Raw genomic sequence first — 102,709 nt, forward strand, 5'->3', positions numbered from 1 at the left:
AATTAAACTGATTCGGCTATACGTGATTCGGCGAGCGCCCGCAGACAACAAAGCCGTAACTTGAAAGGCGAAGGGTATACTGATGAATAAAACAAGACAGCATGAGTTAATGCACTGGTTGAAAAAACAACGAAAACCGGTGCAGTTTTGGCTCAGGTTATCTATGTTGCTTGGCTTGTTAAGTGCAGGATTGATTATCGTTCAAGCAGGGTTACTGGCAACCCTGTTACAATCTTTGATTGTGGATCAGCTTCCCCCTACCCTACTGCTTAAATATTTTGGCTTACTGATCATCACCTCTGCATTACGTGCTCTTATTCATTGGGGACGTGAACGAATTGGCTTTATTAGCGGTATGGGGATCCGATCGCGGATCCGTAAAATCGTGTTGGATAAACTGGAACAATTGGGGCCATCTTGGGTGCAAGGCAAGCCAGCCGGGAGTTGGGCGACGATTATTCTTGAGCAAATTGACGATATGCAAGATTATTATTCACGTTACCTACCACAAATGTATCTTGCTGCTTTTATCCCATTATTAATTTTAATGGCTATTTTTCCCATTAATTGGGCAACAGGGCTGATTTTATTGATCGCCGCTCCCTTGATACCCCTGTTTATGATGTTAGTCGGCATGGGAGCGGCAGAGGCAAATCGGCGCAATTTTATTTCCTTAGCGCGCTTAAGCGGTAAATTTTTTGATAGTTTACGAGGATTAGATACCTTGCGCCTATTTCATCGCGCGCAAGCCGAAACCGATCAAATTCGCGCAACATCAGATCAATTTCGTCGACGAACCATGGAAGTACTGCGCTTAGCTTTTCTTTCTTCCGCCGTGTTAGAATTTTTTGCCGCGGTTTCTATCGCAATGGTGGCCGTTTATTTCGGTTTTTCTTATCTCGGTGCACTCGATTTTGGTCGTTATCATACCGGAGTGACTGTTTTTTCTGGTTTTTTCGTATTAATGCTCGCCCCAGAATTTTTCCAACCCTTACGGGATCTCGGTACCTTCTATCATGCCAAAGCACAAGCACTGGGTGCCGCTGAATCACTGGTCACCTTTTTAACAAGTGAAGCGGAAACCACCATCAACACTGGAAATAAAAAACTATCTGGCGATGATCCCATCACGCTCATCGCCAATCAATTAGAAATCATCGCCACCAATGGTACTCGCCTCGCGGGGCCATTAAATTTTTCGGTAGTTGCCGGGCAACGTATTGCCATCGTCGGTCATTCCGGGGCAGGAAAAAGTTCATTACTGTCTCTGTTACTTGGTTTTTTACCTTATCGAGGGTCAATAACAGTCAATGGCGTCGAGCTAAGAGAGCTTGATCTAACAGCATGGCGTCAGCAGGTAAGTTGGGTCGGACAAAATCCTTATCTCCCTGCACAAACCTTGGCTGAAAATATTTTGCTGGCTAAACCCGATACCCATGAAACGCAACTACAGCAGACCATCAAACGCGCCTATGTTGACGAATTTTTAACGGATTTACCGCAGGGGCTAACAACGGAAATTGGCGATCAAGCCGCCCGCCTTTCGGTTGGCCAGGCACAGCGGGTCGCAGTAGCACGGGCTTTGCTCAATCCCTGCCGCTTATTATTATTGGACGAACCCAGTGCTAACCTTGATGTCAATAGTGAACAACGTGTAATGAGCGCATTAATGGCCGCTTCCCATGCGCAAACAACGCTGCTGGTGACGCATCAGCTAGAAAACACCGTCGATTATGATTTGATTTGGGTCATGGAGCGGGGTTTGCTGATTCAGCAAGGGGATCACGCGACGCTTAGTAAAACTGCAGGGGCTTTTGCCAATTTACTTAGCTATCGATGCGAGGCAAGTTCATGATTCTACTGCCCTTATTAGCATTGTACCGCCGTCACTGGTTTTGGATCAGTTTGGGAATTGTGCTCGCAACCCTCACCCTGTTAGCCTCAATAGGACTGCTTACACTTTCAGGCTGGCTGTTAGCAGGTACCGCCCTGGCTGGACCGGCTGGACTATACAGTTTTAATTATTTATTGCCCGCGGCAGGAATAAGAGCGGCAGCCATGATAAGAACAGTGGGACGTTATACCGAGCGAGTTGTTAATCACGACGCTACTTTTCGCGTCCTCGCTGATCTGCGTGTCTTTACCTTTAAAAAAATCCTACAGTTATCCCCAGCAAGCACCAACCGCTTTCAACAAAGTGATCTCTTGAATCGGCTGGTTGCTGATGTCGATACCTTAGATCACCTTTATCTACGTGTGATCGCTCCCTTTATCGCCGCATTAATAGTGATATTGGTCGTCACTTACGGATTAATTTGGCTGGATGTCACATTGGCGTTCACATTAGGCATTATTCTGCTGGGATTATTACTGCTCTTGCCTATGGTTTTTTATCGGGCGGGTAAACCTATTGGCGAGGCGTTGACGCATTTACGCAGTCGGTATCGCTGTCAGCTTACCCGCTGTTTGCAGGGACAAGCAGAACTGTTGGTATTTGGTGCTTTTGGGCGGTTTCGCGCAAAATTAGAAAAAATTGAACAACGCTGGTTAGCTCAGCAGCAACAGCAAGCGTCTTTGGTGGCGATTGCCCAATCACTGATGATATTCGCCTCTGGCCTGACGGTAACCTTATTATTATGGTTAGTGGCAGAAAATATGACTTTCACTCACAGAGAAGGCAATAATCAATCGGCAGCACTCATTGCATTACTTGTCTTTACAACAATCGCCGCTTTTGAAGCTTTATCACCAGTAGCTACTGCTTTTCAATACTTAGGACAGGTGATCACTTCTGCTCGGCGCGTGCTAGAGCTGATCACGAAAAAATCCAGCATCGTCTTTCCTCACAGGGTTAGCGCCGTCGCAGAAAACATCGAGCTGGAAATAAAACAGGTGAGTTTCACTTATCCCAATCAACCATTACCTGTCTTGCAAAATATTTCATTATCCATATCAGCAGGGGAACATATCGCCATCGTTGGACGTACCGGCTGCGGGAAATCAACATTATTGCAGTTATTAACCCGTGCATGGGATGTGACTCAGGGTGATATTTTTATCAATCAGCAGCCGCTAGCAAATTTTAATGAAAAAACATTACGTCAGATGATGGTGGTTGTCAGTCAGCGGATCCATATTTTTAGTGATACTTTGCGGGCAAATTTGCTACTCGCCTCTCCCCTCGCGACAGATAAAGCATTGGAAACAGTATTAAACCAAGTTGGATTACAAAATTTGTTAGAAAATAGTGAAGGTTTAAATGCATGGCTTGGAGAGGGAGGCCGCAGCTTATCAGGTGGAGAACAACGCCGTTTAGGCGTTGCCCGGGCGCTTTTACATCCCGCCCCATTATTGCTACTGGATGAGCCAACAGAAGGATTGGATGCCACTACCGAGCAACAGATTTTGTCTCTATTGCGCCAACATGGTCAGAATAAAAGTATGATATTGATCACCCATCGCCTGTACGGACTCGATACAATGGATCGCATTTGTGTCATGGACGCAGGTCGCCTTGTTGAACAAGGTGATCATCGGCAATTAATGAACAAGAAAGGTCGTTATTATCAGCTCGGTCAATGGAGCGCTAAAGTATAAATATATGGATATCACTCAGCTAGCAGCGCATTCTTTTACTTTTCCCGCGCCGGAATTAGCACTGAAGGAGCCTAATGGCCTCTTGGCTTTAGGTGGCGATCTCCGTGTCCCTCGACTATTGGCAGCCTATCAGCAAGGGATATTCCCTTGGTTTAGCCCGGGTGATCCGATCCTGTGGTGGTCACCCGATCCCCGTGCCATACTCTATCCCACAGAATTGCATATCAGTCTTAGTATGCGCCGCTTCCTACGCCAATGCCCTTATCGTTTTACACTTAATTGTGCTTTTTCTGATGTGGTAACAGCTTGCGCCACTGCGCGTAAAGAAGAAACCTGGATCAGCGGTGAAATACAGCAAGCTTATTGCCAATTACATCAACTAGGCTATGCCCATTCGGTGGAGGTATGGCAGGAGGATATACCCTCCGCCTTTGACGCCGCCGCATTGTTGGCTACGAGCCCTCGCCCAGGTGTACACTACACTCATCGGGTCACACGCCCTGGCCGCCTAGCGGCAACTTCAAAGACTGTGGGTATAAACTGGTTGGCGGTTTATATGGTGTCGCGCAGGGCACGTTATTTTGTGGTGAGTCAATGTTTAGCCTGGCAGATAATGCGTCTAAAAGTGCATTAATGGTTTTCTGTCATCATTTTTCTTCTCATGGAGGAGAATTAATTGACTGTCAGGTGCTCAACGCTCACACTGCATCACTTGGCGCGAGAGAAATCCCACGCCATTATTTTTTACAACAATTGCAGCAGCTACAGCTGAGTTCAGTATCGACTGAATGTTGGCCAGTTCAAGTATTGTATATACCCAATGAATTTCGAGTTACGGCAAGGCGGCAAGGGAGTGAGACCGATGAGCGTAGACATACTAAGTGATTCGGCGAGCACCCGCCGCCAACGCCGCCGTAACTTGAAAGGCGAAGGGGGTATAGACCTCTGGCCGGCTTAGAGTAAAATATTGAGCCATACCCTTCGCCTTTAAAGCCGCCGCGTTGTTAGCGGCGGGTATATAAAAGCCTCCGCGGTATGCAACACACCTTTACATAATGTAGATTTTTCGGCATTATCTTTCGGTTAAAAATTAAGGTAGTAACCCCTAGAGGATTCGATGGCCAAAGAAGACAATATTGAAATGCAGGGTACCGTCATAGATACGTTACCAAATACCATGTTCCGCGTTGAATTGGAAAACGGACACCAGGTAACCGCTCATATCTCTGGTAAAATGCGTAAAAATTATATCCGCATTTTGACAGGCGACAAAGTCAGTGTGGAATTAACCCCATACGATCTCACTAAAGGCCGTATTATCTTCCGTGCCAGGTAGAGATCCCTCGCCCAAACCGGGCGAGGAAAGAGATTAGCCTTTAAAAACGCCAACTAAGACTAGCATTAACGCTATTTTCCTTATGATGTTGAGACAATAAACCAGCATAACCTAAGGAAACTGAGGTATTGGTACTTACTGGTAATTTAGCACTGACCTTTATTACTGCGCTGTCACGTGCAACGGGGACACTATTGACAGTAAAAGGTCTGTTGCTTCCTTGAAATTTTAACGATTTACCGCGAGCTAGCTCACCATATTGGTGCTGCCATCCCAATTCACCGCGGACAGTCAGCTGAGCAGTTTTACTGACTAACCAGTGACGCTCTCCTCGTAAGCCTATCGTTGACAAAACTTCATCCTTATGTTGTTTACTACCGTGCAATGCAGCAGCACTACCCTGCTCATTAATCGTATTGCTTTGAAAATTGATGTACGTCAGATTGGCAAACGGCTCTAAATTTGTTTCATGCGTTTTTGTACGGTAACTCGTCTCAGCGAATATCTGTCTGGTGTTAGCAGTGTACTTGGCATTTTCAGCTTCTTCGATTGAGCGTGAGGTATCAAAATTGTGCCAAGCAGATGCCACACCGCCTCGTAACGACCAGGAACCAAACTGTTGGCCAAGATAAAGCGCTAAATGATAGTTATCACTGTCAGCAGAAGATCCGTAATCGTTGTTCATTTTTGAATGCGTAAAACCTGTCGCAATACCAAAACGCCAATCATCAATCAATGGCGTATCTACCCCCAAAAGCACCCCTCGCGTTGAAGCCTGGTAACCCGTCGCATTATTGTCACCAAAAGAATGTGCATTGATATTTAAGAATTGCCCCCAGACACCATTGTCATCCGTTTTAATATCTGAGGAAGTGAGTAAACTATTTGCTTGAAGTAGACGACCCTTGACCGCCTCTCGTACATGGCGGCTAGCATTTATTTGTGTCGAAGCCGCATCAGCATGAACTTGACCTGATAAATGTTTAAACAACCTACGTGCTTGCAAAGGTGAATGGGACGATAAGATATGGTTCATACACGGAATGACCACCGCCGAGTTGATCTGCCGCGATGGCGACTTCCCTCTCATTAGCATTTTTCGCCACACTGGCAAAGTGAGTGAGGTTACGGCTAATACTCAGTGTGACTTGCTTGGGTTGATAAACCAAATCAGTATTCAAAAACAGGTAGTTTGATTTTACAGAGGCAAAACGCCCTTTAATAGCATTATCGGCGTTAAGAATAGCATATTGCTTTCCTAGTAAACTGGGTACTGTCGTTTTCAGCAGCCCTTTTTTAGTCGCTTCCAATAAAACAATGACACCACCCCCATCCAAAGTAATTTTACCCCTGCTGTGCGTTTTATCACTTCGACCATCTGCAGCGAACTCGACTTCATACTGTGAGCCCTGCTCAAAAAGGATATCGTCGGTAACATTCAATTGACCAATCGAATTTTACCAAGCGCTAATATTCCTCCTTTATTTACCTTTAACGCAGCAATAGAGCCTGAGCCCATCAATCTGCCACCATTATTTAAATTAATGGCTGAGCTTAATGTGCCATTAACCACTAAGATGCCATTGTTAACGATTGTTGATTGGGAATAATGGTTATTACCCGTCAACACCACAGTGCCTTTATTAATCTCTAATCCAGCAAAGCTATTATTTCCCGCTAATATTAATATCCCTCCACCTTTCTTAATCAAGCGACCCTTTCCAGAGATATCATTTTTCCAAACATCAGCAAGAGCAAAATCGGCAACATCATATTGCTCATTATCTTCACTCTGATTCACCATCAGATCATGATAAAGATAAGTTGGACCATCGTAAGCTAAAGGTAAATTAATTAATCCCCAGTTTTTATCGACATCATTAGGGTTGACTGCCTGCCAGCTCGCCAGTGAATTAACGGGGTACGCCGTTCCAGCTAATATTTGTTGCCGGTCCGTATTGCTTAAATAGGGAAAACGTAAACGGAGTAAATAATGGGCTTGTGATGGAAGCTGCTCTGGCGTTAAATGGCTAGCTGATTTTTTCGTGATTAAACCATAATAACCTACGGAATAGTCATTTTTTTTATAAGCATCCGCTATCGGTTCACTTTGAATTGAAAGACAGGTCCGTAAACTCCGTCGACATTCAGTCGCTATTTGTTGGTGAATATGTTGGCGAATATTTTTAGCCGTATCAACGATCACGCTAGTTCTTTTATTGTCAGATAAAATCTGAGAGAGATAATAATAATGGCCGATACGGGCAGCAATAGTATCAGTGGGAAAGTGATCACCGGCGATAACCCTACTTTCACCAATTTGCAAAGCACGAGAAAATATTTCTCGCCCTCGTTCAGGGAAAATCATTGCTGATACTGCCGCTTGTTCAAAAGCACGCCAGCTATGACCGCTTGGAAAGGAAGGAGATTTTTTTTACTTTGCGTCGGGCGGGGGGGCGCAGAAATTTATCTTTAAGAATGAGATGGGCAGATTTAATCAGCTGTTCTTTTCCTTGATATTTAAAATGACCCTCTACCTGAGTGGCATCGGTATAAAGTGATCGTAAACTCTGATAAGGGAAATATTCTATAATATTTAATAAGGGTAGTTTTCCCAGTGTGGCGTGAAAAAAAGTATCATAGAGATGTTGTTTATTATCATTTTCTGCCAACTCTTTGCGTTCTGATGTCGCATTATTTTGATAATTAATAATACCTTGATTGTCTAATTTAGCTATATATGAAGTTGGCGATGGATAAGCCGTTAAAATATTCTTTTTTAGCGGCTCAAACCAATTTGTACGATCAGCATGAATTAGTTTTTCTTCTTCTTTTAGGCTTGATTCTTTTACTGCCGCAGAGGCATTACTTGCATAAAATGTAATCCCAAAAAAGATATATAAAATAATTAATTTATTTTTTTTATTATAATCACTATTATTTTTACGATTCCTATTTTTATTATCCAAAGAGTAAAAACATCGCTCACTGATTAATATACCAAATAAATTTACTAACATACCTATCGATTTAAATTAAATATTGCGGTCAAATTACAACCAAATTGGCGTAAAATATACTATATCTAAAATAAACAATAACAAAATTAATGTAAAAATATTATATTTAAGACAAAATCAAGGGGAGACTAAAAGACAGGCTGCATTACCGCTTTCCTTGGCGGCAATGTCATATACCCTTCGCCTTTCAAGTTACGGCTTTGTTGTCTGCGAGCGCTCGCCTCATCAGGTAGTATGTCTACGCTCATCGGTCTCACCCCCTTGCCGTAACTCGAAATTCATTGGGTATATCGTCGGTTAATTAAGAACAGCTCCAGCCGTTTTACGATTCTTGGCTGCTTGAAATTGGTAGCTGAGTTTCTGTTTATTTTTATATAAACTCACAATAACCGAACCACCATAAAGTAGTGATCCAAACAACAGTTCATTAGCCAATGGTTTTTTCAGATTTTCTTGAATGATCCGCTCCATTGGCCTTGCTCCCATCGCTCTATCATAACCTTTTTCTGTCAGCCAATTACGTGCCTCATCACTGACCTCCAGAGATACTCCCTTCGCATCGAGCTGTGCTTGCAATTCGACGATAAATTTATCAACAATTTGCTGGATCACGATAATTGAAAGATGATTGAACCAAATAATATTATCCAAGCGGTTACGAAACTCCGGTGTAAATATTTTTTTGATTTCTTCCATCGCGTCGCTACTATTATCCTGTTGTTGAAAACCAATAGAGGTTCGCTGGGATTCCCTTACCCCCGCATTGGTTGTCATTACAACGATAACATTACGAAAATCGGCTTTGCGGCCATTATTGTCGGTTAGCGTGCCGTTATCCATTACCTGTAATAACAAATTGAACAAATCAGCGTGTGCTTTTTCGATTTCATCAAGCAGTAAGACCGAATGCGGATGTTTGATCACCGCATCCGTCAATAATCCCCCTTGATCGTAACCAACATATCCTGGAGGCGCGCCAATGAGACGACTAACGGTATGACGCTCCATATATTCAGACATATCAAAGCGCAGCAATTCAATATGTAACGCCTTCGCTAGCTGTACTGTGACTTCCGTTTTTCCGACACCTGTCGGGCCAGCGAAAAGAAATGAGCCGACAGGTTTTCTCTCATGACCTAACCCAGCTCGACTCATTTTGATGGCTTCGGTTAAGGCTTCAATCGCTTTATCCTGCCCAAATACCAACATATTCAATCTATCACGCAAATGTTGCAGCTTATTTTTATCACATTCTGAAATAGCTTTCTCTGGTATTCTTGCCATTCGTGAGATCACGACTTCAATATCTGTCACATTAACGGTTTTTTTACGCTTATTAGGGCGCATTAATCGACTACGTGCGCCGGCTTCATCAATGACATCAATCGCCTTATCCGGTAAGTGGCGATCATTAATATACTTAACTGACAGCTCTACCGCGGCACGTACCGCTTTAGTGGTATAGCGTACATCATGATGCATTTCATATTTTGGTTTTAATCCATTAATAATCTGTATTGTTTCTTCCGCGGTGGGTTCTATAATGTCAATTTTTTGGAAACGACGCGCTAAAGCCCGATCTTTCTCAAAAATATTGCTGAATTCTTGATAAGTGGTCGATCCCATAACTCTAATTTTTCCGCTAGAAAGCAGAGGCTTAATCAAATTAGCCGCATCAACTTGTCCACCAGAAGCCGCACCTGCACCAATCATCGTATGAATTTCATCAATAAATAGAATGCTTTCTTTATCTTGTTCGAGTTGTTTCAATAATATTTTGAAACGTTTTTCAAAATCGCCCCGATATTTGGTACCCGCCAACAATGAACCAATATCGAGAGAATACAGCTTACATTTTGCGATAATTTTTGGCACATTACCTTGCACAATTCGCCAGGCGAGTCCTTCAGCAATAGCGGTTTTACCCACACCCGACTCACCGACCAACAAAGGATTATTTTTTCGTCGGCGACACAATACCGTAATAGCACGTTCTAATTCATTATCTCGACCGATAAGCGGGTCGATACCCCCTACGCTAGCCTGTTGATTGAGATTAGTGGTGAAGTTCTCTATGGATTCTTCTCCCATTGAAGACCCTTCACTCATCGAAGACTCTGTCTCTTTAGGGGGTTGTTCTGGTTCATTTTTACACAAACCATGGGAAATAAAATTCACCACATCTAAACGGCTAACATCATGTTTGCGTAATAAATAAGCTGCCTGTGATTCCTGTTCGCTGAAGATAGCCACTAATACATTAGCACCTGAAACTTCACCACGTCCGGATGATTGAACATGGAATATCGCCCGCTGTAATACTCGTTGAAAACTCAATGTCGGTTGAGTATCACGCTCCGTTTCTCTATCTGATAATATCGGTGTGGTTTGTTCGATAAAAGCTTCCAACTCTTGCCGTAAAGCAACAAAATCAACTGCACATGCCACTAGCACTTTTTCTGCTGCCGGATTATTCAGTAACGCCAGCAATAGGTGCTCCACGGTCATAAACTCATGTCTATTCTCTCGCGCATTGGCGAAAGCCATATTAAGACTGAGTTCAAGTTCTTGATTGAGCATAGGCACCTCCCCAATAAATTGCCTTAATCAGGCTTTTTTCAATGTGCAAAGCAATGGATGCTCATTTTTTCTAGCGTATTGATTGACTAACACTACCTTAGTTTCTGCAACTTCTGCGGTGAATACACCACAAATAGCTCTACCTTGATAATGAATATCCAGCATAATTTGCGTGGCAAGCTCGATATCATAAGAAAAGAACTTTTGTAAAACATCAATGACGAACTCCATCGGAGTATAGTCATCATTATTCAGTATAACTTTATATAAAGAAGGTGGTTGCAGTTTATCAATTTGTTGCTCGTTAACTAAATGTTCAACATCTAGTCCAGCATGGTTGTCGTTCATGACTCGCCTACTATTTACTAATATAACGGTTTTACTACATACCCTTCGCCTTTGAAGCCGCCGCCGCGTTGGCGGCGCTCGCTCGCCTCATCAGGTAGTATGTCTACGCTCATCGGTCTCACCCCCTTGCCGCCTAGCGGCAACTTCAAAGGCGAAGGGTATATCACATTTTCACCTTTTTGTATTTACTGTCTAATCCACACCGGCTTGCGATATCAACTTAACCTTCCCCTTAGCGCCGATGCGAAATCTTCTAAAATTACTCTCGAGCTAAAGCCTCAATAGGACTCAAACGCGCAGCATTACGAGCAGGCAAATAACCAAAAACAATACCAATCACAGTCGAGCATAAAAAAGCACTCAACATCGCCATCGGTGAAAAAACAATAGGCCAGCTAGGTAACAATATTGACATGACTAGGCCAACGCTCAATGACAGCATCACCCCCAAAGTCCCCCCCACTAAACACAACAATATGGCTTCAATCAGAAATTGTTGCATAATATCGCCTGGACGGGCACCCACAGCCATACGAATGCCTATTTCACGGGTACGCTCTGTCACCGAGACCAGCATGATATTCATCACGCCAATGCCGCCGACAATCAAAGAAATCACTGCGACCAATGTTAAAAAAAGTTGCATTGTACGTGTGGTTTTTTCTGCTGTTTGTAGAAGGGTATCCATATTATAAGTGTAAATATCTTTCTTGCCATGACGTAATGTCAACAAACGAACTAGCTTTTGTTCAACGTCTTTGCTGTCATATCCATCTTTAATGCGCACGGTAATCGAATCAAAATAAAATTTACCGTTCAATCGCTTTGACATAGTACGGTACGGCACCCATACCTGCAAAGTTTGGCTATTGTTAAACATCGATGGTTTTTTTCTCACCACACCTATTACCGTAGCAGGCATATTACCGATCAATATCACTTGACCTACCACGTTTTCCAAATGAGGGAATAAAAGCCGCTGGGTGTTATTATCAATCACGACCACTTGGCTTTGTTGATCAACCTGATATTGGCTAATAACGCTTCCCTGCGCCATCGTCATGCCAAAAACATGAAAATATTGACCATTGACACCAAACACATGACCAGCAACATCAACATTCCTCGAACGCAAACGCATACTACTGGCAATCAGCGGTGAAATCACATCAATATAAGGCTGAGCCGTTAACGCTTCTAGATCATTAGCCGTCAGTGAGCGTAAATGGCTAGGCTCGTCATCACCATAATCTTCCCCCGGATAAATATGGATAGTATTAGTACCGATAGCCCGAATATCAGCCAATACTTTTTTCTGTGCCGCCTCGCCAATCACCAAAATAAAAACTACCGAGGCGATACCAATAATGATCCCTAACATTGTCAATCCAGTACGCATTTTACTCGTCATCATGGCACACCAAGCCATCAATAATGCTTCACGCAGCCGGAAGACGGTTTGTTGCCACGAGGGAATATCCGCTTTCGGGCTCAAAGATTTCGTTGGCAACTTATTGGGCGACGGCTTAAAACCTGAATCAGCAATAATACTACCGTCACTAATTTCAATAATCCGTTCAGCTTGAGCGGCAACCTGCGCATCATGCGTGACGATAATGACAGTATGGCCTTGTTGTTGCAGCTGTTTAAGAATAGTGATGACTTCCACAGTAGAATGACGATCTAACGCCCCTGTGGGTTCATCCGCCAAAATAATTTGTCCACCGTTTATCAACGCTCGAGCAATACTGACCCGTTGTTGCTGCCCGCCAGAAAGCTGATTAGGCCGATAATTAGCTCGGGTTGATAATCCTAGGCGTGTCAGCAACATGCTCGCTCGTTCATGTCTTTTATTGTTAGACCATCCAGCATAAATAGCGGGTATTTCAACATTATGGGCTGCATTAAGATGAGGCAATAAATGATAACGTTGAAAAATAAAACCAAAATGCTCACGGCGTAAGATGGCAAGTCCGTCGTTATCAAGTGACGCTACATCCTGACCATTAACCAGATAAGTGCCTGTGGTCGGCTGATCTAAACAACCAAGAATATTCATTAAGGTTGATTTACCCGATCCAGAAGCGCCCATGATGGCTACCATTTCTCCCGCGTTAATTTTCAGCGATATATCCTTTAATACTTCAACGCTCTGTTCGCCAGAAGGATAGCTACGGTGGATAGATTTCAGTTCAAGTAGCGGCATCATAATGTTTTCTCTTGATAACTACTGCTGATAATAACCTCTTCACCGAGCATCAAACCGGAGAGAATCTGTACATTTATATTGTCACGAATACCGATAGTCACCTGACGTTCTTCTTCTTTACCCTTTTTTAACACAATGACTTGATAGAGATTATCAGCCAATTTTTTCCTCAAAGCGGCCAAGGGGATTACCATTGCTTGCTTGATATTGCTTAATTCTATGGAGATTTGTGCCGTCATTTGCAGACGAAGTAGAGCATCCGGGTTAGGGACTTCGAAACGTGCAAGGTAAAAAACAGCATCGTTGATTTTCTCCGGCATCGATAAAATGTCTTTTAAAACACCGTGAAAATATTTGCTTTGATCCCCCAATATAGTAAACGACGCTTTTAAACCCGGTGTTAAATGGATAACATCAGCCTCAGAAACTTGCGCATTGACTAACATGGTTTGCATATCCGCTAAGGTTAAAATAGTGGGAGCTTGTTGGGCAGCAATGACAGTTTGACCTTCTAGAGTAGTGATTTGAACAACTTCTCCCCCCATAGGCGCGGTAATTTTTGTATAATCGAGATTAATTTTTGCACTCTCTAAACTGGCGATGGTTTTATCAATTTGTGCTTTAATCGTCTCTAATCTGGCATTTTTTACCTCTAGCTCAGCGCTGGCTTTATCTAGCTCATTTTGTGAAATGACATGTAATTTAGCCAAAGTATGCTGACGATCTAACGTTAATTTGGTCAATCTACGCTCCGCCAGCCCTTGCCGTAACTGTGCATTCAAATCCTGTAAAATCGCATTTACTTCTCGGATCCTGCTTTCTGCCTGTTGCGCATCTATTACCGCTAACAACTGACCTTGCGTTACTTTATCACCGAGCTTTACATACAAATGCTTCAGTTGGCCACTCACCTGAGCCCCAACATCCAGTTTTCGTACTGCATCAAGTTTACCGATAGCTAATACTTTTTTCTGTAAATCTTGTGTCGTCACTTTTATTGTTTGATATTGAATAGGATGGGGTGCTATGAAGTATTTTATGGTAAAAAAATAGTAATCACTAGAATAATAATTGCTATGCCACTTCGTTTTAATCCTTTAAACCGTATCAAAATTATTATCCGCCTTATTTAATAAGTATCACCCAATTATTTTAAATTTTTGATTTTAATATAATAAAAAATTAATATAAAAATAATTATTATTTAATATAAATCCATTCTTTTTTATTATTTAACCTTAAATAAATTATTTTAAAAATCATGAATAAGCATATTAAAGTTTTTTTGGCTCCGTATCCACTAGAATAAGATGTTTTGAATAAGCTCAATAGATCATAAAAAATAATGTTTAATATATTTTGACTATGCTCTGACACAATCTACCGGGAGCCACATAATTAAACGTAAACCACCGAGTTGACTCTCTTCCGCTAATACCCAACCCTGGTGCTGAGTGACAGCCGTTTCTACAATCGCCAAACCTAAACCGGTTCCTCCCGATGTACGATCTCTAGCTTCGTCGGTACGATAAAATGGCCTAAATATCTGCTCACGATCTTCCGGACTAACGCCAGGACCATCATCATCAACAGTAATGGTAATACCCTTATTATCTGCGCTAAATGCCACTACAATGTGTTGATATGAATAACGCAAAGCATTACGCACGATATTTTCTAAAGCACTTTCAAGTGCCGACGGATTACCAAATAATGCCCATGCCTCCGGGGGACTCGCGACTTCGAGCGTCTTTTTTAACTGTTCCGCTTCAAATTTTGCGTTATTTAGCATATCGCTCCAGAGTTCATCGGCTTTTAGTGGTTCACGCCGCAATTCATGTTTATTGCGGGTACGGGAAAGTACCAACAAATTATTAATCATACTATCAAGCCGTTGAACATCTCTTTCAACCCGTTCCAGCTCATTTCCCTCTCCATAACGACGACGCATCAGCGCAGTAGTAAGTTGTAAGCGGGTTAATGGGGTGCGTAATTCATGGGAGACGTCAGAAATAAGACGTTGTTGCGCGGTAGCCATACGCTCTAATGCACTAATCATCTGATTGAAACAGGCACCGGCGGCTAAAAATTCTTGTGGCCCTGATTCCAATTCTGGATGCTGCTTCAAATTGCCACGAGCAACATCATCGGCCGCATTTTTCAAATTACGAGCCGGTTTAGCTAAACTCCAAGCGAGCCAAAATAATAAGGGTGCACTGATTAACATCGTGGCAAGAAGCAGTAATAGCGGACGATCAAACATCATATTGATAAAATCAGACTGTCGATTATTGGCCGAGCGGATCAGATAAAGTTGATAACGTTCTTTACCGTCAAGAATGTTGATAACGTTCTTTACCGTCAAGAATAGAAAAGGGCCCGACTATTTCCAAACGACCATACTCCTTTTTTTGAGGCTCATTTTCATCATCTGATTGACCGATAAAATTGCGTACCATTTGCATTTCTTTATCCTTAGCCCCGATCACTCTCCCTTCAGCTGTCACCAATACTAAATGTTGACCAGGGGGTGCCCATTTTTCTATCACGCGCCGTAGACGACGCCACCACATAAGATCATCGTCAGGTTCACTGGAAAGTTCTGCTTCGATGTGTTGCTTCAACATACTCCCCTGACGTTTTCCATCATCCTGTAGAAGAATTATTTGGCGTGAATCCAGCTTCGGTATCATCAACACCAACAGCACCACCAGTGATAATGTGAACCAGAAAATCGTAAAAATACGTGTGGTCAGACTGGTGATCATTTTTTTGCGACCATCAGATAGCCACGTCCTCTCAATGTTTTAAACCAATGGTATCCTCCATCTTCACGTCCTGGTAACTTGCGGCGCAAATTAGAAACGTGCATATCAATAGCACGATCAAAGGGAGTGAGACGTTTACCTAATACCTTCTCACTCAGTTCTTCACGCGATACTACCTGACCGATACGTTCCGCTAATAAATAAAGCAAGGTAAATTCGGTACCGGTTAGATCAAGTACTTTTTCATGAAAAGAGGCTTCTTGTCGACCAGGATTCAATTCTAAACCTTCCACTTTTAATATCCGTGCACTCTGATCCTCATTTTGTGGCTGATGACTCTGTAATATCCTACCGATTTGCGCTATCAAAGTGCGGGGTTTAAATGGCTTCGCATGGTATTGATCAGCCCCGAGCTCAAAACTCAGCGTCTGATCTAATTCAGTATCACGTGCCGTTAACATGATCACTGGAGTCTTATAATTTTTTCGAAGCTCTTTTAAAGTTTCGATCCCATTTTTTTTGGGCATCATTATATCCAGCAATATCACATCGATAGAGTCATCTAATAACTTCAGGGCTTGCTCGCCATCGTAAGCAACCACCACCTCGAACGCTTCCATCTCAAGTAGTTCTTTCAAAGAAGCACTTATTTCACGATCATCCTCAACCAGTAAAATTTTATTCATAGTAATTCATCTCTTTGATACGAAATACGTTATCAACCACCAGCATTCTATTAGGTTAGGTAATTTGCCTTAAAATTACACAGCAAACTGAATCTTGGCGTGATAATGCGTAAATTAATAAGATTTAATGATGGTATCAATGTTAGTTTTTAGCTTCTCCGCTATTATTTGCTGCCCATACAATCGTAGCAGATAGTTTGCATTATGGAGACGGATCACTAACTAGAAGATGCTTTATTAGACCTCTTCGGAAACTAGCATTCATATAAGAATTTTGGTAAAATACTCCTGAACAAGGAGCCGCCATGAAATATGAAGTAATAAAAGTACTGGAAGAGGAAAAATTTCGTCGCTTAACGGGTGTTAAACGCAGTACATTTGAAAAGATGATAAAGATATTGAATGAAGCAGATAAGAGTAAGCAAGGGAAAGGAGGTCGGAAACCCAAGCGGGGTTTAGAAGAGCGCTTATTAATGGCACTGGAGTATATACGAGAATATCGCACTTATTTTCATGTCAGCCAAAGCTATGGCGTGAGTGAGAGCACATGCTATGAAACGATTAAATGGATAGAGAATACACTAATAAAGCATCCTGATTTTGCCCTACCTGGACGCAAAGCTGTATTAAAAAGGGATAGGGAGTATGAGCTGGTTCTTATTGATGCCACAGAAACGCCGATTGAACGTCCCCAAAAAAACAAAAGCCGTTTTACTCAGGAAAAAAGAAACGACACACCTTAAAAACACAAGTGCTCGTTGATAAAAAAAGTAAAGCAGTCATCTGTACAAGCTTTACGAATGGGAGGCGCCATGATTTTAGGTTGTTTAAGGAGTCTGGTGTGCGAATACATCCTGACATCAAAACAGTTACCGATACAGGTTACCAAGGGCTTGGCAAGATTCATTCAAACTCGGCGTTGCCTAAGAAAAAGACAAAGAAAAATCCCTTAACAAAAGAAGATAAACGCAACAATCGTGCGTTATCAAGCCAGCGTGTATTAAACGAACATGTCATTGGTATGATTAAAAGATTTAAAATTGTATCAGACCGTTATCGAAACAGGCGAAAACGTTTTGGATTAAGATTTAATCTGATTGCTGCAATTTATAATATGGAAATTAGATAAATGATAGTTTCCGAAGAGGTCTATTGAAGTTATCGGCTATCGCTCGTCGATCATCGCGATTTTTGACATCCTCTCCCACTGAATTTTCAGTGAGAGAGCCCCGAAGGTAACGGCGTTTTTTAGCCCATTTTTTCATCAATTGAGTGTCGCTCAAGAAAATTTAGAGCAAGCGCTAAAAGTCTTTCAAATACATACAAACATTAGCGGAGCGATATTGATTATTACACGCCTTATAGCCAAAGCAGTTTAATTTGATTCAAGGCGGAGGAGCGCAGACAGTACAAATAGTACGGCAAGTGACGACAACACTTAATCAAATTAAACTGATTCGGCTATACAAACGTTTTAGCTACCCATTGCAACTATTTTGTGCACGCTAATATTTTGCCAAAACAAGCTCAAAATGCTTATTTACTTCGTGTAAACTCGGCTTTTTGAGCTTGTTTTTGATGAAATGAGTGAGCACAAAAAATTTCGAACAGGCTCTAGACTTGTCATACACAAGTGGCGGTCTGTGAAGCAGGAAGCCTCTCCCAATAGAACGGGGAGCAGTCACATAATATACCCAAAGTCCTTGAAGTTGCCGCTAGGCGGCCAGGGGGGGGGTGAGACCGATGAGCGTAGACAACTACGTGATTCGGCGAACACTCGCAGCCAACAACGCGGCGGCTTCAAAGGCGAAGGGTATAGACCTCTTTCCAAACCTACTAGGTGACGCGGATCCTGCGTTGCCCGGTGCTCACAATCCTCATGTACTTATGGCAACGAAGGTTGCTGTGCGCCGGGTGCCTTGACTTAGCATCACTCGCTACGGTTTGGAAAGAGGTCTAATGAGGAAATGTTATGCAACAAAGTGCTGTTGTCGTTTTTAGTGGTGGTCAAGATTCAACGACTTGCTTGATCCAAGCCTTACAACAATATGAAAAAGTGCATTGTATTACTTTTGATTACCAGCAACGTCATCGTGAAGAAATCGAGGTTGCAAAAAAATTAGTGAAAACATTAAATACTGCGCGCACTGAAAAAAACAGCATCGTCCATAAAATTTTAGATGTAACATTACTTAATGAGTTAACAATAAGCAGTTTGACACAAAACCATATCCCCATACCTCCTTATACCGACGCTAATAAGCACACTAACAAAAAAGCTATTCCCAATACTTTTGTGCCGGGGAGAAATATTTTATTTCTTACATTAGCGGCCATCTACGCTTATAAAATAAATACGACAACCGTTATTACCGGCGTGTGTGAAACCGATTTTTCAGGTTATCCTGATTGCCGTGATGATTTTGTAAAATCACTTAATCAAGCCATCAATCTCGGTATTGACCGGTCTATTGATTTTATTACGCCATTAATGTGGCTCAATAAAGCTGAAATATGGGCGTTGGCAGACCACTATCAACAATTAAAATTGATACGCAGCTCTACATTAACTTGCTATCAGGGCAATATAGGCGACGGTTGTAAGCAATGTGCCGCCTGTCACTTGCGGTCACAAGGGTTGATTTATTATCAGGCTAATAAACAACAAGTAATGGAAAGTTTACAGAAAAAAATCAACCGTCTTTGATATACCCAATGAATTTCGAGTTACGGCAAGGCGGCAATCAATCGAATTCCAGGAGTGTACAGACAGTACATGACTGGAATGAGTACGAGCAGCCAACGCCGCCGTAACTCGAAAGGCGAAGGATATTCTTCCCCGGCTGAATTTTCCGTGGGGAGCCCCCGCTAAAAAGAGGTCTGTTATTTATACTCTTCGCCTTTGAAGCCACCGCGTTGTTGGCTGCGGGTGTTCGCCTCATGGTATGGCACTGTTAACAAAGTGTATTCATCTAACTTGTTGAAATAATTATAATTTAAATACATTTAAAGTAAACGGTTCCTCTTTAAAAAAACAGATAAATCGATTTTTTATGGCAGCGATCGGCGAATTCTTTCAATGATGAAGCCGATCACAAAAAGTATTATTTTTATCTCATCATTATTTTATGTGTCCTAAATATTTTTATAAATTATTTGTTATTCAATAGTTTAACTTTGTTAACAGTGCCATAGCCAAAGCAGTTTAATTTGATTTAAGTGTTGTCGTCACTTGCCGTACTATTTGTACTGTCTGCGCTCATCGGTCGGTCGCCCTGGCAGCCGAAGGCAACTTCAAAGGAAGAGTATATTTCCAGCTTACAATTTCAATTTGGCACTATTACGCTCTAGAAATGATGGCCCTATGCCTGAAACTTCCTGAAGCTGCTCAAGCTCAGTGAATCTGCCATATTGTTCACGATAGCTGACTATCGCTTCAGCCTTTTTCATACCGATACCATTGAGAGACTTTGCCAATTGTTCAGCGGTAGCCGTATTGATACTAATCCGATTTGATGGTTGCTCTTTTTTTGTATCAACCACAGTATTTTCTTTAGATTTATTGTGCACGTTCTGTGACGAATTGGCTGTTGTCGCTATATTTTTCTCAGGAATATTCGTGTTAATCGGTGCCGAATTCAGTCTCAGTGTTGTACCCCATCCTGTTAATAACAACGCTAATATCAGTAATTTTTTACTTTTTTTCATATTGTATCCTCCATGCATTTAACAACCTGCTTACTTTGCCTCAGGCCATTTTTTCTAGCAATCACTGGAGGATAAATATGAGAATGGCCGCGCAAGCGGCCTTATTTTTGTTAGATCATTTTGCAAATAATTGTGATACCGATAGCAATTATGATTCAGTAGCACTTATTTTTATCGTCGCTTGTTGATGTAGATTTGCCATCAACGCTTCAAAATTCATACCGCTGGACGCTTCCTGCATTTTATTAATAAAGCTCGCCTCTTCATCTTGGGAAAGTTTTCCCGCAGTAACAGTAAGTAGCTCGATTAACACAAAATTGCCTTTGCTATCCTGAGATAAACCATATACCGGCTTATTTTTTTGTGGGTGAGCTAATGCAAAGATAGTTTTTATCAACATTTCATCATAAGAAGAACGAGACAGGGTTTCTTTCTTGCCGAAATTGAGACCTTCTTTTTTCATTATTTGAATGTCTTTTTCCTGCCGCAATGCCGCCAAGATTTTTTCACCTTGAGTTCGCGCCGCATTTTCTGCTTTTTGACGTTTAATTAGCTCTCTTATTTCGCTGCTAGCCTGATCGAAAGATTGAGGTTTTTCCGGTGTATATCCATCAACACGGATAACAAAAGCTTTGTCTCCTTCAACATTAATCACATCAGAATTACCAGAGCTCGCACCATCAGCCCCGATCAGAGAGCCTTCAAAAATCGCTTGTATTACCGGTTTAAAATTCAATTCAGCAGGGACTGTCCGGCGAGTAAACCAATTGGTTTTTTTTGCTTGCAAATCTGCTGCGACTTCGGCTGATGCCAATGAGTCGTTGTTGTTGGCAGCAGCCGTGCTAACTTGCTGTTGCAGAGCATAATACGCATCTAAGGTTTTTTCTTGCTGTACTTTCTTTAGCAATTCAGTACGCACTTCTTTAAAAGCCCTACTTTGCTCTGGTTTGATATCGTTCAATCGTACTATTAAATAGCCCACGGATGATTTTATTACGTCTGAGAGCTGACCTTTTTCAGTTAAATTAGCCTGTTTCAGTTCATCTAAGGTCATGCTTGCTTCTAACCAACCTAAAGTGCCACCATTTTTGCGTGAGATAATATCCACGGATTTTTGTTTAGCAAGGGTAGCAAAATCAGCCCCTGTCTTGAGCTCAGCTAAGATAGCCTGGGCTTCTTTTTCCGTTTTTAGCTGAATGACACTAAAATGTTTTCGCTCTGGTTGGATATAATTGTTTTTATGTTGTTGATAATAGCTTTCTATCTCTTTTTCACTCACTGTAATTTTTTTCTGGATTTCCGCCATGTCCATAAAAATATAGCTAATTTTTATTTCTGCTGGAGCGATAAAGTCTTTTTTGTTTTGATGATAATAATTTTTCAGCTCTGTATTAGTTACCTTTTGGTGCGCTTGTAGCGCGTTGACATCTATAGTAGCAAGACGAACATCACGCTGTTGTAAAACAAGTTCAGCTGTTTTTTTCATTTCCATCGGCAGAATAAATTCGCTGCTACCAACAGCTTGTAATAGCTGTTGCAAAATTAATTGTTGAAGCTGTAATTGAGCAAACTGATCGGGCTTGTATCCCATACTATTAATTAAATTAAGATATTTAGTATTATCAAATTTATTGTCCGTTTGAAAATACGGTATTTGGCGAATCGATTCTTTTACCTGCTCGTCACTGACTGTTAAACCAAGCTTTTGCGTGTACTGATTAAGTAATACATTATTGATAAGCTGTTCGAGTGTCTGCTGACGTAATTTGCTCATATAGCTTTCATTACTTGCCAAAGTGGAGAATTGTTCTCCTAATTGCTGTTGCATACGAGCCCGTTCGCTTTGAAATGCTTGTTCTAGTTTTGCTTGGCTAATTTTTTCACCATTAACCTTAGCAGCATAATCGTTAGCACCACCCACTAGATAACCACTGACACCCGTTAAGATAAAAGATAAAATAATCAGAACGATAATAATTTTTAATGCGACACTATTGGTCGCTGCCCGTAATTTTTCCATCATAAGGTGATGATACTCCGCTGTAATTTATATTAAAAATCTTAGAGCTTATGCGAAATTTTTTTGCTCTATTAAAGAAAATTTCAAACAAATTTTAAGCATCAAAAAATGGCTGGCAAGTACTAACTTACCATCCTCTTTTTTATCAATATACCCTTCGCCTTTCAAGTTATGGCTTTGTTGTCTGCAGGGCGGGATCCAACTCATTAATCAATCAACTTTAGATTATAAAACACACAATTTGTGTATATTAATTAAACAAATAAGAAAATTTCGTCTGCGAAATGCTTAAATATCAATCTTATTGATGACAAAAAATACAAAGTGGAATCCCGCCCTGGGGTATACTGCAAGGCATTCACCATCCGTTTTTAGGATTTTAGCTCAGCGCCAAAGGGAGGCTGCTCCAAGGCAAAAGAAAGAACATCCTCAATACCTTTCACGGGATGGATAGTGAGATCAGCGATAACATTATCCGGGATCTCTTCTAAATCACGTTTATTTTCATCAGGGATCAATACAATCTTAATGCCACCACGATGTGCCGCCAATAATTTTTCTTTTAAACCACCGATAGGCAACACCAAGCCGCGTAATGTGATTTCACCGGTCATTGCAACATCAGCACGTACTGGATTACCTGTCAAACAAGATACCAATGCTGTACACATGGCAATACCAGCACTGGGGCCATCTTTGGGTGTTGCACCTTCTGGCACATGCACATGAATATCACGCTTTTCGTGAAAATCAGCCTGGATACCTAATCTTTCTGCGCGTGCACGTACCACCGTTAATGCAGCCTGAATAGATTCCTGCATCACCTCACCCAATGAACCGGTATAACTCAGTTTACCTTTACCTGGGACACTGGCTGTTTCAATGGTCAGCAGATCACCCCCGACTTCAGTCCAGGCCAAGCCAGTGACCTGCCCAACTCGATTTTCAGTATCAGCACGACCATAATCTACTTTTTGTACACCCAAAAATGTTTTCAAATTGTCGCCATTAATTTCAATATTTTTAATGGCTTTATCCATTAACAAATTTTTTACTGCTTTGCGACAGAGTTTAGATATTTCACGTTCCAGGCTCCGTACACCTGCTTCTCGGGTGTAATAGCGGATAATATTGATAATAGCGCTGTCTTGAATAGTAAGTTCATTTTTTTTGACAGCATTGCGATCAAACTGTTTTGGCAGTAAATGTTGTTTAGCGATATTCAGTTTTTCGTCTTCGGTATAACCAGATAAACGGATCACTTCCATGCGATCTAGCAACGGAGCCGGAATATTCATTGAATTAGAGGTAGCGACAAACATAACATCAGATAAATCATAATCAACTTCAAGATAATGATCATTGAAAGCCACATTTTGTTCGGGGTCAAGCACCTCTAATAATGCAGAAGCCGGATCGCCCCGCATATCAGCAGCCATTTTATCGATTTCATCCAATAGAAAGAGCGGATTTTTTACATTAACTTTAGCCATTTTTTGAATCAGCTTACCTGGCATAGAACCAATGTAAGTACGGCGATGGCCACGAATTTCAGCTTCATCACGTACACCACCCAGCGCCATACGAACATACTGACGACCTGTGGCTCGGGCAATAGATTGACCCAATGACGTTTTTCCGACGCCAGGGGGGCCAACTAAGCAGAGAATCGGCCCTTTGATTTTATTAACACGGCTTTGTACGGCAAGATATTCAAGAATACGCTCTTTCACACGCTCTAAACCGTAATGCTCAGTGTCCAGTACCTGTTGTGCTTTAACTAAATCTTTTTTAACTTTACTGCGTCCGTTCCAGGGTACTTGCAACATCCAATCAATGTAGCTCCGTACTACGGTGGCTTCTGCCGCCATAGGCGACATCATTTTCAATTTTTTCAATTCAGCTTCAGTTTTTTCACGCGCTTCTTTCGGCATTTTTACTGCTTCAATTTTACGCTTTAGCATTTCGTTTTCATCGGGCGTATCGTCCATCTCTCCTAGCTCTTTCTGGATGGCTTTCATTTGCTCGTTGAGATAGTATTCGCGCTGGCTTTTTTCCATTTGTTTTTTTACGCGTTTACGGATATTGGTTTCCATTTTTAACACATCAATTTCTTTATCCATCTTCTGCAGCAAATACTCTAACCGATCAGTCACAGAAGGCATTTCAAGAACCTCCTGTTTATCAGATAATTTCAATGGCATATGTGCAGCAATGGTATCAGCAAGACAGGCTGCATCTTCAATCTTGTTTAAAGATATCAATACTTCCGGGGGGATTTTTTTATTAAGTTTTATACAACATTCAAACTGATGAATTGCGCCACGCACTAACGATTCTTGCTTCCGCTCATCCATTACTGGCAATTCGATATGTCGAGTCACAGCCGCGAAACATTCACCATCATCTAAAAGGGTATCAATCTTCGCGCGCCTTAATCCTTCTACCAGTACTTTTACTGTGCCATCCGGCAATTTCAGCATTTGTAGAATCGAAGCAATAGTACCAACAGAAAATAAATCTTCTGGAGCAGGATCATCTTTTGCCGGGTCTTTTTGCGCAACTAAGATGATTTTTTTATCATGTTCCATTGCGGCTTCCAGGCCTCGAATAGATTTTTCCCGGCCAACAAACAGGGGGATCACCATGTGCGGGTAAACAACCACATCACGCAATGGTAATACTGGGATTTCTATACGTTCAGAACGCTTAAGGTTCATAGAACTCTCTCTTAGGTTAGCTTTCTGCCTGACTTATAATGGAATCTTTTCACATCTTCCCCGCTCCAAAAAACCTTATAGCCAAATCATTTTAACTTTATTTAAGTGTTGTCGTCGCTTGCCGTACTATTTATTTGTACTGTCTGCGATCCTCCGCCTTGAATCAAATTAAAATGATTTATAGTTTTACGGTGTGTATTGGATAAAGTACAGATTGTCACGGATTTCACTATTATAGATTGTGGATATATGGGGACAAAAGTCTGAGATTCAACAATAACAATGCGAGGAAAAAATAGGGGACGAAATTTCCCCCTAAGAGCCTGTTCCAAATCCTCTTGAGCGACACTCAATTGATGAAGTATCAGCGAGAACAAGGAATTTCGAACAGGCGCTTAGTTATATACCATTCTCCTTTGAAGCCGCCGCGTTGTTGGCTGCCAGCCATCGCCCGAATCACATAGTCTGTCCACGCTCATCGGGTCTCACGCCCTGGCAGCCGAAGGCAACTTCAAAGACAAAGGGTATATTCACTTCTTAATTTAATCAGAGTTATTCTCCAATGGCCTGAGCTTCACTCTTTTTGTAGACGAGTAAAGGGGCAGATTGGCCATCGATAGCCGATTCATCCACCACAACTTTATCCACTTTTTCCATTGACGGTAAATCGTACATCGTATCCAATAAGGCTGCCTCAACAATAGAACGTAAACCACGGGCACCGGTCTTACGTGCCATTGCTTTTTTAGCAATCGCGGTCAGCGCTTCCTCAGTGAACTCCAATTCAACACTCTCTAAATTAAACAGGGCTTGATATTGTTTAGTCAGCGCATTCTTCGGTTCTTTTAAAATTTTAATTAAAGCCTCTTGATTCAGTTCAGTCAGCGTTGTTACAACCGGCAACCGTCCTATGAATTCAGGAATTAAACCAAATTTAATCAAATCTTCAGGTTCTGCCTGGCGTAATAATTCACCTTCACTGGGTTTTTCACAGACACTTTTTACAATCGCGCCAAAACCAATACCCGTGCCTGTATTCAAACGCTGGCTAATCACTTTATCTAATCCAGCAAAAGCGCCACCACAGATAAAAAGAATTTTCGAGGTATCAACCTGTAGAAACTCCTGCTGAGGATGCTTACGCCCCCCCTGCGGCGGCACTGCGGCGATGGTTCCTTCGATGAGTTTTAATAACGCCTGCTGTACCCCTTCCCCAGAAACGTCACGGGTTATGGATGGGTTTTCTGATTTCCGCGAAATTTTATCAATTTCATCAATGTAGACAATCCCTCTCTGCGCCTTTTCTACATTATAATCACATTTTTGCAACAATTTTTGTATGATATTTTCTACATCTTCACCGACGTAACCCGCTTCAGTTAATGTGGTCGCATCTGCCATAGTAAAGGGCACATCCAGAAACCGCGCTAAGGTTTCTGCTAACAGCGTTTTACCACTGCCTGTTGGACCAATCAGTAAAATATTACTTTTTCCTAATTCAACACCATTATTACTGTCACCGTTACACAAACGTTTATAATGGTTATACACTGCTACCGCCAACGCTTTTTTCGCCTGTTCTTGCCCGATAACATAATCATCGAGATGATGACGAATTTCATGGGGTGTCGGTAAAGCACTTCGCTCTCTGTGCTGAGAAACATCTTTGATTTCTTCGCGAATAATGTCATTACACAGTTCAACGCATTCATTACAAACATATACCGCGGGCCCAGCAATCAACTTACCCACTTCACTTTGGCTTTTGCCGCAGAAAGAGCAATATAGCGGCTTTTCAGAATTCTTTTTGCTCTTATCCGTCATCAATAGACCTCTTCTTTAAATTTCTGTATTAGACTTCTTTCACAACCTACTGCGTGGCGTGAATTCTACGTTACGCTGTGCTCACCATCCTCATGTACTTTGTGCACGCTGCGGTTGCTGCACTCCCGCCACTAACTACGGTTTATCACAAAAAACAGTACCGATTCTTAGAGCCTATATGACAGTATATCGGATCCCTGTAATCAATCCTGATTTATACCCTTCGCTTTTGAAGCCGCCGCGTTGTTGGCTGCCAGCTCTCGCCCTCATGGTATGTCTACGCTCATCGGTCGGTCGCCCTGGCAGCCCGAAGGCAACTTCAAAGACGAAGGGTATATGACGCTATAATCGACAACAAGTGAGTAGCCACCAGCGGTACCAAACACTAAATAATAAAATGGTTATTTTGTACTTTTTTTACTTTTCTTATCCGCTTTTTCATCAAGATTAGACACTGTTTCCCGAGTACATAATACTTGGTCGACTAAACCGTAGTTTACTGATTCTTCTGCCGATAAAAAATAGTCTCTTTCTGTGTCTTTTTCTATCTCTTCAAGCGCCTTACCCGTGTGTTTCGCCATGAGTGTATTCATACGATTTTTCACGTTTCTGATTTCTTTGCTATGAATTTCGATGTCACTCACCTGTCCTTGGTAACCGCCCAATGGCTGATGAATCATTACACGCGAATTAGGCAAACAAAAACGCTTGCCTTTTGTCCCTGCCGTTAACAAGAAAGCGCCCATTGAGCACGCTTGTCCAATACATAGGGTAATGACGTCCGGTTTGATAAACTGCATAGTGTCATAAATAGACATCCCAGCAGTAATGACTCCACCTGGAGAATTGATATAAAGAGAAATATCTTTATCTGGATTTTCTGCCTCTAAGAATAGCATCTGAGCCACGATAAGATTGGCCATATGATCTTCAACCTGACCCGTCAGAAAAATCACACGTTCTTTTAACAAACGAGAATAAATATCGTAAGCACGTTCCCCACGCGATGTTTGCTCTACCACCATCGGCACTAGCGCCATAGTTGATACCTGATCTGCACGACTATATGACATTACCCTCTCCTGATAGAATTTTTTAGCGTCACTGTCATTGATAACCAATTCTACTTGAGATAAGCAACAATAACCATGGCCTAACTTAATTGGGGGATAGAATTCCTTTTTCAAGCTTTGCTTTCTTACCCAATATCGTTATACAAAACAAAAATTATCACCCGTTAAAATCTTATTTTAAACCTTCTTGAGGGAGGGGCTGAAACGAGAAAAAAATAACAAATAAAACGCTCAATCGCTGTAATTTTCAAACACTACCTCACCCCTACCCAAACGTCTGAATCATTTTATTGCCATTTTTAAAAATGACAGTAATAAATCACCTCATCATTACCCTATCGATAGGCTAAAATAAGTAACATTACATTAGACCTCTTCGGAAACTAGCATTCATATAAGAATTTTGGTAAAACACTCCTGAACAAGGAGCCGCCATGAAATATGAAGTAATAAAAGTACTGGAAGAGGAAAAATTTCGTCGCTTAACGGGTGTTAAACGCAGTACATTTGAAAAGATGATAAAGATATTGAATGAAGCAGATAAGAGTAAGCAAGGGAAAGGAGGTCGGAAACCCAAGCGGGGTTTAGAAGAGCGCTTATTAATGGCACTGGAGTATATACGAGAATATCGCACTTATTTTCATGTCAGCCAAAGCTATGGCGTGAGTGAGAGCACATGCTATGAAACGATTAAATGGATAGAGAATACGCTAATAAAGCATCCTGATTTTGCCCTACCTGGACGCAAAGCTGTATTAAAAAGGGATAGGGAGTATGAGCTGGTTCTTATTGATGCCACAGAAACGCCGATTGAACGTCCCCAAAAAAACAAAAGCCGTTTTACTCAGGAAAAAAGAAACGACACACCTTAAAAACACAAGTGCTCGTTGATAAAAAAAGTAAAGCAGTCATCTGTACAAGCTTTACGAATGGGAGGCGCCATGATTTTAGGTTGTTTAAGGAGTCTGGTGTGCGAATACATCCTGACATCAAAACAGTTACCGATACAGGTTACCAAGGGCTTGGCAAGATTCATTCAAACTCGGCGTTGCCTAAGAAAAAGACAAAGAAAAATCCCTTAACAAAAGAAGATAAACGCAACAATCGTGCGTTATCAAGCCAGCGTGTATTAAACGAACATGTCATTGGTATGATTAAAAGATTTAAAATTGTATCAGACCGTTATCGAAACAGGCGAAAACGTTTTGGATTAAGATTTAATCTGATTGCTGCAATTTATAATATGGAAATTAGATAAATGATAGTTTCCGAAGAGGTCTATTCTCGTTATTGTTGTCTCTAAGAAACTTATTCGAAATCTTCTTTGAGCTGCGCTCAATTGATGAAAAACACGCAGTAAGTTATGCAAGAAATCTTAAAGTATCAGCGATACACAAGAGATCTCGAATAGGATCTAGCAATTCGCCATCAATAACCGATAATACCCTGTGCATTTTTTTATCATCACTATTTCTAGGGAGTTTATATGATTAGCGTTTTCGACATGTTTAAGATCGGCATTGGCCCGTCTAGCTCGCACACCGTGGGGCCAATGAAGGCCGGTCAACAGTTTGTAGACGATCTGATCAGGAAGGAGCTAATTTCGACAGTAACACGAGTCAGTGTCGAGGTGTATGGTTCACTGTCGTTAACCGGCAAGGGTCATCATACTGATAAAGCGATTATTATGGGATTGGCAGGCAATATGCCTGACACTGTTGATATTAAAAGCATCCCGAAAACTCTCGAAGAGGTGGCGCTGAACCAATGTCTGACGTTAGGCGGAGAAAATAACGGTCACAAAGTTCTACATCAAGTTCATTTTTCAAGTAAAAATGGCATCATTTTCCATCATGACAAAAATCTGCCTTTACATGAAAATGGCATGCAAATCCACGCCTTTGACGATACAAAAGAAGAAAATGAGAAAAAAGTGTATAGCAAAACATACTATTCTATCGGCGGTGGATTTATTGTTGATCAAGAACATTTTGGCAAAACAGAAGTTAATGCGCTAACGGTACCTTATCCTTTCTACAGCGCTAAAGAAATTTTAGCTAATTGTGAAGAGAATGGTACCTCGATATCTAAAATGGTAATACAAAATGAGCTAGCAATGCACAGCGCAGCCGACGTTAAAACCTATTTTACTAAAATTTGGCAAACGATGAGTGACTGCATTAAACAGGGGATCAGTACTGAAGGAATATTACCAGGCCCGTTACGGTTACCCCGCCGTGCTGCAACATTGCATCGTAAACTAATGTCTTCCAATAAAAATTCCACCGATCCAATGGATATTATTGATTGGATAAATATGTTTGCTTTGGCGGTCAACGAGGAGAATGCTGCTGGGAGGCGTGTGGTGACAGCACCAACCAATGGCGCTTGCGGCATTATCCCTGCCGTATTAGCTTACTATGATCGCTTTGTTGAACCTGTACCAGACAAAGCAGACAAAACAGGCGAACAATCACTTTTTATCCGTTATTTTCTTACCGCCGGGGCGATTGGTATCTTATATAAAACTAATGCCTCGATCTCAGGAGCAGAAGTCGGTTGCCAAGGTGAAGTCGGCGTTGCTTGTTCAATGGCCGCCGCCGGGCTGGCTGAATTGATGGGGGCTAGCCCCGAGCAAGTGTGTATCGCCGCTGAAATTGGCATGGAACATAATCTCGGCCTCACTTGTGATCCGGTCGCCGGACAGGTTCAAGTACCCTGTATTGAGCGTAATGCCATTGCGGCAGTAAAAGCCATTAATTCTGCACGTATGGCAATGCATCGTACCAACAAACCGCGCGTATCACTCGACCAAGTGATCGAAACTATGTTTGAAACGGGCAAAGATATGAACGCGAAATACCGTGAAACCTCCCGTGGAGGCCTAGCCATTAAAGTTCAATGTCATTAATATTCGTCAACACTTAAAAGCAAAAAACCCGTCTTGCGACGGGTTTTTTGCTTTTAAGTGTTGATCAGCTAAAGGGTCACAACATTAATTGCTGCTGGCCCTTTTTTTCCCTCTTCAATGTCAAATTCTACCTGTTGGCCTTCACCTAAGGTTTTAAACCCATCCCCTTGAATAGCTGAAAAGTGTACAAACACATCTTTACTCTTGTCATCCGGAGTAATAAAACCAAAACCTTTAGCCTCATTGAACCACTTAACTGAACCTTTTATCTTAGACATCTTAAATATTTCCTTTGCATTGTTTAACTTGCCCGTAGGCACTACTATTATAGACAAACTTCAGTCGTTACTGTTTGAGGCACTAAGATAAAAATCAGCAGAGAAGCAGATTCAACGATAACGTCTTTATTCAAAACTTCTTGACTCATAATGCCGCACATATACCCTTCGCCTTTGGAGTTGCCTCTAGGCGGAGGGTATAGACAGAACGGTACCTCGTTTTACCCATACTGGTTATTACACACTCTGAATAGGTTGGCAAGCAATTTTAACCATCATTATTCACATTGCACATATTTGATACCCAACCCACAAAAAATATAATCAAATTCGTTAAAATTTAATATCAAATCTATTTATTTAAAATATATTTAATATAACCTAATAATCAAGCTAATTATTATATTCGATTCTATTCGTGGTTTTTCACTGTATGAAATACACTAACGAGCACTCTGGTATAGAACGACAAAAAACTTAATTTCTTAAAATATTATTATACTGACTATACTTTACCTTGAATGTTAATAAAAAAAATCAACACCGAAATTGCCATTTTATAAAAATAGTAAAAATCATGTTTATTTTATTATTAAAATAAATGCAAGGATAAGCTGATTTTATCTTACATTCTCAGTAGAGAGATATACATAATGGATTTTAGCTACTTAGTAACACGCACTCTGTTTTTTACAGCACTGATATTAAGCGCTAGCTATCCTGTTTATAGCAATACAGACATAACAGATCCAACAATCAATAAAAAAACTCCATGGCAAAAGCTAAAAAATAACATCGCTTTAACCTGGAATGCACCTGATAATGAACTTTATATCCCTCTAAACGCCTGGCACAACCGTTGGGCCTATGATAAAGAAAAAATTAGCAATTATAATGAAAGAGCATGGGGGATTGGCTATGGCAAGTATCGTTATGATCAAAATGATAACTGGCATGCCTTATATGCCATGATTTTTATGGATTCACATACTAAGCCTCAACCTATTGTCGGCTATGGTTACCAGAAAATGTGGATACCAAAGAAAAGAAATCAGTGGCGTTTTGGTATCGGATTCACTGCCAGCATTACCGCTCGACATGAATACCATTATCTGCCATTACCACTAGCATTACCTCTTTTTTCTATTGAATATAATAGAATTGTATTGCAGAGCACTTATCTTCCATCGCCTTATAACGAAGGAAATGTTTTGTTTACTTGGATACGCTGGCAATTTTAATCATGTATAAACAACAAAAAATAATAGACCTCTTTCGAAACCGCAGTTCGTTATGCAAAGTCAAGGCGCCCGGCGCACAGCAACCTTCGTTGCCATAAGTACATGAAGATTGCGCACACCGGGCAACGCAGGATCCGTGTCACGCAATAGGTTTCGAAAGAGGTTTAATGACTAAAGAGCCCAGTAGCAATATTAAGCTCTAGATATTACTAAATAGAAAAAGCTTTACACTATGCCAAATCAGATTTTTTATTAACGGATAAAGCTTTATTGTACTTTCTTCTTGTCAGTAAAAAGCAACCCCACAGTACAGCTAGCCATAATGGTATCAACAATACTGAAATACGAATATTTTCGGTAGCGTACATAATCATCAAAATCAATGCTAAAAAAAAAACAGAAATAATTACCGTAAGGGTACAAAATCGCTTTAAAACTAGGCTCTATTCCTTCACGCATTTTCGCTTGGCGGAACTTCAGATGCGCCAAACAAATCATCACCCAGTTAACCACTAACGTCGACACCACTAAAGATATTAGCAATATGAATGCTTCGCTTGGAAATATATAATTAATTAACACACAAACGGAGGTAATCAAAGCTGAAAAAAAAACGGATAAAACAGGGACGCCTCGCTTATTCAACTTAGCTAAAGCTCTGGGTGCATCGCCTCGTAAAGCAAGGCTAAACAACATTCGACTATTGCAGTAAACACCGCTGTTATAAACCGATAACGCTGCGGTCAAAACAACCATATTCAATACTGTCGCCACCCAATAACTATCTAATGAATGAAATATCATCACGAAAGGGCTAGCTCCCTCAGCCACACTACTCCAAGGATAAAGTGATAGCAGCACAGTTAATGAACCAATGTAAAAAACAAGAATACGGTAAACCACTTGATTAGTTGCTTTAGGAATACTAATACCAGGATTCTCTGCTTCTGCAGCAGTAATACCAACGAGTTCTAAACCACCAAAAGAAAACATAATAATAGCCATCGACATCACAAATCCATTGATACCATGTGGCATAAACCCGCCCTGATCCCATAAATTAGTGATAGATGCCATCGCGCCTCCCTTTCCTGACGCTAATAAATAACCGCCAAAAAAAATCATACCAAGGATAGCCACTATCTTAATGAGAGCAAACCAAAATTCCGTTTCACCATACAAACGTACACTGATTAAATTAATAGCATTAATCAGAATGAAAAATACAGCGACAGACACCCAAGTCGGTATTTCAGGCCACCAATATTGGATATACATCCCAACCGCGGTCAATTCAGCCATACCCACCAAGATAAACATGACCCAATAATTCCATCCTGATAAAAAACCAGCAAAATTGCCCCAATATTTGTAAGCAAAATAGCTAAATGATCCAGATACCGGTTCGTCAACGACCATTTCGCCTAATTGGCGCATAATCAAAAAAGCAATCAATCCACCTATGGCATAACCCAAAATCACTGAAGGCCCCGTCATCATAATGGTTTGTGTAATACCAAGAAATAATCCGCTACCGACAGCGCCCCCCAAAGCTATAAGTTGAATATGCCTATTTTTTAATCCGCGCTTTAGTGTTAAATTTTGTAATTGCTGTTCCATGATATCCCTACTCCACGACTAACCAATAATACCGCCGACTATAACCACAGTCCTTCAAGTTGCAGCGTCGCGGCCAGGATGTGAGACCGATGAGTGTGACATACTACGTGATTCGGTCTCACGCCCGCAGCCAACAACACGGCGGCTTCAAAGGTGAAGGGTATATATCAGTGATTTTTTTGCGCGCCTGCCTATGACGAAGAATTTTAACAATAACATCAACAATAGCTTTACTCTACTTGCATTACGATAATTGCCTTTGCTGTTAGTGAGATCAGCAGTATGACATCAATAATCATTTAGATTTATAATCCCCGCTAGCACTCAATTTAATGATCATTTTGACAAAGTATCAGCGAACACAAGAGATTTAGAACTAACTCTAAGGCAAAAAAGGCTCAACGTATTCATGTGCAGCCTGATATTCTATAAAAGAGTCCCTGTGTTTTTTCGCCTATTTATCATCATTTGAGCGACACTAAAGAGGATTTCGAACAAATTTTAAGCAAAATTCAACCAAAATCATTTCAATAAGGCATAAGGGCGCCATGAAAATTCCAAAACGAATCCAACCTCTGGTTGATGATGGCTTGGTTGATGAAGTCATCCGCCAATTAAAAAGCGGCAAAGAAGCAGAAGACCGTAGCTTCAAGCAAGCGGTGCAATATAAAGAAGGACGTAAAGTACGTAATAGCCGTAGTGCGCGCGCAATGGCGAAAGGTTCTAAATTTGGCCGTAAGCAACAAGAGAAAATTTGGCAAACAGCTGAAGTCGATGCACTTTACGTATTAGCCAATTCCGGTGTGCGGGTTCCTCAACCCTATGGTTGCACTGATGGCGTTTTATTGATGGAACTCATTACTGATGAAACCCCGGATTAGCCGCACCACGGTTGAGTGATGTTTCGCTGACCGAGGAAGAAGCGATAGTTGACTACCAAATGATACTTCAATCAGTAGTCCGCATGTTATGTGCTGGATTGATTCATGGTGATTTATCTGAATTTAATGTGTTGGTTGACGCTAATGGGCCAGTGATTATTGATTTACCTCAGGTAGTGAATGCAGCTGCTAATAATCACGCCAAATCCATGCTAGAAAGGGATGTTAATAATTTAACACGTTTCTATGGCCAGTTTGCACCCCAACTGCTTGCTCGGCAAGATGCCAAAGAAATGTGGGCATTATATCAAGATGGAAAGTTATACCCCGAAACTCAACTAACAGGTTATTTTGTCGATAGCACTCCCACCGCTGATGTCGAGGGGCTGATGGACGAAATTAACGCCGTGATTGCTGAAAAAGAGGAGCAGCAACGTATATTAAAGTCACGTGATTACGATTAAATTGTTATAAATTAATTGCAAAAAATAAAATATGAGCGTGCTCTCTACTAAACACGCTCATATTAAATGTTAAATTCCATTTATTTATTAATTTATCCCTGAATACTATAAAAATAATAAGTTATTTAATTTTTATATTTTACAATAAACCTATTAATCGCTAGAAGTGCCGCCACCAAAGATCCAATTAATAAAAAATTGGATAACTTGTGGCACTACTACTTTCTCAAGATGATTGAATAATTTCATCCCTGCTCTCTCTAAAAAACCACCCGTTATTTTTATAAGATTATCGCTAATATTTAGAACAGTATTCATTATACGAGATGCATTGCTATTCTCCTCTAAATGAGTAACCTCTTTTCCAGCAATGCTATTAATAGTCTCATTGATTTTATTTCCGATAACTGCACTTGCAACAGATGTTGCTATATTTGCACTAATTGCTGTCATATTTCTTCTCCATAATATTATAATTAAAAAATATTATTAATAATGATATCCGACTCGTAACTAATTTTTGTAGCAATGTCTAATATCCATTAGCGCTCCCTTAGAAGATTTTTCTTTTTGTGTCATAGTACTCCCCATTAAAAGTTCATCACTAGAATAACTTAATAATTCAAGCTGTTGATACAATGTTTCTATGCTACTTTCATGAAGATCTTGTCGGTTCCATAATACCCAATCATTAGTATTATCTTCTTGACTTAAAATAGGTTTCAGTAATACTTCGCTGAACATATTTTTCTGAAACAATGTAGCATGACAGTCAATTTTAGCTTGTTCAATATGAGCAAACATTAAGATTTTATTTTTTGGATATTCGGTAATATGGATCCCTTGTTCGCCAACTTTTAAACTAAAAATCCCTTCATTATTTTTAGGTTTTTCCAATGAAAAGCGCTGACATAATTTTGTAATAGCATCCTGAAAATCATTAATCATACTCCTCACCTCTTGCTATAATTTATACATAAATATTAGTTTTTACTATCAAATATATTGACATTTTTTTGTTTTTTTATTCATAGTCCTTAGTTAATATAAAAAACCTGCCAACCATTAATTAATATTTTTATAAAACATAATAATAATTATTTTTTATCGTTATTCTATTATTTTATATTTTAATATTAAATATAATCAGTGACATCTGTACAATAGACGAATATGTTATTTTTATTAATAAAAAGTAATATCTGAATAAATAAATCGATATCCAATACCATGATAATTTTAACAGGGAGAGGAGCACAGACAGTACAAATAGTACGGCAAGCGACGACAACACAGAATCAAATTAAAATGATTCAGCTATACTACAAGCTAATTGCGGTAAGTCTCACACGTTGTATAACGTTGAAAATTACATCGTGCGTCACTTCTTTTTCGATAAGCGCCTGAAAAAATATTCAGACATCAATGAAAAATTAAAGCAGGAACAACATGAATGTTATCGGGCACTGCCCTCGTCTTCTGCTTCCTACGGAAAGAAATCGGGGAGGATTTTATAAAAAATTTAGCGGATAAGAGCTGCCAGTACCAGCCCCAAGCAAGTCAATGTACTTGCTTTAGAATGCGGCAAGCTCAATCCATTGCGGCCTAGCAGCCGTTGGGCTGGAATCGTTCACTACCTCATAAAAGCTGTTGCATAAAGCGGATCTTTTGAGAAAAGGCTCATACTCGCAACAGCAGCTATACCCACAGCAACAACAATACCTACACCTAATAACATTGATTTTATCACGAGATAACCCGTTTTAAATTAACGCATTTATACCCTTCGCCTTTCAAGTGCGGAGCGTTGGCAGCGTTCACTCATCCTCTGTCATGTACCGATTCGATTGCTCGCCGCCTTGCCGTAACTCGAAATTCATTGGGTATAAATCATGCCCTGTTGAAGTAAAACAATTATAACAATAATATACAAAAATATAATAACAATAAAAATAATTAATTTGTTTTTTAAAATGCCTCATTTATAAAAATTAATGTAATTTTAAACGAGGACGAATAACCCGATTAATCCCCCCCACCAGCATCATCAAACTGGTCTGAATATAACCATGCAAGGCAACTTGATGCATACGATAAAGAGAAATATAAAAAATACGCGCTAACCGCCCCTCTATCATCATTGAACCTCGCAGCAAATTACCCATCAAGCTACCGATAGTGGTAAATTTGGATAACGACACTAAAGAGCCATGATCTTTATATATATAAGGCTTTAATCCCCGCTCCGCTAACAAAGCTAAAATATTACGATAACAGTGACTCGCCATCTGGTGGGCAGATTGAGCCCGAGGAGGCACAAACACACCGGTTGGCTGTGGGCAAGACGCACAATCGCCAATAGCAAAAATATTGGCGTCACGGGTCGTTTGTAACGTCGGTTCAACAACCAGCTGATTAATGCGATTTGTTTCCAACCCTGCAATCTCTTTCATAAAATCCGGCGCTTTAATACCGGCCGCCCAAACCATGAGATCACCTTTAATTAATTGATTATCTTCGGTGTACAAACCCTCTCTATCAGCACGGGTAACCCTCGTTTGGGTTAATACATTCACTCCCAATTTAACCAATTCTTGCTGTGCGGACAAAGAAATACGGGGAGGCAAAACAGGTAAAATACGCTCACCGGCCTCAACCAAAGTAACATTCAGCGCTTGGTGATCCAAACCTTCAAATCCATAACTGGTTAACTGTTTTACCGCATTATGTAATTCTGCCGACAACTCAACCCCGGTAGCCCCCCCTCCAACAATAGTGATATTAACTTTTTCTTTTTTCGCCTTTGTTGCTGAATATTTCAAAAACAAATTTAACATTTGGCTATGAAAATGATGCGCTTGTTGTGAATTATCAAGAAAAATACAATGCTCTTTCACCCCTGGCGTAGCAAAATCATTGGATACACTCCCCAATGCCATCACTAAAATATCATAGGATAATTTTCGCTCACCCACGAGAACATCACCTTGGGCGTCACAAATATCCGCTAATGTAATATTGCACTGCTCCCGATCAATATCGGTTAAAGATCCAAATTGAAAATTGAAATAGTGGTTACGAGCATGTGCTAGGTAACTCAGGGCATCAACACCATCGTCCAAAGAGCCCGTTGCCACTTCATGTAGCAAAGGTTTCCACAAGTGACTTGGATTACGATCAACCAAAATAATTTGTGCTTTTTTGCTACGCCCCAGTTTATGACCTAAACGGGTAGCCAATTCTAATCCTCCTGCCCCTCCACCAATAATGACTATTTTTTTCTTAGGTACTATCAAAATAATCCTCCCCATTTAAAATGCATTAATGCCCGATAACGCCCTCACCTGACCAAAGAATTTCACCGGTTTCTACCAGCATCAATTGTATATCGATGGTCGGAGCTTTTACATTTCCTTTGATATCACTATAAAGTACATATTGAGCACCGACAGAACGCGCCAAACCAATGGCCTTAGTACGTGAGCCCAAACTATCATTTTCTGATAATCCGAGCTTTTTCTTAGCTGCTGCCAATTGATTCGCTGAAATTAGCACAAATTTTTTGTTTGAAGCCAGTTTTTGGTACAGTGCTTCGGTCGCCTTTGCACTCTGCAATTGCCCGTTGGTACTATTTTTTACACTATCTAACAACAATACACTGCCTGCCACGACATTATTCACATTCAACATATTATCAACCAGAGGTTCGATACTGGCCGCCCAATTGAACACGCGCATTTTTGGCAATGGCGGCACCTTTTCCACCTCCGGGGGAGGCGCTGTCTCAGTCTCTGATTCTGATATGGAGGGTTTTAGCGGTTTGATAGTAACGGGAGGATGCGAAACATTTTGATGATGATCAGTATCTTGCTGCCATGAACACCCTATCAATGTCAATGTAATCAGACCAGATACTATAAACCCATATCTTTTCATTAATCGCACTCCAATCAAAAACGTCAGCGACATTATACCCAATGAATTTCGAGTTACGGCAAGGCGGCCAGGGCGACCGACCGGTGAGCGTAGACAACTACGTGATTCGGCGAGCACCCGCAGACAACAAAGCCGTAACTTGAAAGGCGAAGGGTATATAGCTAAAATTCGCGTCACCTAGCTAGTGTTTTAGGAAGTTCACCCAACAAAGGGCCTAGTGGCTTACCACCCAGCAGATGCATGTGAAGATGGTAAATTTCTTGGCCGGCATCATCCTTACAATTGACGATCAATCGATACCCCTTTTCGGCAATACCTTCTCTCTTAGCTATTTTAGTCGCAACCCACATCATGCGCCCCAAAATAATCTTATCTTCTTCAGCAACCTCATCTAGCGTAGGAATAGGTTTCCTAGGAACAATCAAAATATGGGTAGGGGCTTGGGGCTTACTATCACGGAATGCGGTTACCAAATTATCTTGATACACAATATCGGCAGGTATTTCACGGTGAATAATTTTACTAAAAATCGTTTCTTCAGTCATAGTTAATATTTCTTTGTAAATAGCGTAACGGCTCAAAGGGAATCGGCACTATACCCTTCGCCTTTCAAGCCGCCGCGTTGTTGGCTACGGGGTTCCCGCCCTCATGGTATTAGGCTCATCGGTCTCACGCCCTTGACCGCCTGGCGGCAACTTCGAGAGCTGTGGGTATAACAAAATCAATTATCACGAATATATTCATCCATATCCGTTTTTAAATTATCTGATTTAGTACCAAAAATAGCCTGCACTCCAGAGCCTGAAACTACAACACCAGCAGCGCCAAGCTTTTTCAAACCCGCTTGATCTACTTTAGTAATATCTTCCACACTGACACGTAAACGAGTAATACAGGCATCTAAGTTAAGAATATTTTTTTTACCACCAAAGGTGGCAACCAGCGCCGCGGACATTTCAGAGCCACTCCGCAACATTTGCTCATCCGATTCACTTTCACGACCGGGAGTTTTGAGATCTAATTTTACGATCAGCAAGCGAAAAATAATGTAATAAACGAAACCATAGCAAATACCAACTAAAGGAAATAACCAGATCCGACTGCTGTTACCGCTCAGTACGATAAAATCAATTAATCCATGAGAGAAACTCGTACCATCGCGCATGCCAAGTAAAATACAAATGGGGAAAGCTAACCCCGCTAAAATGGCATGAATCGCGTACAGAACCGGAGCCACAAACATAAAAGTGAATTCTATCGGTTCAGTGATACCCGTCAAAAATGCGGTGAGAGCGGCAGAAATCATGATGCCGCCGACTTTAGCTCGGTTTTCAGGTTTAGCGGAATGCCAAATTGCAATAGCAGCTGCGGGCAAACCATACATTTTAAATAAAAAGCCACCTGATAATTTCCCCGCCGTTGGATCACCGGCGATATAACGCGGAATATCACCATGAAATACCTGCCCAGCCGAATTAATATATTCTCCAATTTGCATTTGAAAAGGAACATTCCATATATGATGAAGACCGAAGGGAACCAGGGCACGTTCTACAACACCATAAATAGCAAACGCCGCTACCGAATTCTGATAAGCAGCCCACTGTGAAAAAGTTTGTACCGCATTACCTATCGGTGGCCAAATGAAGGCCAATATCCCTCCTAATAAAATAGCCGAAAAACCAGAAATAATAGGGACAAAACGTTTACCGGCAAAAAATCCTAAGTATTCGGGTAATTTAATCCGATAAAAACGATTAAACATATAAGCGGCAACTGCACCTGCTGCTATCCCACCTAACACCCCGGTATCAGCCAAACGCTTGCCAGAAATTTCATCCGCAGGCATATGCAAGATCAATGGCGCAATTACAGCTATGGTTTTCACCATAATGCCATAGGCCACAACAGCAGCTAAAGCCGAAACACCATCATTGTTAGTAAAACCTAATGCAACCCCGATAGCAAAAATTAATGGCATGTTAGCAAATACGGAACCACCCGCTTCTGCCATGACGTGAGAGACTACCGCAGGTAACCAGCTAAAATCAGCGGAACCTACCCCCAATAAAATACCGGCGATAGGTAATACGGATACCGGTAGCATTAGCGATTTACCCACTTTTTGCAGGCTTGCAAATGCGTTTCTAAACATAATGAAATATACTCCTGGTTAATAATAAATAATTTTTTATTGTTTCTTATTCCTCGTTACAAAAACAGGTAATCCTTTACTAAACTGAGCATCTTTAGCGCTCTTTGGTTATTACGAAGAGTAAAATAAATTGTCTTTTTAATGTTTGGTGATAATCACGTTTCTATAAACAAAGAAAAAAATTTCCAGGATTGGTATCGCTTTTTGTAATAAATTACAAATTAATAGACTAATTTACGCCAAAGGACATACGCCCAATGAATTTCGAGTTACGGCAAGGCGGCCAGGACGACCGACCGATGAGCGTAGATAGACCATGAGGCGAGCACCCGCAGACAACAAAGCCGTAACTTGAAAGGCGAAGGGTATAAACACGTTATTAGGTTTAGTAATACATTACGCCTTAAAAAGGCGTAAATAGTAGTTACAAAAAATTTATTGATTACCAAAATATTCCAATCTTGATATGTCAATATGAAACAACGTAGAAAAATTTTTAGTGGTTTCCTCTGCCAATTCTTCCAAGCTAATTTTTTTTAGCACTGCGATATATTCAGCAATATCAAGAACATAAGCCGGTTGATTTTCTTTTCCTCGGTTCGGAACCGGTGCTAAATAAGGTGAATCAGTTTCAATTAGCAGGCGGTCTAATGGAACATAGCGTACAACCTCACGTAACTTGTCAGAATTACGAAAAGTCACAATCCCAGAAAATGACAAATAGAATCCTAAATCCAGTAACTTTTTCGCAGTCGCTTGATCTTCAGTAAAACAGTGTAAAACCCCCCTACAATCTCGTGCATTTTCTTGCTGTAAAATAGCCAGCGTATCCTCAGCTGCCGCACGAGTATGCACAATCACCGGCTTATTTAACTCACGACCGATACAAATATGTTGTCGAAATGATTTTTGCTGCTGCGCAATATTATCTTTTTGGTAAGAATAATCCAGCCCCGTTTCCCCTAATGCGACTACCTTGCTCGCAGAAGCCAGTTTTAACAATTTTTTATCATCATAACTTTCTTTAAGATAGAGGGGATGTACACCACAAGAAAATGCGACATTTTTACGCTCGCCGATCAACTCCACCATAGCGCTAAAACCCGGTAAGGTAGTGGCTACCGCCAAAACAAAACCCACACCACGTGCCTTAGCTTTAGCTAGCACATCATCAACATCGGCATGCAATTGCTGATAATCCAAGCTATCGAGATGGCAATGAGAATCAATTAATAACATAGTGTATCAACTCTTGATAAAAGCCTATTTTCTTCGTCTGAACGTCACTATAGGCGCTAAAAAATAAATAAAAAGACAAAACCGCAGACTATGACAGCATACTTTCCCAATTCAGCAACTGTTCAGTAATCACTAATTCACGATTTAGCCCAACAATCGACAACAACTGATGACGGCAATACATCCATTGGTTCGCAGATTTTAATAACGCCTCAATGGATAATTTTTGCATCAATTGTTGCACTAATGGCAGTTGATCCTGATTAACAATAAAATCTCCTGATCGATGCTGCCATTTCAGCGCATCGAGTAACAAAGAGATGAGCCAATGCAAACGCTCATTGACCTCATCATGATGCAATTGTGGCAATAATGACAGCATATCACCAGACAAAAGAGCCCGAGATAACGCAGTACAGCAAACCGTGCGCTGCTGCCAATGTGCTGGCTCTAGCAGTTGTTTCGCCGCCAAGGGCGCGCCATTAGTCAGCCGCAGTGCCGTCAAGATCACAGTCGATTCAGCCATGACCTGATCACTTAACCACCGCACACTTAAATCGGGATCCGGACTCGCTAGATGCCAATAAAAACAACGGCTACGTAAAGTAGCCAAAACACGAGACGGCTGATAACACCCCAGCACGAAATAGGTTTCTTCAGGAGGATCTTCCAAGGTTTTTAGCAATGCGTTTACCGCAATATCCGTCAATTGTTCAACCTGAGGCAACAAAATCACTTTCGCACCGCCCTGTTGAGCATGAGAAGCAAGTTTTTCTGTAATTTGCCTGATGGATTCGATACCCAAACGTGTTTTACCTTTTTCTGGCATCAAGTGATAATAATCAGGATGATTACCCGCCAGCATTAAGCAACAACTGTGGCAGCGACCACAACTTTTGTCGTTTTGCTTTTGCTGACACATTAACCATCGACTCAATCCATAAAACAACGACTCTGCCCCATTGCCAGGCAACGCATGTAACAATAATGCATGATGACCACGCCCGATGATGTGCTGATTGAGCAATTGGTGATAGGGAGCGGTGAGCCAGGGATACCAAGTCATCATTAATTTCTTAAACCTCTTTCGAAACTGTAGCGAGTATTGGGTATACCCTTCGCCTTTCAAGTTACGGCTTTGTTGTCTGCGAGTGCTCGCCTCATGGTCTATCTACGCTCATCGGTCGGTCGCCCTGGCCGCCTTGCCGTAACTCGAAATTCATTGGGTATATATTGTCTTATTCAGACATTCTTTTCTTCAAAACCATTCATTTCCAACCATTTTTCAAGTTCTCGCCGAATTTCAGCACTCACCTGCGCAAGTGGTTGCGCCGCATTAATCATTTTAATATTGCTATCGCCTGCCACCAATTTCAGATAACGCTCATGAACCCGGGTAAAAAATGCCAGAGATTCTTGTTCAATACGATCAGGAGACCCACGCAATCTAACACGCGCTAATCCCTGCTCAGGAGAAATATCTAAATATAATGTCAAATCAGGACGAAAGGAGCCCAGCAGACTATCACGTAATGATGTCATCAATTTGCTATCAACATCCCGCCCGCCTCCCTGGTAAGCTTGGGATGATAAATCATGACGATCACCCACTACCCAAGTCCCACGCGCTAACGCGGGTTTAATAACATTTTCGATCAACTGCACTCGAGCAGCATATAACATTAAAACTTCTGCTTTATCTGTGAGAGGATCAGAATCTATACGCTGTTTTATCAGTTCACGTAATTTTTCTGCCACCGGCGTGCCGCCAGGCTCACGGGGCTGAACAATATCATTAATCCCGTTAGCACGTAAGACTTGAGCCACTGTCTCTCCCGCCGTCGTTTTTCCTGCGCCTTCCAGGCCTTCAATCACGATAAATTTACCGGTTATCATTTTACTGTGCATTTTTTTGTCCTTCAAGCCCTGACGATAAATACGAACTGCATCATTATGCTGGGCTAAATCAGCACTAAATTTATGCCCTCCCTGACCGTCGGCGACAAAATAAAGATATTGCGTCTTAGCCGGATGAGCCGCGGCATTTAGCGAAACTAAGCTCGGCATAGCAATAGCGGTTGGAGGTAATCCACTATTGGTATAGGTATTATACAGGGTAGTAGTCAGCAAATCTTTACGTGTGAGTTTGCCTTTGTAGTTTTCACCCATACCATAAATCACCGTAGGATCGGCTTGCAATCGCATTCCCAATCGCAAACGGTTGACAAACACCGATGCAACAATGTGACGTTCATCATTGATAGCACTCTCTTTTTCTATAATTGACGCCATCACCACTAAATCATTCGGCGTTTTATAAGGGAGTAATTCATCACGCCCTTGCCAAATCTCAGCAACGACTTTGGCCATTTTTTCGTGGGCACGTTTGAGTAAACTGATGTCAGTGGTTCCCGCAGTATACGAATAAGTATCGGGATAAAACCACCCTTCGAGCGGTGCATTACTTTCCAACGCCAGCAACGAGGCAATATCAGCATTGTTTTTTCCTATTAATTGCTGTTTTACATAGTCCGCACCCTGTAATTTATTCAGCCAATCCTTAAAAGTACTGCCTTCAATAAAAAGAATAAAAAATTGGGCTTCTTTACAGCTAGCCAATAAATTCAGCATGTCTCTAACCGTCATATCAGGCATCAAACGGTAGATGCCCGCTTTAAATTTAGCCAACTCAGGTTCGATGTGCAGTAACCAGGAGAATAATGAAGAGGGGGCTATCACCTGCTGCTGTAATAGTAACGCCTCGAGCGCTACCCTTCCGCTACCCGAGGGTAACGTAAAAAGCGTTTCCTGCTTGATCGCTAAGCGACTATCGGAAAAATTTTTTATTTTCATATAGCCTAAACTTAACACGACTGATAACGCTAAACAGAGCAATACTAAAATAATCAGTACCTGGGGGTATTTTTTTCTTATCGTCATATCACATTGACTCTTGGAGCCTGTTCGAAATTTTTTGTGTGAGTAAATGTAATATAACAAAAATGCATCAATGAATGTTACGCCAACCGCAAAATTTGTTGAAAAAATCAACAATAAAATCTCTACCTTTAGGAAAATGGATCAAATTGACATAAGGACATAACTATGACGGCTTTAATGACTGCAAAAGAATTAATGAGTAAATTAGATGAAGATATACTAATAACCGATCCAGCCTATCAAAAAATAATAGCGACACTCGAAAATTATCACGCATCGTTCAACCCTATTAAAAACTCCCAACAAGAATTCCAATTACTCCAACAAATTAATCAATCTCTCTACCAGGCTATTGAAAAAAATACCGACCCGGCTCCGCAAGCAATACGGACGTTATTAACCAGCGTTCAGCAACGTTGCATAGCACTGGCAAATATACCGGCGCTGCAACAAACAGTGCCTAAAAATTTACATTTTATTTGGCTCGGGCAGCTAGGAAAAATACAGCAAGATTATATTAAGGCCTGGGGAGAGACCAATAAAGGACAGCAGGGCTACCGTATAAAAATTTGGTATGATCCTAACGCGCTGTTGGTTTATCCGTTAGCGAAACACATCAAAGATTTTGCCGCAAAAAATACCTTTATCGGTGAAATTGATTGGGTTGATAAGGTGATCCAATTACAAAACCAAGCCTATAGCGAAATAACTCAAGCACTCAAAAATAATCAAACTTTCGATCAGGCAGCATTAGACTTTATTTGCCGGCGATTAGGCGGATCGAGAGAAAATTTAGAACATATCATGGCTGACAACCAAGCCTCTTTTAATAATTTTATCGCCAATGCCGGCTCCGATTATATTCTGCAAGATATTAATACGGTATTAGATCAGGGAATAGATAAAAAATATTATTACCAAGAATTGGCGCTGCGGCAAAATACCGCGGCAGCTTCTGATCTTTTACGGCTGCAAATACTCAATCAACAAGGCGGTGTTTATTTTGATGTTGATTTTTTACCTCAATGGAAACCCGATCTCTTTAATACAGAAATCATCACAGAAATGAAGAGATTGCAAGAAGGCAATATCGCTCTTTTGCAAACCCAATTAGTACTGGAACATTTACAGGCAGATTTTCCTGCGCGAACGGCGTTGGCTGAGAAGGGTCAATATCAAGATTATGTTGCCATATTTGCAAAACGCAGCGCGGATCATGCAACTTTAGTGGATAAAATGCGGATCTGTATTCGTAATAAAGGTCATTCCCCTCGAGATTTTTTCCAGGCATTAGCGCCACAAAAGATATTGCCTGACGGGCTGCGGCGCGCAAAAATATTTTTCACGGGATCTAATGCCGGAATAGTGGCACCGGCAAACAGCGCATCATTAACCACCCTGATGCAATATATAACCAATAATTATCATCGATTAGAAGACCTAGATTTGGTTGATATCCAACAATATACCGATATTAATCAAGAGAAAATACTCGGCTACGCCCATCAGTTCAAACATGATTATGGCAGTGGGAGTGATGATTTTGATGCCACGCCTGCAGTCAATTATCGTCTAGATGGTCTTTTGCCTGAAGCCAGAGCGACTATCAGTATTAGCGGACCGGGAGCGGTAACACAGGGACTAAAAAAATTATCTCAACGTTGGTTTGATTCAGATCCTCGCGTCTCCTTTGATCAAGATCTCTTTGAACAATTTAATGGTAGTACCGAAGAAGATAGAACCCACTCTTGGTTAACGACCACCAGCAGCAGTTTGCAGGGTAAATTTCGGCGTGTGATGTCTCGTGATGATCTGTTAAAGATCATACCAATGTCTTTTATAAAAACGGGATACCAGCCTATCCTGATGACACTGGATAAACTACATAACACACGGGGCATCGAAAAGACTCAAACCGCTTTTATCCTAAAAAATCAACTGAGGGATTATATTGCCAAACAGCCTGATCCTCAGCGTAATGCCGCCTTTTCAAAATTAGTCGATCAACTTAATAGCGCGCTTTTTTCTGCCGACATGGCACATTTCAAAACAGTGATAAACGATATTGCCGCAACCAGGCCAGCGCTGGCGAATCAACTTTATCTTTATGCATTTAATGAAGCGCATGGTGACAATTTAGGCTTAACCGATGCCATGATCCGAGCCGTACAGACTGATCCCTATCTACATCTACAACCGAAATCACGTTTTTCAGGTGCCTCACCACCGATAAACTTGGCCGATTTTGCTAGCACCTATCAGGTAAAATTGACCTCAGTAGAAGACTTTGCAGAATTTAAACGCTTATTGTTGCATGCTCAGGATCAGCACATACTCAATAAAGTGTTTTTAGATGACAGGGAAAAAACCATACACCTTGGTTATCATTATCAAGAATTGATCGAGCCGCAACCTAACGCCCGCGCGCAACAAGCGATGGACTATCTGCAATCTGCCATCGCAAAAATAAGAGATAATCAAGACGCGATCTGGCCAGATGCCGAATTTTTTATGTTGGCTAAATTTGGCGATAAAAATTATATCGACAACTTACAGCTAGAGCGATTAGCGGATATAAAAGCGATATACCAGGCGGATCATGCTTGGGAAAAGCCACTGGTTATCAAAATTAATAACGGAGGAGACAGCCATTACCAAAGCCAAATCATCATTCAACTTGAAGATGATAGATATTGTGTGAATGCAGCAGCAAGCTTGGCGAGTAAGCACCGCAATTCGGTATTCGTTCAGCTAAATAATAAGGGCGATTATCGGGTGGTTTATGGTGATCCCACTCAACTGAGTGGAAAAATACGTTGGCAATTGGTCGGGCACGGCGGTGGAGGCTCCTTCTCTGATCAGCACAGGATGGGCGATACTATGGTCGACACTATGGCGGATACAACAGCGCAAGCATTGGCGATAAGGCTGACGCACTTTAATAGAAAATTCAGTGCTCAATACGGTGTTAACAGTGCTGCTAACTACATTAGCCTAGTGGGTGGGTTGCTGTCTGGTTCCTTTTGCCAAAGATCTGGCACAACAACTTGATCAACGGGGGATCCGTACTGATATCGCCGCACGTTCAACCATCCTCTCTGTTGCTGAAGGGATTGGTGCCCTCAAAGCAGGCAGTAAAATAACGCAAGATGCCAAATCAGGTCATTGGCACCATAAAGCCTCACAACATAAAACAGTATTCAGATGGAATAAACAGGGTCAATTAGTCGAAAAAATCAGCCTAAAAGCACGTCTAGAACAGACTGTTGAACAGTCGTGGTGATTTTGATTTACAAGAACGCCCTTACCGCTACTTATTCCTATATCAAGTCACTGGACATAAAATAGTCAGAGGGCAAAAAAGGCGTAAAATGCTGCCACGCGGGGGAGAAGATAAAATACGCCCAGAAGAAATAAACCAAGTAAAGAAAAAGTATGCCGCTAAATATCCTCTTTTTGAACTTTATTTTTCAGAAGTCGACAGCCAATACCATTATTTCACACCGATTAATTTACGGGACGTCGATGATTTTATTGATGCCAACCAGCCACAGAATGGCCTGACGCCGAATGTAAGAAAAAAAGAGCGCCCTCAATCGGACGAAATGGAGATCGAAACAAAAGACAACGCGATCCTTTTTAATCTCGGTGAAGGTAACGATACCGCCATCGGCGATAAAAATAAAAAAAATATTTTTCAAGTAGGGCTAGGCCGTAAAAACTATCAAGGGGGGCAATTAGCGAATGTATTTTATTTAGAGGGCAAAGGAGCACCAACAGAGCCCAGTACATTAAAAGGAGGCATAGATAATAATGACAGCATTGTTGCCAGTCGAAAACCAGTTATCGGCAGCGGTTATGACATTGATCTTAACCAAGGGACGGTTCGCTACCGTGGGCAAACCGCGTTAGTTGCTACCATCAACCACATTGAGCATGCTATAGGGCACGCTGAAAGCGACGATATTTTAACCGGCAATCAGCATAATAATTACCTCGATGGCAGAGGGGGTGATGACCGTTTATATGGCGGTGGAGGTGATGATATTTTAGTGTTAACAAAAGGTTATGCTGATGGTGGCCGTGGGATAGACAGCTACCATATTTTGCAAAATGCAAAGACATCAGCAAGTGTTATCGCTATTGATGAAAGCCTATCACTGGATGAATCGACCCCAGAAGCCAGTAATATCATGCTCGAATATCATCTCGATCAGATCCTTTCCATTCAGTTGATCCAAACCAATACAGAAAACAACCGATATGGGATAGAAATCTTACTGCGTAACGACAATGCTAGCGAAACCCGGTTAAAACTCATGGATATCTATCAAGCTTCTGCCGATACCCCCGATCAACTCACACTGGCCAAACAGGCTATTTTTTCAACCCGTGACGGCATGCTGTTGTTTCCGCAATGGCCAAAAATAATCAAGAGGAATGATGACGATAATCATTGGCCCTTTTTACCGCAGTTCAATGCACAATACAGTACGCTGCATGATCGCAGAAGCAGCAGCATTGATTTTTTCAAAAACCTCCCCGCCGATTATTCTATTCATTTACAACAGCATAATGGTGACGAACCCGGCGCGATCACGCTAGGTAACAGCAAAATCGTGCTGCCTGAGTTTATGTCATTAATCGCAGAAGACACTCCCTTTAATGATCATATTCTGGGTAATAACTTAGATAATCAGCTACATAGCCGTCGTGGCGACGATACCCTGATAGGGGGAGCAGGGGCGGATATTTACCATATTTATCATGAAAAAGACGCTGTCAGAAAAATTTGTATCGATAATCAGGACGCGCAAGCCTCCCCTCAGTTAGATCTGTTACTACTTCACACGATATCTCTGGCGCAGTTGAATCAAATATACCAAGAAGGAGATGATATTATTCTGGCTGGCACGAACTTAGATGCCAATATCGGTGACGTTGTGATCCGTATTAGCCATTTTATGCGTGATGCAGGTTACCGGCATATTGTTATCATGGATAAATTAGGCGATTTTTATCAATTAGACATTGATGAAGAGGGGGATCCTTACCTTGGCCAGATCTCGGCGGATAAAAAGATCCCCACTAATAAGGCAGAAAAACATGAAATGAATGGCGAAAATATCGATAAACTGATAGCTGGCATGTCTTCATTTTTAGTCACTGAAGCAAATGAAGTAAATTCAGGTGGAACAAAAAGCATTACTCATTCAACAAATGAGCATTTGTTTACTGCTCAACAAAATTAATAAGTATACCGTTCGCCTTTGAAGTTGCCGCTAGGCGGCCAGGGAGTGAGACCGATGAGCGTAGACATACTACGTGATTCGGCGAGCACCCGCAGCCAACAACGCGGCGGCTTCAAAGGCGAACGGTATAACAAGGTCTACAATGGAATGAAAACAGGCAAAACGCTCAGTTTACTAAAGTAAATGAGCATTTTAAGTGTATTTTTGACTAAGATTCAGCCTCTAACTTACCAAAAATCAAAGAGCCATTAGTGCCGCCAAAACCAAAGGAATTACACAAACTATATTTCAATCCCTTTACCTCTCGAAAGGCATTCGGGACAAAATCTAAATCACATTCTACATCTTGATTATGCAAATTAATGGTTGGCGGGATCATTTGATCGCATAACGCTAAAATAGAAAAGATAGATTCTATCGCCCCGGCTGCCCCTAACAGATGCCCGGTCATTGATTTTGTCGAACTGATCGGCACTTTAGTCACCGCTTTGCCAAAAACCGCTTTCATCGCTTCCGTTTCTGCTTTATCACCCACCATAGTAGAGGTGCCATGCGCATTAATATAACCGATTTGTGAGGGCTCGAGACCTGCATCACGCAATGCATTTTGCATCGCTAACGCAGCACCTGTCCCCTTTTCCGGAGGCGCAGTCATATGGTAAGCACCGCTACTCATGCCAAAACCCATCACTTCGGCATAAATTTTCGCACCCCGATTTTTCGCATGCTCATATTCTTCTAATACCAAGATACCGGCTCCATCACCCAAAACAAAGCCATCACGCGCTTTATCCCAAGGGCGACTGGCTGTTGTCGGACTATCATTGCGCATTGACAACGCTCGGGCAGCGCCAAAACCACCAATCCCCAGCGGGGTACTGGCTTTTTTTCTGCGCCACCAGCAAACATTACATCAGCGTCGTTGTAAGCAATAATACGCGCTGCATGGCCGATATTGTGCACACCTGAAGTACAAGCGGTTGATATAGAAATGCTCGGCCCACGAAGGCCATATTTAATACTTAAGTGACCTGTGATCATATTCACAATGGTTGAAGGCACAAAACTCGGGCTGATTTTTCGGGGCCCACAACTCATCAGAATACTATGATTTTTTTCAATAGACCTCTTCGGAAACTAGCATTCATATAAGAATTTTGGTAAAACACTCCTGAACAAGGAGCCGCCATGAAATATGAAGTAATAAAAGTACTGGAAGAGGAAAAATTTCGTCGCTTAACGGGTGTTAAACGCAGTACATTTGAAAAGATGATAAAGATATTGAATGAAGCAGATAAGAGTAAGCAAGGGAAAGGAGGTCGGAAACCCAAGCGGGGTTTAGAAGAGCGCTTATTAATGGCACTGGAGTATATACGAGAATATCGCACTTATTTTCATGTCAGCCAAAGCTATGGCGTGAGTGAGAGCACATGCTATGAAACGATTAAATGGATAGAGAATACACTAATAAAGCATCCTGATTTTGCCCTACCTGGACGCAAAGCTGTATTAAAAAGGGATAGGGAGTATGAGCTGGTTCTTATTGATGCCACAGAAACGCCGATTGAACGTCCCCAAAAAAACAAAAGCCGTTTTACTCAGGAAAAAAGAAACGACACACCTTAAAAACACAAGTGCTCGTTGATAAAAAAAGTAAAGCAGTCATCTGTACAAGCTTTACGAATGGGAGGCGCCATGATTTTAGGTTGTTTAAGGAGTCTGGTGTGCGAATACATCCTGACATCAAAACAGTTACCGATACAGGTTACCAAGGGCTTGGCAAGATTCATTCAAACTCGGCGTTGCCTAAGAAAAAGACAAAGAAAAATCCCTTAACAAAAGAAGATAAACGCAACAATCGTGCGTTATCAAGCCAGCGTGTATTAAACGAACATGTCATTGGTATGATTAAAAGATTTAAAATTGTATCAGACCGTTATCGAAACAGGCGAAAACGTTTTGGATTAAGATTTAATCTGATTGCTGCAATTTATAATATGGAAATTAGATAAATGATAGTTTCCGAAGAGGTCTAATGATTGAATTTGATCCTTTTTACCAATTAATCGCTGAAAGTCCTTTAAATCCCTGGCTCGATACGTTACCTCACCAACTCGCTCATTGGCGGCAGAAGCGAGAACGAGATGACATTAAAAAATGGCTTAACATCATTGATAATCTGCCTCAGGTGACGCCGAGCAGATTGGACTTGTTGCATAGGGTACATGCCGAGATCACTCCCGAGTTTTCTGATCATCAACGTGAAGAGATTAAAAAATTATTACGTGGGTTAATGCCTTGGCGAAAAGGTCCTTTTTCTTTATATGGCGTGAATGTTGATACTGAATGGCGTTCGGATTGGAAATGGCAGAGGATATTGCCACATCTTAGCTCATTGGAAGGCCGAACCGTTTTGGATGTCGGTTGCGGTAATGGATATCACTTATGGCGAATGCTTGGTTCTGGTGTGCGGCTTGCTATCGGCATTGATCCCATGCCATTATTTTTTTGCCAATTTGAAGCGGTTCGAAAACTCCTCGCTGCCGATCAGCGAGCGCATTTGTTACCCCTTGTGACCGAACAACTTCCTGCCTTAAAAGCGTTTGATACCGTATTTTCGATGGGGGTTCTTTATCATCGCCGTTCTCCATTGGAGCATCTTTATCAGCTTAAAGATCAATTGGTCTCTGGCGGTGAATTGGTACTTGAGACGCTCGTTGTTACCGGTGATAAGCATCATGTATTGGTTCCTGGAGATCGTTATGCGCAGATGCGTAATGTTTATTTTATCCCTTCTCCTCAAGCCCTTCAGTCTTGGTTAGCAAAGTGTGGATTTATTGACATTAACACTGTCAACATTGTCAGCACTACCCTTGATGAACAACGCCGAACTGATTGGATAAACAGTGCCTCGCTAGCCGATTTTCTTGATCCACATGATCACAGCAAAACAATAGAGGGCTATCCCGCTCCACTACGCGTGACCTTGATTGCCCGTAAACCTTGAACGCCTGCTGGTTAAGTTTTTTTATTTATCTTGCTGGCCGGGTATTGATCGAAGCTGACCAATTAAAAGTTACTGTATTTAATGTTGTTTTTGCTATTTTCTTTTCTAAACGTGTCGCTTTGATAACATCGGCGCGTTTTTGCATAATTTTATTCACGGCCATATCTTTAATTCTGTTTTGCTCGGCATTCGTGAGTGCGCGACCCAGGTTGGCTTTGCTTCTTCCAAGTTGGGTTTTTACTTCAAATTGTTCACTTGCCGTCATTTCTTTTAGTGTTAATTTTTTCATTTTTTTCACCTTATTTTTATCTTAAGAACAAAGCATGTTATCTATTTTAGAAAATCTTAGCTACTATTGTCTCCTGTGATAAAAGTTTGTATACCCTTCGCCTTTCAAGCCGCCGCGTTGTTGGCTGCGGGTGTTCGCCGAATCACGTAGTATGTCTACGCTCATCGGTCGGTCGCCCTGGCCGCCTAGCGGCAACTTGAAGGACTGTGGGTATATCGATAAATGTGTCCTAACTCTACGGAAAAGATAACTTTTTTTCTTGCTCACTGTTATTGTTTAATTGCGCAAAAACAGAACTGTTAACCGCTTTAGTATTAGTAACGCTAATGGTTATTATACCTTTTTTATTCGTTTTCATGTTTTGTACAATCAATGGACTTAATTGACCTTTAATGCGTGGAATCACTCCATTTGGATCAAGAGCCGCTTGATGAGTGGTGCGTATTCTTACATTCTGATCAGCAACCGGCTTTCCCTTTTCATCGGTCACAATAATCTTTATGCGGTAAGTTTTAGAGCCATCCGCGTTTATTTTACTACCGGTTATTATCATATTGTTCGGAGTAATGAAGGTTTTGGTAACACGTAATTGATAAGTCCGGGATAACCGATGCCATTTGTCTCTGGGTATACCGCTGCTAGAACTTGCCAACACCGCCGTCTCAACGATCAATGTATATTTTTTACCTTCAGCCTGCATAGCATTAAACGAACGTGATTTTTCATCTTCACTCAGATCTTTCCCTCCAGACTGCCAAATAAAAGTAGAGCGCCGATCCTCGATTCTGCTGCTTAATCCTGCATCACCATCTTTATCTGATACGGAGATATCTTTGGTTATATTGGAAAGAGTAAATTGTGCTGGGCTGTCTGATAAGCTCAAAATAGCGTTATCTTGCAGTTCAGTACCATCAGGCGCCAGTACATGCAAAACACCATTAGCCATCGGCGGGCGTCCATGGATAACGCCTGTTTTACCACTGAAAATTGCAGCCGCTGGAGAACAAACCAATAAAGTCAGAAGGTATAACCATAGCCAATAACCGATGGAGGTTAAGCTTTTATTTCTACTGCGCGTACCATGTGGATTCATTTAATAATGTTCCTACTTCTTTAAGCTTATATATACCCTTCGCCTTTCAAGTTACGGCGGCGTTGGCAGCCAATCTCTCATCCTCTGTCATGTACCACACTCCTGGGATTCGATTGATTGCCGCCTTGCCGTAACTCGAAATTCATTGAGTAATATTGTCATTAGCTTTTACGATAAAAATTAAATTATTCATAATCGACAGCTAAACTGAATCCCTGAGCACCATCAATTGAACCCGTTATTAATGTGGCTGTAATATTAGCGGGGACGGTATAATCTGCGTTTTTTACTCCTGTATTAAATGCCCCTGTTCTTCCGTCTGTGGCACTTTTTCCTTCTAAATACCAAGTATAATTAACGCGATCAGTAATATCTTGGCCGTTATCGAATAATTTGAATATATATTTATTGTTTACTTGCAACGAAGCTGAATTACCAATCAGGTTCGTTGTAAAGCCGGTATCGGTGCTAGCATAAATGCCGGCACGATATGTGAAGGGAGTTTATCGCCAAAGCCGACGGGGCCGGTAACGCCAATAGAAGTGCCATGTGTATTAGCAGTAATATCATCAATAGTGATAATTTCACCTATATGAGGAATACCGGTTAGTGACGTCGGTATTATTTTTACTTTAAATCCAGTCGCTCCTAGAGCCGACGTTGGAATAGTTAATGTGCTTTTACCTGTAGCTGTAGCTGAGTTGTCTGGTGCTGATGTATTAGTAATATCGGTCGCCGGGAGTTGTTTTTCACCTGTTGATGTGATGGCATACCATTCTATGTGATTCGCTGAATCATCGGCATCACCATCTTCATCCTGATAGTTATATTCTAACTGGATCTTTTCACCGATAGTGAGTTTTGTACCCGATCCGCTAAATAAAAAATCAATCTTATTTAATTTAGGCGCATGCCCTTGAATCATAGAAGTAGGCTGTGTCCTTATTGCATAAGCACCATTGGTGCCATAATGGATTAACGCTAATAGCAGTATTATTTTTTTAAAAATAAAAAATCTCTTCATTTTATTTCTTCCTTCTTTTTCTAGTAGGATTTGTTGCGATGGTTAATTAAATTCAACCATTAAATTGAAGCCTTGATCTCCGGCTAGCGCGCCTGATTTAGAGCGGCTGTTGATAGGTATCGTATATTGGTCGGTAATAGCGCCAGACACTGCTCTTTTATCCAATATTGAAGGTGATTTGCTTCTAACGGCCATCACATTATTGCCGTTTAATATCCATTGAATTTTTTTGAGATTGCGAGTGATATCAGTTTCGTTTGTATCCCAAACTCGATTTTTATTGTCATCATTCCATGCGCGGAATAAATAGGTTTCACCAATGATTAAATTCGGTGCGCCCGGTAGAGTGTAATCTTGTGCACCTGAACCCGCATGAGGGTTATCTGTTGCCAAAAAAATACCACCGGTGGCCATCGTTAATTTTTCTGCCGTGATATGCGTATTCGATTGGCTCATCTCGTTAATGGTGATCAGCTTACCAATATTAGGATAACCGTAAGCAGAGGCGACCTGAATGCGTGCTTTGATAGCTGACGCTCCTTCTGCCTGCGGGGGGAGAGTGACCATTGAACTACCTGATGTTGAATGATCAGCTAAAGTATTGACGGCATCCGGAATAGGGTAATCAACACCCTCTAAAGTATAAAACCAGTTCACCGTACTTTTATCGACATCACCGTCTTCATCATAGTAGTCGTAGATCAACTTTAGGGTATCTACAGGGGTGAATTTTCCTTCAACAGCTGAAACTCGATTAATATCTACCGCATCAGGCTGATGAGTAGAAGGTGCGCTGATCGTGGGCTTCCGTCCCTGTATTCTTGCCGTTTCCTTGCTCATTCTTGTGCCTGGGATAATGTTTGAATCGGCAGTAGTTTCCGGATTGGCAATCACCACCGAATAACTGCCACTCAACCATAAAATTACTGTAATTAAAATAATGGCGGTTTTCTTTAATACTAATGTCATACCCTTTATTCCATGAGTTTTTATCCAACAGCTTGAAATCTCTTGTACTCGCTGATACTTCGTTAAAAACAAGCTCAAAATGCTCATTTATGCTATGTAAACTGCGCTGTTTCGTCCGCTTTTGCCTCGTCTGAGTGTTGCTCAAGAAGATTTCGAATAGTCTCTGAGCCCTCTACCTTTAGCCTCTTTAATAAGTAACCTTAATTTTAAATCCTTGATCGCCACAAGTTAGACCAGTATTACTTTCTTCCTGTCTACGAGGCGTAAAAGTATATCCACGCATTACGGTGTCATGATCGTTAAGTGAGGCATTGCATTCGATGTTTTCACCGTGTAACCACCATTTGATACTATTGGCCGGTATTTGCTGTGTAATGTCTTCACCATTTTTAGCGTAAAACTTCACCTGATAGCGCTCTCCGATAAGCGGGATACTTTTAGTGCTGAGTAGATCTACTTTTTTTGCATCGATGACTTCTACCCGAACTACCGCCGCACGACTCCCCGTCTCATTGAAAGATAAAGATACGCTATTACTTTCACCGTAATCTGACATTGATGCGGCTAATTTAAAATTTCCGGGCAGGCTACTAATAAGTTTAATTTTATTTTCGCCTCCTTTTTTAGTCGTCTCGACAATGCGGACACAAGGAGTCACTTGCCCATTACTGTCGTTAGGGCAAGATTTTTCCATCACTAATGGCACTTTTTTTCCATCTGTTTTTACCAGATGCCAGCTTGGTTTTATGTCCGCATTCTGAATAGGCATCCCTTTATGATCTTGTAGATTAATTTTCAATAAAATCGCATCAGTGTCTGCACCGCTGGCAGTGGCACTGTTATCTCCTACAACAGATAATTTTCCTTTTCGATGGTGAGTGCTCAGAATATGTATATCGTTAGAAATCGCGGTATTGCCTTTTTGATCAGTAATTTCAAGCGCTAGGCGATAAGTATTATTATGTTTTGATATTGGCTGCCAGGCAGGTATTGTAATTTTCCAACCCTGAGGGTTGAGATCACCCGCCGTGGGCAGTAAAGAAAGCGCCATTTTATCGCCAAGCCAACGTATTTTACTGATAGGATATTTGCTCTTAAATAACGGCTGTAGGGTATAGCTATCCCCTTCTAATAATCCTGCTGGTACCGGTGGAAGATCAACGCTGATAATCTGTTTTTCTTTATATTCAAGAACAATATTGTAATTACGATCCACTATATCAAAGCGACTTCCTTTTAAACTCCGGCGCTCCGCTACCTTTTGCGGATCCAATTGTTGATTTAATGGAACACCCCATTGGTAATTCAACGTCAAGCCAAATTGCGTATCTTTGTGGTCTTTCTGTCCTTGTTTATGACTTATATTGATGGTTGCTAGAGTAAAAGGGGTGTAATCAAGCCCGAAGGTGACAGAATAGGGATCTTGCTGCCATGTTTTTTTATCGACGCCAAAGAGTGCGACTTGATCACCAAAGTACTGTTCATATTTCACTGAAATACCGAATTGAGGATAAGCGGGTAGGTAACCTTGTCCACGGATATCAAATCCTTGTGCTGGACGTTCAAGAAAATCTTTCATATCAGCAGAACCACGCCACTTTGATAATGGATAGTAATAATTGGTTGCTAATTTAAAATAGTCTATCGAGGTCTCTAAACCCATCCCTAAACGCCGATGATGACGACTTAAATCATAATCTAAAAAAATATTATAACCCCAGCGCCAATTATCCTCCTGTATATCAAAACGTTGTCCAATGCCAAAATTAGTGATAACACGTCCTTGTTGATTATGGATACCCATCTGTGAAAAAAATAACTGTTGCTTGCTGTCATACCAAGGGGTAAGTAATAACGCATTGCTTTTACTAAAACGTCCATGATCATCAACGGATAAATTAAATTGCGCTTGCCATAAATGTGCTAATAATGACTGAATTTTTTGTTGTAGTGGAGTTAGAAAATAATGTTGCGCTGTACTTTTTATCTTTGTTTTAGCCTCTCTATTTATTTTATCAGTAGTAATATTATTCCAATCTTTGCTTGCCGCAGCATGAAGAATATTTAGTGGATTAATTTTATCATTGTCTATGAATTGATACCCCTCTTGTGGGGCTAACAAATCTGGTAAGTAGTCAATTTTATTGTTATTTTTATCATGTTTTTTATTGCTTAATAAATCCGGCTCACAATTTAAAGGTTGATTAGAAAATAAATAATTTTCATTAAGTTGATAACAATTATTGGGATGTGACTCCACCGCTGCTTCATTTTGTCGCGCGAATAACGGACTAAACATTAGCATGATAACAAAGAAAAAAACGCTAAAATAAATTAATTTAATCTGTGATTTTTTAAATAGAATACGTTGCATTTTTTTAACCAAAATAACATTGTAAACGGTTCTTTATACTGAAGAATAGATAATATTAATATGCAGAAAATTAATCAATGAACCATTAGTTGATTAATTTATAATTGTTTGTATTCATAATATAAGCAATTAATGCATTTTCATCTATTAACGTAATGAAACAAATCGCTCCTCAATCTTTGATTTTCAACATCAGTGAATTGTTAATGTAACATGAAGGCGCGGAGGATAGCATAATCTTTAGATGTAATAAATAGAATAGAAAAAATTATATTCAAAAGTGATTGGCGAAAACGGCTTTATTTAATGTTGTTATTAATAACACAATAAGTAATCTAGCCATTTTCATCTATATCATTTCAATACCAGTCTTGAATATAGATCCTTCTATTTTAAAGAATAAATGGCTAACAAAAATTAAAAACATAAATTTCTATTATTATTTTAAGTGTTTAATTATTTGTTGACCTGAGCAAAAAAATCCATATCAGATTGGCATTTTTTCAATTAGGCTACAGGAAAGTATGATTTTCATGGTAACACAACAAGAAGGAATAGCTATTACTGTGATCTTGTTCTTTACTAACACACATCTGGCAATGTTTTTATCAGTCTTCATTAATTGCTGATATCATCTCCTGCATTCTACTCAAAAATTTGACATAATAACCGGCGTATTTCATTACAGATAAGAAACTTAATGGCAAATAAAAACAATATTAACAACCTAAGCCAGCGTTTTCGTGGATATTATCCAGTTGTTATTGATGTAGAGACCAGCGGATTTGATGCACAAACTAACGCATTATTAGAAATAGCAGCAGTGACTTTACAAATGAATGATGGGGGGTGGTTACATCCCGCTGAAACTTTACATTTTCATGTCGCCCCTTTTGAAGGTGCTATTTTAGAACAAAAATCGTTATCATTTAATGGGATAAACCTCGACAATCCATTGCGGGGTGCTATCAGTGAACACAAGGCCTTGCAAACTATCTTCGAAACGGTAAAAAAAAGAATGAAAGGGGAGGGCTGTACTCGAGCTGTCGTCGTTGCCCATAACGCGACCTTCGATCACCGTTTCGTTATGGCTGCCGCTGAACGCACGGGGTTAATAAAACACAATCCATTCCATTCTTTTGTCACTTTTGATACCGCTGCACTCAGTGCTTTAGTGTTGGGACAGACCGTGTTGGCCAAAGCCTGTTTAGAGGCTGGCATCGATTTTGAAAGTAGTCAGGCACATTCTGCCTTATACGATACCAAACAAACCGCTAAATTGTTTTGCGAATTGGTCAATCGTTGGAAACGCCTAGGTGGCTGGCCACTTTGAATTCGTAACCGTTTTATTAGACCTCTAAGGAGGTCTATTGTGAAATTTTAGCTTCTTGGGAACGATATTTTTCAGCCGTTTCTTTTAATAGTGGTTGTAATTCACCCTTTTTATTCATGTCATTCAGAATATCGCAACCGCCGATTAATTCACCCTCTACCCAAAGTTGAGGAAAAGTAGGCCAATTAGCAAATGTTGGAAGCTCTGCCCGAATATCCGGGTTTTGCAAGATATCCACGTGGGCGAAGGGTTCCTTACAATCCATAATCATTTTCACTGCACGGGCAGAAAATCCGCACTGTGGAAACAGTGGTGAACCTTTCATGTACAATATGATAGGATTTTCTGCTATCTGGCGCTTAATTTTTTCAATCGTCGTCATTTTTACTTCCTTAATTGATTAGTTTTAGAGCCTATTCGAAATCTTCTTGAGCGACGCTTAGATGAAGAAAAAATGAGCGAAAAAGTGCAGTTTCTTTTTATACTAAATGAAGAGAGTAAATGCGCATTTTGAGCTCGTTTTTAACGAAGTATTAGCGAGTACAAGAGATTTCGAATAGGCTCTTGCGGATATTAACACAAAAATAGCTTACCAATGCTTAGATTGTAGCGATGCATTAGACCTCTTCGGAAACCTACTGGGTGATACGGATCCTGCGTTGTCCGGTGCGCGCAATCCTCATGTACTTTATGTTAACGAAGGTTGCTGTGCGCCGGGCACCTTGACTCCGAATCACTCGCTACGGTTTCCAAAGAGGTCTATTATACTATGAGGGCGAGAGCTGGCAGCCAACAACGCGGCGGCTTTAAAGGCGAAGGGTATTATTAATAAGTTAAGTAGAGTGTGATATACCCTTCGCCTTTCAAGTTACGGCGGCGTTGGCTGCTCACCCTCATCCCCAGGGCGGGATTCCACTTTGTATTTTTTGTCATCAATAAGATCAATATTTAAGCATTTCGCAGACGAAATTTTCTCATATGTTTAATTAATATACATAAATTGTGTGTTTTGTAATCTAAAATTGATTAATTAATGAGTTAGATCCCGCCCTGCCCTCATCCCAGTCATGTACTAACTGTACACTCCTGGGATTCGACTGATTGCCGCCTTGCCGTAACTCGAAATTCATTGGGTATATATCAGCCACTAGAAACTGATGTCGAATAGCTTTGCCAATAAAGCAAGCTGAGACTTAGAATAAATTGAAATAAAAAAAGGTTAAGAACAACTAAAAAAATCCAAAGATCAGGTAACGGATACTAGCGGATATCTTTCATTAACTCTCGTGGTAAAAGGGTTGGAGGCAGTTATCCACCATTCCTGTGGATAACCCTGTGTATTAGCTATAGACAACTCATCATAAGCGAATGTTTACGCGGCTTGTACTAATGTTGTCTATATTCTCAGCTTCTTATTAAATTACTTTTATAACAATGTTTTAATTAAAATCAATCCTAAAATTTTTTATCCATAAAACCTAGCCTAGTTTTGAATAAATTAATTTTTATCACTTCTGCTAAATCTTAATTTGAGCACCGTACATTAGACTTCTTCGGAAACCCTACTGCGTGACGCGAATCCTGCGTTGCCCGGTGCGCGCAATCCTCATGTACTTCATGTTAACGAAGGTTGCTGTGCGCCGGGCGCCTTAACTCCGCATCACTCGCTACGGTTTCCAAAGCGGTCTATTGAATAAAAAAACAGCAAAAATATTGTATACCCTTCGCCTTTCAAGTTATAGCTGAATCAAATTAGACTGATTCGGCTATACGGCGACGTTGGCAGTGATTACTCATCCTCTGTCATCTACCGATTCGATTGATTGCCGCCTTGCCGTAACTTGAAATTCATTGGGTATATACAGCTACACATGAACATTTTTAACGCTTTTTTGACGAAAAGGATAAAAAGTCGCGAAGATTTTAAATTATATTAATTAATTAAATAAAAAATATAAATAATATTAATGTAATTTACTTTTTATTTTAATAGTTTATTCTGTTTGAAGTGGTAATTAACTAAAATTGATTTATTCATACGGTCTAATTTTTTTATCGTACATGTGTTATCATTGTTATCAATCAATTGTTATAAATTAATAGTGGTTGATTAATAGTAAATATTTTTAATAAATATTTACTATATTTAATAATAAAAAATATAAATCAATTATGGGATGTTAAATCAGATAAAACTCAATTTTAACAAGGAAGAGAATTAATTGTTGTCGATAAGTAATAATAATTTAGATCGTGGGGGTGATGAGCTTTAGAGCCTATTAATTGCTCATTTCTTTCATATCTTCGGCCAATAGTCTCATTTGCATAGGGTTTAGTGGAGTTAAGTATGTCTGGATACAATTTAGTAACAACTAATGGAATCACACAAAAAGAACAATCTGATGTACATTTAAGAAGTGTTGATCTTAATTTGCTGACAGTATTTGATGCAGTAATGCAAATGCAAAATGTGACCCGTGCTGCACAATCGTTAGGGATGTCACAGCCGGCAGTAAGTAACGCAGTTGCACGCTTAAAAATTATGTTTGATGATGAACTTTTTTTTCGTTATGGACGAGGTATACAGCCTACTTCACGAGCACGTGAGCTTTTTGGTCCGGTACGTCAGGCATTACAATTAGTACATAATGAACTACCGGGTGCCAGTTTTGAACCTAAAAATAGCGATCGTTTATTTAATTTATCAATTTGTAGCCCTTTAGATATTCGCTTAACTGCCCAGATAATTAATACTGTCCGGCAAGCAGCACCCTATGTACAGTTAACTATTAAATCCTATCTAGATGATAATATTGAACATCAACTACGCTATCAGGAAACTGAATTTGTTATTGGCTATACTGAATTCGAAAGTGCAAATTTTCATCGGCTCGCTTTGTTTAATGATGAACTGGTTTTAGCCGTTGCAAAGGATCACCCACGTATCGAAAATTCGATATCGTCGGAACAATTATTTCTTGAATCTCATGCCGTTGTTTCGCTGGATCATAGGGGGTCTTTTAGCAAACCTTATTATCAATCCACCGAAAGTATACAAGCGATAGCTTATGAAAGTACGGATATGAATAGTGTACTTAGTGTGGTATCACAAACCTATTTTGTGGCTATTGCTCCTCGCTGGTTAGTACAAGCTTGCAATGAAACACTTAATTTAAAACCTGTCCCATTGCCTTGGGAAAATGCAAAGCGCGCTTGTAATCTTACCTGGCATGAATCAACAGATAGAGACAAAGGCCATCAATGGATGAAATCATTATTAAAGCAATTTAGTTTATCAATGTAATTATTAAAGTAGTAAGATTAAGCCTGTTCGAAGTATCAACGAGTACAAAAAATTTCGAATATACCCTTCGTCTTTTAAGTTGCCTTCGGCTGCCAGGGGGGTGAGACCGATGAGCGTAGATAGACTACCTGATGAGGCGAGTACCCGCAGCCTAACGCGGCGGATTCAAAGGCGGAGGGTATACAGTGAATCTAATCAAGAGCGCGGATCTCAATAACCGCACTATAAGGTCAGTATTAATTTTCAGTAAGCTCATGAGATAAATTATGACATACGATATAGCCGGAATCAGTTTAATTTGTTTCAAGGCGGAGGCGCACAGACAGTACAAATAGTACGGCAAGCAACGACAACACAGAATCAAATTAAACTGGTTTGGCTATACCGTTGCTGATTTATACAATTTAGAGGGTAAGCAATGCTGAAATCACTTCATATTATTGGGATCATATTAGCAATGATAAATACTTGCTATGCTCGGCCAAATATAGAGCAATTGTTCTATGCTGAGCAAACAGAGGGGACTTTTACTAATACACTTCCATCCTATCTTAAGGAATTAGCAACCCGGCCTATTGAATACGCGTTTTTACGTAAAGAAAAACGACCACAGCTTGAGCTACATCAATACCAGCTTACGTCACAACATTGGTCTCCAGTTAAAACCCTTCATCCGGCTAAATGGCAGCACAATGTTGATATATTCATTCCTGATAATCCATTTCCACAGCGCGCACTTGTTATTGTGAATAATGAAATTAATCACAACATAAAATCTATGGACTCTGTCCCAGCAACTGATTTCAGCGTGAGTACGCTAGAGAATATTGCCCGAGCAACCAATACAATCGTTATTTCTGTTGATAATATTCCAAATCAATATCTCACCTATGAAGAAAATGGGAAGCCTCTGAAAGAAGATGATAGTGTTGCTCACAGCTGGACATTATTTATGGAGCAGCCAGATAAGCAGCAGCTTATGCCTTTGCATATTCCGATGGCAATTTCAGTATCACAAGCATTGACATTGGCTCAACGTGAATTAAAACAGTGGAATATCGATAATTTTATTGTTTCTGGTATATCGAAAAGGGGATGGACAACCTGGTTAGCCGCAATAGCTGATCCACGTATTGATGCTATAGTTCCCTTTGCTATTGATTTGTTAGGAACAAAAGCTGTGTTGAAACATGTGTATCAATCTTACGGTGGGGAAATTGGCCAGCTGTATTCCATCCTTATTATCAAGAACATATAGATGAAAAAATAGCAACGCCTGAATTTTTTAAGCTAATGCAGATAGAAGATCCACTGCAATATCTGGGCTCCATGTATGAATCACGTCTGGCGATTCCCAAATATATAATCAATGCGAGTGGCGATGATTTTTATGTCCCTGATAACAGAAAATTTTATTATGAAAAACTTCCAGGAAAAAAATCTTTACGTGTAGCCCCCAATTCTGATCACCACGGTATAGCAAAATTTGCTGAGCAATCATTGACTGCATTTATCCGTCGTTTCCAGCATTCGACACCACTACCCATATTGCATACTACGTTAAGACAGCAAGCAGGTAAGCCAATTCTCACCGTAAAATTTTCAGAAAAACCAGAAAAAGTGCAGCGTTGGACAGCTAAAAATCCGTTGGCACGTGATTTTCGTTATGCATGTGGTATTAGCTATAACGCATCACCTATTAATCTTACCACCCAAAAAGAGATTGAAATTTCGTTAGATACCCCGAGCAAGGGATGGGAAGCAACCTATATTGAAGCAACCTATGCTGATGGCTATGTTGCGACAACACAAGTCTATATTACGCCTAACGATAAATACCCAATAACTGCCCCCCAGGCTAATGGCAAAATGTGTCAAACATTACCGGGTCGTGGTTTGGGAGAAAAATAAACTAATATTAGACCTCTTTCCAAACCGTAGTGTGGTGGCCAAATTAACTATGCCACTACATATTAACACCGATAAAAGTGGTCGAACATTCAGGCCGATTAGAGGTTGCGGCACGCCTGCAACAACGCACTACCGCCATCATGCGTTACGCTGTTCAGAGTGGCATGATTGATTACAATCCGGCTCAGGATATGGCCGGCGCCATTGCTACCGGTAAATCTGTCCATCGCCCCGCGTTAGATTTTGCACGTATTCCTGAATTATTCGAACGAATAGAAAACTATAAAGGGCGTTTACTTACTCAATTAGCCGTAAAATTGACGTTACTGGTTTTTATTCGTTCCAGCGAACTTAGGTTTGCTCGGTACAACGAAGTAGATTTCGAACGTGCGATCTGGACAATACCGGCAGAGAGGAAAGCACTTAAAGGCGTCAAATATTCATCTCGTGGTGCGAAAATGCGCACTCCTCACCTCGTCCCATTAAGTCGACAAGCCATTGCGGTTTTAGAGCAAATAAAAGCGATCAGTGGTGAACATGAACTCATCTTTATTGGTGATCATTATGCACATAAACCTATTAGTGAAAACACGGTCAATAAAGCCCTTAGGATCATGGGTTATGACACAAAAACAGAAATCTGTGGCCACGGTTTTCGCGCGATGGCGTGCGGGGCGCTTATTGAATCGGCACTGTGGTCAAGGGATGCGGTCGAACGCCAAATGAGCCATCAAGAAAGAAATAATGTCAGAGCTGCCTATATTCATAAAGCGGAGCATCTAGAGGAAAGACGTTTAATGGTGCAATGGTGGGCAGATTATCTGGATGCGAATAGAGACTGCGCCATCACCCCCTATGAATTTGCACGGACGAAAAATGTGATGCAAAGTCCATTTAGCCAGTCAGCTTAGGGCTGGGTCGGTAGACGGTGCTAGACTAAAATAGGCATTAAAAGAACAAGTTATGGATAGTAAATTGAAATCATTGATGAAAAATCGAGAGCTTTTTTGATAAATAACTTACCGTAGTTAGGGAAAGTAAGACCGTAACTGCGGTGACTCACTGAACATAATCTCTTTTAATACCCCCATAGAACTTAAACAACTATGGGAGTGATATTAATGCAGCAAACACTTATCCGTTTACCCGAAGTCCAGCGCCGTACTGGTTACAGTAAGGCATGGATTTACCGTCTTATCAGTCAACATCGTTTTCCTGTGCCGGTAAAGATTGGCACGTGCGCTATCACTTTTATCGAAAGTGAAGTGGATGCATGGATTAATCAACGCATTATAGAATCACGTGGGGAGGTGGCGTGATGAGGAGATATGCTGTTGAAAGCTCGATGAACTACACAAAGTGGATTTCCAGCTGTACTTGCGTCAGTCCAGCGTTATGCCGAGCAGCAAGGATCTCATCAAGTAAAGCGAACTCTCCACATTCAAGGCGCTCGTGTTCTGCATACACTGCCGGATCAGTGAGCATTTTTGCAATTAATTCATCATGTGTCATTTTGGCTGGAGAGCGTTTAGCCATAGAGAATCAACCTTTTGATTCATCTGGTTTAGTTTTCTCTCTTTGGCGGCGTTTTATCTCGCCCTGTAGCGCAGTTACTACAAATTGTGAGGTGCTTTCTCCTTCATTTTTAGCTAATTCAACATTAGCGATAATTTCATGTGAAACTCTTGCATGTATCTTTTGTGACTTAGCGTTAACGCTACCTGTTGCCATTACTGAATTCTCCATTGAGCAGTGGAACACAGAATACACAAAAAATAATTTAATAAAAAGGTTGAAGTGGAACACATATGATGGTTGTAGTGTGTTCCACCTTGAAGCATTTGATGCTCAAGAAACAACGAAGCCTCGGAGTGGTGGAACACATCCAAGGCTTCTAACCACTTCGTTAGAAGGACTAACGCTATGGCTACGTCAAAGTGTACCTATATCTTTGCGGCGATCAACCGCAGTCAGAAAAAAATTAAGCCTATCATGCTGTACGCTACGGCAATTGATGAAAAATCAGCCCGTCAGCGCTACGTTGCCGATTATATTCTTTTGTTTGCCGGTCGCCTTCCTGCTCTGGGAGGATGCCATGTCCACACGCATTGATAAAACCCCGATCACTGCTGAAGATTTAGCATTTCAGTGCTTAGCGCTGACTCATGCCGCTGTGTCTGTCATGGAAGCCGATGCCAGGGAAACACTGCTGTTTATTCTGCTGGAAAAAACTGAGGCACTTTATAGCATGCTGACAGAGGGGGCATTATGACAGCGAAGCCTGCCGACAGGCTAAAAGATAATTTTATTGATGAGGTACGAACACAGGCTAACGGTCATTGGGAGGCGATTTTGCGACAACTGGCGATCCCAACCCATCGGCAGGAAGGTCAATACCCAAACTGTGGGGGTAAAACCCGTTATCGTTTTGACGACAAGGAAGGCAGAGGCACTTATTTCTGTTCTCAATACCTTACTGTGCGATAAAATCGCCCGAGAATTACCGGTGATTATCCGCCACCTGCTGACCCGTTTTGTTGAGCCTGCCAAAGCCAAATGCTTATTGCTGGAGCAGCAAAAATCAGCCGAAGCGCTTAATGTCAAACGGAGTACTGATTCGCTGGTAGATTTTTGTGGCTATCTGTTAGCCTCGGTTGAAGCGGATGGGATGTTGGTAGGTAATGCGGAGATTATCCCATTTAACCCGCGTAAGTATCTGTATCACGCTTATCTTGCGTACATGAGAGGTAACAATCTGGCGAAACCGGTATCAGTAACACGTTTTGGCAGTGATATGCCGGGCTCCTTAGCGGAATTTGGCTTACAGTATCTACGTAAGAAAAGCAGGCAGGGGATCCGTAGCAACCTGAATTTGAATGTAGACAGTGCGGATGAATGGCTACCCCGAGCGACAGGCACCGCTGATTTAAACCACTAATCCGGTGGTGATAGGGGGGTACTAAAAATAATAGGAAAAAGTGTTCACCCCTGTTCACACTATGCTAAAAGCCTTGCTATATAAGGATTAATAGGGTGAACAGTTATTTTTTAAGTGTTCACAAGTATTCACACTGTTCACCTTTCTTCCCTGGTTTGGTGTGAACACAGGGTGAAGAGTGGTGATGAGTTGGCTTTCATTTGTTCACCCTTTATCTCATTGAAAATAAAAGTAAAAAATCAAGTGTGAACAGTTTTACCCCTAAACTTTTATCAGGGGGGGGTAGTGCATTATGGCTTGGATAAAAACGCAAAATGATAGCTAAAAATCCCACCTACCTTGTCATGGTACAGAAGAGGTGAAGAGATTATTCTTTTGGCGGGTAGAAAAATGTGCGCAGTGCGTGGCGCACCTCCTGTGCGCAAAATACCAGTGCGCATAGACGATGATATTATTGAACCCACCATTTCTGATCACATCACTTAAACGCTTGCCAATATAATGCATAGCTTATATAACTAAATATAAGCTATAACTTATGCATGATAGGAGTCCGGTTGTGTGGACTGTGATTTTCACCTCTCGGTTTGATCTATGGTTACTTGAACAAGACGAGAGTACACAAGAAAAGGTACTGGCTGACTTAAGTAACCTTGAAACCTATTGTCCCAGGTTGTCTCGTCCTTATGCTGATACAGTAAAAAACTCTAAACACCAAAACATGAAAGAGCTACGTATACAGCATTTAGGGCGCCCTATACGTGCATTTTTTGCTTTTGATCCAAAACGACAAGCCATTGTGCTATGTGCTGGAGACAAAAGTAACGACAAACGCTTTTACGGTATGATGATCCGTATAGCAGATGAAGAATTTACCGCGCATTTAACCGCGCTGGAGGAGGAAAAATGAGAACATTACGTGATGCTTTAGCTGTCCGTTCGCCTGAAAGTCAAGCTCGCATTAAAGAAATTGCTGATGAAATGATCCTGGAAACCGGTTTACAGTTGATGCGCGAAGAATTACAGCTATCACAAAAAAGCTTGGCAAAAGCAATGGGAGTAAGCCAACCTGCAATCACTCAAATTGAACAACGTGGTAATGATGTAAAGTTGGCAACCTTGAAACGGTATATCGAAGCTATGGGAGGCAAGTTAAGTCTTACCGTTGAATTATCTACCGGTGGCGGAAGAGTTTTTCATATTTAATTCGGCCAAGAGATCAAATTTCAACCTTATATCTGAAGAGGCGGCTTTTATCGTTAAGTAGCACCACCGAGGGTGCAAACATCAGTATAGCCTCCAAAACAGGAAACAAGAAAAATGATACTTTCAAAAAAAAATTTCCTAAAACTGTAGAGACTAAAAGATTTGTCGGGTCTGTGCCTACCCTAAGTGATTTAGATGAATATTATTCTATGTTTCAAAACAAACAATTCATTGCTTGCTATGGGGTAGCTTTTAGCAAAGAAAAAATAAATGAATTGGTAGTGTCTAATGTAAATCACTGGAAACAAAATGATTTTGGCATGTGGACATGGCGTGATAAAGAATCTCACCATTTCATCGGGCGTGTGGGATTAAAATCGATAACTATTGAAGAAAAAAATGAAGTTGAGTTGGCTTATGCTCTAAAACCGGAATATTGGGGAAAAAGCGTGGCTATCGAAATGTCTTTAATGGCTATTGAGTTAGCGTTTAATACGCTTTCTTTGCCGTCGCTGATCTGTTTTACCCGAGCTCAAAACTATCAATCTTTGCGTGTCATGCAAAAACTTGATTTTCATTATGAAAAAGATTTTATGTATTTAGGTTTTTTACAAAAACTATATCGATTGGCAAATTTTAGCCTAAATACTCATATAGATCATAAATGAGAGAAAAAATGGGTATGCAGATAAGTTCGCATCATAAGTTCGCGCAGACATAGGTATGATTTGGCATATCTTCAGATTTTCTCAGATAAAAACACACAGAATGGACTATGTCATAATCAGACGGAATTTAAGGCATTTTATGTTTGCTAAAACTCAAAGGTGAGCTTACCAGGATTCTGGTTAGTTGCAGTCAATGGTAATTGGCGAATCATTTTTTGTCTTGACGGATGTCATGTTGAGCTTGTTGACTATCTTGATTATCACTGAAGAGAGGTTTCCTATGAGAATGTATAATACAACCTGACCTCTTTTATTAAAGAGTACTTTGATGATTTGAGGGTACAAATGCGGGTACAAATTTATATAACAAAAATAAATCACTTAATTATCATATAAGATATAATTGATGTTCGATTCCGAGTCTGCCAATTTATATTTATCGCTTTTAGCTCTATCCTTTTAGGAGACCTTTAAATTTAATCCAAATTTATCTTAAAATGCCAGGTAACATATAATATGCCTGGCTACATGGAGCATATATATAATGCTGATGGCGATGCTGGGGCTGATGTTGATGCTGATAATACTGGGGCTGACCACATGGAGCACATACATAATACTGATATGGGTAATGCTGTTGCTAATCATATGAGCTGCATGAATGATATTGAGTAGAAATTTTTATATCTTATAGAGGCGGTTATGGTCAAAAAAATTGGCGTATTAACAAGTGGTGGGGATGCGCCAGGAATGAATGCTGCCATCCGGGGAGTGGTACGTACTGCTCTGGCAGCAGGAAAAGAAGTGTATGGTATTTATGATGGGTATAAAGGTTTATATGAAAAGCGCGGCAAAGAATTAGATCGCTATAGTGTTTCAGATATGATTAATCGAGGCGGCACTTTTCTCGGCTCAGCCCGATTTCCTGAGTTTGAGGATAAAAACATACGAAAACAGGCCATTGATAATATGGATGCTCTCGGCATTGATGGTTTGGTGGTCATTGGTGGCGATGGCTCTTATGCCGGAGCAGATCTATTAACAAAAGAGAGTGGGATCATCCCTTGCATTGGTTTACCAGGTACCATTGATAATGATGTGGCAGGCACCGATTATACGATAGGTTTTTTCACTGCGTTAGAAACGGTGGTGGAAGCTATTGACCGCTTACGAGATACTTCTTCCTCGCACCAACGTATCTCACTGGTTGAAGTCATGGGGCGACATTGTGGTGATCTAACACTCGCCGCCGCTATTGCCGGAGGCTGTGAGTTTATTATAGTACCCGAAGTCGAATTCAAACGAGAAGATCTCTTATCTGAAATCAAAGCAGGCATTAAAAAAGGTAAGAGACATACCATTGTCGCCATTACTGAACATGTGTGTGATATTAATAAATTGGCGCAATATATCGAAGAAAAAACGAAAAGAGAAACCAGGCCGACAGTATTAGGTCATATTCAACGCGGCGGAGCACCGGTAGCCCATGATCGTATTTTAGCTTCACGCATGGGAGCTCATGCCGTTGAATTATTAATAAATAATAGCGCTTGTGCTGAAGCACGTTGTGTCGGCATACAAAATGACAAAATGGTTAATGAATTAATTTCTATTTGTATCAATGCTGAAAATAGGGAAAGAAAATTCAAACAAGACTGGTTAGACACGGCACGGAAACTGTTTTAGCAGGATGATGAGATGAATAAGTTTTGCAAAAAGTTTTCTATTTTATTACAACCCGAGGATCTCTTTAACAAAAGGAATGGTTAATTTACGTTGAGCGGTGATCGAGGCACGGTCAAGCTGATCAAGCGTCATAAATAGTGTACGCATTTTTCGATCAAGACGTTTTAACATAAAACGTCCTACATCTTCTGGCAGTTCAAAAGCGCGTAATTTCGCTCGTAGCTGCAATGCTTGCAATTTTTCATCATCGGAGAGCGGCTGTAATTTATAAATTTGTCCCCAATCTAGACGAGAGGCTAGATCCGGTAAATGTAAATTTAGCTGCCGGGGGGGACGATCACCGGTAATCAACAGTCGAGTATGGCCGGTTTCCTGGATACGGTTATAAAGATTAAATATCGCCATTTCCCATTGTGGGATCCCGGCGACACACTCGATATTATCGATACATACTAAAGCCAACTGCTCCATGCCATCCAATACCTCTTCGACAAAATAGGCACGCTTCTCCAATGGAACATAACCCACTGCTTCACCTCGTTGCGAAAATTCAGTACAGGCCGCGTGTAGCAAATGACTGCGCCCCCCTCCCTCCCCTGACCAAAAATAAATATAGCTACCATGAGAGTGGTGGATAACTGACTGGATTGCAGCTAACACGGATGCATTTTCACCGGGATAGAAGCTGGCAAAGGTTTCATCATCAGGCAAATAAAGTGGCAGTGAAAGCTGTGCTGGGCTATTCAAAAACACCTCAATCAAAATCAAAACAGAGCCAAAATAGGCTAAAAAACCCTGCAACTTTAACATAAAATTTTTACGATAACAGAATAGACTTCTTCGGAAACCTACTGCGTGACGCGAATCCTGCGTTGCCCGGTGCGCGCAATCCTCATGTACTTCATGTTAACGAAGGTTGCTGTGCGCCGGGCGCCTTGACTCCGCATAACGAACTACGGTTTCCAAAGAGGTCTAATATTAACTTTTACCCGCGCTAGAGCGAATTGATGTCAGCAAGTTATCCGCAAATCTTTGGTAAAGTGTCACTTGCACTGTTAGAATTCAACAGTTTTTAAAAACATGGTTACGCAGCGCAAAAGTACAGTTTACATAGCGTAAATAAGCATTTTGGGCTCGTTTTTGACGAAGTATGCCTTTCGTCTTTGAAGTTGCTTTTGGCTGCCAGGGCGACCGACCGATGAGCGTAGATAGACTGAGTGATTCGGCGAATACCCGCAGCCAACAACGCGGCGGCTTCAAAGGCGAAGGGCATATCAACGAGCACAAGAGATTTCGAAATAATAACTAACCGTCCTGGGGATCTTGTAGTGACCAATAAAAACTCTCTCAACTATAAAGATGCCGGTGTGGATATCGATGCTGGCAACCAACTTGTTGATCAGATTAAAGATGTAGTAAAAGAAACGACACGTTCGGAAGTGATCGGTGGCTTAGGAGGCTTTGGTGCTTTGTGTGCTATACCGAAAAAATATAGTGAACCGATTTTAGTTTCCGCGACCGATGGTGTCGGGACTAAACTGCGTTTGGCGATGGATCTAAACCGTCACGATACTATCGGCATCGACCTGGTGGCAATGTGTGTTAATGATCTGGTGGTTCAAGGGGCAGAGCCGCTGTTTTTTCTTGATTATTTTGCCACCGGGAAACTCGATATCAATATTGCCAAAAATGTCATCACTGGTATTGCGGAAGGCTGTAAACAATCAGGCTGCGCACTGGTAGGGGGTGAAACCGCAGAAATGCCAGGGATGTATCAGGGGGAAGATTATGACGTGGCTGGTTTTTGCGTCGGTGTGGTTGAACGGAAAGCTATTATTGATGGTAGTAAAGTGGCAGCAGGTGATACCTTAATTGCGCTAGGTGCCTGTGGACCACATTCAAACGGCTATTCGCTGATCCGTAAAATTTTAGATAAAAATAAAACTGATCCACAGCAAACCTTGTTAAAAGAAAAATCGCTCGCCGATTGGCTATTAGAGCCGACTAAAATTTATGTTAAATCTATTCTCAAATTAATTGCCAATCCAAAAAAAATCAATATTCATGCCATCGCTCATCTTACCGGCGGGGGTTTTTGGGAAAATATTCCTCGTGTGCTGCCCGAAGGCACTCAAGCGGTTATTAAAGAAACGAGTTGGCAATGGCCTGAAATCTTTCGCTGGCTACAAAAGGAAGGTAATGTGAGCCGCCACGACATGTATCACACATTTAACTGTGGGGTGGGGATGGTCATTGCGCTACCCGCGTCGGAAGCCGACGACGCGATTACCTTACTGAATGCCGAAGGTGAAGAAGCCTGGAAAATTGGCAATATTGCGCCGCTACCTAAAGCTGAAGACGCCGAGCGAGTGATCATTAATCCGTAGCGGAAAAAAACAGATGATGAAAAAAATCGTGGTATTAATTTCAGGTCAGGGAAGCAACCTACAAGCACTGATTGACGCCCAGCAGGAGGGGCATATTAACGGTAAAATCAGTGCGGTTTTCAGTAATAAAGAGTTTGCATATGGGCTAGAGCGCGCGAGGAAAGCTAATATTCCTGCGCATTGGTTAGATGCTAAACATTACAGTGATCCAGCAAAGTTTGATCTAGCGTTGCAACAAGCCATCGACCACTATCAACCCGATTTATTGGTGCTGGCAGGTTATATGCGCATCCTTGGCTCGGTATTTGTGCAACACTATATCGGGCGATTACTCAATATTCACCCGTCGTTATTACCTAAATATAAAGGCCTGCATACTCACCGTCAGGTATTAGAGAGTGGTGATAAAGAACACGGCACCTCGGTACATTTTGTCACAGAAGAGCTCGATGGTGGCCCCATTATTTTGCAAGCAAAAGTACCGGTGTTCAAAGGTGACAGCGAAACTGATCTCATTCAGCGAGTGCAAGTTCAAGAACATAATATCTACCCACGGGTGGTCAACTGGTTTACTCAAGGGTGCCTCGTTATGCTTGATAACGCGGCTTGGCTTGATGCAAAGCCACTGCCGTTGCAAGGTCTACTCGATAACCATTATACCCACAGTCTTTGAAATTGCCGCTGCGTATAGCCAATGAATTTCAAGTTACAGCAAGGCGGCAATCAATCGAATCGGTACATGATAGAGGATGAGTGATCGCTGCCAACGCCGCCGTAACTTGAAAGGCGAAGGGTATAGACTCTTCATTCTGTTTTAAGGAACTCACATGCCTACGACAAGTAATATTAGGTTACGCCCATTAGAACGTGATGATTTGTTGTTCGTCCATCAATTAGATAATAATGCTAATGTGATGCGTTATTGGTTTGAAGAGCCTTATGAAGCTTTTGTTGAACTCTCCGATCTGTACGATAAACATATTCATGATCAGAGTGAACGCCGATTTATTATCGAAAAACAAGACAAAGATAGAGAAAAAGATAATTTAAGAGTAGGCTTGGTTGAACTCGCGGAAATTAATTATATTCATCGCCGGGCAGAGCTCCAGATTATTATTGCTCCCGCTTACCAGGGACAGGGTTTTGCCTGTAAAGCCGTAAGGCTGGCAATGACCTATGGCTTTTCAGTGCTTAATTTACATAAACTTTATCTTATTGTTGATAAAGAAAATAAGAAAGCCATTCATATTTATGAGAAACTAGGATTCAAAAAAGAGGCGGAGCTGGAGCAAGAGTTCTTTATTAATGGTGAATATCATAATGTCATCCGTATGTATATTTTCCAAAAAGATGCCCTTAGTCAAGATAAGATACTCAATACTGTTGCTACGAAATTAGCCTGTGATTTTACGAAATAATGCTATACCCAATGAATTTCGCGTTACGGCAACGCGACAACTTCAAAGACGAAGGGGATACAAGAGATTTCGAACAGACTCTAAGAGAGATAAGGACTAAAATTTTTCGCACATGGCTGATACGCATTGAACCATTTATGATTTATAACATAGAGAAAAAGACCTGCTGTGATGTTGTCAAAATTCAAACGTGCTAAATGCCTGCACCAGCTATGCTGCTTACCTAGGATCCCTCAGATAATCAATGATGTTCAAACATTGTATTGCCCTAAATCTTTCCGTTCTAAACTGTTAGAGTTAATTGCTCAAGCCACTCAATATATTTGCTTAGTCGCCCTGTATTTTGAAAAGGACGAAGCAGGTAAAAGCATACTCAATGCTTTATATCAAGCAAAAAAACAACGACCTGAATTAAAAATTTTTGTCTTGGTCGACTGGCATAGAGCACAGCGTAGTCGTATCGGCATGGCTGCGATCAATACTAACGCAGATTGGTACTGTGAGATGGCAGAACAAAATCTAGCGACTTCTGTTCCTATTTACGGTGTTGCGGTCAATACACGTGAGGCATTAGGGGTGCTGCATTTAAAAGGGAGCATCATCGACGATAATGTCATTTACAGTGGGGCGAGTATTAATGATATTTATCTCTATCAAAATGATAAATATCGCTATGATCGTTATCAAGTAATCAAAAATTCAATGCTAGCTAAAGTGATGCTGCGCTACATTGAGCAAGAAATTTTAAATTCGGGTGCTGTACAGCGCCTAGATCGTCGTGATCGCCCTAAGAATTCTGAAATTAAGCATGAAACTAAAAAATTCCGTGTTAAGTTGCGGGAGGCAAGTTACCAATATATCAATCAAGCCAATCACGATGAATTGGCAGTGACCCCCTTGGTGGGATTGGGGAAAAAAAACCCGTTAAACAAAACTATTAATGATCTCATCTGCTCCACACAACAACGGCTTATTATTTGTACTCCATATTTCAATTTACCTTCATTACTTGTGCGTAATATCACTACTTTATTGCGAGAAGGTAAACAGGTTGAAATTATTGTCGGCGATAAGACAGCCTGTGATTTTTATATCCCAGAAGATCAGCCGTTTAAAATTATTGGCATACTCCCCTATCTCTATGAAATCAACCTGCGACGCTTCTTGAAACATCTACAACGTTATATAGATAGCGGGCAACTGACTCTCCGATTATGGAAAGATGGCAATAATAGCTATCATCTAAAAGGTGTATGGGTGGACAATAAATGGCAACTGATAACCGGTAATAATTTGAATCCACGTGCTTGGCATCTGGATTTAGAAAACGCGATTCTTATTCATGATCCTAAACAGGAAATGCACGAACAACAAACGAAAGAATTGGCTTGTATTCGTCAATATACCCGGATCATCACCCACCATCTTGAGCTAGAAAACATTTCACAATATCCAGTTAAAGTACATAAAATGATCCGCCGTATGCGTAGGATCCGGATCGATCGCTTAATTAATCGTATCCTTTAATATTTCGGTTATTTCTCCAACGTCTTTTATTGGTTCAAAAAAGAAACTTATTCTATGGAAACCCTGAAAAACCGATAATGAATGCTATATTTTGAGCTAATAGCGTTAATTATTAACGTCATATGGCTTAGGCGGTATCAAGGGTCAATTAGGGGCGACAAAACAAAATTTTTCTAGCGAGAAAGAGATTGGTCAAAGCAAATAAGCTGAATAATTGCGCAGTATTTTTAGCTAAGCCCTTGTAGCGCACTTTTCTAAAGTTGAACTGACATTTTAACACCCGAAAGGGATGTTCAACCTTAGCCCGGATTTTCGCGTTGAGACTTTGCTGATGCCGATGTTTTTCCCATACCTGCTGCCCCTGCCCCGGCAACCTGCCCCGGCAAGGCCAATACCCTCCGTCGCCCCCAGTGTCAGTCTAGTTGTCGCCTCTAATTTTCGTTAATGGGAACTAATAAAGAGGCGATATAATCATGGAAAAACCGACGTATTCGGAAGAGTTTAAAGAGCAGGCGCTGTGTAAGGTTTATCATCGGAATGGGCGTACAATGAAAGCCATTGCGGATGAACTTAACGTGCCGCCGAGGAAGCTAAGAAGTTGTTTAGCAGAAAGTGAACTCGCCTCTTGGTGCAGGGGGCAGGGTATTTTTGTTCATCACCTGAAGCAATGGCGCGCGGATTTTTGTGACCCGAAGCGAACACAACGCAGTAAGAGGAAAAATGATTATTCCCGAACAGCGCCAGTCTATTATGATGTGGATTACTGAATCAACGCAGGCCGGAGCGCGGCAACAACAGGCTTGTCTCCTGATTGGGCTAAGCACGCGAACCCTACAGCGCTGGCAGAAAGCTATCGAGCAAGTGGATGGCCGAACGCGCCGAACAGCGCCGCCGCCCCACAAACTCTCACCCTGTGAGCGGGCTAAGCTACTGGAAATAACCTCTTCGGCCAAATTTGCTCATTTACCCCCGAGTCAAATTGTGCCGATGTTGGCTGATGAAGGGCTCTATTTCGCCTCCGAATCCACTTTTTATCGCGTATTGCGGGACGCCAGGCAACTGAAGCATCGACGAGCAGAACGCCCGGCAAAACCACGTTTTAAGCCTCGGGCACTCTGTGCCACCGCGCCCAACCAGCTCTACAGTTGGGATATCACTTATCTCCCCAGCCGTATTAAAGGCCAGTATTTTTACCTCTACCTTTTCCTCGATATTTTTAGCCGTAAGATTGTCGGTTGGCAGGTATATGCTGAAGAAAGTGCCCAACATACCAGCCCCGTCTGTGCATCCACGCCAATATGCGCTTTCATGCCACAGTAGCACTGATTGCCTTTACGGGTGGCTTTCATGTCTGGGTCACGAGTATTTTGCCGGTTTTTAGTTGAACTGGGCGCATGAATAATCGTAGCATCGACAATGCTACCCCGTTTGATAAATAGCTGAAGCGAAGCTAAATGCGTATTAACTTCTTCAAACAGCGTTTCGCTTAAATGATGTTTTTCCAGCCAATGACGAAAATGCAGGAGAGTGGGATCGGAGGGAATGGCATCGACACATACCCCAGCAAATTGACGTAATAAGGGGATGTCGTATAACGCTTCTTACATCGATAAAGCAGCATCACTTCTAACGGTTTCGCCGGCCTGCCGCCTTTAGGGCTTGCCTTCGGGTAATGACGACTGAGTTTGGCTAGAATTTTTTCCCAGGGAACTATCCTATTCATTTGCGCTAAAAAGTTGGCTCGTCTCGTCGATTTCGTTTTCATTTCACTATTAACCTAAAAAAATTATTAATGACAGAATAGACTACTTTTATCTGTTCTTCAGGGTTTCCATAAGATTTAATCTGATTGCAGCAATTTATAATATGAAAATTAGATAAATGATAGTTTCCGAAGAGCTCTAATGGCTCAAGAGCCTAGAAAATGATACCGCTAGGGCACCCCATATGGCGCATTATGATTTTACATGGATGTGGCAGGAACTGGGCATAGCGTGTGCAAAATAATGAAAATGAACAATTGAAGCCGAATGAATATTGCCATTGGGTTTTCCCACCTATCAAGTCCAAACTGGCAATAACTGATATTTTAGATTTTTGCGTAAGGGCGCAAGTTCCGGCGCGCTAGGCTTTTCATGCTATTTTCCCACGATATTTTTAAAGATAATCGTTGCCGAGTCAGGATCGATTTTACTACGTAAAATACGTATCACTTCCTCGCCCTGCTGTTCCTGTGTGATCTGCATGCTTAATCCCGTACGGCGCTGTTCTCTGGTTTTGAGATGCGCCGCCGAGAAATTTTCAAACGGATCATTGGCCTGTTTATAGTGAAAATGCGCGTACCACAGGGGTTGCCTGGTCGTTTTGTCTTTTATTTCATACTCCTGCAGCCAATCCTGACTGTTTTTGGCGCCCAGTTTTTTTCGTTCACCCATTTTTTCTATCGATACCTCTTCTTGCTCCAGTAAATATTTCAGGCGATTAATACGCGGATCCTGCTGCTTGCTCATTCTGAGGCGGAGAGTACGTCCTTTATCAATCAGATCTGTTGCCTTGCTTTCAAGATCGGTCGCCATTTTTGTTGCAGCGTCGTTTTCTGAACCACCGGACAGAGCCTGACGTAGCTCTGTAGCGCGCTGTTGCATACGCTTGGCCTGATGGCAAAGAATTTCTTCTACCTCGCTGGGTATCATCGCCTGAGTCCTGGACTGATATTCGGCATTTTTGATAAAACGTTTGGTACTTGCCAGCATGTCGTTTGCATCTTTCATTAATGATTTTAAGGTCTGGGCTGGCAGGGGAATTTTTCTGAACCTGGATGCGGTCGGTGCCCATTGATTTGGTAAAATCTCTTGAAATTCTCCGGAAATTTCCTGTGAATTTGGATCAATGACTTCCATGATACGTGGCTGACTGGTATGGCTGCGCGGTCTTTCCTTACCAATCAACAGACCTTTTTTGGTACGAAAGATCCTCTTTACTGTAGCCGCATCCTGGCTAGAGCGAGGTGTCAAGGGCTGTTCAGGTGCCGATTGATGGGCGAGTGTGGCCAACATTTCCTCAGCGGATTTTTTGCTATCGCTGATCCGCTCCAGCAGGCGATCTACGTACTCCTTACTCACCCAGGAAACAAAAATCTGCTGGAGGGTCTGATAATTCATTTCACTTTTTTCATACTGCTGGATAATGCTGTGCAACAGGGATTCACGCTCAGCAAGCGAAAATAATGACGGATTGTCTATTAACTCCAGGTACGTACACACGGTGTGTTTGACCGATGCGGACATCTCGTGAAGATCGTTAGATAAATTAACATAGCCAACAGTACTATCAGCGCTGATTTCGTGTTGCAGTGGGATCATGGATGCTAACAAGGGGATCTGACGGGTTTTCGTCGCAAGGGATGATCCACTGCTATCTTTCATCACGCGATTGAAGACCTCTTCACCTTGCCGAGAGAAAGTTTTTAATTTGGCTAGATAGCTTTCTTCGGCAATTTGTTGCGCTAATACTTTGTCGGAGACATCAAGCACCCTTTTCAGGGCATTGCGACATTCTGCTAGATCAAACTGGGTTAGGCCACTGATATAATCAGCGAGTGCCTGTTCGTATTTGCCAGAAGAAGCCTTCGTCAGATTATCCAAATCTCCCCAATACAATACCTTGCGTCTTCTGATATTAATAATAATCTCTTCTACTATCAAGGAGGCCATATCGTTGAATCTACTGGTATCAGCCATGGTGAACAATTTTTCTAATGTCTCAACTTCCTCCTGATAAAAACGGATACGCTCGTCAATGGCTTTCTCGAAATCAGCACGGTAGGTTGCCGGGTCTTGTTTATGAAGTTTCCAGATATCTGTCATTGACTCGGTCATTTCCGGTTCCTTACTGAGAAACAACTGGTGTTTTGCATTAAGCTCTTTTCTTTCTGCAGCAAGTGATGCTAACGTTTTTTTTGGTCCGCCCCCTTTCAAGCCTAGTCGCTGCCATTCTCCCTCTTCCAGCACAGCAAATTGATTGGCAGAGGTCAATTGCGTCGGCTGGGTCGGGTTGATGCGATACAATTCATAGTGCCCCATGATGTTGGGTTTTTTCCAAGCGTAAAAGGTTTCACCATCGAGTTCGAGCGGCTGCATATCCCGCGCGGGAAACGGCAGGTAACGGTTAAATCGGGTTTGTGGCAACTCCAGAATGCCGGCAGCACGCGTCGGTAGCAGGGAGGTGTCGGCAGGGAAATAGGCTTTCCGCGCCGATAAATAACCGTCAATCACCGCGCTACCGCCGTCAGTGTTATCACTGTAGCGAGTAAACTGTAGCAGTTGGCCATTTTGTAGGCTATTGGCGTCAGTGATGGGGGCACCGTAGAAAATCAGCGGATCCGCTTCCAGTACCAGTATTTTGCCGGTGGCTTGCGGATTATCCATAATAATCGCCCGCAGCGTGCGTTTATCGGCCACGCCCTCATTAATGCCATCCAGCTCAATCACACAGGTACCGGTATCAAGCACTTCATCAGTGAAAGCCTGGGGTTTACCAAACAGTGGGTCGATTTTTACCCGTGCGCTCACGGTGTTTTGATAAACGCAGTACGCTCTGCGGTAATTGTCAATGTAGTTGTCGCCCAGGATGTAAAATCCTAGGCTGCTTTTTTGGCGTCTGGTTTCACCTTTTTTTCTCTGGATTTTTGTGGATTTAAATGAACTTCTTTCACATACGGCCACTGACGGATTTGACCTGCCCAGCGTGTAGGGTTTGCAGCGCGTGCCTTTTCATACACTAGACCTCTTCGGAAACTAGCATTCATATAAGAATTTTGGTAAAACACTCCTGAACAAGGAGCCGCCATGAAATATGAAGTAATAAAAGTACTGGAAGAGGAAAAATTTCGTCGCTTAACGGGTGTTAAACGCAGTACATTTGAAAAGATGATAAAGATATTGAATGAAGCAGATAAGAGTAAGCAAGGGAAAGGAGGTCGGAAACCCAAGCGGGGTTTAGAAGAGCGCTTATTAATGGCACTGGAGTATATACGAGAATATCGCACTTATTTTCATGTCAGCCAAAGCTATGGCGTGAGTGAGAGCACATGCTATGAAACGATTAAATGGATAGAGAATACGCTAATAAAGCATCCTGATTTTGCCCTACCTGGACGCAAAGCTGTATTAAAAAGGGATAGGGAGTATGAGCTGGTTCTTATTGATGCCACAGAAACGCCGATTGAACGTCCCCAAAAAAACAAAAGCCGTTTTACTCAGGAAAAAAGAAACGACACACCTTAAAAACACAAGTGCTCGTTGATAAAAAAAGTAAAGCAGTCATCTGTACAAGCTTTACGAATGGGAGGCGCCATGATTTTAGGTTGTTTAAGGAGTCTGGTGTGCGAATACATCCTGACATCAAAACAGTTACCGATACAGGTTACCAAGGGCTTGGCAAGATTCATTCAAACTCGGCGTTGCCTAAGAAAAAGACAAAGAAAAATCCCTTAACAAAAGAAGATAAACGCAACAATCGTGCGTTATCAAGCCAGCGTGTATTAAACGAACATGTCATTGGTATGATTAAAAGATTTAAAATTGTATCAGACCGTTATCGAAACAGGCGAAAACGTTTTGGATTAAGATTTAATCTGATTGCTGCAATTTATAACATGGAAATTAGATAAATGATAGTTTCCGAAGAGGTCTACTGTGTTACGCTGAGCTAATAGGGCTTTATCAAGGCCTGCATGTCTTTGTGCAGGTGTGACAAATTCAATGGCACTGTGGCGATGCTCTTGATTATACCAGTGCACCACGTGTTCGACCCATGCGCGGGCGTCTTGAAGGTTGTCAAAAGGGTTAACCGGGTACTCAGGGCGATATTTTAGCGTCTTGAAGGCCGATTCAGAATAGGGATTGTCGTTGCTCAGGGAGGGTCGACTCAACGAAGTCGCTATTCCCAATGTTTCGAGCGTAAACAACAGGATAGCGCCTTTCATCGGGCTGCCGTTGTCGGAGTGTAGGGTGACTTGACCGGGCAAAATCCCCTCACGCTGACAAATATCTTTGATCATATCACTGGCATGTTGGGCACTTTCTTCAGCATATACCTGCCAACCGACAATCTTACGGCTAAAAATATCGAGGAAAAGGTAGAGGTAAAAATACTGGCCTTTAATACGGCTGGGGAGATAAGTGATATCCCAACTGTAGAGCTGGTTGGGCGCGGTGGCACAGAGTGCCCGAGGCTTAAAACGTGGTTTTGCCGGGCGTTCTGCTCGTCGATGCTTCAGTTGCCTGGCGTCCCGCAATACGCGATAAAAAGTGGATTCGGAGGCGAAATAGAGCCCTTCATCAGCCAACATCGGCACAATTTGACTCGGGGGTAAATGAGCAAATTTGGCCGAAGAGGTTATTTCCAGTAGCTTAGCCCGCTCACAGGGTGAGAGTTTGTGGGGCGGCGGCGCTGTTCGGCGCGTTCGGCCATCCACTTGCTCGATAGCTTTCTGCCAGCGCTGTAGGGTTCGCGTGCTTAGCCCAATCAGGAGACAAGCCTGTTGTTGCCGCGCTCCGGCCTGCGTTGATTCAGTAATCCACATCATAATAGACTGGCGCTGTTCGGGAATAATCATTTTTCCTCTTACTGCGTTGTGTTCGCTTCGGGTCACAAAAATCCGCGCGCCATTGCTTCAGGTGATGAACAAAAATACCCTGCCCCCTGCACCAAGAGGCGAGTTCACTTTCTGCTAAACAACTTCTTAGCTTCCTCGGCGGCACGTTAAGTTCATCCGCAATGGCTTTCATTGTACGCCCATTCCGATGATAAACCTTACACAGCGCCTGCTCTTTAAACTCTTCCGAATACGTCGGTTTTTCCATGATTATATCGCCTCTTTATTAGTTCCCATTAACGAAAATTAGAGGCGACAACTAGACTGACACTAGGGGAAACCGAAGTGCGCCTGTTTTTAGCTGAACTGGAAGAGAACATGGCCAAAATCAAAGCGTATGGGCGGGTGGCGTAATACTGCTGATGAAAAAATTCATCGTCTACTAATCATAATGCGTGTAAAGTTATTCGGTGATAAATCGACACCGTAAGGTAACTATAATCAGAGAGAAAACACGGAATGTCTAGCATATCAAAGCCCCATGACGCCCTTTTCAAGCGGTCGTTACAGCATAAACAAATTATGGTCGATTGGTTGGTGCATCATCTTCCAAAGGAAACATTAGCATTGATTGGTACTGCTACATTAAAGATGGCCTCCAGCGAATATGTCCCCAAATGGCCTGATACGCTGTACAGCGATATCGTTTACAGTTGCAAGATAGGCGGAAAGCCGGGCTATATCTACCTGGCGGCGGAGCACCAGAGCAGTGATGATGAGATGATGGCGTTTCGCATCCTGTGTTACGTTGTCGAGTTGATGAATAATCACCTGAAGCAAGGGCATAAAAAATTACCGATTGTGTTACCCCTGGTGCTGTATCACGGAGAAAAATCGCCTTATCCTTACTCAACAAAGATATGGGATTGCTTTGAGAATCCCGAATTAGCCAAAGCGATAGCACTCAAGCCCTTTCAACTCATTGATTTAACCGTCATGTCAGATGAAGAGATAAATCAACACGGTTTAGCGTCAGTGATGGAAATTTTGTTCAAACACTATCGCCAAAGGCAGTCACCTTTTAGCTGGTTAGGAGCCTTGTTATCGAAAGGCAAAATGACTACAATTTACAGACAAGTGAGCCCGGATTATTTTAAAGATGTCCTGCGGTACTTTATTGAAATATGTGGTAAAGCCAATGAAACCGGCACAGATGAGCTCGATAAAGCATTGGCACTGTGGGTTCAATCCGTTCCAAAGGAGGCACAGGAGGACGTTATGACATTTGCACAACAACTTGAAAAACGCGGTGAAGAGCGCGGTGAACAACGCGGCATGCGAAAGGGCATGCAACAGGGTCGTCAGGAAAGAAATGTAGAAATTGCCAAACAGCTTCTTGCCAGTAATGTTGATCGCTCCGTGATTAAAATGTCTACCGGACTTTCGGATGAAGAGCTTGACATGCTGTTACATTAAGTTTCTTTTCGCTCCCGCTCCCTATTTTCTAAGCTAACCGATACCGCCTACGCCAGTACGCGGTTTTTTTACGCCTGTTGATTCAATTAAACCAACACTTAATCCTTTCCCGATAGGCAATAATCAAGGAGAACTCACTATGCCTAAAGAAAATCTTCCCATCGTGGCCGGCATCATTGTCACCACCGATGCAATCGACCGTTTTAACCTTAATGCCATTCACAAAGCGAGTGGCGAAGGTGAACATAAACGGCCATCCAAATGGCTCGCCACCGCTCAATCTCAAGAACTGATACGGCTTATGCGGTATAAATTGATTTAAAATAAAGGGTCAGAAAACAAGGTATCGATATCACATAGTCGCTTTCTGCGAAGGGCTTTAGCTTGAGCCCATTTGTGCTCAATGGGATTCATGTCAGGAGAATACGTGGGGAGATATTCGAGAATAAAGCCAGCTTTCTGTATAGCAGTCTGGATGTCTTGGCGTTTATGGAAGCGCACATTATCCATCACAAGGACTGCCCCTGGAGGGGATTTTGGCAGTAAATCTTTGGGTGACCCAGGCATAAAAAATATCGCTGTTGATATGGCAGTCGAAGGTACAAACCGTAGTTAATTTTCCGTTAAGCTGTGCACCAATGACATTAGTACGTGCTTTGGCATGGCAATCGTGTTGGCCGTAACAGCGCTTCCCTTTCACTGAATAACCATAAAGACGCGGCATATCATGAGCAAAACCGCTTTCATCCACGTTAGCCCTGGAGCTTAGTCTGAAAATCTTTTCGAGCTTGGACGTCGGCTTTGGGGGGATAAAATGTTTTTTTTATAGCTAAAACCCGCCCGCTTTAAGGCATCACAGATACCCCTGGCACTCACACCCATCCGTGGCGCCCGCTCGTGCTGAGACGCGTCAGGGTAGGTTTCCACATCCAGAATCAACGCCGCTCTGTTTATTTTGGTAGCGGGTTTATTACGCGTCAAACAAGGCTCCAGGCGTTTCGCCCATCGCATCAAACTGGCACTTCCTACACCTTGGTATTTATAGGTCAATAAATCATTTCGATATTGTACGTCAATTTATAACACCTAAGCCATAACATAACAATGTGATTTTTAACACCCATCAGTACACCAATAGTACACTATTACCATTCAATATATTGATTTTATTACTAATAAGTCCAATCGAGCATCGGCGCGACGGAAAAACGATGGGCAGGGTATTTTGGCTCAGTGCCGCTGTTATCAATGGTTGGGGGGGGGGAGGGAGGGTTGCTTTATTTTCGTGCATTTTTTGTCTTTATGTCGTATTTTTTCTTTATGAGCACCCCATGCAGCACCCATAATACCCTTTCGAATTGACGTTTCTACTGACTCACTAGCCCGGGTATGGCACTGTTAACAAAGTGTATTCATATAACTTGTTGAAATAATTATAATTTAAATACATTTAAAGTAAACGGTTCCTCTTTAAAAAAACAGATAAATCGATTTTTTATGGCAGCGATCGGCGAATTCTTTCAATGATGAAGCCGATCACAAAAAGTATTATTTTTATCTCATCATTATTTTATGCGTCCTAAATATTTTTATAAATTCTTTTTTATTCAATAGTTTAACTTTGTTAACAGTGCCATAGCCAAATCAGTTTAATTTGATTCTGTGTTGTCGTCGCCTACCGTACTATTTGTACTGTCTGCGCTCCTCCGCCTTGAATCAAATTAAACTGATTCGGCTATAACGTCCCAGGGCAGTGATATCAGGCAAAAGCCAATTTGTGCAAATGACTGATGTCTATCTTTTGTCTGGCTTCATGCAAACTGTAATTTGTCTGTATTTTTAACCAGGTTTCAGGGGTACTGCCAACAACGGCTGACAGTCTCAATGCCATTTCCGGCGTGACTGTGGTTTGACCAGATAGCAACCGACTGGCTGTTGACGGTGCTATATCCATTGCTTTTGCGAACTGTCGGAGACTCACATGCATGTCTTTCAGTGTTTCTGCAATAATTTCGCCAGGGTAGGCAGGGTTAGCCATTCTCATTAGTGATAATCCTCCAAGTTGAGAATTTCTGCATCACCATCAATAAATCTGAAAGTAATACGCCAGTTACCGGAAACACTAATTGACCAGATGTCTTTACGATCACCTCGTAGCCAGGCATGTCGATTCCGTCTATGCAGTCATACGGTAAGCCGTGTTTTTATACGGTTAACCAATTGCTGCTCAATGCCACTGCTATCGTATTTGAGGAAAAACTTTTTCAACCCTTTATGCTTAAAGCTTTTTATCATGACATCATCCATGCTCCTCAATATGGAACAGCATAGCATGTGTTCCATATCGTGCAGCACTCTTTGAATTTTGTGGTGCTAATTTTCATCAATTAAGCGCAGCTCAATGAAGATTTCGAATATATTTTGTTTTTAATGCAGGCTATCGGTATTCTAGCTAATCGACAATCTTTAAGCTTGTCATTTTTTTGGTCTATTAAAAAACGTATAGGTACTTTGCATGTCAACAAGTCAATTGGTACTGGTTCTTAACTGCGGTAGCTCCTCGCTCAAATTCGCTATTATCGACCCCACCGACGGCACAGAACATCTGTCTGGTTTAGCCGAATGTCTTCATCTTTCTGATGCGCGGATTAAATGGAAGATCGAGGGTAATAAAGAAGAAGAAAAGTTAAACGCCAATGCCACCCACAAAGATGCGCTCAATTTTATGGTTAATACTATTTTGAAGGGAAAAGAAGCGCTACTTAGCCAAATAAAGGCCATTGGTCACCGGGTAGTCCACGGCGGTGAAAAATTTACCCGCTCGGTAATTATTAACAAGGATGTCATCAAAGGTATTGAAGAGGCTATCCCTTTTGCGCCTTTACATAATCCTGCGCATTTGATCGGTATCGATGAAGCGTTAAAAGCGTTCCCTGATTTAGAAGAAAAAAACGTGGCGGTATTTGATACCGCTTTTCATCAAACCATGCCAGAAGCCTCTTACCTTTATGCCCTGCCTTATTCTCTATATGAAAAGCATGGCATCCGCCGTTACGGCGCTCACGGCACCAGCCATGATTATGTTAGTAAGCAAGCGGCTAAAAAATTAAACAAAAAGATCAATGAACTCAATGTTATCACTTGCCATTTAGGTAATGGTGGATCAGTGGCCGCAATATGTAACGGTCAATGTGTCGATACCTCGATGGGACTCACCCCCTTGGAAGGGTTGGTGATGGGGACACGTTGTGGTGATATCGATCCTGCGATTATTTTTTATCTCTATAATTCTCTCGGAATGAGCATGGAGCAAATTAATACCTTACTCACCAAAGAATCAGGGTTATTCGGTCTAACCGAAAAGACCAGCGATTGTCGTTACGTTGAGGATAACTGTGCAACTCACGATAATGCTAAACGGGCGATGGATGTTTTTTGCCACCGCTTAGCAAAATATATTGCGTCTTACACCACACTGATGGAAGGCCGTTTAGATGCGATTATCTTCACCGGAGGCATTGGCGAAAACTCAGCGCCAATCCGTAAACGCACGCTAGATAAATTGGCGCTGTTAGGTTTTAAAATTGATGACGAAAAAAATATCAAAGCCTGCTTTGGCAAATCAGGGGACATTACTAAAGAGGGTAGCCGCTTAGCGATGGTCATTCCAACCAATGAAGAGCTCTCCATTGCACAAGATACGGCACGTTTGACTGGAATAGCGGAGGAGACACCATGTCCCGTAAAGTGATGTTAATTCCCATCAGTTCAGGGGTTGGCTTAACCAGTGTTAGTTTGGGTATTATCCGGGCGATGGAGCAAAAAGGGGTCGATTTAAACGTCTTCAAACCTATTGCCCAGCCCTGTGTAGATGACAATGATAAGCTCGATAATACCATCGCCATCATTCGTGCCAATTCCAATATCAATGTTGTCGAGCCATTAAAAATACGTGATGTTGAAAAATGCTTAAGTGCTAATCAGCAAGACCGGTTAATGGAAAAGATTGTGGCTCGTTACCACAAACATACCCAAAAAGCAGGGGTGGTATTGATAGAAGGTTTAATGCCAACGCCTAAACATCCTTTTGCTAACACCCTGAATTACCAAATTGCCAAAACGTTACACGCTGAAATTGTTTTCGTTTTAGCTCTGGGTAATCATTCACACGATCAACTAAAACAACAAATTGAAATCGCCTGTTCCAGCTTTGGAGGTAAAAAAAATAAAAATATTACCGGGGTGATTATTAATAAATTGAACGCGCCTGTTGATAAGCAAGGTCGTACTCGTCCCGATTTATATGAAATTTTTGATGATTCAAGCAAAAATAATACGACGGTAATTGATCCGACTAAATTATTTGGCAATGATACCCTGCCGATATACGGGTTCATCCCCTGGAATATTGATCTTATTGCGACCCGTGCTATCGATCTATGCCGACATCTAAATGCCAGCATTATTAATAAAGGTGAAATTGATACCCGTCGGGTTAAATCTATTACCTTTTGCGCCCATAGCCTGCCTAATATGTTGTCACAGTTTCGCCCCAATTCGTTACTGGTGACCTCTGCTGATCGCCCTGATGTATTGGTTGCAGCCTGTTTAGCCGCCATGAATGGTGTTGAAATTGGCGCTATTCTATTGACGGGTGGGTACCAGATGGTTGAATCCATTAAGCAACTTTGTCAACGTGCTTTCCAGACTGGCTTACCGATATTTATGGTCGAGACGAATAGCTGGCAAACCTCCCTCAATTTGCAGAATTTCAGTCTAGCGGTGCCCGCAGATGATAATGATCGTGTTGAAAAAATACAAAACTATGTAGCCAGTCACATTAGCAGCACTTGGATCGATTCACTAAGCGTTGCATCTAAGCGTTCTTACCGTCTGTCGCCCCCCGCTTTCCGTTATGAATTGACTGAATTGGCGCGAAAAGCGGCTAAAAGTATCGTACTGCCTGAAGGAGAAGAAAAACGTACCGTGAAAGCCGCCGCCATTTGTGCTGAACTCGGCATCGCTGAATGTGTATTGCTCGGCGATCCCGCCGAAATACAGCGAATAGCTGCCGCTCAGGGGGTGGTATTAGGCAAGAATATTCATTTAATCGATCCAAAACTGGTGCGGGAAGATTATGTTTCACGGTTAGTTGAATTACGTAAAAGTAAAGGTATGACTGAAGTTATCGCGCGTAGTCAGTTGGAAGATAATGTTATTTTAGCGACCTTGATGCTTGAACGTGGCAAAACATTTAATCAGATAAAAATTGATGGTTTGGTTTCTGGCGCTGTGCACACTACAGCTAACACCATCCGTCCTGCATTACAATTGATTAAAACATGGCCAGGCTGTTCATTGGTTTCATCTGTGTTTTTTATGTTACTGCCGGATCAAGTATTAGTGTACGGTGATTGTGCTATCAACCCCGATCCGACAGCAGAACAACTTGCAGAAATTGCGATTCAGTCCGCAGATTCAGCCACATCATTTGGTATTGAACCCCGTGTTGCCATGATATCCTACTCCACAAAAGATTCAGGGGCAGGGAGCGATGTAGAAAAGGTACGTGAAGCGACGCTTTTAGCACAAAAGAAACGGCCGGATCTGATAATTGATGGCCCATTACAGTACGACGCAGCAATTATGGCTGATGTAGCCAAATCTAAAGCACCTGATTCCAAGGTAGCGGGTCGAGCGACGGTATTTATTTTCCCTGACTTAAATACCGGTAACACCACTTATAAAGCCGTACAACGTTCTGCTGATTTAGTTTCTATCGGCCCCATGCTGCAAGGGATGCGTAAACCGGTAAACGATTTATCGCGTGGCGCATCGGTCGATGACATTGTATACACCATAGCGTTAACGGCGATCCAATCTCACCAAGCAACCCGTTGAAAAAATCGGCATAGGGGACGGCTCTAAGAGCCTGTTCCAAATCTTCTTGAGTGGCCTTAATTGATCAAAAAACGGGCGAAAAAACGTCATTGCCTTCTTTGTAAAAAACAAGGGAGTAAATGCGGATTTTGAGCCCTTTTTTGACAAAAGACTGCTTGCAAAGCCGTAGTGAGAGCGGTAATCACAGGACAGTAAAATTATTGCCTAAATAATGCTTCAATGCACAAACCCTGGGTTTGTAGAATTTCACGTAGACGGCGTAGCCCTTCAACTTGTATTTGGCGAACACGTTCACGGGTTAATCCGATTTCTTTGCCAACATTTTCAAGCGTTGCCGCTTCATATCCCAACAAACCAAAACGACGAGCCAGTACTTCTCGTTGTTTTGCATTAAGTTCAAATAACCATTTAACGATACTGTGCTTCATGTCATCATTTTGCGTCGTATCTTCCGGTCCATTTTCACTGTCATCTGAAAGGATATCTAATAACGCTTTTTCTGAATCTCCCCCTAACGGAGAGTCAACTGAAGTGATACGTTCATTAAGACGTAGCATACGGCTTACATCATCAACCGGTCTATCGAGTTGCTCAGCAATTTCTTCAGCACTCGGTTCATGATCCAATTTATGAGCAAGTTCGCGAGCAGTACGCAAATAAACATTTAATTCTTTTACAATATGGATGGGTAAGCGAATCGTTCGGGTTTGATTCATAATTGCCCGCTCAATCGTTTGACGTATCCACCAGGTGGCGTAGGTCGAAAAACGAAAGCCGCGTTCAGGATCAAATTTTTCTACTGCACGAATCAGCCCTAGATTCCCTTCTTCAATTAAATCAAGCAACGCTAAACCACGGTTACCGTAACGTCGCGCAATTTTGACTACCAGCCGTAAATTACTTTCTATCATTCGTCTCCGTGATTGTTGATCGCCACACAATGCACGCCTTGCAAAATAAACTTCTTCTTCCGCAGTCAACAACGGCGAATAGCCAATTTCACCAAGATAGAGCTGGGTTGCATCCAACACACGTTGAGTAACATTTTGTAGCAGCAGATCATCTTCTTCCAATTCATCTTCAAGAATTTCGTCTTCCATTGATGATTTTTCATCAAACATTCCAAGAACCGAACTTTCTTCATCAAAATCGGGCTCCTCATGTAACTCGTTAACTTTCAGCGTATTTTCACTCATATGCTGCTCCTAGCGGTGATACCGAGAACAGAATTTCAACACATTCTGTCCAATTTATCGCTGCGGAAGAGAATGCAGCGGGTTGACGGGGTTCCCTTTATAACGAATTTCAAAATGCAATTTAACTGAATGGGTTCCCGTATTACCCATGGTAGCTATTTTTTGCCCTGCTTTGACTTCTTTTTCTTCTTTGACCAATATTGCATCGTTGTGAGCATAGGCACTGAGATAATCATCACTGTGTTTAATGATGATCAAATTACCGTAACCACGCAGTGCATTACCAGAATAGACGACCTTTCCACCAGCAGCCGCAAATATAGGCTGCTGGCGCTTACCTGCGATCTCTATTCCTTTGTTACCTTTTGGATCTTAGTTGCCGATGATTTTTCCATCGGCTGGCCATTGCCATCTAACCATAGGGTTGCTATTACTAGCCTCTTCTTTAGGAGAGCTTGGTGTGCTAATAGCAGATTTCGCAACAGAAATGGAACTTTTTGGTAACATTGTACCAACATTTTGTTTACTTGAATTTGCAGAGTACCTGTTAGTTGATTCAAAATCAATTGTTGGGGCTGGTATTTTATTCGAGAGAGGAGATGAGGTTTTTGGCTCTGATCCATGGCCTAATTTAATGGATTGCCCCACGCTGAGATGATAGGGTTCAGCAATATTGTTCTTACTGGCTAAATCACGGTAATCATTTCCTGTTATCCAGGCAACATAAAACAAAGTATCACCATGATTCACAGTATAAGTATCAGCGTTGTAACTTCCTTTAGGGATAGTATCGTAACTACGATCATAGATGATAGAGCTCTTAACCAACGGCGTCTTATCAATGACGGATTTATCAATGACAGGTTTTTTAATAACACTCTGAGGTATTTTTTCTCTCTCCACAGATTCTTGTATCACACTTTTATTACTGGCCGCCCTAATCGGAGCAGGGGGGGTGACGTTATTACTGCAACCAACCAACCATAAAACCACCACTGTACATACCACAATTCGGCGTAAAAGAATCATAGGGCTTTCCGTGCTCATATTTTTTCCTCATTATCATGGCAGAGTTTTTTTTTTTAGCCTTGTTAAAGAAAATGTCGAATATACCCTTCGCCTTTGAAGTCGCCGTGTTGTTGGCTGTGATCCCTCGCCCTCATGGTATGTCTACGCTCATCGGTCGCCCGCTCTGGCAGCCGAAGGCAACTTCAAAGGCGAAGGGCATAGACTCTAAGACTCAATTATTTTTGTAAATATCCTTATAAAGACGACTTTCAAAGCGAAGCAAGGGTACCCGTCGATTACGTTGTGCTTCAGGAGGTACAGCATACCCCGACAAAAACTGTACAAAGGCCATACGTTGCCCACTAGCGGTAGTGATAAAACCCGCTAAATTATAAACACCTTGTAACGCGCCGGTTTTAGCTGAAACTTTGCCAGTAACCCCTGCTTCGTGCAGGCTGCCTCGATAGAGCAAAGTCCCATCATGACCTGATAAAGGTAACATTGAAATAATGTTTAGTTTCTTATCGTTCTGAGCAATATATTGCAATACTTGCATCATAGTAGTAGGAGAAAGCAAATTGTGACGCGATAAGCCTGATCCATCCACCACAATACTATTGCCCAAATCGATACGCGCTTTTTCTCTTAATACCTGCCGAACAGCATTAGCGCCCGCTCTCCAGGTCCCAGGTACATCGAAACGTTGATGACCTATAGTGCGAAAAATACTGTCGGCAATTAAATTATCTGATTTCTTCAACATGGCTTTTAGCAATTGGGGCAAAGGCGCGGATTGAACTTGTGCCAATATGTTATTTTTTGGCTTACTCTTATTTAAAAAAGTTGTTGCAGCGATAGTTTGCTGCCGTAAATGACCATCAAGTTGAATACCGGCTTTTTTTAATTCATTTTTGAGAATTGCACCGGCATAACTGGCGCCATTTTGTATGGCTATAGCAAGACGTATGGGATCCTCTCGCCGTGTCAAACAACCTCGGAGGGTAAACTGGTTTAATTCACCCGGAACAATGTCTAGTTCACAATATTGTGCCTCCACTGATCCTTTAGCCAAAGTGCGAACTTCACTAGACACTTGTACAGGATAAGAATAAGGCTCAACAAATGCTGTATTACCGGGATCTTGTGCGCTCTGGAGAGAAACAAAAAAACAGTTACGATCAATAATAGCAGCAGCAGGTGGGGTGCTAAAACATTGAACCGTATCGTTCCAAGACCAACCTGGTGCCATATCGTGACTAGAAAAAACAGAGGTATCGACTATAAAGTTGCCGGTGATCCGCCGGATACCTGTCTTTTTAAGTGTGGTGATCATATCGCGTAATTGCTGACGAGTTAACGTCGGATCACCACTAAAACGGATAATCAAATCGCCCGACAGCGCACCATTGGTGACAGTGGCAGGACTTTCTAATGTCGTTGTAAAACGGAAATCAGCCCCCAGTTGTAATAAAGCCGCAAGTGCTGTTAATACTTTCTGCGTACTGGCGGGTAATGCCATACGATCAGCATGGTAATTTATAAGCGGGGTTTTGGAACCTATTTTCTGTACTATCAGCGCAAGATTGGCACCATCAGGAAGAGAGGGTATATAGCTTTCAATGGGCTCTGCATGAACACGCATATTACAACACAGCATCATTATCGTAACGGTATAAGCCAATCTATTCACAATTCGTGACAGGTAGGTAATTTTCATAAACGCTAGGTTAGGGTGGCAACACAAATATTTAAAAGTGTAATAAATAATAGCATGCTACAACAGGATAAGAGTGAAAACTAAAAGTCTATTTGAAATTAAACGGTGATTACAAAAGAACTCTACGTTAAAATGAATTCCAAAAAAATCAGGTGTATTTTACTCCGGAGTAATTGGCTCTGACTGTTTTTTTGTAATGACTATTATACCCCTCGCTCTTGAAGTTGTCGCTAGGCGGCCAGGGTGACCGACCGATGAGCGTAGATAGACTACGTGATTCGGCGAGTACCCGCAGCCAACAACGCGGCAGCTTCAAAGGCGAAGGGTATAAAATAAAATCGATGTTAGAGGTAATAAGCTATGGCACAGATTCCGATGACGGTTTGTGGCGAAGAAAAATTGCGTAAAGAGTTGGAATATTTAAAAAATAAGCGGCGTCAGGAGATCATTACTGCTATTGCTGAGGCACGCGCACACGGTGATTTAAAAGAAAATGCAGAGTACCATGCTGCTCGCGAGCAACAAGGATTTTGCGAAGGCCGCATTCAAGAAATTGAGACTAAACTGTCTAATGCTCAAGTAATAGATGTCACTGAAATAGTCAATAATGGCAGAATAATTTTTGGATCAACAGTGACTGTCCTTAATATTGCTACAGATGAAGAGTATATTTATCGTATTGTTGGCGATGACGAAGCTAATGCTAAACAAAATTTAATTTCGGTCAACTCACCCATGGCGCGTGGTTTGATCGGTAAACAGATCGATGATACGACGGTGATTACAACACCAGGTGGTGACATCGAATATGAAATTATTGCAGTAGAATATTTATCCGACACGCCGTAAAGCCCGACCTTTCAGAGGCTGCCGCCTAGCGGCAACTTCAAAGGCAAACGGTATAAACAAAGATATAAAATGGTAATCATTAACGTGGTAACACTATCTTGCGATCTTTAGCGGGGCGATAAAGAACAAGAATATTACCAATAATTTGCACGATAGTTGCGTTGGTTTTATCAACAATGGTATCAGCGATGTTGGATTTAGTTTCACGTTTTTCAGTAGTAATTTTTATCTTGATAATTTCATGATGTTCTAGGGTTTGTTCAATTTCTGCTAACACCGCTTTGGTTAATCCATTATTGCCAATCATCACCACCGGTTTTAGTGGATGAGCGATGCTTTTCAAGTGTTGTTTTTGTTTATTATTTAAATTCATTGTCTTTTTTACTTAAATTGGGATTGAAAACGGCGTATTCTAACGCCATCTTAAGCAGATGCCAAAGCGCTTTACTCCAATCTAGCGTATATGTGAGATTAATGTCCTATCTTGTTGTCGGAAATTTATCCTAAATGGGTTTTACTTCTCCAACCGTTAGGCTGAGGAAGATATTAATAAAATGTTTTGTGAATAATATAGTTGGAAAATAGCATGGCTAATAAAAAGCGTTCTGCTAGCTCTAGCCGCTGGTTACAAGAACATTTTAGCGATAAATATGTATTGCAGGCACAGAAAAAAGGGCTGCGCTCACGCGCTTGGTTTAAACTTGATGAAATACAACGAAGTGATAAACTTTTTAAACTGGGTATGACTGTTGTTGATTTAGGTGCCGCCCCTGGAGGCTGGTCACAATACGCTGTCAGCCAGGTCGGAGAAAAAGGGCGTGTTGTTGCCTGTGATATACTGCCCATGGATCCCATCGTCGGAGTAGATTTTCTTCAAGGCAATTTTTGTGATGAGTCTATATTAAATGCTTTGCTTGAGCGAGTAGGTGATAAAAAAGTTCAAGTAGTGATGTCTGATATGGCGCCAAACATGAGCGGCACTCCAGAAATTGACATACCGAGAGCGATGTATCTAGTTGAATTAGCATTAGATATGTGTCGTTCTATACTTGCACCGGGCGGTGGTTTTTTGGTGAAAGTGTTGCAGGGAAGTGGCTTTGATGAATACCTACGGGAAATGCGTTCCCTATTTATGAAGGTTAAAGTTCGTAAGCCAGATGCTTCACGTGCACGATCACGTGAGGTGTACATTGTAGCGACGGGACGAAAACTATAGTACCCTAACCGCTGTTTGTTAACACAGTTGTAATATGAGGTTAATCCCTTGAATAACATGGCGAAAAACCTAATACTCTGGTTAGTTATCGCAGTTGTATTGATGACTTTATTCCAGAGTTTTGGTCCCAACGAATCAAATGGGCGTAGAGTAGATTACTCTACTTTCATGTCTGATGTAATCCAAGATCAGGTTCGTGAAACACGGATAAATGGGCGTGAAATTAACGTTAAAAAGAAAGATAACAGCAGATATACGACCTTTATACCTGTCAATGATCCTAAGCTATTAGACACTTTATTGGCAAAAAATGTAAAAGTTGCTGGAGAACCACCAGAAGAACAAAGTTTATTGGCTTCTATTTTTATTTCCTGGTTCCCGATGTTGTTGTTAATCGGGGTCTGGATTTTCTTCATGCGTCAAATGCAAGGCGGAGGGGGCAGAGGTGCCATGTCCTTTGGCAAAAGCAAAGCACGCATGTTGACTGAAGATCAGATAAAAACGTCTTTTTCAGATGTTGCAGGTTGTGATGAAGCAAAAGAAGAAGTGAGTGAACTGGTTGAATACTTACGTGATCCTGGGCGTTTTCAAAAGCTAGGCGGTAAGATTCCGAAAGGCGTCTTGATGGTGGGACCGCCAGGAACCGGTAAAACTTTGCTGGCAAAAGCTATTGCTGGAGAAGCCAAAGTCCCCTTCTTTACTATTTCCGGCTCTGATTTCGTTGAAATGTTTGTCGGGGTCGGCGCATCACGTGTCCGTGATATGTTTGAGCAAGCAAAAAAGACCGCGCCCTGTATCATTTTTATCGATGAAATCGATGCGGTAGGTCGGCAGCGAGGGGCGGGGTTAGGCGGAGGACACGATGAACGTGAACAAACGCTAAATCAAATGTTGGTCGAGATGGATGGCTTTGAAGGTAACGAAGGTATTATCGTGATCGCCGCAACCAATCGCCCTGATGTGCTTGATCCAGCATTGCTGCGCCCTGGCCGTTTTGATCGCCAAGTAGTGGTGGGGCTACCTGATGTGCGGGGTCGTGAACAAATTTTAAAAGTACATATGCGCCGTGTACCACTTGAAATTGATATGGATGCATCAGTTATTGCCCGCGGTACTCCTGGTTTTTCTGGTGCTGATTTAGCTAATTTAGTGAATGAAGCCGCCCTCTTTGCCGCTCGTAGCAATAAAAATGCGGTTTCTATGGTTGAGTTTGAAAAAGCCAAAGATAAAATTATGATGGGTGCAGAGCGGCGCTCAATGGTGATGACTGAAGAACAAAAGGAAGCTACCGCCTATCATGAAGCGGGACACGCGATAATCGGTCGTTTGGTACCAGAACATGATCCGGTACATAAAGTCACTATTATTCCGCGCGGGCGTGCACTTGGCGTAACTTTCTTCTTGCCGGAAGGAGATGCTATCAGTGCTAGCCGTCAGAAATTGGAAAGCCAAATATCTACTTTATACGGCGGGCGCCTCGCTGAAGAGCTCATCTATGGTACGGAGAAGGTTTCTACAGGTGCCTCAAATGATATTAAAGTTGCCACTTCTATCGCACGTAATATGGTAACCCAATGGGGTTTTTCCGAAAAATTGGGGCCTTTATTGTATGCAGAAGAAGAAGGCGAAATATTCTTAGGCCGTTCGGTAGCAAAAGCAAAGCATATGTCTGATGAAACCGCACGGATTATCGATCAAGAAGTCAAACTGATTATCGAGCGTAATTATCAACGTGCTCGTAGCTTATTAATGAAAAATATGGATGTTTTACATACGATGAAAGCGGCCTTGATGAAATATGAAACCATCGATGCGCCCCAGATTGACGACCTGATGAACCGTGAATCAGTAATTCGTGTACCGGCCGGTTGGGATGATGTAACAAAGGATAAACCGTCTGATAACGATGATCTCCCTACCGTAGATGATTCACCTACACCGGACACCAGCAATCCTCTATCGTAATACTGAGATGAGATCATTTTAATAAATATTGTTGAGGTAAATAATGGCTTTGGGCAAAAAATTCCCAAGGCCATTATTTTATGCCGTGCTCAATTTATTTAAATAAGAAAATGCTTAACTAGCAAATCTTAAATAGAGTGAAACTTTATGAAGTTAACTGCTAAAAATCAGGTCTTAGATCTCAGCCAACCGCAAATCATGGGTATATTGAATGTCACTCCTGATTCATTTTCCGATGGAGGACAATACCGTAGCCTCGATAATGCATTACAACATGCCAAAATGATGATCACAGAAGGCGCAACCTTGATTGATATTGGTGGTGAATCGACTCGACCAGGGGCAACACCGGTGAGTGTAAAAGAAGAGCTTGATCGCGTGATCCCCGTGATTAAGTGTTTAGCAACAGAGGAGCTAGTAATAAAGCGTAAAATTTGGCTGTCTGTTGATACTTCTAAGGCAGCGGTTATCACTGAAGCCGCTAAGAATGGCGCTCACTTAATCAACGATGTACGGGCACTACAAGAACCAGGGGCATTGGAGGCAGCGGCAGCAACCGGTCTACCGGTTTGTCTCATGCACATGCAGGGTACACCGGATAATATGCAAGTAGCGCCCAATTATGAAAATTTATTTGATCAAATAAATCAATTTTTCCAGCAACGTATCAAAAGCTGTACAACGGCGGGTATCGCACAAGAGAAATTAATACTGGATCCCGGTTTTGGTTTTGGGAAAAGTTTAGAACATAACTACCAACTATTAGCACAGCTAGAAAAATTTCATCATTTTAATTTGCCGTTATTAGTCGGGATATCAAGAAAATCGATGGTAGGACAATTAGTCAAGGCTCTCCCCGCACAGCGGGTTACAGGCAGTATCGCTTGTGCGGTGATCGCAGCGATGCAAGGAGCAAAAATTATTAGAGTGCATGACGTTAAGGAAACCGTTGAGGCAATGCATATCGTCAAAGCAACACTGATATCGAAGGAACAAAATTAATGACCAATCACCGTAAATACTTTGGTACCGATGGCATTCGTGGCAAAGTTGGCGAGGCGCCGATTACCCCTGAATTTGTATTAAAGCTCGGATGGGCTGCTGGTCAAGTGCTTGCGTGCCATGGCTCTCGTAAAATAATTGTCGGCAAAGATACCCGTATTTCCGGTTATATGTTGGAATCTGCGCTGGAAGCCGGTTTGGCGGCAGCGGGGTTATCGACATTACTGACTGGCCCGATGCCAACACCTGCCATCGCTTATTTGACCCGAACCTTTAGGGCTGAAGCCGGTATTGTTATTTCAGCTTCTCATAATCCTTTCGATGACAATGGCATTAAATTTTTTTCGATTGATGGAACGAAATTGCCTGATGAAATAGAAGAGGCTATTGAAGTAGAAATGCAAAAACCTCTGACTTGCGTTAAATCAGCTGAATTAGGTAAAGCCAGTAGAATTGTCGATGCGGCAAGGCGTTATATCGAATTTTGTAAAGCAACATTTCCGAATGCACTTAACCTGAATAATTTAAAAATTGTCGTCGATTGTGCCCATGGTGCAACCTATCATATTGCCCCTATTGTATTAGAAGAATTAGGCGCAACCGTCATTACTATCAATGCTGAACCCGATGGCATGAATATTAATGAAGAATGTGGTGCAACTAATACCCGCTTATTGCAACAACATGTTATTAATCAAAAAGCCGATTTAGGATTGGCGTTTGATGGTGATGGTGATCGACTAATAATGGTCGATAATAAGGGGAATAGAATAGATGGTGACCAAATTCTTTTCATTGTTGCTCGCGAAAAATTACGTCAAAGGCAATTAGAAGGAGGGGTAGTAGGGACTTTGATGAGTAATATGGGGTTAGAGCGAGGGCTAAAACAATTGGGTATCCCTTTTATACGCTCGCAGGTGGGTGACCGCCATGTACTAGAGAAAATGAATGAAAACGGCTGGCGAATGGGAGCGGAGAACTCGGGTCATGTCATTTTGTTAGATCACACCACCACAGGGGACGGCATCGTAGCCGGTTTGCAAGTGCTGGCCGCCATGGTGCGTAACAAGATGAGTTTGCATGATCTCTGTCGTGATATAAAACTATTGCCCCAAATTTTGGTCAACGTGCATTTTTCAGGGCATCATAACCCATTGGAATCAGCGGCAGTGACCGAAGTAACCAAACAAATTGAAGCTGATTTAGCAGCTCAAGGACGTGTGTTGTTACGTAAATCAGGTACTGAGCCATTAATTAGAGTGATGGTTGAAGCTGATAGAGATGAAAAGCAAGTGAGATTGTTAGCAAATCGCATCGCAGAGGTAATAAAGACAGTCGGTTAACGACTAGAGGGGCAAGTTTATACCCTTCGCCTTTCAAGTTACGGCTTTGTTGTCTGCGGGTGCTCGCCGAATCACGTAGTATGTCTACGCTCATCGGTCGGTCGCCCTTGCCGCCTTGCCGTCACTCGAAATTCATTAGACCTCTTCGGAAACTATCATTTATCTAATTTCCATATTATAAATTGCAGCAATCAGATTAAATCTTAATCCAAAACGTTTTCGCCTGTTTCGATAACGGTCTGATACAATTTTAAATCTTTTAATCATACCAATGACATGTTCGTTTAATACACGCTGGCTTGATAACGCACGATTGTTGCGTTTATCTTCTTTTGTTAAGGGATTTTTCTTTGTCTTTTTCTTAGGCAACGCCGAGTTTGAATGAATCTTGCCAAGCCCTTGGTAACCTGTATCGGTAACTGTTTTGATGTCAGGATGTATTCGCACACCAGACTCCTTAAACAACCTAAAATCATGGCGCCTCCCATTCGTAAAGCT

General features: G+C 41.6%; 100 protein-coding genes and 14 pseudogenes. 52 read left to right on the forward strand and 62 right to left on the reverse strand.

From position 1 onward, the window contains the following. Nucleotides 1–82 precede the first annotated feature (82 nt). The 6 genes and pseudogenes from cydD to infA all read left to right on the forward strand — a co-directional run bounded on the left by cydD (nt 83) and on the right by infA (nt 4,933). Nucleotides 83–1,855, forward strand: a complete 1,773-nt coding sequence (cydD, locus tag REG_RS04635; RefSeq protein WP_006704670.1) for a heme ABC transporter permease/ATP-binding protein CydD — start codon at nt 83–85, stop codon at nt 1,853–1,855. After that, nucleotides 1,852–3,597: a heme ABC transporter ATP-binding protein/permease CydC gene (gene cydC, locus REG_RS04640; protein ID WP_006704671.1), complete on the forward strand. Its 1,746-nt coding sequence runs from the start codon at nt 1,852–1,854 to the stop codon at nt 3,595–3,597. The genes cydD and cydC overlap by 4 nt, the downstream gene beginning before the upstream one ends. Before the next feature lie 4 nt (nt 3,598–3,601). Further along, a pseudogene (locus REG_RS04645) lies at nt 3,602–4,015 on the forward strand (leucyl/phenylalanyl-tRNA--protein transferase); the annotation flags it as partial. 119 nt (nt 4,016–4,134) lie between these two features. Next, nucleotides 4,135–4,482 (forward strand): annotated as a pseudogene (locus REG_RS10695) (leucyl/phenylalanyl-tRNA--protein transferase); the annotation flags it as partial. Then, on the forward strand, nt 4,418–4,555 hold the full coding sequence (locus tag REG_RS13175) for a hypothetical protein (RefSeq protein ID WP_176603433.1): 138 nt from the start codon (nt 4,418–4,420) through the stop codon (nt 4,553–4,555). The pseudogene REG_RS10695 and the gene REG_RS13175, both read left to right, overlap by 65 nt. A gap of 159 nt (nt 4,556–4,714) precedes the next feature. Continuing rightward, entirely contained in the window at nt 4,715–4,933 is a 219-nt protein-coding gene (gene infA / locus REG_RS04655) for a translation initiation factor IF-1 (RefSeq protein WP_006704672.1), read from the forward strand. 40 nt (nt 4,934–4,973) lie between these two features. On the opposite strand, the gene REG_RS10700 is transcribed toward infA, so the two are convergent. The 11 genes and pseudogenes from REG_RS10700 to cpxR all read right to left on the reverse strand — a co-directional run bounded on the left by REG_RS10700 (nt 4,974) and on the right by cpxR (nt 16,544). After that, on the reverse strand, nt 4,974–5,969 hold the full coding sequence (locus REG_RS10700; protein WP_071985170.1) for an autotransporter outer membrane beta-barrel domain-containing protein: 996 nt from the start codon (nt 5,967–5,969) through the stop codon (nt 4,974–4,976). Further along, nucleotides 5,926–6,375 carry a hypothetical protein gene (locus REG_RS10705; RefSeq protein ID WP_050749321.1) on the reverse strand — a complete coding sequence of 150 codons (450 nt, stop codon included), beginning with the start codon at nt 6,373–6,375 and terminating at the stop codon, nt 5,926–5,928. The genes REG_RS10700 and REG_RS10705 overlap by 44 nt, the downstream gene beginning before the upstream one ends. Further along, nucleotides 6,372–7,301, reverse strand: coding sequence for an autotransporter-associated beta strand repeat-containing protein (locus REG_RS10710; RefSeq protein WP_050749322.1), 930 nt, complete (start codon nt 7,299–7,301; stop codon nt 6,372–6,374). The genes REG_RS10705 and REG_RS10710 overlap by 4 nt, the downstream gene beginning before the upstream one ends. 34 nt (nt 7,302–7,335) lie before the next feature. Next, nucleotides 7,336–7,953: a hypothetical protein gene (locus REG_RS04665; RefSeq protein ID WP_039907376.1), complete on the reverse strand. Its 618-nt coding sequence runs from the start codon at nt 7,951–7,953 to the stop codon at nt 7,336–7,338. 297 nt (nt 7,954–8,250) lie between these two features. Further along, nucleotides 8,251–10,533 (reverse strand): ATP-dependent Clp protease ATP-binding subunit ClpA, encoded by a 2,283-nt coding sequence (clpA, locus tag REG_RS04670; protein ID WP_039907378.1) that lies wholly within the window; start codon nt 10,531–10,533, stop codon nt 8,251–8,253. A gap of 27 nt (nt 10,534–10,560) precedes the next feature. Then, nucleotides 10,561–10,881 (reverse strand): ATP-dependent Clp protease adapter ClpS, encoded by a 321-nt coding sequence (clpS, locus tag REG_RS04675; RefSeq protein WP_006704674.1) that lies wholly within the window; start codon nt 10,879–10,881, stop codon nt 10,561–10,563. A gap of 17 nt (nt 10,882–10,898) precedes the next feature. Beyond that, nucleotides 10,899–11,048, reverse strand: a complete 150-nt coding sequence (locus REG_RS13710) for a hypothetical protein (protein ID WP_218015664.1) — start codon at nt 11,046–11,048, stop codon at nt 10,899–10,901. A 92-nt stretch (nt 11,049–11,140) separates the two neighbouring features. Then, nucleotides 11,141–13,090, reverse strand: a complete 1,950-nt coding sequence (gene macB / locus REG_RS04680; protein ID WP_006704675.1) for a macrolide ABC transporter ATP-binding protein/permease MacB — start codon at nt 13,088–13,090, stop codon at nt 11,141–11,143. Further along, on the reverse strand, nt 13,087–14,130 hold the full coding sequence (gene macA / locus REG_RS04685) for a macrolide transporter subunit MacA (protein WP_071985171.1): 1,044 nt from the start codon (nt 14,128–14,130) through the stop codon (nt 13,087–13,089). The genes macB and macA overlap by 4 nt, the downstream gene beginning before the upstream one ends. A 323-nt stretch (nt 14,131–14,453) precedes the next feature. Further along, a pseudogene (cpxA, locus tag REG_RS04690) lies at nt 14,454–15,858 on the reverse strand (envelope stress sensor histidine kinase CpxA). Beyond that, nucleotides 15,855–16,544: an envelope stress response regulator transcription factor CpxR gene (gene cpxR, locus REG_RS04695; protein ID WP_006704677.1), complete on the reverse strand. Its 690-nt coding sequence runs from the start codon at nt 16,542–16,544 to the stop codon at nt 15,855–15,857. Before cpxR ends, cpxA begins: the two are co-directional and overlap by 4 nt. Before the next feature lie 305 nt (nt 16,545–16,849). Here cpxR and REG_RS11995 point away from each other — a divergent pair. Then, a protein-coding gene (locus tag REG_RS11995) for an IS5-like element ISRein1 family transposase (RefSeq protein ID WP_260200023.1) occupies nt 16,850–17,673 on the forward strand; the annotation gives its coding sequence in 2 pieces (ribosomal slippage) (nt 16,850–17,237 and nt 17,237–17,673; 825 coding nt in all). Here the strand turns inward: REG_RS11995 and REG_RS13180 are convergent. Then, a complete protein-coding gene (locus tag REG_RS13180; protein ID WP_176603435.1) occupies nt 17,666–17,809 on the reverse strand; it encodes a hypothetical protein in 144 nt (47 codons plus the stop codon). The two genes, REG_RS11995 and REG_RS13180, sit on opposite strands and share 8 nt — an antisense overlap. A gap of 115 nt (nt 17,810–17,924) precedes the next feature. Here REG_RS13180 and REG_RS14125 point away from each other — a divergent pair, with 115 nt between their 5' ends. From REG_RS14125 to queC, 3 genes are all read left to right on the forward strand, one after another. Further along, nucleotides 17,925–18,053 carry a hypothetical protein gene (locus REG_RS14125; protein ID WP_260200202.1) on the forward strand — a complete coding sequence of 43 codons (129 nt, stop codon included), beginning with the start codon at nt 17,925–17,927 and terminating at the stop codon, nt 18,051–18,053. A gap of 134 nt (nt 18,054–18,187) precedes the next feature. Continuing rightward, a complete protein-coding gene (locus tag REG_RS13185) occupies nt 18,188–18,388 on the forward strand; it encodes a hypothetical protein (RefSeq protein WP_218015667.1) in 201 nt (66 codons plus the stop codon). Nucleotides 18,389–18,516: 128 nt separating this feature from the next. Beyond that, complete coding sequence (gene queC / locus REG_RS04715) at nt 18,517–19,251, forward strand: 7-cyano-7-deazaguanine synthase QueC (protein WP_006704678.1); 735 nt, start codon at nt 18,517–18,519, stop codon at nt 19,249–19,251. Between the two features lie 176 nt (nt 19,252–19,427). On the opposite strand, the gene REG_RS14130 is transcribed toward queC, so the two are convergent. The 7 genes from REG_RS14130 to clpP all read right to left on the reverse strand — a co-directional run bounded on the left by REG_RS14130 (nt 19,428) and on the right by clpP (nt 27,889). Then, a complete protein-coding gene (locus REG_RS14130; protein WP_260200203.1) occupies nt 19,428–19,550 on the reverse strand; it encodes a hypothetical protein in 123 nt (40 codons plus the stop codon). Nucleotides 19,551–19,862: 312 nt separating this feature from the next. Continuing rightward, nucleotides 19,863–20,252 (reverse strand): ComEA family DNA-binding protein, encoded by a 390-nt coding sequence (locus REG_RS04720; RefSeq protein WP_039907385.1) that lies wholly within the window; start codon nt 20,250–20,252, stop codon nt 19,863–19,865. Between the two features lie 148 nt (nt 20,253–20,400). Then, the gene (ppiD, locus tag REG_RS04725; protein ID WP_039907387.1) at nt 20,401–22,275 is read right to left on the reverse strand and encodes a peptidylprolyl isomerase; all 1,875 of its coding nucleotides are present in this window, start codon (nt 22,273–22,275) and stop codon (nt 20,401–20,403) included. 45 nt (nt 22,276–22,320) lie between these two features. Continuing rightward, a complete protein-coding gene (locus tag REG_RS13190; RefSeq protein ID WP_176603436.1) occupies nt 22,321–22,479 on the reverse strand; it encodes a hypothetical protein in 159 nt (52 codons plus the stop codon). A 164-nt stretch (nt 22,480–22,643) separates the two neighbouring features. After that, complete coding sequence (gene lon, locus REG_RS04730; RefSeq protein WP_006704681.1) at nt 22,644–24,992, reverse strand: endopeptidase La; 2,349 nt, start codon at nt 24,990–24,992, stop codon at nt 22,644–22,646. Between the two features lie 552 nt (nt 24,993–25,544). Next, a complete protein-coding gene (gene clpX, locus REG_RS04735; protein WP_006704682.1) occupies nt 25,545–26,816 on the reverse strand; it encodes an ATP-dependent protease ATP-binding subunit ClpX in 1,272 nt (423 codons plus the stop codon). 401 nt (nt 26,817–27,217) lie between these two features. After that, entirely contained in the window at nt 27,218–27,889 is a 672-nt protein-coding gene (gene clpP, locus REG_RS04740; protein WP_050749323.1) for an ATP-dependent Clp endopeptidase proteolytic subunit ClpP, read from the reverse strand. Between the two features lie 434 nt (nt 27,890–28,323). Between clpP and REG_RS12000 the strand changes: the two genes are divergently transcribed. Continuing rightward, a protein-coding gene (locus REG_RS12000) for an IS5-like element ISRein1 family transposase (protein WP_260200023.1) occupies nt 28,324–29,147 on the forward strand; the annotation gives its coding sequence in 2 pieces (ribosomal slippage) (nt 28,324–28,711 and nt 28,711–29,147; 825 coding nt in all). Between the two features lie 228 nt (nt 29,148–29,375). Beyond that, nucleotides 29,376–30,800 (forward strand): L-serine ammonia-lyase, encoded by a 1,425-nt coding sequence (locus tag REG_RS04755; protein WP_006704684.1) that lies wholly within the window; start codon nt 29,376–29,378, stop codon nt 30,798–30,800. A gap of 68 nt (nt 30,801–30,868) precedes the next feature. Here the strand turns inward: REG_RS04755 and cspE are convergent, their stop codons facing one another. Continuing rightward, nucleotides 30,869–31,078 carry a transcription antiterminator/RNA stability regulator CspE gene (cspE, locus tag REG_RS04760; protein ID WP_039907389.1) on the reverse strand — a complete coding sequence of 70 codons (210 nt, stop codon included), beginning with the start codon at nt 31,076–31,078 and terminating at the stop codon, nt 30,869–30,871. 653 nt (nt 31,079–31,731) lie between these two features. On the opposite strand from cspE, the gene pagP reads away from it, so the two are divergent. Beyond that, on the forward strand, nt 31,732–32,319 hold the full coding sequence (gene pagP, locus REG_RS04765; RefSeq protein ID WP_006704686.1) for a lipid IV(A) palmitoyltransferase PagP: 588 nt from the start codon (nt 31,732–31,734) through the stop codon (nt 32,317–32,319). Between the two features lie 230 nt (nt 32,320–32,549). Here pagP and REG_RS04770 read toward each other — a convergent pair. Then, nucleotides 32,550–33,939: pseudogene (locus REG_RS04770) on the reverse strand (amino acid permease). Between the two features lie 548 nt (nt 33,940–34,487). Here REG_RS04770 and REG_RS04775 point away from each other — a divergent pair. Beyond that, nucleotides 34,488–35,284, forward strand: a pseudogene (locus tag REG_RS04775) (PA4780 family RIO1-like protein kinase). A gap of 153 nt (nt 35,285–35,437) precedes the next feature. On the opposite strand, the gene REG_RS04780 reads toward REG_RS04775, so the two are convergent. From REG_RS04780 to mltG, 10 genes and pseudogenes are all read right to left on the reverse strand, one after another. Then, nucleotides 35,438–35,737 (reverse strand): hypothetical protein, encoded by a 300-nt coding sequence (locus REG_RS04780; RefSeq protein WP_006704688.1) that lies wholly within the window; start codon nt 35,735–35,737, stop codon nt 35,438–35,440. Between the two features lie 60 nt (nt 35,738–35,797). After that, nucleotides 35,798–36,232, reverse strand: a complete 435-nt coding sequence (locus REG_RS04785) for a CesT family type III secretion system chaperone (protein ID WP_039907391.1) — start codon at nt 36,230–36,232, stop codon at nt 35,798–35,800. Between the two features lie 1,043 nt (nt 36,233–37,275). Then, on the reverse strand, nt 37,276–38,580 hold the full coding sequence (locus tag REG_RS04790) for an NAD(P)/FAD-dependent oxidoreductase (protein WP_087943392.1): 1,305 nt from the start codon (nt 38,578–38,580) through the stop codon (nt 37,276–37,278). A 25-nt stretch (nt 38,581–38,605) separates the two neighbouring features. Then, nucleotides 38,606–39,220: a penicillin-binding protein activator LpoB gene (gene lpoB, locus REG_RS04795; protein ID WP_039907393.1), complete on the reverse strand. Its 615-nt coding sequence runs from the start codon at nt 39,218–39,220 to the stop codon at nt 38,606–38,608. 173 nt (nt 39,221–39,393) lie between these two features. Beyond that, nucleotides 39,394–39,765 carry an HIT domain-containing protein gene (locus tag REG_RS04800; RefSeq protein ID WP_039907483.1) on the reverse strand — a complete coding sequence of 124 codons (372 nt, stop codon included), beginning with the start codon at nt 39,763–39,765 and terminating at the stop codon, nt 39,394–39,396. A 176-nt stretch (nt 39,766–39,941) separates the two neighbouring features. Further along, nucleotides 39,942–41,375 (reverse strand): PTS glucose transporter subunit IIBC, encoded by a 1,434-nt coding sequence (ptsG, locus tag REG_RS04805; protein WP_006704693.1) that lies wholly within the window; start codon nt 41,373–41,375, stop codon nt 39,942–39,944. 435 nt (nt 41,376–41,810) lie between these two features. Continuing rightward, on the reverse strand, nt 41,811–42,614 hold the full coding sequence (locus REG_RS04810; protein ID WP_006704694.1) for a metal-dependent hydrolase: 804 nt from the start codon (nt 42,612–42,614) through the stop codon (nt 41,811–41,813). An 88-nt stretch (nt 42,615–42,702) separates the two neighbouring features. Then, nucleotides 42,703–43,680: a DNA polymerase III subunit delta' gene (gene holB, locus REG_RS04815; RefSeq protein WP_039907485.1), complete on the reverse strand. Its 978-nt coding sequence runs from the start codon at nt 43,678–43,680 to the stop codon at nt 42,703–42,705. A 176-nt stretch (nt 43,681–43,856) separates the two neighbouring features. Continuing rightward, nucleotides 43,857–44,522: a dTMP kinase gene (gene tmk / locus REG_RS14135; RefSeq protein ID WP_311317248.1), complete on the reverse strand. Its 666-nt coding sequence runs from the start codon at nt 44,520–44,522 to the stop codon at nt 43,857–43,859. Continuing rightward, a pseudogene (mltG, locus tag REG_RS14140) lies at nt 44,517–45,548 on the reverse strand (endolytic transglycosylase MltG); the annotation flags it as partial. The pseudogene mltG and the gene tmk, both read right to left, overlap by 6 nt. 171 nt (nt 45,549–45,719) lie before the next feature. Between mltG and REG_RS04830 the strand changes: the two are divergent. The 4 genes from REG_RS04830 to REG_RS13195 are packed head-to-tail and all read left to right on the forward strand — an operon-like array spanning nt 45,720 to nt 50,989. Beyond that, on the forward strand, nt 45,720–48,605 hold the full coding sequence (locus REG_RS04830; RefSeq protein WP_039907395.1) for a TcdA/TcdB catalytic glycosyltransferase domain-containing protein: 2,886 nt from the start codon (nt 45,720–45,722) through the stop codon (nt 48,603–48,605). Further along, nucleotides 48,556–48,837 (forward strand): hypothetical protein, encoded by a 282-nt coding sequence (locus REG_RS04835; protein ID WP_039907397.1) that lies wholly within the window; start codon nt 48,556–48,558, stop codon nt 48,835–48,837. The genes REG_RS04830 and REG_RS04835 overlap by 50 nt, the downstream gene beginning before the upstream one ends. Beyond that, nucleotides 48,821–50,806: a calcium-binding protein gene (locus REG_RS04840; RefSeq protein WP_039907399.1), complete on the forward strand. Its 1,986-nt coding sequence runs from the start codon at nt 48,821–48,823 to the stop codon at nt 50,804–50,806. Before REG_RS04835 ends, REG_RS04840 begins: the two co-directional genes overlap by 17 nt. A gap of 18 nt (nt 50,807–50,824) precedes the next feature. Beyond that, nucleotides 50,825–50,989, forward strand: coding sequence for a hypothetical protein (locus REG_RS13195; protein WP_176603430.1), 165 nt, complete (start codon nt 50,825–50,827; stop codon nt 50,987–50,989). A gap of 25 nt (nt 50,990–51,014) precedes the next feature. Here the strand turns inward: REG_RS13195 and REG_RS04845 are convergent. Beyond that, nucleotides 51,015–51,928 (reverse strand): annotated as a pseudogene (locus REG_RS04845) (beta-ketoacyl-ACP synthase II); the annotation flags it as partial. Between the two features lie 66 nt (nt 51,929–51,994). Between REG_RS04845 and REG_RS12010 the strand changes: the two are divergent. After that, a protein-coding gene (locus REG_RS12010) for an IS5-like element ISRein1 family transposase (protein WP_260200023.1) occupies nt 51,995–52,818 on the forward strand; the annotation gives its coding sequence in 2 pieces (ribosomal slippage) (nt 51,995–52,382 and nt 52,382–52,818; 825 coding nt in all). Nucleotides 52,819–52,841: 23 nt separating this feature from the next. Then, entirely contained in the window at nt 52,842–53,813 is a 972-nt protein-coding gene (gene cmoB / locus REG_RS04860; RefSeq protein ID WP_006704697.1) for a tRNA 5-methoxyuridine(34)/uridine 5-oxyacetic acid(34) synthase CmoB, read from the forward strand. 25 nt (nt 53,814–53,838) lie between these two features. Here the strand turns inward: cmoB and REG_RS04865 are convergent, their stop codons facing one another. From REG_RS04865 to REG_RS04885, 7 genes are all read right to left on the reverse strand, one after another. After that, complete coding sequence (locus REG_RS04865) at nt 53,839–54,102, reverse strand: DUF3811 domain-containing protein (RefSeq protein WP_039907401.1); 264 nt, start codon at nt 54,100–54,102, stop codon at nt 53,839–53,841. A gap of 63 nt (nt 54,103–54,165) precedes the next feature. Further along, nucleotides 54,166–54,369: a hypothetical protein gene (locus REG_RS13715; protein ID WP_218015668.1), complete on the reverse strand. Its 204-nt coding sequence runs from the start codon at nt 54,367–54,369 to the stop codon at nt 54,166–54,168. Then, nucleotides 54,338–55,195, reverse strand: a complete 858-nt coding sequence (locus REG_RS04870; protein ID WP_006704699.1) for an Ig-like domain-containing protein — start codon at nt 55,193–55,195, stop codon at nt 54,338–54,340. The genes REG_RS13715 and REG_RS04870 overlap by 32 nt, the downstream gene beginning before the upstream one ends. A 185-nt stretch (nt 55,196–55,380) precedes the next feature. Beyond that, nucleotides 55,381–55,617: a hypothetical protein gene (locus tag REG_RS12015; protein WP_050749324.1), complete on the reverse strand. Its 237-nt coding sequence runs from the start codon at nt 55,615–55,617 to the stop codon at nt 55,381–55,383. A gap of 17 nt (nt 55,618–55,634) precedes the next feature. Continuing rightward, nucleotides 55,635–56,219, reverse strand: a complete 585-nt coding sequence (locus REG_RS04875) for a hypothetical protein (protein WP_050749325.1) — start codon at nt 56,217–56,219, stop codon at nt 55,635–55,637. 42 nt (nt 56,220–56,261) lie between these two features. After that, nucleotides 56,262–57,188, reverse strand: a complete 927-nt coding sequence (locus tag REG_RS04880) for a hypothetical protein (protein ID WP_050749326.1) — start codon at nt 57,186–57,188, stop codon at nt 56,262–56,264. 187 nt (nt 57,189–57,375) lie between these two features. Then, on the reverse strand, nt 57,376–59,562 hold the full coding sequence (locus REG_RS04885) for an inverse autotransporter beta domain-containing protein (protein WP_039907403.1): 2,187 nt from the start codon (nt 59,560–59,562) through the stop codon (nt 57,376–57,378). Between the two features lie 700 nt (nt 59,563–60,262). Between REG_RS04885 and rnt the strand changes: the two genes are divergently transcribed. Further along, a complete protein-coding gene (gene rnt / locus REG_RS04890; RefSeq protein ID WP_006704702.1) occupies nt 60,263–60,895 on the forward strand; it encodes a ribonuclease T in 633 nt (210 codons plus the stop codon). 34 nt (nt 60,896–60,929) lie between these two features. Here rnt and grxD read toward each other — a convergent pair whose 3' ends face one another. Further along, nucleotides 60,930–61,277 carry a Grx4 family monothiol glutaredoxin gene (gene grxD, locus REG_RS04895; protein WP_006704703.1) on the reverse strand — a complete coding sequence of 116 codons (348 nt, stop codon included), beginning with the start codon at nt 61,275–61,277 and terminating at the stop codon, nt 60,930–60,932. Between the two features lie 1,965 nt (nt 61,278–63,242). On the opposite strand from grxD, the gene leuO reads away from it, so the two are divergent. From leuO to REG_RS04915, 4 genes and pseudogenes are all read left to right on the forward strand, one after another. Then, nucleotides 63,243–64,199, forward strand: a complete 957-nt coding sequence (gene leuO / locus REG_RS04900; RefSeq protein ID WP_039907407.1) for a transcriptional regulator LeuO — start codon at nt 63,243–63,245, stop codon at nt 64,197–64,199. A gap of 418 nt (nt 64,200–64,617) precedes the next feature. Then, nucleotides 64,618–66,110, forward strand: a pseudogene (locus REG_RS14600) (PhoPQ-activated pathogenicity-related family protein). Between the two features lie 59 nt (nt 66,111–66,169). After that, nucleotides 66,170–67,021: pseudogene (locus REG_RS04910) on the forward strand (tyrosine-type recombinase/integrase); the annotation flags it as partial. 210 nt (nt 67,022–67,231) lie between these two features. Further along, nucleotides 67,232–67,429 (forward strand): helix-turn-helix transcriptional regulator, encoded by a 198-nt coding sequence (locus tag REG_RS04915; protein ID WP_039907408.1) that lies wholly within the window; start codon nt 67,232–67,234, stop codon nt 67,427–67,429. Nucleotides 67,430–67,460: 31 nt separating this feature from the next. On the opposite strand, the gene REG_RS04920 is transcribed toward REG_RS04915, so the two are convergent. Next, nucleotides 67,461–67,646, reverse strand: coding sequence for a hypothetical protein (locus tag REG_RS04920; protein WP_039907410.1), 186 nt, complete (start codon nt 67,644–67,646; stop codon nt 67,461–67,463). Nucleotides 67,647–67,652: 6 nt separating this feature from the next. Continuing rightward, complete coding sequence (locus tag REG_RS04925; RefSeq protein ID WP_039907412.1) at nt 67,653–67,841, reverse strand: YlcI/YnfO family protein; 189 nt, start codon at nt 67,839–67,841, stop codon at nt 67,653–67,655. 192 nt (nt 67,842–68,033) lie between these two features. Here REG_RS04925 and REG_RS11160 point away from each other — a divergent pair, with 192 nt between their 5' ends. The 9 genes from REG_RS11160 to pfkA all read left to right on the forward strand — a co-directional run bounded on the left by REG_RS11160 (nt 68,034) and on the right by pfkA (nt 72,608). Beyond that, nucleotides 68,034–68,222, forward strand: a complete 189-nt coding sequence (locus REG_RS11160; RefSeq protein ID WP_071985172.1) for a host cell division inhibitor Icd-like protein — start codon at nt 68,034–68,036, stop codon at nt 68,220–68,222. Continuing rightward, complete coding sequence (locus REG_RS13205; RefSeq protein ID WP_176487132.1) at nt 68,206–68,382, forward strand: hypothetical protein; 177 nt, start codon at nt 68,206–68,208, stop codon at nt 68,380–68,382. The genes REG_RS11160 and REG_RS13205 overlap by 17 nt, the downstream gene beginning before the upstream one ends. Then, nucleotides 68,379–68,597 carry a primase-helicase zinc-binding domain-containing protein gene (locus tag REG_RS11165; RefSeq protein ID WP_071985173.1) on the forward strand — a complete coding sequence of 73 codons (219 nt, stop codon included), beginning with the start codon at nt 68,379–68,381 and terminating at the stop codon, nt 68,595–68,597. Before REG_RS13205 ends, REG_RS11165 begins: the two co-directional genes overlap by 4 nt. Nucleotides 68,598–68,616: 19 nt before the next feature. Then, nucleotides 68,617–69,048 carry a primase-like DNA-binding domain-containing protein gene (locus REG_RS04935; RefSeq protein WP_071985174.1) on the forward strand — a complete coding sequence of 144 codons (432 nt, stop codon included), beginning with the start codon at nt 68,617–68,619 and terminating at the stop codon, nt 69,046–69,048. 538 nt (nt 69,049–69,586) lie between these two features. Beyond that, nucleotides 69,587–69,958 (forward strand): type II toxin-antitoxin system RelE/ParE family toxin, encoded by a 372-nt coding sequence (locus REG_RS04940; RefSeq protein WP_006704708.1) that lies wholly within the window; start codon nt 69,587–69,589, stop codon nt 69,956–69,958. After that, a complete protein-coding gene (locus REG_RS04945; protein ID WP_006704709.1) occupies nt 69,955–70,254 on the forward strand; it encodes a helix-turn-helix domain-containing protein in 300 nt (99 codons plus the stop codon). Before REG_RS04940 ends, REG_RS04945 begins: the two co-directional genes overlap by 4 nt. A gap of 173 nt (nt 70,255–70,427) precedes the next feature. Next, nucleotides 70,428–70,922: a GNAT family N-acetyltransferase gene (locus REG_RS04950; RefSeq protein ID WP_006704710.1), complete on the forward strand. Its 495-nt coding sequence runs from the start codon at nt 70,428–70,430 to the stop codon at nt 70,920–70,922. 516 nt (nt 70,923–71,438) lie between these two features. After that, on the forward strand, nt 71,439–71,597 hold the full coding sequence (locus tag REG_RS13210) for a hypothetical protein (protein ID WP_176603439.1): 159 nt from the start codon (nt 71,439–71,441) through the stop codon (nt 71,595–71,597). A 27-nt stretch (nt 71,598–71,624) separates the two neighbouring features. Further along, nucleotides 71,625–72,608, forward strand: coding sequence for a 6-phosphofructokinase (pfkA, locus tag REG_RS04955; protein WP_006704711.1), 984 nt, complete (start codon nt 71,625–71,627; stop codon nt 72,606–72,608). A 45-nt stretch (nt 72,609–72,653) separates the two neighbouring features. Here the strand turns inward: pfkA and hda are convergent, their stop codons facing one another. Beyond that, nucleotides 72,654–73,361 carry a DnaA inactivator Hda gene (gene hda, locus REG_RS04960; protein WP_039907499.1) on the reverse strand — a complete coding sequence of 236 codons (708 nt, stop codon included), beginning with the start codon at nt 73,359–73,361 and terminating at the stop codon, nt 72,654–72,656. Nucleotides 73,362–73,758: 397 nt separating this feature from the next. Between hda and REG_RS13215 the strand changes: the two genes are divergently transcribed. The 5 genes from REG_RS13215 to pssA all read left to right on the forward strand — a co-directional run bounded on the left by REG_RS13215 (nt 73,759) and on the right by pssA (nt 77,940). After that, nucleotides 73,759–73,917 (forward strand): hypothetical protein, encoded by a 159-nt coding sequence (locus REG_RS13215; RefSeq protein ID WP_176603440.1) that lies wholly within the window; start codon nt 73,759–73,761, stop codon nt 73,915–73,917. A 19-nt stretch (nt 73,918–73,936) separates the two neighbouring features. Beyond that, entirely contained in the window at nt 73,937–74,995 is a 1,059-nt protein-coding gene (gene purM, locus REG_RS04965) for a phosphoribosylformylglycinamidine cyclo-ligase (RefSeq protein WP_039907419.1), read from the forward strand. 16 nt (nt 74,996–75,011) lie between these two features. Next, nucleotides 75,012–75,668 (forward strand): phosphoribosylglycinamide formyltransferase, encoded by a 657-nt coding sequence (gene purN, locus REG_RS04970; RefSeq protein WP_039907501.1) that lies wholly within the window; start codon nt 75,012–75,014, stop codon nt 75,666–75,668. Nucleotides 75,669–75,822: 154 nt separating this feature from the next. Then, nucleotides 75,823–76,413 carry a spermidine N1-acetyltransferase gene (speG, locus tag REG_RS04975; protein WP_006704715.1) on the forward strand — a complete coding sequence of 197 codons (591 nt, stop codon included), beginning with the start codon at nt 75,823–75,825 and terminating at the stop codon, nt 76,411–76,413. Nucleotides 76,414–76,584: 171 nt separating this feature from the next. Further along, a complete protein-coding gene (pssA, locus tag REG_RS04980; RefSeq protein ID WP_039907420.1) occupies nt 76,585–77,940 on the forward strand; it encodes a CDP-diacylglycerol--serine O-phosphatidyltransferase in 1,356 nt (451 codons plus the stop codon). 148 nt (nt 77,941–78,088) lie between these two features. Here the strand turns inward: pssA and REG_RS04985 are convergent. Then, nucleotides 78,089–78,256: pseudogene (locus REG_RS04985) on the reverse strand (transposase); the annotation flags it as partial. Nucleotides 78,257–78,413: 157 nt separating this feature from the next. Here REG_RS04985 and REG_RS12020 point away from each other — a divergent pair. After that, the gene (locus tag REG_RS12020; protein ID WP_006704759.1) at nt 78,414–78,707 is read left to right on the forward strand and encodes a hypothetical protein; all 294 of its coding nucleotides are present in this window, start codon (nt 78,414–78,416) and stop codon (nt 78,705–78,707) included. A 220-nt stretch (nt 78,708–78,927) separates the two neighbouring features. Continuing rightward, nucleotides 78,928–79,260 carry a DDE-type integrase/transposase/recombinase gene (locus REG_RS14785; protein WP_455549905.1) on the forward strand — a complete coding sequence of 111 codons (333 nt, stop codon included), beginning with the start codon at nt 78,928–78,930 and terminating at the stop codon, nt 79,258–79,260. Here REG_RS14785 and REG_RS14790 read toward each other — a convergent pair. From REG_RS14790 to REG_RS13225, 4 genes and pseudogenes are all read right to left on the reverse strand, one after another. Beyond that, a pseudogene (locus tag REG_RS14790) lies at nt 79,209–79,364 on the reverse strand (transposase); the annotation flags it as partial. The gene REG_RS14785 and the pseudogene REG_RS14790 overlap by 52 nt on opposite strands. A 62-nt stretch (nt 79,365–79,426) precedes the next feature. Then, nucleotides 79,427–79,663, reverse strand: coding sequence for a hypothetical protein (locus REG_RS12670; protein WP_141553617.1), 237 nt, complete (start codon nt 79,661–79,663; stop codon nt 79,427–79,429). Between the two features lie 415 nt (nt 79,664–80,078). Continuing rightward, nucleotides 80,079–82,511 (reverse strand): hypothetical protein, encoded by a 2,433-nt coding sequence (locus tag REG_RS10720; protein ID WP_050749328.1) that lies wholly within the window; start codon nt 82,509–82,511, stop codon nt 80,079–80,081. A gap of 68 nt (nt 82,512–82,579) precedes the next feature. After that, the gene (locus REG_RS13225) at nt 82,580–82,720 is read right to left on the reverse strand and encodes a hypothetical protein (RefSeq protein ID WP_176603359.1); all 141 of its coding nucleotides are present in this window, start codon (nt 82,718–82,720) and stop codon (nt 82,580–82,582) included. A 67-nt stretch (nt 82,721–82,787) separates the two neighbouring features. Between REG_RS13225 and REG_RS12025 the strand changes: the two genes are divergently transcribed. Beyond that, nucleotides 82,788–83,611, forward strand: a protein-coding gene (locus tag REG_RS12025) for an IS5-like element ISRein1 family transposase (protein WP_260200023.1) whose coding sequence is annotated in 2 segments (ribosomal slippage) — nt 82,788–83,175 and nt 83,175–83,611 — 825 coding nt in all. Because the reading frame shifts where the segments join, the coding sequence is not laid out codon by codon here. On the opposite strand, the gene REG_RS05010 is transcribed toward REG_RS12025, so the two are convergent. Together REG_RS05010 and REG_RS12030 are read right to left on the reverse strand one after the other, a co-directional pair. Continuing rightward, nucleotides 83,564–84,559 (reverse strand): IS3 family transposase, encoded by a 996-nt coding sequence (locus REG_RS05010; protein ID WP_087943383.1) that lies wholly within the window; start codon nt 84,557–84,559, stop codon nt 83,564–83,566. The genes REG_RS12025 and REG_RS05010 overlap by 48 nt on opposite strands. Next, nucleotides 84,513–84,806, reverse strand: a complete 294-nt coding sequence (locus tag REG_RS12030) for a hypothetical protein (RefSeq protein ID WP_006704759.1) — start codon at nt 84,804–84,806, stop codon at nt 84,513–84,515. The genes REG_RS05010 and REG_RS12030 overlap by 47 nt, the downstream gene beginning before the upstream one ends. A gap of 251 nt (nt 84,807–85,057) precedes the next feature. Between REG_RS12030 and REG_RS05015 the strand changes: the two genes are divergently transcribed. Both REG_RS05015 and REG_RS05020 read left to right on the forward strand, forming a co-directional pair. Continuing rightward, nucleotides 85,058–86,014 carry an Rpn family recombination-promoting nuclease/putative transposase gene (locus REG_RS05015; protein WP_006704718.1) on the forward strand — a complete coding sequence of 319 codons (957 nt, stop codon included), beginning with the start codon at nt 85,058–85,060 and terminating at the stop codon, nt 86,012–86,014. 139 nt (nt 86,015–86,153) lie between these two features. Then, nucleotides 86,154–86,336, forward strand: a complete 183-nt coding sequence (locus tag REG_RS05020) for a KilA-N domain-containing protein (RefSeq protein WP_006704719.1) — start codon at nt 86,154–86,156, stop codon at nt 86,334–86,336. Here REG_RS05020 and REG_RS14155 read toward each other — a convergent pair. The 6 genes and pseudogenes from REG_RS14155 to REG_RS05040 form a co-directional block, all read right to left on the reverse strand. Beyond that, nucleotides 86,333–86,524: a transposase gene (locus REG_RS14155; RefSeq protein WP_260200205.1), complete on the reverse strand. Its 192-nt coding sequence runs from the start codon at nt 86,522–86,524 to the stop codon at nt 86,333–86,335. The two genes, REG_RS05020 and REG_RS14155, sit on opposite strands and share 4 nt — an antisense overlap. Next, complete coding sequence (locus tag REG_RS14160) at nt 86,517–86,765, reverse strand: transposase (RefSeq protein WP_260200036.1); 249 nt, start codon at nt 86,763–86,765, stop codon at nt 86,517–86,519. The genes REG_RS14155 and REG_RS14160 overlap by 8 nt, the downstream gene beginning before the upstream one ends. 14 nt (nt 86,766–86,779) lie before the next feature. Next, nucleotides 86,780–87,064, reverse strand: a complete 285-nt coding sequence (locus tag REG_RS05030; RefSeq protein ID WP_260200206.1) for a transposase — start codon at nt 87,062–87,064, stop codon at nt 86,780–86,782. A 73-nt stretch (nt 87,065–87,137) separates the two neighbouring features. Continuing rightward, nucleotides 87,138–87,305 (reverse strand): hypothetical protein, encoded by a 168-nt coding sequence (locus REG_RS13230; RefSeq protein WP_176603443.1) that lies wholly within the window; start codon nt 87,303–87,305, stop codon nt 87,138–87,140. A 468-nt stretch (nt 87,306–87,773) separates the two neighbouring features. Further along, nucleotides 87,774–88,058, reverse strand: a complete 285-nt coding sequence (locus tag REG_RS05035) for a HigA family addiction module antitoxin (RefSeq protein WP_006704720.1) — start codon at nt 88,056–88,058, stop codon at nt 87,774–87,776. After that, nucleotides 88,058–88,309 (reverse strand): annotated as a pseudogene (locus REG_RS05040) (type II toxin-antitoxin system RelE/ParE family toxin). Before REG_RS05040 ends, REG_RS05035 begins: the two are co-directional and overlap by 1 nt. A 220-nt stretch (nt 88,310–88,529) precedes the next feature. On the opposite strand from REG_RS05040, the gene REG_RS05045 reads away from it, so the two are divergent. Together REG_RS05045 and pta are read left to right on the forward strand one after the other, a co-directional pair. Continuing rightward, nucleotides 88,530–89,765: an acetate kinase gene (locus REG_RS05045; RefSeq protein ID WP_006704721.1), complete on the forward strand. Its 1,236-nt coding sequence runs from the start codon at nt 88,530–88,532 to the stop codon at nt 89,763–89,765. After that, the gene (pta, locus tag REG_RS05050; RefSeq protein ID WP_006704722.1) at nt 89,750–91,915 is read left to right on the forward strand and encodes a phosphate acetyltransferase; all 2,166 of its coding nucleotides are present in this window, start codon (nt 89,750–89,752) and stop codon (nt 91,913–91,915) included. Before REG_RS05045 ends, pta begins: the two co-directional genes overlap by 16 nt. Before the next feature lie 197 nt (nt 91,916–92,112). Here the strand turns inward: pta and rpoS are convergent, their stop codons facing one another. From rpoS to dacB, 3 genes and pseudogenes are all read right to left on the reverse strand, one after another. Further along, a complete protein-coding gene (gene rpoS, locus REG_RS05055; protein ID WP_006704723.1) occupies nt 92,113–93,111 on the reverse strand; it encodes an RNA polymerase sigma factor RpoS in 999 nt (332 codons plus the stop codon). Nucleotides 93,112–93,165: 54 nt separating this feature from the next. Beyond that, a pseudogene (gene nlpD, locus REG_RS05060) lies at nt 93,166–94,140 on the reverse strand (murein hydrolase activator NlpD). 211 nt (nt 94,141–94,351) lie between these two features. After that, complete coding sequence (gene dacB / locus REG_RS05070; RefSeq protein WP_407078948.1) at nt 94,352–95,836, reverse strand: serine-type D-Ala-D-Ala carboxypeptidase; 1,485 nt, start codon at nt 95,834–95,836, stop codon at nt 94,352–94,354. A gap of 218 nt (nt 95,837–96,054) precedes the next feature. Between dacB and REG_RS12035 the strand changes: the two genes are divergently transcribed. Together REG_RS12035 and greA are read left to right on the forward strand one after the other, a co-directional pair. Further along, a complete protein-coding gene (locus REG_RS12035) occupies nt 96,055–96,243 on the forward strand; it encodes a hypothetical protein (RefSeq protein ID WP_141553618.1) in 189 nt (62 codons plus the stop codon). Further along, the gene (gene greA / locus REG_RS05075) at nt 96,197–96,685 is read left to right on the forward strand and encodes a transcription elongation factor GreA (protein ID WP_006704725.1); all 489 of its coding nucleotides are present in this window, start codon (nt 96,197–96,199) and stop codon (nt 96,683–96,685) included. The genes REG_RS12035 and greA overlap by 47 nt, the downstream gene beginning before the upstream one ends. Nucleotides 96,686–96,764: 79 nt before the next feature. On the opposite strand, the gene yhbY is transcribed toward greA, so the two are convergent. After that, nucleotides 96,765–97,058, reverse strand: a complete 294-nt coding sequence (yhbY, locus tag REG_RS05080) for a ribosome assembly RNA-binding protein YhbY (RefSeq protein ID WP_006704726.1) — start codon at nt 97,056–97,058, stop codon at nt 96,765–96,767. A gap of 213 nt (nt 97,059–97,271) precedes the next feature. On the opposite strand from yhbY, the gene rlmE reads away from it, so the two are divergent. The 4 genes from rlmE (at nt 97,272) to glmM (ending at nt 102,211) form a co-directional block, all read left to right on the forward strand. After that, nucleotides 97,272–97,901 carry a 23S rRNA (uridine(2552)-2'-O)-methyltransferase RlmE gene (rlmE, locus tag REG_RS05085; protein WP_039907425.1) on the forward strand — a complete coding sequence of 210 codons (630 nt, stop codon included), beginning with the start codon at nt 97,272–97,274 and terminating at the stop codon, nt 97,899–97,901. A gap of 57 nt (nt 97,902–97,958) precedes the next feature. Beyond that, on the forward strand, nt 97,959–99,866 hold the full coding sequence (gene ftsH, locus REG_RS05090) for an ATP-dependent zinc metalloprotease FtsH (protein ID WP_087943385.1): 1,908 nt from the start codon (nt 97,959–97,961) through the stop codon (nt 99,864–99,866). A 147-nt stretch (nt 99,867–100,013) separates the two neighbouring features. Continuing rightward, nucleotides 100,014–100,868, forward strand: a complete 855-nt coding sequence (folP, locus tag REG_RS05095) for a dihydropteroate synthase (protein WP_006704729.1) — start codon at nt 100,014–100,016, stop codon at nt 100,866–100,868. Then, on the forward strand, nt 100,868–102,211 hold the full coding sequence (glmM, locus tag REG_RS05100) for a phosphoglucosamine mutase (RefSeq protein ID WP_006704730.1): 1,344 nt from the start codon (nt 100,868–100,870) through the stop codon (nt 102,209–102,211). The genes folP and glmM overlap by 1 nt, the downstream gene beginning before the upstream one ends. On the opposite strand, the gene REG_RS13235 is transcribed toward glmM, so the two are convergent. Both REG_RS13235 and REG_RS05105 read right to left on the reverse strand, forming a co-directional pair. Beyond that, on the reverse strand, nt 102,123–102,305 hold the full coding sequence (locus REG_RS13235) for a hypothetical protein (protein ID WP_176603431.1): 183 nt from the start codon (nt 102,303–102,305) through the stop codon (nt 102,123–102,125). The two genes, glmM and REG_RS13235, sit on opposite strands and share 89 nt — an antisense overlap. 65 nt (nt 102,306–102,370) lie before the next feature. Further along, nucleotides 102,371–102,709, reverse strand: a pseudogene (locus tag REG_RS05105) (IS5-like element ISRein1 family transposase); the annotation flags it as partial.

The organism is Candidatus Regiella insecticola LSR1, from assembly GCF_000143625.1.
Classification (GTDB): Bacteria; Pseudomonadota; Gammaproteobacteria; order Enterobacterales; family Enterobacteriaceae; genus Regiella; species Regiella insecticola.

What these genes read in the sequence shown, in the direction of transcription:
- REG_RS05035 (WP_006704720.1), bottom strand. Translation starts at nt 88,058, where the DNA reads ATGAGAATGGCTAACCCTGCCTACCCTGGCGAAATTATTGCAGAAACA.
- REG_RS13210 (WP_176603439.1), top strand. Translation starts at nt 71,439, where the DNA reads ATGCCTGGCTACATGGAGCATATATATAATGCTGATGGCGATGCTGGG.
- REG_RS10700 (WP_071985170.1), bottom strand. Translation starts at nt 5,969, where the DNA reads ATGAACCATATCTTATCGTCCCATTCACCTTTGCAAGCACGTAGGTTG.
- cydC (WP_006704671.1), top strand. Translation starts at nt 1,852, where the DNA reads ATGATTCTACTGCCCTTATTAGCATTGTACCGCCGTCACTGGTTTTGG.
- REG_RS12020 (WP_006704759.1), top strand. Translation starts at nt 78,414, where the DNA reads ATGGAAAAACCGACGTATTCGGAAGAGTTTAAAGAGCAGGCGCTGTGT.
- REG_RS12670 (WP_141553617.1), bottom strand. Translation starts at nt 79,663, where the DNA reads ATGAATAGGATAGTTCCCTGGGAAAAAATTCTAGCCAAACTCAGTCGT.
- ptsG (WP_006704693.1), bottom strand. Translation starts at nt 41,375, where the DNA reads ATGTTTAGAAACGCATTTGCAAGCCTGCAAAAAGTGGGTAAATCGCTA.
- REG_RS04915 (WP_039907408.1), top strand. Translation starts at nt 67,232, where the DNA reads ATGCAGCAAACACTTATCCGTTTACCCGAAGTCCAGCGCCGTACTGGT.
- folP (WP_006704729.1), top strand. Translation starts at nt 100,014, where the DNA reads ATGAAGTTAACTGCTAAAAATCAGGTCTTAGATCTCAGCCAACCGCAA.
- REG_RS04830 (WP_039907395.1), top strand. Translation starts at nt 45,720, where the DNA reads ATGACGGCTTTAATGACTGCAAAAGAATTAATGAGTAAATTAGATGAA.
- speG (WP_006704715.1), top strand. Translation starts at nt 75,823, where the DNA reads ATGCCTACGACAAGTAATATTAGGTTACGCCCATTAGAACGTGATGAT.
- clpP (WP_050749323.1), bottom strand. Translation starts at nt 27,889, where the DNA reads ATGTCATATAGTCGTGCAGATCAGGTATCAACTATGGCGCTAGTGCCG.
- REG_RS04885 (WP_039907403.1), bottom strand. Translation starts at nt 59,562, where the DNA reads ATGCAACGTATTCTATTTAAAAAATCACAGATTAAATTAATTTATTTT.
- queC (WP_006704678.1), top strand. Translation starts at nt 18,517, where the DNA reads ATGCAACAAAGTGCTGTTGTCGTTTTTAGTGGTGGTCAAGATTCAACG.
- REG_RS13215 (WP_176603440.1), top strand. Translation starts at nt 73,759, where the DNA reads ATGCCTTTCGTCTTTGAAGTTGCTTTTGGCTGCCAGGGCGACCGACCG.
- pssA (WP_039907420.1), top strand. Translation starts at nt 76,585, where the DNA reads ATGTTGTCAAAATTCAAACGTGCTAAATGCCTGCACCAGCTATGCTGC.
- leuO (WP_039907407.1), top strand. Translation starts at nt 63,243, where the DNA reads ATGTCTGGATACAATTTAGTAACAACTAATGGAATCACACAAAAAGAA.
- REG_RS13235 (WP_176603431.1), bottom strand. Translation starts at nt 102,305, where the DNA reads ATGAGCGTAGACATACTACGTGATTCGGCGAGCACCCGCAGACAACAA.
- REG_RS05045 (WP_006704721.1), top strand. Translation starts at nt 88,530, where the DNA reads ATGTCAACAAGTCAATTGGTACTGGTTCTTAACTGCGGTAGCTCCTCG.
- cydD (WP_006704670.1), top strand. Translation starts at nt 83, where the DNA reads ATGAATAAAACAAGACAGCATGAGTTAATGCACTGGTTGAAAAAACAA.
- REG_RS10710 (WP_050749322.1), bottom strand. Translation starts at nt 7,301, where the DNA reads ATGATTTTCCCTGAACGAGGGCGAGAAATATTTTCTCGTGCTTTGCAA.
- REG_RS05020 (WP_006704719.1), top strand. Translation starts at nt 86,154, where the DNA reads ATGCCTAAAGAAAATCTTCCCATCGTGGCCGGCATCATTGTCACCACC.
- REG_RS04785 (WP_039907391.1), bottom strand. Translation starts at nt 36,232, where the DNA reads ATGATTAATGATTTTCAGGATGCTATTACAAAATTATGTCAGCGCTTT.
- yhbY (WP_006704726.1), bottom strand. Translation starts at nt 97,058, where the DNA reads ATGAATTTAAATAATAAACAAAAACAACACTTGAAAAGCATCGCTCAT.
- pta (WP_006704722.1), top strand. Translation starts at nt 89,750, where the DNA reads ATGTCCCGTAAAGTGATGTTAATTCCCATCAGTTCAGGGGTTGGCTTA.
- cpxR (WP_006704677.1), bottom strand. Translation starts at nt 16,544, where the DNA reads ATGAATAAAATTTTACTGGTTGAGGATGATCGTGAAATAAGTGCTTCT.
- REG_RS11165 (WP_071985173.1), top strand. Translation starts at nt 68,379, where the DNA reads ATGACAGCGAAGCCTGCCGACAGGCTAAAAGATAATTTTATTGATGAG.
- clpS (WP_006704674.1), bottom strand. Translation starts at nt 10,881, where the DNA reads ATGAACGACAACCATGCTGGACTAGATGTTGAACATTTAGTTAACGAG.
- purN (WP_039907501.1), top strand. Translation starts at nt 75,012, where the DNA reads ATGAAAAAAATCGTGGTATTAATTTCAGGTCAGGGAAGCAACCTACAA.
- REG_RS04755 (WP_006704684.1), top strand. Translation starts at nt 29,376, where the DNA reads ATGATTAGCGTTTTCGACATGTTTAAGATCGGCATTGGCCCGTCTAGC.
- REG_RS14130 (WP_260200203.1), bottom strand. Translation starts at nt 19,550, where the DNA reads ATGTATTTAAATTATAATTATTTCAACAAGTTAGATGAATACACTTTG.
- REG_RS04810 (WP_006704694.1), bottom strand. Translation starts at nt 42,614, where the DNA reads ATGTTATTAATTGATTCTCATTGCCATCTCGATAGCTTGGATTATCAG.
- pfkA (WP_006704711.1), top strand. Translation starts at nt 71,625, where the DNA reads ATGGTCAAAAAAATTGGCGTATTAACAAGTGGTGGGGATGCGCCAGGA.
- ftsH (WP_087943385.1), top strand. Translation starts at nt 97,959, where the DNA reads ATGGCGAAAAACCTAATACTCTGGTTAGTTATCGCAGTTGTATTGATG.
- rlmE (WP_039907425.1), top strand. Translation starts at nt 97,272, where the DNA reads ATGGCTAATAAAAAGCGTTCTGCTAGCTCTAGCCGCTGGTTACAAGAA.
- REG_RS13175 (WP_176603433.1), top strand. Translation starts at nt 4,418, where the DNA reads ATGAATTTCGAGTTACGGCAAGGCGGCAAGGGAGTGAGACCGATGAGC.
- infA (WP_006704672.1), top strand. Translation starts at nt 4,715, where the DNA reads ATGGCCAAAGAAGACAATATTGAAATGCAGGGTACCGTCATAGATACG.
- glmM (WP_006704730.1), top strand. Translation starts at nt 100,868, where the DNA reads ATGACCAATCACCGTAAATACTTTGGTACCGATGGCATTCGTGGCAAA.
- tmk (WP_311317248.1), bottom strand. Translation starts at nt 44,522, where the DNA reads ATGCACAGTAAAATGATAACCGGTAAATTTATCGTGATTGAAGGCCTG.
- REG_RS04880 (WP_050749326.1), bottom strand. Translation starts at nt 57,188, where the DNA reads ATGACATTAGTATTAAAGAAAACCGCCATTATTTTAATTACAGTAATT.
- REG_RS14785 (WP_455549905.1), top strand. Translation starts at nt 78,928, where the DNA reads ATGTTGGCTGATGAAGGGCTCTATTTCGCCTCCGAATCCACTTTTTAT.
- grxD (WP_006704703.1), bottom strand. Translation starts at nt 61,277, where the DNA reads ATGACGACGATTGAAAAAATTAAGCGCCAGATAGCAGAAAATCCTATC.
- holB (WP_039907485.1), bottom strand. Translation starts at nt 43,680, where the DNA reads ATGACTTGGTATCCCTGGCTCACCGCTCCCTATCACCAATTGCTCAAT.
- REG_RS04665 (WP_039907376.1), bottom strand. Translation starts at nt 7,953, where the DNA reads ATGTTAGTAAATTTATTTGGTATATTAATCAGTGAGCGATGTTTTTAC.
- greA (WP_006704725.1), top strand. Translation starts at nt 96,197, where the DNA reads ATGGCACAGATTCCGATGACGGTTTGTGGCGAAGAAAAATTGCGTAAA.
- REG_RS11160 (WP_071985172.1), top strand. Translation starts at nt 68,034, where the DNA reads ATGGCTACGTCAAAGTGTACCTATATCTTTGCGGCGATCAACCGCAGT.
- REG_RS13190 (WP_176603436.1), bottom strand. Translation starts at nt 22,479, where the DNA reads ATGAGTTGGATCCCGCCCTGCAGACAACAAAGCCATAACTTGAAAGGC.
- REG_RS05010 (WP_087943383.1), bottom strand. Translation starts at nt 84,559, where the DNA reads ATGATTATTCCCGAACAGCGCCAGTCTATTATGATGTGGATTACTGAA.
- REG_RS14155 (WP_260200205.1), bottom strand. Translation starts at nt 86,524, where the DNA reads ATGGATAATGTGCGCTTCCATAAACGCCAAGACATCCAGACTGCTATA.
- lpoB (WP_039907393.1), bottom strand. Translation starts at nt 39,220, where the DNA reads ATGAAAAGATATGGGTTTATAGTATCTGGTCTGATTACATTGACATTG.
- REG_RS13180 (WP_176603435.1), bottom strand. Translation starts at nt 17,809, where the DNA reads ATGAAAAAATGGGCTAAAAAACGCCGTTACCTTCGGGGCTCTCTCACT.
- REG_RS04920 (WP_039907410.1), bottom strand. Translation starts at nt 67,646, where the DNA reads ATGGCTAAACGCTCTCCAGCCAAAATGACACATGATGAATTAATTGCA.
- REG_RS04875 (WP_050749325.1), bottom strand. Translation starts at nt 56,219, where the DNA reads ATGAAGAGATTTTTTATTTTTAAAAAAATAATACTGCTATTAGCGTTA.
- REG_RS13230 (WP_176603443.1), bottom strand. Translation starts at nt 87,305, where the DNA reads ATGCACGAAAATAAAGCAACCCTCCCTCCCCCCCCCCAACCATTGATA.
- clpA (WP_039907378.1), bottom strand. Translation starts at nt 10,533, where the DNA reads ATGCTCAATCAAGAACTTGAACTCAGTCTTAATATGGCTTTCGCCAAT.
- REG_RS04800 (WP_039907483.1), bottom strand. Translation starts at nt 39,765, where the DNA reads ATGACTGAAGAAACGATTTTTAGTAAAATTATTCACCGTGAAATACCT.
- rpoS (WP_006704723.1), bottom strand. Translation starts at nt 93,111, where the DNA reads ATGAGTGAAAATACGCTGAAAGTTAACGAGTTACATGAGGAGCCCGAT.
- pagP (WP_006704686.1), top strand. Translation starts at nt 31,732, where the DNA reads ATGGATTTTAGCTACTTAGTAACACGCACTCTGTTTTTTACAGCACTG.
- lon (WP_006704681.1), bottom strand. Translation starts at nt 24,992, where the DNA reads ATGAACCTTAAGCGTTCTGAACGTATAGAAATCCCAGTATTACCATTG.
- REG_RS05015 (WP_006704718.1), top strand. Translation starts at nt 85,058, where the DNA reads ATGTCTAGCATATCAAAGCCCCATGACGCCCTTTTCAAGCGGTCGTTA.
- clpX (WP_006704682.1), bottom strand. Translation starts at nt 26,816, where the DNA reads ATGACGGATAAGAGCAAAAAGAATTCTGAAAAGCCGCTATATTGCTCT.
- cspE (WP_039907389.1), bottom strand. Translation starts at nt 31,078, where the DNA reads ATGTCTAAGATAAAAGGTTCAGTTAAGTGGTTCAATGAGGCTAAAGGT.
- REG_RS04720 (WP_039907385.1), bottom strand. Translation starts at nt 20,252, where the DNA reads ATGAAAAAAAGTAAAAAATTACTGATATTAGCGTTGTTATTAACAGGA.
- REG_RS04870 (WP_006704699.1), bottom strand. Translation starts at nt 55,195, where the DNA reads ATGAATCCACATGGTACGCGCAGTAGAAATAAAAGCTTAACCTCCATC.
- ppiD (WP_039907387.1), bottom strand. Translation starts at nt 22,275, where the DNA reads ATGATGGAAAAATTACGGGCAGCGACCAATAGTGTCGCATTAAAAATT.
- REG_RS04945 (WP_006704709.1), top strand. Translation starts at nt 69,955, where the DNA reads ATGAGAACATTACGTGATGCTTTAGCTGTCCGTTCGCCTGAAAGTCAA.
- rnt (WP_006704702.1), top strand. Translation starts at nt 60,263, where the DNA reads ATGGCAAATAAAAACAATATTAACAACCTAAGCCAGCGTTTTCGTGGA.
- cmoB (WP_006704697.1), top strand. Translation starts at nt 52,842, where the DNA reads ATGATTGAATTTGATCCTTTTTACCAATTAATCGCTGAAAGTCCTTTA.
- macB (WP_006704675.1), bottom strand. Translation starts at nt 13,090, where the DNA reads ATGATGCCGCTACTTGAACTGAAATCTATCCACCGTAGCTATCCTTCT.
- REG_RS04925 (WP_039907412.1), bottom strand. Translation starts at nt 67,841, where the DNA reads ATGGCAACAGGTAGCGTTAACGCTAAGTCACAAAAGATACATGCAAGA.
- dacB (WP_407078948.1), bottom strand. Translation starts at nt 95,836, where the DNA reads ATGAAAATTACCTACCTGTCACGAATTGTGAATAGATTGGCTTATACC.
- REG_RS13205 (WP_176487132.1), top strand. Translation starts at nt 68,206, where the DNA reads ATGTCCACACGCATTGATAAAACCCCGATCACTGCTGAAGATTTAGCA.
- REG_RS04865 (WP_039907401.1), bottom strand. Translation starts at nt 54,102, where the DNA reads ATGAAAAAATTAACACTAAAAGAAATGACGGCAAGTGAACAATTTGAA.
- REG_RS12030 (WP_006704759.1), bottom strand. Translation starts at nt 84,806, where the DNA reads ATGGAAAAACCGACGTATTCGGAAGAGTTTAAAGAGCAGGCGCTGTGT.
- REG_RS04780 (WP_006704688.1), bottom strand. Translation starts at nt 35,737, where the DNA reads ATGACAGCAATTAGTGCAAATATAGCAACATCTGTTGCAAGTGCAGTT.
- REG_RS04940 (WP_006704708.1), top strand. Translation starts at nt 69,587, where the DNA reads ATGCATGATAGGAGTCCGGTTGTGTGGACTGTGATTTTCACCTCTCGG.